Raw genomic sequence first — 115,343 nt, 5'->3', positions numbered from 1 at the left:
GCGGAGAAGGCCGGTGACGCCCTCGGCTTCCTGGACCGCCGCGTCAAGGGCGACCTCAAGCGGTTCAAGGGGTTCATCGAGGAACACGGCCACGAGACGGGTCAGTGGCGCGGCCGCATCAGCCCCTCGGGTGAGATGTCCTCGGGTGGGACATCCTCGGGCGGCATGTCCTCGGGTGGGACGCCCCCGGGCGACATGCCGGGCGGGGACGCCATGGGTGGCGGCCTCACGGGGCGGGCCGGGCATCGGCCTCTGCCCGAGACCCGGGACCTCCCGCCGGAGCCCGGCGGGCCGAAGATGCCCTGACCCGCGACGCCGACGCCTGTCCGACGCCCGTGGCCGGTCCGAGGTGGGGGAGAGGGGCTGAGCACCGGAGAGGAGCCCGCCCCGCGTGACCCGCTGCCCGTGCCCGCGCGCGTCCGGGGGAACGGCCGCCGGCCGCCCGCGTCGACGGCACCGTCTTGCTCCCGGGTGGGCGCCTGGTGCTCTCGGCTGGGCGCCAGCCGGCGCCCCGGAACGGGCCCGACGGCCCGAGCCGCCGTCCCGCCCGGCTCTCCGGGCGGGACGGCGCCGGTCTCGGGCGCCACGGCAGCCGGCACCTCGGCCGGGGCGCGGCGGTTCGTCGCGCATCCCATGGCCCGGTCCGCCCGGGTTCGCCCCGCCCCACGACGGCCCGAGTCCACCTCGGCCGGCCAACGACTGCCGAAAGGTTCCGTGTCATGTCGATCAAGGTCTCCGACCACGTTCTCCAGCGTCTGCGCGACTGGGAGGTGGAACACGTCTTCGCCTACCCCGGCGACGGGATCAACGGGCTGCTCGCGGCCTGGGAGCGAGCCGGCGACAAGCCGCGCTTCGTGCAGGCCCGCCACGAGGAGATGGCCGCGCTCGAGGCCGTGGGGTACGCGAAGTTCTCCGGAAAGGTCGGCGTGTGCGCCGCGACCTCCGGGCCGGGCGCGATCCACCTGCTCAACGGCCTGTACGACGCGAAGCTCGACCACGTCCCGGTCGTCGCCCTGGTCGGGCAGACCAACCGCAGCGCCATGGGCGGCTCGTACCAGCAAGAAGTCGACCTGATGGCCCTCTACAAGGACGTCGCCTCCGACTTCTGCGAGACGGTCACCGTGCCCGAGCAACTGCCCAACGTGCTCGACCGCGCCATGCGCACCGCGATGGCCCGGCGGTCGGTGACCGCAGTGATCATCCCCGCCGACGTGCAGGAGCTCGACTACTCGCCGCCCGAGCACGCCTTCAAGATGGTCCCCTCCAGCCTCGGGATGCCGCAGTACGCGCCGGTTCCCGGCGACGCGGACCTGGCGCGCGCCGCCGAAGTGCTCAACTCCGGTGACAAGGTGGCGATCCTGATCGGACAGGGGGCCCGCGGCGCCCGTCAGGAGGTCATGGCCGTCGCCGAGCGACTGGGCGCCGGCGTCGCCAAGGCGCTGCTCGGCAAGGACGCCCTCGACGACGATCTGCCCTACGTCACCGGTTCCATCGGCCTGCTCGGCACCCGTCCGTCGTACGAGATGATGATGGACTGCGACACGCTCCTGGTGATCGGCTCGTCGTTCCCCTACACGCAGTTCCTGCCGGAGTTCGGACAGGCACGGGCGGTACAGATCGACATCGACCCTCACATGGTCGGACTGCGCTACCCGTTCGAGGTGAACCTGGTGGGCGACGCCCAGCAGACCTTGGAGCGGCTGCTGCCGCTGCTGAAGAACGGGGGCAGGGACAAGCGCTGGCGCAAGAAGATCGAGAAGGACACGGCCCGCTGGTGGGATGTCATGGAACGCCGCGCCGCCGTGGGCGCCGACCCCGTCAACCCCGAGCACGTCGTCCACGCCCTCGACGCACTGTTGCCCGAGGACGTCCTCCTGGCAGCCGACTCCGGATCCGCCGCCAACTGGTACGCCCGTCATCTGAGGCTGCGCGGCGCCATGCGGGGTTCGCTGTCGGGCACGCTCGCCACCATGGGACCGGGCGTCCCGTACCTCATCGGGGCCAAGTTCGCGTACGGCGACCGCCCGGCGATCGCGCTGGTCGGCGACGGGGCGATGCAGATGAACGGCATGGCGGAGCTGATCACCGTCGCCAAGTACTGGCGGGAGTGGGAGGATCCGCGGCTGATCGTCGCCGTCCTGAACAACCAGGACCTCAACCAGGTCACCTGGGAGATGCGCGCCATGACCGGCGCCCCGCAGTTCCTGCCCTCGCAGTCGATCCCCGACATCCCGTACGCCGACTTCGCCCGGCTCATCGGGCTGCACGGCATCCGGATCGAGAAGCCCGACGAGGTCCAGGGGGCGTGGGAGACGGCGCTGGCCGCCGACAAGCCCTGTGTCCTGGACTTCGTCACCGACCCGGCCGTGCCCCCGATTCCTCCGCACGCCTCGCTCGACCAGATCGAGGCCGCGGCGGCATCCGTCCTCAAGGGGGACAGCGACCGGGCCGCCGTGATCCGCCAGGGCTTCAAGGCCAAGGTCCAGGAGTTCCTGCCCGGCCGGCGACACCGTGACGACCGGCCCGGACCCGAGGACGCATGAGGGAACGCCCGGGTGGGGCACGGGTGAGCACCGCCGTGTTCAGCCGTGCCCGCCGGAGCGTCCGGAGCCGACGACGGCCTCGGCCCTGACCCCGCCGCGTACGGACGCCTCCCGCAGGACCGATCCGGGCGGCCCTTCCGCGTATCCGGGCCGTCGCCGTGGCCTCAAGGGGTCGCGCACGTGGGGTCGTCGACGGCGGTCACCGTGTACGGCGGGCGGCCGGGCGGCTGGTCCAACTGGCTGTTGATCACATAGAGGCGGCAGCCGTGACGTGCGAGGGTGGTCGGCAGGTCGAAGTTCTTCCCGGTGATGCGATGGGTCACTGTGCCCGTGCGCAGGTCGTCGTCCAGTTGGGCGATGTAGACGCCGTGCGGGGCACCGTAGTTGAGCACCGCGTAGAGGGTCCTGCCGCGCAGGACCATGCCATCAGGGCCGAAGGAGGCTTCGCCCAGGTCGAGTTGCTCGACCGCTTTGTCGGCCGTGCCGATGCGCCAGACCGCCTCGGTACCGTTGGACGCCACCAGGAGGGCGGTCCCGTCCTCGTTCGCGACGATGCCGTTCAACAGCCAGTAACGGGCCGGGAACTGCGGGAACGCGCCGCGTATGTCGAGCCAGGGTTCCAGCGGACCGAGAGTGCCGTTCCGGATCACGGCCCGGTGGATGACGGGGTTGGCCCAGTCGGTCACGTACACCGCGTCCTTGGTGACGACCAGGTCGTTGAGGTCGGGCGCGCCGAGAGGTCCGTCGGCAGCGGTCCGGGTGGCCAGCAGCCGGCCGTGGCGGTCGTGGACGGTCAGGGTCGCGCCGCCCACGGAGTGGACGCGTCCCCGGCGGTCCGTGTGGACGCCCAGAGAGCTGGGGCGGTCCTCAAGGCCGCGCGCCGGGAAGGGGCGCAGGGCGGGGTCGCCGATGTGGCCGCGGTACAGGGCGCCGGTGCCGTCGGAGGAGACGTACATCGTGCCGTCCCGGGCGATGGTGATCCCCTCGGGCAGCACACCGGGCTCCCGGGAGACGACGTAGGTGTCGGGCAGTTCCCGGGCTGCGGCCGGGCCGGGTGCCGCGCACAGGGCGGTGAGCAGGGCCGTGGCGGCGAGGCAGGCGGAACGGACATGACTGCGGTGCATCGACGGATTCCTCCGGTGAGGGGCCGGTCGCCGGGCGGATCGCTCGACGGGTATTCCGGAGCCTGGCCTCTCGTCCCGCGGAACGCACTGCCTTTCACCCCTGTGCGAAAGGCTCCGCCGGGCCGATAATCGGTCGGCGTGATCCGCTTACACTTCACCGCCGCCGACCTGCGCCAGATCACCCTCGCCCCGGCGGCCAACGCGCTTTCGGAGACCGCCCTGAGCCTCCGCCCGGGCCGCCCACAGGTTCCTCGCGGTGCCGCCATGCCGCACCCGGTCGTGGAGCACCGGCGACGGTCGCAGGATGCGAGCGGGACGGCGCGGGCGGGCGTTCTGTCCGGTCTGGTCGCCGAGCGGGGCTTCGTGCCGGACTTCCTCCTGCAGCCCGCGGCGCACGACTTCGAGGACGCGCTCGACCTTGCCGCCGCCACGCCGACGGCGCGGTTGGCGATCGATCTCGGGATCCCGGACGCCTGCGGCTGGAACGGCGGCCTTGCCCACCCCGGAAGGTGCGCTCACGAGCTCGCCCAGGGGTCGCCGGCCGCACGGCGTGCCCTGGTGAACGACGCGCGCCGCCACTTCGACGCGTCGATCGGTCCGCTGTGGCCGCGGATTCGCAGGGACGCCCTGACCGACCGCGCGTTGCGCGCCGAGATGCTGCTGCGCGGGGGAGTGGACGCCCTGCTGACCACCCTGGGAACGACCTGGCGATGGCAGCCGCCCACGCTGCACCTGCCCTCGTCCTCCACGTACGACATTCCGCTGTGCGGCCGCGGGCTGCTGCTCGTGCCCTCATGGTTCGCCGGCGGGCCTCTGGTGATGTACCGCCCCGAGGCGGCGACGGTCCTCGTCTACCCCATGTGCCGCGGAGAAGGGACGGACCACCGGCCGGAGGCCCTGGGGGCGTTGCTGGGCCGGACCCGGGCGAAGGTGCTCGCGCTGCTGCGCACCCCCGCCACGACCACGGCCCTCGCCGATCGCGCCGGCGTCTCCCTCGCTGCGGCCAGTCAGCACGCGGCCGTCCTGCGCGGCGCGGGGCTGATCGACACCGTACGGACCGGCACCGCTGTGCTCCACAGCCTCACGCCGCTGGGACACTCCCTGCTGGCCGGGACCTGAGCGGCCGTACGACGCCCCGTTCGGCCGGAAGGCCTCCGTCGCGGTGCTCCCGGCAGTGAAGGCGGGACGTAGGGAGGCCTTTCTGATCAGGCGGAGGGGGAGAGCATGTCGCGCACCCACGCGGGATCGGGGTTGGTGTGTGGCCGGCCTGCCACGACGACGGTCGGCACGGTCTCGTTGCCGTCGTTGGCCGCTCTCACCGCTGCGGCGCCGTCCGGATCGCGCCAGATGTTCACCCAGTGCAGTCGGCGGGCGCTGCGGCCCAGCCGGATGCGCAGTCGTATGCAGTACTTGCAGCCCGGCCGCCAGTAGACGACGGGTCGGCCGTCGACCGCGGTGCGGCGTTGTGCCTCCTGCGCTCCGATCGACCTCGGGAAGATCAGGGGTGAGTTCACGCCGGCGAGCGTCAGGAACGCCAGCAGGAGAGCAGCGGCCGTGCCGGGGCTCCCCTCGGAGATCTGCCCGGTCGCGACGGCTGCGCCGCTGAGCACGAGAAGCGTCGGCAGGATCCAGGCGCGCATCATGGTGACGCACTCTAGCGAGGGATCGAAATGCTCCTCGAACCAGGCTGCTCACCTGGGTGTTCGCCGCACGCTGAGGCGCCTTCGTTCGCTCACGTCACGGCCGCGGGCGACGTGGAGTCACGGGCGTCGCGAGTTCCCCGGTGCCGGACGGTCCGCCGCTGCCGGGCCCCCCTGCACGGTGGTGCGCAGCAGGAGCAGGGCGGTGTCGTCCGTGTACCGGCCCGTGGGCCAGGCGCGTCGGATGAGATCGTCGACGAGTCCCTCGACGTCCTTGTCGCGGTGGCGGGCCAGTTGTCGGGCGAGGTCGGCCGCCGTCCGGTCGGGGTCGGTGCCCGGTACCTCCACGAGTCCGTCGGTGTAGAGACCGAGGGTGCTTCCCGGCGGGAGGGCGAGGTCGGTGACGGGGTACGGCATGTCGAGATCGATGCCGAGGGGTGGGGCCGGGTCGAGTCCGACGACCAGGCCTTCCTGCCCCGGCCGGTGCAGGAAAGGCGGTGGATGGCCGGCGCTGGCAAGGGTGGCCCGCCCGTGGGCCAGGTCGATCCGGACGTACAGGCAGGAGACGAGCAGGTCGGTGTCCAGGCCGATCAGGACCCGGTTCGTGCGGGCCAGGACCTGGTCGGGTGAGGCGCCGGTCGTGGCGCGGATGGCGGTTCGGACCTGGCCCATCAGGGCAGCGGCGGCGACGTTGTGACCCTGGACGTCGCCGATGACGGCGGCGACGGTGGCGGCGTCGAGGGGGATGACGTCGTAGAAGTCGCCGCCGATGTCCATGCCGCGGCTGGCGGGCAGGTAGCGGGCGGCCATGGCGAGGCCGGGCACCGCCGGCAGGCGGTGCGGCAGGAGGGTTTCCTGAAGGCCCAGGGCGAGGCCGTGCACGGCGTCGTAGAGCTGGGCCCGGTCCAGCGCCTGTGCGATCAGGCCGGCGAGGGAGGTCAGGACCGCTCGTTCATCGGCGGTGAACGGGTGAGGCCTGTCGTAGGAGAGGATGCAGCAGCCGACGGGCCGGCCGGAGATCAGCAGGGGCAGGAAGGCCCAGGCGCGTTTGCCGCTCATCAGGGGCGCCTGGGGGTACTCGCGGGCCAGCTCCTCGACGCTGGCGAAGAACGACGGGATGCCGGTGGACAGCACGCGCCCGGCCGGAGTGAGACCGGTACCCAGGGGCAGGCCGTCGAGGACCTCGAGGGCCTTTCGGTCGTAACCGTGCCAGCCGGTGATCGTCAGGCGGCCCGCCTCGGCGGCGGACAGCACCAGCCCGTCCGCACTGAACGCGGGAAGGACCTGCCCGGCGACCAGCTCGACGACGTCGCTGACGGCCACGGTCTCGGTCAGGGCGGACGCCAGATGCAGGAGCTGGTAGAGGCGGCCGGTGTGCGCGGTTCGGGGCGCGACGGTCTCGGGGCGGGACGGGCGTGCGGTCTCCGGCCGATCGCCGTCGGGGTCGGGGTCGGGACGGTCGCGGGCGGGCGCCGGTGCGACGGTGACGCGGACGGAGATGCCGCTGCCGTCCGGGTAGAGCTGGAAGCGAAGCCGCCCGTCCGGTGGGCGCAGAGCGGTGAACTCGACCGGTTCGCGACTGATCACGGCCGTGCGGTACCGGTCCTCGACGGTGGGCTGGTCCAGCCAGGGCAGGGACTGCCAGGGCCGGGTTCCCAGCAGCCGGTCCGCGGAGTGGCCGAGCAGGGCGGACGCCGCGCCGTTCACGAACGTGATCCGGCCCTCCAGGTCAAGGGCCAGGGCGCCGTCGGGCAGCCGCTCGGCGTAGTCAGCGGCCGCCTGGGGGGACCGGTCCGTGTACGGGTGGGGCTCGGTGAGCGACACCCGGAGCGGTTGCTCGGGCGCGCGCGGGGGGTCCGGCAGTTGGTCAAGGACGTGCGCGATGCCCCGTGCCTCGGCGGAGATGTGGCCCAGCTCGCGGCGGGTGGCACGCTCCGGGTGGGAGGCCGGCCACAGCAGGACCAGGCCGCCCCAGCAGCGGGAGCGGCCCGACAGCGGCGTGGCGGCGAGGGCGAAGCGGTACGGCAGGCTCGCCGCGACCTGCGGGTACCAGCGGGCCATCTCCTCCTGGGAGCCGACCCACACCAGACGGTTCTCACGGACGGCCTCGCTGACGGGGGCGGCACTCGTGAGCGGGATCCGGTGCCAAGGCCAGGCCACCTCCTCCGGCAGTCCGCACAACACCGCCAGACCGAGCGTCTGCGCAGCCTCGTCCAGCAGGTACACGACCCCCGCGGAGGCGCCGGTGCGCCGCACGGTGTCGACGAGCACGGTGCCGAGCAGCCCAGCCGGCCCGGGCTGCTCGCCGGCGCCGGATACCGCAGCTCGCATAGCCAGACAATACGCCCATAGCCGGATAGATCGCGCTGGCCGCGGGGGCACGCGGTCGCTCGTGGGCGGCAGCAGCCGACTCGTCCGGTGGGCACTCACCCTGCTGAATCCGACCGCCGGCGGCGAGGCGGCCACCGCTGCGGCGGGCGGCGCGTCTCGCCGCGCCACCAGGCCGGCACTCCGGACCGGTCATCGCGCGCGGCCACCGGGGGCGGCGTCTGCACCGAGAGGTGCCATGTCGCTGCATCCAGCCCGGGCCGCGATCGGGAAGACACAGCGTTGCTCGTTCGTGCGCCGGAGGAGCCGGCCGGGCTGTGGGCACATGAGGGGCCACACCGACGGAGGAGAGGTGTTCCATGAACTTCAGCGACGAGTCGAGAGCCCGCGAGAGTGACCCCCGCCCGACGCGTCCCGACGGCGCCCGGCCGGCGCCCCCGGCGGTGAGCGATGCCACGGTCGAGGCGCTGGGGTCGCTTTCCAAAGCACTGGAGACGGTCGAGCGTGCCCGCGGCGCTCTGTACACCTTTCACCAGCTGACAGGCACGGCCGATTTCGAGCTGGACCGTGCGGTGAGGCTGCTGCGGGACGCCGGCCACGGCGAATGGGCGCGTCGCGTGGAGGGCGAGATCCTCGGGCGCAACGTCATCCCCGATCACTGGACGTTCCAGATCGTGGAGGCGTACGACGGGACCTACTACGAGCCGTTCAAGGCCCTTGAACGGCTCGCGGTCTCCCGCCTCGCCGGCGGCCGCGACCATCTTTACGAGGCACGGCTCAAGGAGGCGCGTCGGACTGAGGGCCATCCCGACCACACAGCCGGTCTCCGCTGACGACGGGCGGGGAGAGGAGGCCTGCCGCGGCGGGCTGTCGTGGCGGCCCTGTGTCGTCGGCGCGGGTCACGAGCTCCCGCCGCCCTTCCTCCGCAGGGCCTGTGGCTTGTGCACCGCGGACTTGCCGGTCCGGTCGCTCTCCACTTCGTACTGCGGATCCTTCTCCGAAGCGTCCACGGTCCTGCCGGCAGCGCTCGTCCGCTTGTCGATCTTCTTCTTGACCGTGCCCTCGACTCGCTGACCGTGGCTCGACCAGGTGACGTCGTCGCCGGGAGACAGCTTCTTCTTCGCCATCGCAGCACCTTCCGTTGACACCGCTGCAGCGCCGTCGTGGCGCTCGCCTCGCCACTCTCCCTGCTTCCACCGGAGTCCGCACCCAGGGCGTGTCCATCGCGAGCGTGCGTCAGAGCGAGGCGTTCCCGCCTTGGCCCTCCGCGGAGCGCTCGCTGTACCGCTCCTGGAGCAGGAGGCCGAAGGGAGGCCGTGCCGTGGCGGGCGGCCGCCGGGCCACGAATGGTGCGGCGGCGGTTTCCGCGCGCCGCGCCGGTCACCGTGGGCGTGTTCCCCTGGTGGACCGACGCGGCGGGCGGGGCAACGAGGACGCCCGTACCCGTGCTGCGGCTCGCGACCGAACCGCGAGGGCGCCGTGCCGCCCGCCGGTCGGTTCCTCTACGGAGGCGACGCGGTGGCCGGGCCGCGGACCCGCCTCTTCAGGACGGCTCAGGGGCAGCTGTAGCGGTAGTCGCCCGTGTCGGTGGTGCACGCGTCGAAGCCGGAGCCGCCGTCCGCGATGTCGTTGCCGCCGATCCCGTCACGGGAGTCGAGCGTGTCGTTGCCTCCGTCTCCGTTCAGCCGGTCGCCGCCCGTCTGGCCGATCAGCCGGTCGTTGCCGGCGCCGCCGCTGACCCAGTCGTTGCCGGCGCCGCCGTACACGACGTCGCTGCCGTCGTTGCCGTAGACCGTGTCATTGCCGCTCAGCGCGCAGATCACGTCGCTCGCGGAGGTGCCCCTGAGCGTCTCGGTGGCGCTCGTGCCGACGATCGTGCAGCCACGCGCGTTGTTCACGGTCGTGGCCGCATTGGCGTTGTTGTTGGCCGGATTGGGATCCTGCTCGACCGCCGCGGCCGCCACCCAGTCCGTGAGAGTGCCCGTGGCGCGCGGCTCCGCGACCACGGTGACGGTGGCCGACCCGCCGGGGGCGAGCGTGTTCAGGCGGCAGGTCATCGTGGTCGGGTTCACCGCGCACGGACCGCCCTGGCTGGGCGTCGCCGACAGCAGAGTCCCCGAGCCGCCCGTCAGGGTGTCGGAGATGGACACACCGGTGGCGCCGGTCGTGGGGCTGTTGTTGGTCACGCGGATCGTGTACGTGGCCTGGTCGCCGAGGCTGACGGTGGTGGGGCCGGTCTTGGTGACCGAGAGGTCCACGCTGGGCGGCGGCGGTGGGGTGCCGCTCACCAGGTAGCGCACCACGGCCTGGTTGTCACCGTCGCTGCCGGAGACGACGATCTTGCCGTCGGGCTGCAGATCGACGGCGAGCCCCTCGTCGAAGAACGTCTCGATGTCGGTGGTCACCCGGCCGTCACCGCTGAACGTGGTGTCCAGGGAGCCGTCCGGGTTGTAGCGAGCGACCGCGAAGTCGCCGTTCGCCCCGCCCGCCACGACGATCTTCTGGTCGCCCTGGAGCTCCATGTCGTTCCCGGCCGCCCCGTTCCCGCCGAACCCCGTGGTCACGGTGCCGTCACCGCCCCCGAAGGTGGTGTCCAGCGTGCCGTCCTGGTTGTACCGGGCCACCGCGAACTCGGAACCGACGCCGCTGCCGCTGGAACCTCCGGCGACGATCTTCAGCCCGTCGGCCAACGCCACGCCTCGGATCTCGTTGCCGAACGGGGTCGCCACCTTGCCGTTGTCGCCGAAGGACGTGTCCGTGCCGCCGGCCTCCTGGAAGAAGCGCATCAGGCCGAAACCGGCGGGGCTGGAACCGGCCGCGACATAGGCCTCGCCGCCGGCCGGTGTCAGGGCGTTGACCGCGGAGCCGCCGCCCGGGTAAGCGAAGACCGTCTTGCCCGAGCCGTCGTCACCCCATCCGGCCTCCGGCACTCCGGCGGGGGTGATGGCGGCCACCATGGCATCGCCGCCGTAGACACCACCCACGACGATCCGGTCGTCCGTCCCCATGATCACGGTGTTGGCGAAGGCGTTGGTGGTGCCTCCCAGGCCCGTAACCAGCTTGCCGTCGCCGCTGAAAGAGGTGTCCAGGGAGCCGTCGCTGTTGTAGCGGGCGACCGCGACCTGGACCGGCCCGCCCTCGACGGTGCTGTTGCCGACGGCGACGATCTTGCCGTTGGAGGCCAGGGTCAGCGCCCGCGCCACGTCGTCGGTGGAGCCGCCGAAGTCGGTGGCGACCATGCCGTCGCCCCCGCCGAACGTCGTGTCCAGCGTGCCGTTGGAGTTGTGGCGCACCAGGATGAAGTCGTTCGGTCCGTCGAAATCGAACCCGCTGCCGAGAGTCACGATCTTGCCGTCCGGCTGGACCAGGACGTCCTCGTTGTACTCGACCGCGGCGACATCGATGAGGGCTTTGCCGTCCCCGCTGAAGCTCGTGTCGAGGTCGCCCGGCGCCGCTGTCGCGATTCCGGGCAGACTCAGGACGAGCGACAGCGACACTCCTCCGACGAGGGCGGCCGCCGCATACCGGCCGCCGCCCGCTCGTCTCCGCCTGCCGTCCCGTGGCGCGCTGTGGAGAGAAGGGAATGTGGACATGCGGACCTCCGCCTCGGGCCGCCTCGCGGCCGGCCACCGTTGATGACGGAGCACAGCTTCCAGCCGTCGCTGCCTGCGGAAACGGAGCGGCTCGCGGCACTGCGCCCGCTGGACGAGACGATCCCACTCGCGTGAGTGAGTGCTCGGCACGCGTGTTGACGAGTGTCCCCACCTGCCCGCCCTGCCGCCCGTGTTCCCGGTGAGGGACGGTCCCTGCCGGTGGCGGCCGCCGTCGTCCGGTCGCGACCGAGCCCGGGGTGGTACCGGGCGGCCTGCGGCCGTCCGTGCGTCATCACGCCGTGGCTCCGTCAGCTGAGCCGGGGCGTGCGATTAGCTGCTGAGCACTGCTCCCGCCGTGCCCGTGGGCCGGGCACGCGGGTGCTCGGAAAGGGAACGGACAGTGCTCAAAGGCTTCAAGAACTTCCTCATGCGTGGGGACCTCGTCACCATTGCCGTCGGGCTGGTCATCGCGCTGGCCTTCTCGACCCTGATCAAAGCGTTCACCGACTACGTGATCAATCCGATCGTCAGCCGTCTCCAGGGAGGAAAGTCGCTGGGGCTCGGGTGGCAGCTCGGCGACGAAGGGAACGAGGCGACGTACCTCGACCTCGGCCAGTTCATCTCCGCGCTGATCTACTTCGTGATCTTCATGGCGGTCATCTACTTCGTGATCGTCGTCCCGTACAAGCACTACCAGGCCCGCCGCGGTGTCACGGCATTCGGCGAGCCCGGACCCGTGAAGACCTGCCCGGCCTGCCTGTCCGAGGACCTGCCGGCCGCCGCGAGCAAGTGCCTCCACTGCGCTACCGAGCAGCCCCCGACCGTCGGCAGCGCTTCACCTGCCTAGGCGTGCAGCTGCCGCGCTTCGATGCCACCCACGAGCGTGCGACCGCGGGAGACGAAAAGGCAGGGCTGGGAAGCGACCAGCTGAAGCGCTGTCTCCCGCTCGGTCAGCCGGGCCGGCGCGCGGCCGCGAGCATTCCGGCGTCCGGGCCACCGTCACCGGAGCTTCGTCGCAAGGCTGCTGAGCAGCAGTCACTCGCTCCTCCGGTCGCGCCCGCCGGACCCGGATCAGCTGGTGCTTCCACCCCAGGACGACGACTGCTCCGGCGGGGCCGCGTCCCCGCCGGAGCAGTCGAAGCCCGGTGCTACGAGCCTGCCTGCTCCATTTCGGCGAGGGGCCCGCGCGATGTCACCAGACGCGCACTGCCCTCGGCGAGACGGTAACCGAGGCCGACGACAGCGATCTCGCCGGCCTCGACCTGCTCCGCGAGCAGGCGCGAACGGTCCAGAAGCAGGTCAACGGTGTGCCTGATGTGCTCGTCCACGATGTCACTGTCGGACGTGAGACCGGAGGCACGCGCGGCCAGGATGCTCGGGGTGACGCGCTCGACGACGTCACGGACGAACCCCTTGGCGGAGAAGCCGTCCTCCACAGCCGCGCGGGCAGCCGCCACCGCGCCGCACGAATCATGGCCCAGGACCACGACCAGACGCGCACCGAGCACGCTCGTCGCGTACTCGACACTTCCCAGCACCTCCGACCCCAGAACGTGGCCGGCGGTTCGTACGACGAAGAGGTCTCCCAGGCCCTGATCGAAAATGATCTCGGCGGCCAGTCGCGAGTCCGAGCACCCCAGGACCACGGCGAAGGGGTCTTGGCCCGGTGCGAGGTCCGTGCGGCGGGCGGCGTCTTGGTTGGGGTGCTCGGGCGTACCCGCGATGAATCGCTTGTTCCCGGAGAGCAGGGCGTCGAAGGCAACGGCAGGTGAAGTTCTGGGCATGGCCCAAGCCTATGGCCCACCTGTGCGCCGTGCGTGGCCGGGCCTGAACAGGGACCCGACGGCCGTGGGCACGTCGCCGTGCAAAAGGCGACCAAGGGGGTGAAACGATCAGCACCGCCCTCGTGCCCGTGACCGGGCGGTCGTGTCGCCCCGGCCGTCGCGTCGCCATCAGACCGTTCAACCCCCCCCGAACGGCGTCCGGGGTCGCCGTGGTGGTCCGTGCGTGCGCAGCCGATCCTCCCTGGGGATTCAGTCTTCGAGGGCGGATTCGAGCTGTTCCCTGTTCATCCGGGAGCGTCCTTTGACCCCGCGTTCGGCAGCTTCGTGGCGCAGTTCCTGCAGCGTGCTGTGCGCATGGTGCTGCCCGTTGCCGCTGTTCCGCCCGTCCGGGTGGAGGACGACCTTGGTCCATCCGTCGTCGCGGTTGTCGAAGTGCTCGTAGGCGGCCGGCGCCTCGTCGAGGCCGAGCTCGTGGGACACGATGAAGCCGGGTTCTGCCTTCCCGCCGGCGATGAGATCGCGCAGGGCCCGGTTGTAGCGCTTCACCGGGGCCTGTCCGGTGCCCATGCGCTGGCCCTTGAACCAGAACATCCCGAAGTCGATGGGGATCTTCCCCTTGGCTTCGAGCTGTCCCTGGGTCTCGGCCGCCCCCGGGTCCTCGGGGACGAAGACACCGACCACCCCGAGGCTGCCGGTGAAGCGCACGGCGTCGATGAGGCCGTTCAAGGTCAGGCTCGCGTCCTCCTCGCCCTGAGGGTCGTGGGCCTGATATCCGACGCATTCACAGCCGTTGTCCGCACCGAGTCCCAGCGTGGCCTCCTTGACGACCTCTGTCGGGTCCTCCTCTGCCGTGTTGATGGGGATGGCACCGATCCGTTCGGCCAGCCGCAGCCGGTCGGGCTGGTGATCGGCGACCCAGACCCGGCCCGCGCCCTTCAGGATCGCCGAGTAGGCGGCCATCAGACCGACCGGCCCTGCTCCGTACACGATGGTCTGGTCCCCGGGCTTCACCTGTGCCATCTCGGTGGCGTGGTAGCCCGTGGGGAAGATGTCGGCCAGCATCACGTAGTCGAGCTGGCGCTCGGCCGCGTCCTCGCCCAGACGCAGGGCGTTGAAGTCGCCGTACGGCACGCGCAGCAGTTCCGCCTGGCCGCCCTGATACGGCCCCATCTCCGCGAAACCGTAGGCGGCACCGGCCATGTCGGCCTTGGGCTGCATGGTCAGGCAGTAGTTCGTCAGGCCCTGCTCGCATTGCTTGCAGAAGCCGCAGGCGATGTTGAAGGGGAGGACCACCCAGTCGCCGACCTGGATCTTGCTGACCGCGTCGCCGATCTCGACGACCTGGCCGAGGTTCTCGTGCCCCATGGCCCGACCGGTCTCGAAGGAGGTCCTTCCCTCGTACATGTGCAGGTCGGAACCGCAGATGTTGGTGGTAGTGATCTTGACGAGGATGTCATTGGGATGTTCGATCCGCGCATCCGGCACGTCCTTGACCGTCACCGTGCGGGGTCCTTCGTACACTGCCGCTTTCATGATCGCTCCTCACCGCCGCCGTGCCTCGCGCTGACAGGGGGCCGACGGCGACCTGTGGCCGACGGAGCCGGTTCTCCTGGACCTGGTGATGGCCGGCCACATCGATGGGGTTCGCTGAAAACCCGGTACGTCGACGAGCCGGCCCGACATCGCCGGCCCGTCCACGCGCCGCTCGCATCGGCGCCGTAACGCCAGGTCGCCCGGCTGCCTTGGACTGCTCGGCGCCTGCCCGTCCGAGATGACGGAAAACGCCCTCGTGCGGAGCCGCCGCGCTTCTGCCGAGTCGACCCGTCCACGCGGCTTCGATGCGCCGCGGCGGCGCACTGACGGAGCGCAGCCCACGCGTCCTCTTTGCGTCAGGGGGGCAGAGGTCAGGATCGACCACGTATCGCGCTACCGAGGTCTGTTCTCGCCGCTGCGGGGTAGTCGCCGGTCGGACAGTACGGATCGGACGGAGGTTCCGAGATGCGCGGGCACACCGACGGCCGCGTCCCCCGGAGTGGGGGACGCGGAAGGCGTCGGCTCACGAACGAGGAGTTCAACGCACTCATGCGGGACGCGCGTGCTGAGACGCGCCGCCGGTTCATGGGCCGCCCGCCCAGTGGTGAGCCCGACTTCGCCCTGCGCACCCAACACGCCGAGTTCGGGGCGGCCGCCCACTGACCGGGGTCGCGCTGAGTCCGCCGTGGGCTCTGCCCTGCGCCCACGTCGAAGCCCGCCGCATCGACGGCGGCGGCTACACGGGCTGCCTCGCCCCTCCCTCGGGCTGACGCGGGCCTCGCCCCTCCCTCGGGCTGACGCGGGCCTCGCCCCTCCCTCAGGCTAACGCGCGCCTCTCCCTTCCCTCAGGCTGACGCGAGCCTCGGCCTTCCCTCCGGCTGACGCGCGCCTCTCCCTTCCTTCAGGCTGACGTGCGTCTCGCGACGCCGGCCGCCTCGACCCGGCGGCCCGCCACGGCCCCGTCCTCGGCGACCTCGACCCGTTCACCGGCTGACCCCGGGACGACCGAGCGGCGCGCCGCGAGGGAGGCGAATGAATCCCTTGATTCGGGTGACTCGCCCGGCATGAGAAGACGTCATCGCATGCCTCCGGCGGGAACGGTCGTCGTCGTCACGGGCGCGTCGAGCGGGATCGGACGGGCGGTGGCCCGTGCGTTCGCCGACCGAGGCGCCCGGACAGTCGTCACGGCCCGCAGCGCCGAGGCCCTGACCGAGGTCGTCGAGGAGTGCACCGCCGCCCACCCCAGGGCCGAGGCGACGGCGGTGTGCGCGGACGTCACCGACGCGGACGCCGTGGCCCGGGTGGCGGCGACGGCGATCGACCGCTACGGCCGCATCGATGTCTGGGTGAACGCGGCGGGCGTCGGGATTCTCGGCCTGCTCGACCAAGTTCCCCCGGAAGACGTGCGCCGTCTGTGGGACGTCAACGTGCTGGGCGCCCTCCACGGGGCCCGCGCCGCGCTCCCGGCGATGCGCGGCCAGGGGCACGGCGTCCTGATCGATGTGTCCTCCGTCCTCGGAGGCGCCGTCGAAGCCCCCTACATGGGTGCCTATGCCGTGTCCAAGGCCGCCCTGGTGACGTTGGACGAGAGCCTCCGCCAGGAGCTGGAGCTGACGGGCGACCGCGACATCACCGTCTGCACCGTCCTGCCGACCGGCGTCGACACTCCGTTCTTCGCACACGCCGCCAACCGCACAGGCCGCCGCATGCGGTCCATGCCGGCGGTCGCCACCCCCGAACGGGTGGCGCGGGCCGTGCTGCGCGCCGCCGCCCGGCCCAGGCGGAGGGTTCTCGTGGGCCCCGCCGCTCGGCTGCTGCCCCTGGCCCACACTCTCGCGCCGTGGCTGGTCCGCACACTGATTCGGTGGCGCACCGAGCACGGCTATCTCGGCACTCCCGGCACGGCGAGAGCCACGACGGGCGTGCTCTACAGCCCCTCGGGGGACACCGCAGCGGTGGCGGGCGGCTACCACGCAGGGCTTCGTACGGCAGCACGCCGAGCCGTCGCCCTGGTCGCCGTGGGAGCGGCGGCGGGAGTGCTGGGTGCCCGTCCCCGGCCCCGCGCGTAGACGCCCGTCCCGGCCACACGTAGAGGAGAGAGCACCGTGGCACAGTGGAACCGCCTCATCGAAGCCCGGCCGGACGACGTCTGGTCCGTCCTGAGCGACGGACAGCAGTACGCCCGATTCGTGGTCGGTACCCACGACTCCTGGGAGCAGAACGGGCATTGGCCCGCCCCGGGCGCGGAACTGGGCTACACCCTGCGCGTCGGGCCGTGGTCCTACCGGGGCCGGACGATCTCCCGCCTGTGCGAACCGGTCCACCGCCTCGAATTGGAGGCGCGTACCGACGTGGGCAGCGCCCGTATCGCCTTCCTCGTGGAGCCATGGGGCGAGGACACCCTGGTCATCGTCGACGAGCACCCCTTGGGCGGACTTGCCGCACGATGGCACAACTCCGCGGTGGACGCGCTCCTGCGCTGGCGGCACCGGTGGATGCTGGTGCGACTGGCCGAGAGAGCCGCAGAGGAGAAGGAGCGGTCCGGTGGCCGTGCCTGACGCAGTGGTCATCGGCTCCGGACCCAACGGACTCGTCGCGGCGAACGTCCTGGCGGACGCCGGCTGGGACGTCGTCGTCGTGGAGGCCCGCGAACACCCCGGCGGCGCCGTGCGCAGCGACACCGGCGTGCACCCCGACTACGTCCACGACGTGTTCAGTGCCTTCTACCCGCTGGCCGCGGCTTCGCCGGTGATCCGCAGCCTCGCGCTCGACCGCTACGGGCTTCGGTGGAGCCACGCACCCGGAGTGGTGGCACACCCGCTCGCGGACGGGCGCTGTGCGGTCCTCAGCCGTGACCCCGAGCGTACGGCGGCGTCGCTCGGCGACTTCGCGGCCTCCGACGCCGAGGCATGGGAGCGTCTGCACCACCTCTGGCAGCGGGTCGGTGACGACCTCATCTCCTGCCTCTTCACCCCGTTCCCGCCGCTCCGCGCGGGACTGCGGCTGATCGCCGGGACCGGGCCCGACGAGGCTCTGCGCCTGCTGCGCACGATGCTGTTGCCCGCACGCCGCTTCGGCGACGAGTACTTCGCGGGTGAGGGAGGCCGCCTGCTGATCGCCGGTAACGCCCTCCATGCGGACCTCGGCCCGGAATCGGCCCTGGGCGGGGGCTTCGGCTGGTTGACGTGCATGCTGGGCCAGGAGTTCGGCTTCCCCGTGCCCGTCGGCGGCGCCGGCCGCCTCACCGACGCGCTCGTCGCCCGCTTGCGCGACCGCGGCGGCACGGTGCACTGCGGCCGTGCGGTCACCCGGGTCGTGATCCGCGACCGCACGGCGGTCGGTGTCCGCCTCGACGACGGTACCGGGATCCCGGTGCGCCGGGCCGTGTTCGCAGACGTGCCCGCCCCACTGCTCTACGAACGCCTCGTCGGTGCGGAGCACCTGCCGGCGCGTCTCGTCTCCGACCTGCGCCGCTTCCAATGGGACTTCGCGACCGTCAAGGTGGACTGGGCCCTGTCCGGTCCCATCCCCTGGGAATGCGCGGGCGCACGCGGCGCCGGGACGGTGCACGTCGCCGAGGGCGTCGACGCGCTCACCTGCTTCGCCGGGCAGCTCGCCAGGGACCGGGTGCCCGATGTGCCGTTCACCGTGCTGGGGCAGATGACCACGGCCGACCAGAGCCGCTCTCCGGCGGGTACCGAATCGGCCTGGGGCTACACGCACGTACCGCAGCACATCCGGTCCGACGCGGGGGAGGGGGGCATCGTCGGCCGCTGGGACGAGCGGGAGAAGGAGGCCTTCGCCGACCGCGTGGAGTCGGGAATCGAGCGCCTCGCGCCGGGCTTCCGAGCCTCGATCCGCGCCCGTCGCGTGCTCGGGCCTCCCGACCTCGAGCGGCTCAACCCGTCGCTCGTGGGGGGAGCGGTCAACCAGGGCACGACCAACCTCCACCAGCAGATGATGTTCCGTCCGGTGCCCGGCACCGGGCGCCCGCGCACGCCGGTCCGTGGCCTCTACCTCTGCTCCGCCACGGCGCACCCGGGCGGAGGCGTCCATGGGGCACCCGGCGCCAATGCGGCCCGGGCCGCCCTCAGGGCACCGCGCATGCCCCGCCGACGCCGTTGAGAACGGCTCACCCGCGGCAGGAGGCGCGCGACGCCGACAACGGCAGGCCAACCATGAGCGGCCCCTGGCAGCCCGGTACAGGGGCGGCGGCCGGGAGCGGCCAGGCGTAGCCGCGGCGGCCTGGCGAATGCCGGGCGGACCCTCGGGTACCCGCCGTGCACACGGCCCGACCGGCCACCCAGGAGGTGAGGTCATGAGCATCCCGAGCAACCCCGACCCTGATCCGCGCACCACGGCCGGCTTGGAGCCGGGCGGCGGCGTACCTCCGGGGGAGACACCACCGGCGGAGACAGGGACCGGCACCGGAACGGGCCCCTATCGGCGGCCGAAGCGCGGCTGGGCGGCCGGCCCGCTGATCGCCATGTGGGTCGTCGTCCTCGCTGTCGCGCTGTTCTTCCTTGTGTACGCGATCCTCCTGGCCACGCGCTGAACGCCTGCCGGGCTCGCGGAACCCGGCCGAAGCGCCACGAGCGCGACGCCCCGTCGATCGCGGCCGGCCCGCGGGGTCTGACCCCGTTGCGTTCCGTCTCACGAACGGCACAGCCGCCAGAGCCCCGCGCCCGCCTCCTTCGCGCACGGCCGGGCGCCGCTACGCCCGGGCGAACGCCCTGCTGGCGAGGATGTTCGCGATCACCACGTAGACGACCGCGGGGATGCCGTAGTCCAGCAGCACCTGGAGGGTGTGCCCGGCGACGTCGAAGAGCCCGATCGACCAGCCGGCGAGCCAGTCGGCGGCGGAGTGGAACCAGCCGACGAGGGTGTTGCCCCGGTTGGCGTCGAGCAGGTCCATGAGGATCCAGACGACCAGGATGCCCGCGAGCACGTGGGCCACGGTTCTTATGACGGAGTCGATGCCTCTCATGGACTCCGTTTTGCCCGCGGCCGCCGGGACAAACGGCCCGAGCCGCGAGCGAAGGACGTCACGAGCGCGGAGGGAACGCCACCGGTACACCGACGGGCTCCCTCCGCTCAGGTGGCCGTCAGGCCAGCACGACCGGGAGGTCGAACAGGTCGTTCTGGGTGACGACCGGCTTGTTCCGCAGCTCCTCGCGCGGGACGGCGAGGCGCAGCCCGGGGAAGCGCGCGTACAGGGCGGGCAGGGCCACCGACGCCTCCAGCCGGGAGAGCGCGGCGCCGGGGCAGACGTGCGGGCCGTGACCGAAGGAGATGTGACGGTTCGGCGTGCGGGTCACGTCGAACGAGCCGGCCGTCGGGCCGTGCTGTTCCTCGTCCCGGCCGATCGCGCCGAACGACACGATCAGCGCCTCGCCCTTGGGCAGGATCCGGTCGCCCACCTCGATGTCCTCGGTGGCGAAGCGGATCAGCACGTGCGAGGTCGGCGTCGACCAGCGCAGGGTCTCCTCGATCACGTTCGCCCACGGCACCTCGCCGGAGAGCACCAGGGCACGCTGTTCGGGGTGGGTCTCCAGGGCGACGACGGCGTTCACGATCAGGCTGATCGTCGTCTCGTGCCCGGCCGCCACCATCAGCTGGAGGGTGTTGGTGATCTCCTCCGTGGTGAGCCGGTCGCCGCCCTCCGACGCCTCGAGCAGCGCGCTCGTCAGGTCGTCCCCGGGCTTCTCGACCTTGCCCGCCACGATCCCCGCGAACAGCGTGCCCAGGTCCGCCATCATCTGCGGCACCTCCTCGGGCGGCGTCTGCGTCGAGAAGAACTTCTCGAACAGGGCCTTCATCCGCGGGTGGTCGACCGGGTCGACGCCCATGAGGTCGCTGACCACGTTCATCGGCAGCGGGTAGGCGAACTCCGCCTTCAGGTCCACGACCTCGCCCGCCGGACGCTCCGCCAGCCGGTCCAGCATGCCCGTGGTCAGCGCCTCGATGCCCTCACGCAGCCGCTCCACCCGACGGGCGGTCAGCGCCTGCGCGACCAGCGTGCGCAGCCGGCGGTGCTCGTCGCCGTCCACCGTCAGCATCGACCTGCCGGGGTTCGCCAGGCCGATCAGCGGCCAGTCCATGGGTATCTCGCCGCGCTGCCACGCGCCCCAGACGCCGATGTCCTTGACCAGGCGGGCATCGGTGAGCAGCCGCCGCGCCTCGGCGTGGTGGGTGACCGCCCAGCAGGCCACCCCGCCCGGCAGGACGACACGGGCCAGCGGGCCGGCGGCCCGCAGCCGGGCGCTCTCGCCGTCGAGGTCGGCGACGAACGGGTCCAGGGCGATGGCGTCGGCGGCGGACGCGGCGGGGGCGTGCGGGCAGGTCATCCGAGGGCTCCAAGGGCGGGGGTCGGGGTGTAGGTCACGGGGAGCGCGGAGAGACCGCGCAGCCAGGGCGAGGGGCGGCGGGCGAGCTCGGACGCGGGGACCGCGAGGTCGACGTCCGGCAGCCGGTCGAGCAGCACCTCGATCCCCGTGCGCGCGATGGTCTCGGCGACCTCCTGCGCGGGGAAGGGGCAGCGGTGCTCGCCGTGGCCGAAGGAGAGGTAGGCGTTGTTGCCGCCGGTGAGCCGGCCCGCGTCGGCGCGCACGTGCGGATCGGAGTTGGCGGCGGCCAGGCCGAGCAGCAGCAGGTCGCCGGAGCCGATCCGGCGCCCGCCCAGACGGGTGTCGCGCGAGGCCCAGCGGCCGGCGACGTTCTGGGTGGGGGTGTCCTCCCACAGGACCTCGTTCATCGCCTCGCCGACGCTGTGCCGGCCGCCGGACAGGGAGGCGGCGAACCGGTCGTCGGTGAGCATCAGCCGCAGCGAGTTGCCGATCCAGTCGGCGGTGGGCTGGTGGCCGGCGGCCAGCATGACCATGAGGTCCTGGGCGACCTCCTCGAGCGTGAAGCCGGCGGTGTTGCCGAGCATGCGGGAGGCCACGTCGTCGCCCGGGGTCTCCGCCTTCGCGGCGAGCAGGGCGAACATCGACTCCGCCAGGTGGCGCTGGCCCTCCAGCGCGCCCTCCTGACCGTTGATCATGTCGTTGAGGGCGGTGACCAGTGCCGGCCCCTGCTCGTCGGAGAAGCCGTAGACGCTGGCCAGGACACGGACCGGCAGCAGCATCGCGTACTCGGCGATGATGTCGCAGGCCCCCTTGCCGCAGAGGGCGTCGATGAGCTCGTCGGCGAACCGCTCGGCCCGCTCCTTCAGCAGGAACGGGTCGATCCCCTCCAAGGCGGCGGAGATGACGCCCGCGCGCTCGCGGTGCCGCTCGCCGACGGTGTAGAGGATGGAAGGCTGCTTGCGGCCGATCATCGGCAGCAGCGGCCAGTCCGCCGGGATGGCGTCCCACTGGTTCCACAGCTCGGAGTCGCGGGAGAACAGGACCGGGTCGCTGGTGACCTGGTGGAGCTCGCGGTAGCCGAGGACCAGCCAGGCGGGTACGTCGCCGTCCAGCACGACGGGGGCGACCGCCCCGTGCTCGCGCCTGATCTGCCGGTACAACTCGTTGGGGTCGGTCTGGAAACGCGGCCCGCTCAGGGGGACGGGCGGCTGCTCGGAGAGGGTCACGGGGCGGGCTCCGGGATCGGCTGCGGGACCGGCGGCGTGGCCGGGGCGACGACGCTCCGCAGGTGCTCGACGAGCGAGATGAGGACCTGCTTGCTGGACTCGCGCGACCGGGCGTCGCAGAAGACCAGCGGAACCTCGTCGGCGAGGTCGAGGGCCCCGCGGATCTGGGCGGGGGTGTGGGCGGGACCGCCGAAGTCGTTGCACGCGACGACGAACGGCGTTCCGTGGTGTTCCAGGCGGTCGATGGCGTACCAGGAGTCGGCGAGCCGGCGGGTGTCGACGAGGACCACCGCGCCGAGCGTCCCGGAGAAGAGGCGGTCCCACAGGAACCAGAACCGCTCCTGGCCGGGCGCCCCGAACAGGTACAGGACGTTGTGGGCGTCGAGCGAGATGCGGCCGAAGTCGAAGGCCACCGTGGTGGCCGACTTGGCGGTCACGCCGGCGGTGTCGTCGACGCCCTCGCCCGCCTGCGTCATCGTCTCCTCGGTGTTCAGCGGACGGATCTCGCTGACCGACCGGACCAGGGTGGTCTTGCCGACTCCGAATCCGCCGACGACGACGATCTTCAGTCCGTTGTCGGCGGTGCTGTGCAGGGTCTGGCGCTGTTCAGAGGTTACGGAGTCCAACGAGCACCTGCTCCAGGATGTCGTGATCGGGAAGGCGGTACGACGCGCGGGGATGCCGTGCGCTGACCCGGCCGGTGTCGTGCAGGTCGGCCAGGAGGATCCGTGTGATCGACACCGGCAGGCCGAGTTCGGCCGCCACCTCCACCACGGCGGTGGGGTAGCGGCACATGCGCAGGATCGCGGCGTGCTCGGACTGCATGCCGGGGACCGGGTCGCTCTCGGAGACCACCAGGGTCACGAGGTCGAAGGCGTCGGATCCGGAGCGGCTCCGGCCGCCGGTCAGGGTGTAGAGCCGGTCGGGGGAGTCGTCCCGGCCCGGCCTGACGCGGCTCATCCCCGGGGCCTCGCGACCAGGTGCTCGCCCAACTGCTCCACCAACTCGGACATGTTGTGGCCCACGAGGCCGGCGTCGGCGTCCTCGTCGGCGACGACCGCGAGGTGGGCGCCCTCGCCGGCCTCCACGATGAACAGGATGCCGCCGTAGAACTCGGCGATCGCGGAGCGGACCCCGCCGGTGCCGTCGCCGAACTCCACGGAGGCACCGTGCGACAGGCTCTGGATGCCGGCGGCGATCGCGGCGAGCTGGTCGGCCTGGTCGACGGAGAGCTCGGGGGTGCGGCAGAGCTTGAGGCCGTCACGGGAGAGCACCAGGGCGTGCCGGGTGCCCGCGGTGCGTTCCAGCAGGCCCTCGAGGAGCCAGCTGAGCTTCTCGTCGGTGGTGGAGCCGGTCATTACGAGGTGCCTTCCGGGTACGGGGGGTTCGAGGACGACGACGGCGTCCGCGGTGCGGACGTCCGGCTGCCGGCCGGATCGGACGGTACGGAGCGGTCGCCGGGAGCGGCCGCGACGGGGTCGGCCGGGGCGGACGGGGACGCGGTGTCCGGTCCGCCCTCGGGCTCGTCGTCCGGACGGACGGCGGTGGCGCGGACCGCGCTGCGGAACGTGCCGAACCGGTTCGCCGCCCCGGCCGCCGCGCCCCTGCGGGGGCCCTCGGCGGACGCCTTCGCGGCGACCTCCGGGCCCTGGGGGTGGGCGGCGGCCATGGCCCGGCCGCGACGGCGCTGCGGCAGGCCGCTCTCGCCGAGCAGCGGGTGCTCGGCGGTGGTCTCGGCGGGGCTGTCGTGGACGGTGTCGGGCTCGGGCGCCGGCACCGGCGCGGGGAGGGAGGCGGCGGTAGCGGTCCCGGCGGGGGAGACGGGCGCGGACAGGCCGCGACCCGACACCGGGGGCAGCGGGTCGGCGGGGCCGGCCGCCGGCTCGGCGGACGCGTGGCTGATCAGTTCCTGGGGGAGCATCAGCAGGGCGCCGGTGCCGCCGCGCGCGGAGGGGCGGAACGACACGGTCAGGCCGTGCTTGCGTGCGAGCCGGCCGACGACCGCGAGGCCGAGGCGGGTGCCGGAGAGACCGGCCAGGTCCTGGGGTGCGGAGCCGACGGCGGCCTCGGCGCGGCGCTGCTGCACGTCGCTCATGACGAGGCCGCTGTCCTCGACGGCGATGATGACGCCGGCCGGGACCTCCTCGACGTAGACGTGCACCTCGGCGGTGGGCGGAGAGAAGTTCGCCGCGTTGTCCATGAGTTCGGCCAGGGCGTGCATGACGCCCTCGGCCGCGTGCCCGGCGACGGCCGCGTCGCTGGTGGAGTGCAGCCGCACCCGCTGGTAGCCGCTGATGCGGCCCATGGCGCCGCGGAGGATGGACTCCATGCCGATGGGCCGGGCCCAGCGCCGGCCGGACCTGGCACCGCTGAGCACGGCGACGGAGTCGGCGAGCCGGCCCGCCTGAGCGGTGCGGTGGTCGAGGTGGAGCAGGTCGGTGAGGACGTCCTCGTCGGCGTGCCGGTTCTCCATCTCCCGGAGATCGGCGAGCATGCTCGTGGCGAGCGCCTGCATACGTCCGGCGGCGTTGGCCGCGGCCGCCATGGCGGCGGACCGGCCGGACTCGGCGCGGCGCAGCCGGGCCTCGAACTGCGCGGTCTCGGCGGTCCGTTCCCGGGTCAGCTCGGCGAGTTCGGCCGCGTGGGAGCGGGTGAGCTCCTCGGCCCGGGCCGTGTGGGCCGCCAGGGCGGCGGCGGTCTCCGCCTCGTGCCGTTCCCTGAGCGTGGCCGTCTCGCGCTCGGCGGTCGCCTTGAAGCCGACGAGGTACGCGTTCTTGGAGGCGACTTCGGCGGCGAGGGTCTCGGCCCTGCGGCTCAGGGCGCGCGAGATCCGCCCGTACCACGTCACGGCGAAGGCCGAGGCCGACAGGAGCAGGACACCGCAGGCGGCGAACCAGCCGAGCGGGGCGCGGACCTCGCCCGGTGCCGCGGCGACGGCGGCCACGGCGAGCGCGCCGCCCGCGGCGGCGGTCAGCAACGAGGCGGTCAGGGCAGGACGGAAGGGGGTGGGTGACGCCGACATCAACCAGACTCTCGGGAGCAGGCACGCAGGGGGAAGGGAGTCGCAACGACGGCACTATAGAGGCGTTCTTGATCAGTTCGGAACTCTCGTGACCGGATCAGCATTCAATGAAGGGCATACTTTTCCGACACTGCGCCCAGAAGGTCCGAACTTGTTAGCCCCCCAGGAAGTACCGTGCGGTAACAGCTTCCTGAGTGCCCCTCGGCCGCGACCTTGGCGCTCATCCTTCTGAGGTGACGCCAGTTGAGGAGCGCACGAGGCAACTCGCCGCGCGGTTGTGGCGGAGCAGAGGGCACGCGTCGACGACATGCCGAACACCCGGGTACTCCGCGTCACTCGCAGGCCTGCGTCCGCCCGACCGATCAGGAACGCCGTGGCACGGCGCAGGCCGGTGTTCCTCCCGGCAGCCTGTGGCGGTGTGCGGCGATGACCCGATAGGCGCGGCGCGCGCCCCACCGCACGCCGGGCAGCAGCAGCATCGCCCCAAGCGGTGCCCACGCTCCGCCCGCGCTCAGCAAAGCCTTGGCCACGGCCTCGGCGCCTCCGTACACAGCCCCGGGCGGAGTCACCCACAGCACTTCGTACGCTGCGCGCTCCGGGGTGACGCCGAGGGCGCGCAGATCCGTGAACTGCCAAGGGACGATGTCACAGCGGGGCCCTACGCGGCGTTCGGCGAAACGCGCCGACGTCGTGCAGAAGCCGCAGTCTCCGTCGTAGACGAGAACAGGCCGGGAACGCATACCCCCAGCATGGTGCGTCGCGGCCGCGGGGACACGCCGGATCGACCGGTGCGTCGCCTCGGACCCTCGGCAGAAGTCGCGCGGCTCCGCATGTCTGGCAGGCTTGGACGGGTGACGGCTGATCGGCAGGGGCCTGCACGCACCCCGGACGGACGGTACGTGATCGTCGACGGGAGGCGTTGGCGGGCCACGGACCCCCATCTGCCCGAGGACGTCGCCGTACGGCTGCGTTCCCACCTCATGGACGCGCGCCGCGCCGTCGCCGCCGCACGACGTACCCACGACGTGGAAGCGGAACGCGCAGCCCGGATCCGGGTGCACACGGCGAAGGTCGCCCTCGGGGAGCGTGGCACTCCGTGGTGGGACCAGCAGGAGAGCGAGCGCCGCGTTCGCTGGACCGAGGGGCTGGAGCAACTCGACGGCGGCACGCCGTAGACATCACCGGCACCGGCACCGGCTCCGGCACCGCTCCGGCACCGTCACCGGCACCCGCGTCGACACCGCACCGGGTCCGGTGTTCTTGTGGTGCCGTAGGCGGAACGTCCACGGACCGTTCGACCCTCGCGGCGCGGCTCGGTCCGCATCACGCAGGGCCGGCTCCTCCGCCGGGTGCACCGGTGGAGGAGCGGCGGAGCGACGTCTCCTCTATACGGCCTCCATGGCCGAGCAGACCGGTCTGCTCGAACGCGTGGTCGCGCATGAGGGTCGGCAGCCTCCGCCTCGACAGCAGGTCGACGGCCAGCGGGAAGAACGGACGCCCTGCCTGCGCGAGCCTGAGCCACGGAGGTGCGTAGACGGACGGAGCGCGGCGCTCGATCCCGCGTAGGAGCCACGCCGCCACCTGGTCCACCGGGTACACACGGCGGGCCGGCGCGGGCATGTGACCGCGCAACTCCCGCAGCACCGTGTGCCGGTCGACGTCACGGACCATGTCGGTGTCGGTCCAGTGCAGGTACGCCACGCCCACGGCGACGCCCACGTGCGCCACTTCGGCCCGGACGGAACGGGCGAAGGCCTCGACCCCCGCTTTGGACGCGCAGTAGGCGCTCATCATCGGGGCGGCGCCGAAGGCCGCCGTCGACGCGACCTGGAGGAAATAGCCACCCGTGGAGCGCAAGTCCGGGAGGAAGCAGCGAGCGGTCGCGGCGCTCCCGACGAGGTTGATCTCGATGACGCGACGCCAGGTCTCCGGGTCGGACGTCTCGAAGGGGCCTCCTTCGGCCACGCCGGCATTGGCGATCACGACCGACGGGGCGCCGAGTTCCAGGGCCACGGCCTCCGAGGCCTGGCGCATGCCGACATCGTCCGTGACATCGACCTCGACCACGCAACTCTCCGCGCGGAGGGTCCTCGCGACGGCGTCCAGCGTGCCGGCCTCCCGGCCGAGCAGGGCCACCTTCATCCCCCGGGCGGCGAGCCCACGGGCCAGCCCGGCACCCAGTCCCCGCGCGGCTCCCGTGACGACGGCGGTACGTCCCTGCACATCCCAGGTACGGCTCATGGCAGTGTCTCCATCAGAAGCGTCGGATGACCGCCTGCAGCGGCAACCGGCCTGTCGGGTAGTGGTCAACCGTGGTCGGCACCGGCGTCCCCTGGGAATGCGCGCGGTCGGGCGGCGCAGGGATGGGGGGCGCACCGCCGCAGTCGCCGCGCCACGCCCGGTCCCAGGCCTCGTGGGCCTACGCGATACACCCTGGCGAGCTGACGGTCGCCGGCAAGTTCGTCCCTGAGTCTCACGTACGTCACCGTGCCCTCGGTCAGCCGCGAAAGGCGCGGGAATCGGCCTCGACCGGCTGTTGCCGTGGAACGACACGATCCTCGCCCGCACTCCTCGTCGGCCGCGGCCCGGTCATTCCCTTACAGGTTCTTCCGCGGGCGCCGCCGTCCGGATGCACCGAACGAGGCCCAGGCACAGGCGGTCACCCGCTTGGACGCATGGCGACGTCCCAAGGGCGTTCCGGGTCGCCTCGCGCACTCTTTCCGTCCCAGGCGCTGGTGCACGCTTGGGCGAGCCCTCAGCGCGAACACCTCCACCTCAGGCGCTCGTGTCGCCGGCCCAGTCGAAGCGGTCCGGGGCGTCGGGGCGTGGCTGGTAGAGGGAGCGGCCCGTGGTGCCGTAGCGACCGAGGCCGGTCTCGAGGGCGGCACCGGCGCGGACGCGCTCGGGGGACCAGCCGGTGATGTCGAGCAGGAGGCCGTCGAGCGGGCCTCCGGTCAGTTCCGCGTAGTCGCGGCCCTGCTGCGGGCCTCGGCGCGGGTCGTCGTGGTCCTGGCCGTAGACCCGGCCGCGCATCAGCTCCTCGTCGTGATCCATGGGGATAGGTTCACATCCCGCACTGACAGTCACGAAGAGTGAGGCTGCCGGGCGCTGAGCGCGGCCGGGCCCCGTCGTCCTGGTGCCGGGCGCTCGGCGCGGCCGGGCCCCGTCGTCCTGGTGCCCGCTCGGGCCGGTACCGAGGCCGGGGCCGACGACAGACCAGTGGCGGGCCGGTGCGGTCACGGGCGGCGGCCGATGCCGCGAGCGCTGCGGCGGATGCGAAGCCCCTTGGCGTGCTCAGCCCGCAGTTGAGGTCGTGGAAACCGCGGCCGGCCGCCGCTGGAGGTCGTGGAAACCTCGGCAGGCCGCAGGCGGAGGTCGTGGGCACCGCGGCCGGCCACCGCCGCCCCGAGCGCGCCTCTCACAGTCCCGGCCGTCCGTTCGGACGGCCGCATCTGTCGTGCCCGAGCGGCGCCGGGAGCGGGCCACCCGGGCCCGTCCCGGATGAGCGCTCCAGATGTCCGGATTCCCCCTGTCTCGACGTGAGCCAGGTCACTCTCCGTGAATCGATGCGCATGGATCGCAGGGTCGAGGGCAGGCGGGCGATTCGCCGGGCAACCGGCAGGGGGACTCTGAGAACGGAAGGCCAGACGTCACGTGACGGCAGTACGACAGACCATCCATGTGGGCGGAGAGTGGCGCGCAGCCCTGTCCGGCGCCACGCGCGAGATCATCGACCCCGCCGACGAGACCACCTTCGCGGTCGTCTCCGAGGGCGGGGTGCAGGACACGGACGACGCCGTCGCCGCGGGACGGGCCGCCTTCGACGCCGGTTCCTGGCCTCGTACGCCGGTCGCCGAGCGCGCTGCCCTGCTGCGCCGCGTCGCCGGGCTGCTGGAGCGCGACCGCGAACGGATCGGCGCACTGGAGAGCCAGGACGCCGGCAAGACCCTGGAGGAGGGCCGGGTCGACGTCGACTGCGTCCGCGACGCGTTCCTCTACTTCGCCGACCTCGTGGCGAAGGAGGACGGCGGACGGGTCGTCGATGCGGGGTCGGACGAGATCCGCAGCGTCGTGGTGCACGAGCCCGTCGGAGTCTGCGCCCTCATCACACCCTGGAACTACCCGCTGCTCCAGGCCAGCTGGAAGATCGCGCCCGCTCTCGCCGCCGGCAACACGTTCGTGATCAAGCCCAGCGAGGTCACACCCCTGAGCACCGTCGTCCTGGTCGAACTGCTCCTGGAGGCCGGACTGCCCCTCGGCGCCGCCAACATCGTGACCGGCCCCGGCGACACCGTAGGTGCCCGGCTCGCCGAGCACCCCGACGTCGACCTCGTGTCGTTCACCGGCGGGCTCGTCAGCGGTACGAAGGTGGCCAGGGCGGCCGCCGACAGTGTCAAGAAGGTCGCCCTCGAGCTCGGCGGAAAGAACCCCAACGTCGTCTTCGCCGACGCCTGCTCGACGTTCGAGGGCTTCGACACCGCCGTCGACCAGGCACTCAACGCCGCCTTCATCCACAGCGGCCAGGTCTGCTCCGCCGGCTCCCGCCTCATCGTCGAGGAGTCACTGCGCGAGCGCTTCGTCACCGAACTCGCCCACCGAGCAGGCCACATCCGGCTCGGCCGCGGCACCGACCAGGGGGTCGAGTGCGGCCCGCTGGTCTCCGCCGCCCAGTTGGCGAGGACCGAGGAATACGTCGCCTCCGCCCTCGGCGAAGGAGCCGTGCTGCTCGCCGGCGGCGAGCGGCCCACCGGACCCGGCTACTTCTACCGGCCCACGGTCCTGGACCACTGCCACCGCCGCATGCGGGTCGTCCGCGAAGAGGTCTTCGGTCCGGTCCTGACCGTGGAGACCTTCCGCACCGAGGAAGAGGCCGTCGCCCTCGCCAACGACACGGAGTTCGGCCTCGCCGGCGCCGTCTGGACCTCCGACGGCGACCGCGCCCGGCGGGTCGCCGCCCGGCTGCGCCACGGCACCGTCTGGATCAACGACTTCCACCCGTACCTGCCGCAGGCCGAATGGGGCGGCTTCGGAAAGTCCGGCATCGGCCGCGAACTCGGCCCCAGCGGTCTCGCCGAGTACCGCGAGACCAAGCACATCTACCAGAACCTCGCTCCGCGCCCCGTGCGCTGGTTCGCGGGCGAGACGCAGAAGGACCAGGCATGAACGACCAGCACGTGTACGACTATGTCGTCGTCGGCGGCGGAACAGCGGGTTCGGTGATCGCCTCCCGGCTGACGGAGGACCCGGACGTCACCGTCGCCGTCATCGAAGGCGGCCCGAGCGACGTCGGCCGCGACGACGTCCTCACCCTGCGTCGCTGGATGGGCCTCCTCGGTGGCGAGCTGGACTACGACTACCCCACCACCGAGCAGCCCCGGGGCAACTCGCACATCCGCCACAGCCGCGCCCGCGTGCTGGGCGGCTGTTCCTCGCACAACACCCTCATCGCCTTCAAGCCGCTGCCGTCCGACTGGGACGAATGGGCCGAGGCCGGTGCCGAGGGCTGGGACTCCGCGGCCATGGACCCCTACTTCGCCCGGCTGCGCAACAACATCGTCCCCGTGGACGAGGCCGACCGGAACGCGATCGCCCGGGACTTCGTCGACGCCGCCCGGACCGCCCTCGGTGTGCCCCGCGTCGAGGGATTCAACAAGCAGCCCTTCCACGAGGGCGTCGGCTTCTTCGACCTCGCGTACCACCCCGAGAACAACAAGCGCTCCTCCGCGTCCGTCGCCTACCTGCACCCGTTCCTGGACCGGCCCAACCTGCACATCGCCCTGGAGACCTGGGCGTTCAGGCTGGAGCTGGAGGGCACCCGCGCCACCGGCGTGCACATCCGCACCAAGGACGGCGCGGAGCACGTCGTGCGCGCCCGGCGCGAGGTCCTGGTGTGCGCGGGCGCCGTGGACACCCCACGTCTGCTGCTGCACTCCGGCATCGGGCCGCGTGCCGACCTGGAGAAGCTCGGCATACCCGTCGTGCACGACCTGCCGGGCGTCGGGGAGAACCTGCTCGACCATCCCGAGTCGGTCATCGTCTGGGAGACCCACGGGCCGATCCCCGAGAACTCGGCCATGGACTCCGACGCGGGACTGTTCGTCCGCCGGGATCCGGCGGCCGAGGGGCCGGACCTGATGTTCCACTTCTACCAGATCCCCTTCACCGACAATCCCGAGCGGCTGGGCTACGAACGGCCCGCGCACGGCGTGTCGATGACCCCCAACATCCCCAAGCCGCGCAGCCGCGGCCGGCTCTACCTGACCAGCGCCGACCCCGCGGAGAAGCCCGCACTCGACTTCCGGTACTTCACCGACGAGGACGACTACGACGGCCGGACCCTCGTCGACGGCATTCGCATCGCGCGGCAGATCGCGGCGAGCGAACCACTGGCCGGCTGGCTGAAGCGCGAGGTGTGCCCGGGGCCCGAGGTCACCTCCGACGAGGAACTGAGCGCCTACGCCCGCCACGTCGCGCACACCGTCTACCACCCGGCCGGCACCTGCCGGATGGGAGCCGTCGACGACGAACTCGCCGTCGTCGCACCCGACCTGAGGATCCGGGGTCTCGAGGGCATCCGGATCGCCGACGCGTCCGTCTTCCCGACCATGACCGCCGTCAACCCCATGATCGGCGTGCTCATGGTCGGCGAGAAATGCGCCGACCTGCTGGGAGGCACCACCCGATGAACACACCCCACACACCCCACACCGCGCCCACCCCGCCGCACACCACGCCCCGGGACCGGGCCCCGAGCGCGGAACGGCCGGTCTTCGCCGTCCGCGACCTGTGGAAGGTCTTCGGCCCGAAGGCCGAGCGCGTGCCCGCCGACGAGGAACTCGCACGGCTCGACGCCGCCGAGCTGCGCGAGCGGACCGGTTGCACCGCCGCCGTCCGCGGCGTGTCCTTCGACGTCCGCAAGGGCGAGGTCTTCGTGGTCATGGGCCTGTCGGGCTCGGGCAAGTCGACCCTCGTACGCTGCCTGACCCGGCTCATCGAGCCCACATCGGGCACCATCTCCATCGACGGCGAGGACGTCCTGTCCATGGACGCCGGCCGGCTCCGCGAACTGCGCCGGCACCGGGCGGCGATGGTCTTCCAGCACTTCGGACTGCTGCCGCACCGTACGGTGCTCGACAACATCGCGTACGGCCTCGAGATCCAGGGTGTGGGACGCGGTGAAAGACGCGAGCGGGCGGCGGAGTTCGTCGTCAAGGTCGGCCTCGAGGGCATGGAGAACCGCAGGCCGGGACAGTTGTCCGGCGGCCAGCAGCAGCGGGTCGGGCTGGCCCGCGCACTCGCCGTGGATCCCGAAGTCCTCCTGTTCGACGAACCGTTCAGCGCGCTGGACCCGCTCATCCGGCGGGACATGCAGGAGGAGGTCGTCCGCCTGCACCGTGAGGAGGGCCGCACGATGGTCTTCATCACGCACGACCTGACCGAGGCACTGAGGCTCGGCGACCGCATCGCGCTGATGCGCGACGGCCGTGTCGTGCAGCTGGGCACGCCGGAGGAGATCGTGGGCACACCCGCCGACGACTACGTCAGGGACTTCGTCCGGGACGTGCCGCGCGAGCAGGTGCTCACGGTCCGCTCCGCGATGCGCCCCGCGCTCGCCGACGAGAGCGAGACCGGCCCGGCCCTCGCTCCCGGCGCCACCGTCCACGAGGCGATCGAAGCCGTCGCGCGCACGGGCGAGACCGTGCGTGTCGTCGAGAACGGCCGGTGCCTCGGCGTGGTCGACCACCGAGGGCTCCTCGGTGTCGTCGCCGGGCACCCGGCGGCGGGAAGGGCGGTGGCCTGATGTACTCCCATACGACCTGGCCGCCGCCGTGCGGCACGACCGGTGCCGGCGCCCGGGCAGATCGCCGCACCGGACCCTCGGGTTCCTTCCCCGGCGTCCCGCGGGCCGCGGGACGCACCTTCGCTCACCCGGGCGACCGGCCGGAAGCCCCCCTCAGGCCGCCGGGCCGGACGCGCACCGCGGGGCGGTGGGACCGATGACCGTCACCGTCTCCCCGGCGCCTCCCGGCCGCACGAGCACCGGCGGGGCCGGGACCGGCACCGCCGGGTCCGGCGCCCTGCGCGCGCTCACGGCGCACCGCGGACGTCTGATCGGCGTCGGCACGGCCCTCGCGCTCGTCCTCGGCGGCGTCTTCCTGGGCGGCGGCAGCTGGCCGGGGGCGCTGGCCGTCGACGTGTCCGGGCCGCTCGGGCGCAGCAGCGACTGGATCATCGACAACCGCGACAGTCACCCGCTGTTCCTCTACTTCTTCGGCCACGTCAGCAACATCGTCGTCGTCTCCGTCCGCGCGGTGTACCTGCTGCTGCTCGCCGCCGGCTGGGCGGGCGTCACCGCGGGAGTGGGCCTCGTGGCCTGGCGGGTCGCGGGCGTCCGGCTCGCCCTGGCCTCCGTCGCCGCCTTCGCCGCGTGCGGACTGCTCGGCATGTGGGTGCCCACCATGCAGACGCTCGCGCTGATGGTGGTCGCCGTCGCCGCATCGGTGCTGCTCGGTGGTCTCCTCGGGCTCGCCGCCGGGCTGTCGGACCGCATGCACCGGCTCCTGCGCCCGGTGCTCGACACCATGCAGGTGCTGCCGGCCTTCGCGTATCTGCTCCCCGTCGTCCTGGTCTTCGGAATCGGCGTACCCGCGGCCGTCCTCGCGACCGTCGTCTACGCCGCCCCGCCCATGGCGCGCCTCACCGCGCTCGGACTGCGCGGCGCGGACCCCGGCGTCATGGAGGCCGCCGAGTCCCTCGGCGCCACCGGGCGGCAGCGGCTGCTGACCGCCCGGCTGCCGCTGGCCCGCAAGGAACTGCTGCTCGGCATCAACCAGTCGATCATGATGGCGCTCGGGATGGCCGTGATCGCCTCCGTGATCGGAGCGGGCGGCCTCGGTGACCGCGTCTACCAGGCGCTGGCCTCCGTGGACGTCGGTGCCGCCCTCGCCGCCGGGACGCCGGTCGTGCTCCTCGCCGTCGTCCTGGACCGCGTCACCGCCGCGGCGGGACGGACGATCGGCACTGCCCCGGACCCCCGGGCCAAGCTCGGCCGCGTCGTCGCCCTGGTGGTGACCGCCGCCGTCGCCCTCGCGGGCCACGTGTCCGGTCGGCTCTCCTGGCCCGCCGCGTGGACGGTGGACGTCGCCGCTCCCGTCAACACGGCGGTGGACTGGATGACCGGCCATCTCTACTCCGGCGTGCCCGTCGTCGGTGGTACGGCCGACTGGGCGGGGCGCTTCACGACCTGGGTCCTCAACCCCCTGCGTGACGGGCTGCAGTGGCTGCCCTGGTGGGCGGTCCTGCTGGGGGTCGGCGCGCTCGCCCTGCTCATCGGCACCTGGCGCACCGCCGCGACCGCCGTCCTCGCCATGGCCGCGATCGGCGTACTCGGTGTCTGGGGCCCGGCTCTCGACACGCTGTCCCAGGTTCTCGCGGCCGTGTCCGTGACCCTGCTGCTCGGCGTGACCCTCGGCATCGCCGCCGCCCGCCGAGACCGGCTGGGCCGCGCGCTGCGTCCGGTGCTCGACGTCTTCCAGACGCTGCCCCAGTTCGTCTACCTGATCCCCGTGGTGGCCCTGTTCGGCGTGGGCCGCGCCCCCGCGGTCGCGGCCGCCGTGGTCTACGCGCTGCCCGCGGTGGTACGCATCACCGCCCAGGGTGTCCGCGCGGTGGACCCGGCCGCCCTGGAGTCCGCCCGCTCGCTGGGCGCGACCGGACGCCAGCAACTGTTCCAGGTCCAACTGCCGCTGGCGCGGCCCGCGCTGCTGCTCGCCGTGAACCAGGGCGTGGTGCTGGTCCTCGCCGTCGTCGTCATCGGCGGCCTCGTGGGCGGTGGCGCGCTCGGTTACGACGCGGTCTTCGGCCTCGCCCGGGGTGACCTGGCGACCGGTCTGGTGGCCGGCGCGGCGATGGTCTGCCTCGGTCTGACGCTGGACCGCGTGACCCAGCCCACGGAACGCCGTGACCTCACCGCAAAGGGGGCCTGAGATGGCTCGCACACGTCTTGTCGCCCTCGCGACCGCCGTGGCCCTGACGGCCCTGACCGGCTGCGGCGCCGCCGACATGACCCGTCAGACCTCCCCGTACGCCGACGCCGAGGGCTCCCGCACGGTGACGCTTTCCGTGCAGTCGTGGGTGGGGGCCCAGGCCAACGTGGCCGTCGCGCAGTACCTGCTGGAGCACGAACTCGGCTACCGCGTGGACACCGTGCAGATCGACGAGGTGCCCGCCTGGGACGCACTCAGCCAAGGCCGGGTGGACGCCATCCTGGAGGACTGGGGGCACCCCGATCAGGAGAAGCGGTACATCGACGACAAGGGGACGATCGAGCGCGGTGGCGATCTCGGAGTCACCGGCCACATCGGCTGGTTCGTGCCCACGTACTTCGCCGCGAAGCACCCGGACGTCACCGACTGGAAGAACCTGAACAAGTACGCCGACGCGTTCCGTACCGCGGAGAGCGGCGGCAAGGGCCAGCTGATGGACGGCTCCCCGTCCTACGTCACGAACGACAAGGCGCTCGTGGACAACCTCGGCCTGGACTACCAGGTCGTGTTCGCGGGCTCGGAGGCGGCGCAGATCACGCAGATCAAGCAGTTCGCCGCCGAGAAGAAGCCTTTCCTGACCTATTGGTACAAGCCCCAGTGGCTGTTCGAGAAGGTGCCGATGACGGAGGTGAAGCTGCCCGCCTACAAGGAGGACTGCGACGCCGACCCGGAGAAGGTGGCCTGCGCGTACCCGCACACCCCACTGCAGAAGTTCCTCAACGGCCGCTTCGCAAAGGGCGGAGGGGACGCCGCGGCCTTCCTGAAGAAGTTCCGGTGGACGACCGACATGCAGAACGACGTCGCCCTGATGATCGCGGAGCAGAAGTTGTCGCCCCAGGAGGCCGCCGCCCGATGGGTGAAAAACAACGAGTCCACCTGGCGGGCGTGGTTGCCGTCCTGACGCACGTGCGGCGGACCGGTCGCGAAGACCGGCCCGCCGCGCCGCACAGGGCCGAGGGAGGTCCGCGTGGAGCGTGAGCGCCGGACCAGGTGCCGAACTTCCGCGACGCCTCCCCGCCACTGCCCGGCTACGGGTCGGAATGACATGCAGCACATCCCCCACCCGTTCGGGCGCATATCCACACGCGCAAATCTTGTCGCACCTGCCTCGCACCACCGACCGCCGGCCGCACTTCCCACTCGCGACGTAATGACCGGAATTTCCGGCCGCGTGTACTAGGCTCCGCCGCTAGCGATCACATGATCCCCCCGATCGGTAGGAGGCCAGATGCTCGGCGTGCTCGTGACTTTCGCGCAGACCGACAAGTTCGATCGTTCAACTGTCGCAAAGATTGCCGGCGAACTCCGAGGGCCGTTCGAAGGAATGGCCGGCCTGCGCTTCAAGAGCTTCATGCTCGACGAAGACGGCGCTCAGGCGAAGAACTTCTATGTGTGGGACGACGAGGAGAAAGGCCGCTCCTTCTTCACGGAGGAGCTCGTCGGTAAAGTGACGGAGGTTTACGGCGTCCGACCCACAATCGAGTACTTCGACGTCGTGGGGTTCGTCGACAACTCCGGCACCTGATCCTCAAGGAGGCGCGCAGAACGCGCGGGCCGCGTCGCCCCACCGGGAAAGGGGTGTGACGCAGGTCACCGGAAAAGGGTGACAGGGTGTTGTCGCGAGGGGATGCGACCGTCGACCCATGACGATCACAGATGAGGACTGCCTCGCCGAGACCCTGGCGTTCAACGCCCAGTTCGAGGCTACCGCCGCGAGCCGCCCGCCTCGTGGGCAGGCACCGGATACAGACGTGCTGGCGCTGCTGCGGCGCAACCGGCTCGGTGGCGACACGCCACCGGTGCTCCTGCCGCAAGGTCAGGACCGCATCGTGGCCGGCGGGGTGAAGGTGCGAGTCTTCGTGCCGGACCACGTCGACGGCGTGTACCTGCACATACACGGTGGCGCCTGGGCCTTCGGCTCCGCTGACGGGCAGGACGAGAGGCTGTGGCGGCTTGCCGTGCAAGCCCGGCTGGCCGTGTTGAGCGTGGACTACCGCCTGGCACCTGAGCACCCGTTCCCCGCCGGGCCCGACGACTGCGAAGCCGCTGCCCGTTGGCTGGTGGACCACGCCGAGGCCGAGTTCGGTACCGGACGGCTGTTGATCGGTGGCGAGTCGGCCGGGGCACACCTGAGTCTCCTGACCCTGCTGCGGCTCCGTGACCGGCAGGGCCTCGTCGGCGCGTTCCGTGCGGCCCATCTGGCCTTCGGCCCGTACGACCTGTCGATGACACCGAGCCAGCGGCAGTTCGGCTCCCGGCCGTTGCTGAGCAACTCCGACTCGCTTCGCGGAAGCTACGAGCTCTTCACTCCGGGTATGGGCCCGGAGGCCCGCCGCGACCCCGAGGTCTCGCCGCTGTACGCCGATCTGACCGGCATGCCGTCCGCCCGGATCGTCGTCGGCGATCAGGATCCGCTGCTGGACGACTCGCTCTTCCTGGCCCAGCGGTGGCAGGCGGCCGGGTCGCCCGTGCGACTCGGCGTCGTCGCGGGCGCGATGCACGGCTTCACCCTGTTCCCGACGACCGTCACCGCACGTGAACGGCAGCGGGAACGGGACTTCCTGGCCGACGCGTGACGGTAGCGTCGGCCGTATGAACCGCACCCCTCGGCTCTACGCGCTGGTGGAAGAGCTGCGCGCGGCGGCGCCGCGATCCCTGACCGTCGCCGCGCTCGCCGCGCGGTTCGAGGTGAGCACACGCACGGTGCAGCGCGATCTCCAGGCGTTGATGGAGGCGGGGGTCCCGGTGCGCACCACAACCGGGCGGGGCGGCGGCTGGTCGATCGACCCGGCGATGACTCTCCCGCCGATCGGCTTCACCGCCGAAGAGGCCGCTGCGCTGGTCGCCGCGCTCGCCAGCGCCGACGCATCCGCCGCCCCCTACAGCGGCGCGGTCCGTACGGCGTCCCAGAAGATCGCGGCCTCCATGACCGGTTCCGCCTCGACGGCGGCGCGGCAACTCGCCGCCCGGATCGTCGCGCTGCCGGCGCGGACCCCGGACTCGGTCCGGACCGCGGTGGAGCAGGCTCTGACCGACAGCACGGTGCTGCGGCTGTCCTACGTCGACGCGGCCGGGCAGGCGAGCGACCGCACCGTCGAGCCGGCCGGACTGCTCACCGCCGACGGCAAGTGGTACGTCATCGCCTGGTGCCGCACCAGGCAGGCCGGCCGGGGCTTCCGACTGGACCGGATCACCGCGGCGCATCCGACCGGTGAGCAGGCTCAGAGGCATGACCTGGCCGACCTACTGATCGGCTCGTCCGCCGCCGACTCGGGGCAGCCCACTGCGCTGGCTCCGCTCGTATCCCCGCCGTGACGACCGGCCTTGAGAGAGCGCCGGCACCTCGCGAGCACTGATCCGCGCGGACCGGCGACCGTGCCGGGTCCGGGCTCCCGCGTCTCGGAGCACGCAGGTCCGGTGGCCAAGCCCTCGGGCCGAGTCGGGCCGGGTAGAGGTCACCCAGGTCACCCAGGGCGGCCGCACGGTGGCGCCGGGGGAGACCCGGGGGCCGTTCCACGTCCGACGGCCCCGCCGATCCGCCCCATCCACCGGCCGCGTCGACCGGGCCCGTGGTCGACGGCCTGCCACGAGGGACGCCGGTGCCGTGAGCCGAGCCGGTCACGATCGCTCTTTACGAAAGACGCCAGGTTTATTGCTGCGACTCCTGCGGAGGGAGGGCGTGGTCCGTATCCCAAGTAAAGGCACGTCTCGGGCGGAATGCGGATGACGGGCGTGTATTCACGGGGCATGGGGGAGTGCCGGGTCGGGTCTGTTACCCAAAGCGATGTCGGATTCCGTGTGCTCCAGCGCGATCCTCGCCGCGCCGATCGCGACGGAGTCGTTGCCGAGGCCGGAGGCCACCACCTCGGGCGGATAGAGGCACGCTCTGTTCAAGTGCTCCTGGATGGGTTCGACCAGGTAGGCGCCGCCGCTCGACAGGGAGCCTCCGATGATGACCATCTCCGGGTCGAAGGGGCCCACCACCGTCACCAGGCCCTCCGCGAGCCCCACCGCGAGTGCCGTCACCGCGTCCGCCGCCCGCTGGTCGCCCGCGGAGGCCCTGGTGAAGGCGAACTCCGCGGCCTGGGCCGGCGAGCGCAGCTCTCCCGGCTCGACCGACATCGCGAAGTCCATGACGGGCCCGAAGACCTGCCACAGACCGGTGGCGTGTTCCGCGATCTCGCCCGAGGCCGAGTGGGCCCCGCGGTACGGCTTCCCTCCGATGAGCATCCCCAGTGACATGCGGTTGCCCGCGAAGAGATAGAGCACGTCCTTGCGTTCGACGGCGGCGCCGCGCCACTGTTCGGCCAGGACGGCGAGCCGCACGTCGTTCTCGACCACCACGGGCGTCGAGATCCGCCGGGACAGCTCGTCCTGGAGCCCTAGGCCCGACCATCCGGACAGGACGGAGCTCTTCACGACCCGCCCCCTGTCGTCCACGACCCCGGTGGTGCCGACCCCCACGGCCATGGGCCGCTGGCCCAGCGCCTCGGAACACTCCGCGACGAAGCGCTCGATCGCGTCGAGGCGCTCGTCCGCGGTCATGTCGGGGAAGATCGCCGCCTTGCTGGACTGCACGACCCGCCCGCTCAGGTCCGCCCCGACGGCCTGCAGCCGGTAGGCGCCCACGCTCAGTCCGAGGACCCGCCCGGCGGATGAGCGGAACCGGTAGCGCTTGGCGGGGCGGCCGCGCATCCCGCGCTCCTGGCCGCATTCCTCGGCCCACCCCTGCTCCAGCAGCTCTTCCATGATCGTCTCGACGGTCGGCCTGGAGACCTGCACCAGCTGGGCCAACTCGGTCAGCGTCGTCGCCTCGCGGTGCCGCAGGACGCGCAGTACTGCGGCGGAGTTCAGCCGTCGCAGGAGGGAGGCGTCACCGCCGTGATGGTTCATGGAACGCATCCTACTTACGAAAGTTCGAGAAGAAACCGGGAGTCACCGATGTCGTAGGAGGATGGGCTCCGTCCTCCGACCGGCTGCCGCGAATGCGTTGGCACGCAGGGCTGCTGGGGGCACTGGGGGCAGTCGCGGGCGGACACGTCCCCTCCACGCCATGCCCCTTCGCGACCTCCACCCCTGCCACTTAGCCAAAGTATTTGCATATAGGTATTGACCGCTGCGCGCCGCGAACGGTTGACTCCTGCCTCATCCACACGAAGCCCGGAGGTGTCGGGGTGATGCCTCGGCTCCGGTGCCGTCCCGCGGGCACCTGACCGCACACTCCGGTCCTTCGCCGTCCTCTTCCCCCTCACCACCCGCCACAGGAGGTGAATGTGTCGGCCGCCGCATCAGCCACGCCCCGTCCGGACACCCCTCGACACGACCCGCCGCGCGACAGGCGCACCCGCCCCCCTTCCGCGGACAGGACCACGGGTCGCGGGCTCCCGGCCCGACGGCCCCTCCGCGAACGCCTCACGCGCGACCGGATGTTGCTGCTCCTGTGCGTGCCCGGCGTCCTGTACTTCGCGGTGTTCTTCTACCTCCCGCTGGCGGGCAACGTCATCGCCTTCCAGGACTACCAGACGTATCTGGGTTTCCAGGAGAGCCCGTTCGTCGGCTGGAGCAACTTCACCGCGCTCCTGGAACAGCCCGAGTTCTGGTCCGCCGTCTGGAACACCCTGGAGATCAGCGTCGTCCAGCTGTTCCTCTACTTCCCGGCGCCCGTCGCCCTCGCCCTCTTCCTCAACTCCCTGATCAGCAGCAGGACCCGGCGGTTCCTGCAGACGGTGGTCTACCTGCCGCACTTCCTGTCCTGGGTCGTCGTCGTCGGCATGTTCCAGCAGGTCTTCGGTGGCGCGGGCACGGTGACGAGCCTTCTCCACGACAACGGCGTCTCCCTCGGCAACATCATGAACAACCCCGACACGTTCATCCTTCTGCTCACCTCCCAGGCCGTGTGGAAGGACGCCGGCTGGGGCGCGATCATCTTCCTCGCCGCGATGGCCTCCATCGACAACTCGCTCTACGAGTCCGCGGCGATGGACGGCGCCGGCCGACTGCGCCGCATGTGGCACATCACCCTGCCCGGCATCCGCCCCGTAATGATCATGCTGCTCATCCTGCGGCTCGGCGACATCCTGTCCGTCGGTTTCGAGCAGATGCTGCTCCAGCGCGACGCGGTCGGCGCGGAAGCGGCCGAAGTGCTCGACACCTACGTCTACTTCCACGGCGTCGTCGACGGCGACTGGGGGATGTCCACCGCCGCCGGCCTGATGAAGGGCGTCATCGGATTCGTCCTGATCGTCCTCGCGAACAAACTCGCTCACCGCCTCGGCGAGCAGGGGGTCTACCGATGAGCATGGTCCCGCTTTCGACGCGCTTCGGCCGCGGCCGGCGCGGCCGCCGCCCGCCCGGGCGCCCGGCCTGGATGGAGCAGCCCAGCCGGGCGGGCCAGGGGCTCAAACTCCTCGTCGTCGTCGCGATGACCGTCGCGGTCGGCTATCCGTTCCTGCTCGCCATCGGCACCAGCCTCTCGACCAAGGCCGAACTGGCGGCCAACGGCGGCTACGTCCTCTTCCCGACGCATCCCACCCTGGAGGCCTACCGGGTGGTGCTCTCCGGTGGCGTCGTCACCCGTGCCGCGCTGGTCAGCGTCGGCATCACCCTCGTCGGCACCGCACTGAGCCTGCTGTGCACGATCTGCCTCGCGTACGGCCTCTCGCGGCCCGGGACCTTCGCCGGGAAGCCGCTGCTCCTCGTCGTGGTGGGCACCTTCCTCTTCACACCGGGCATCATCCCCAACTACCTGGTGACACAGGCACTCGGGCTGCTCGACACCTACGGCGCCATGGTCGTGCCCATCATGCTGAACGCCTTCAACGTCATCGTGGTGCGGGCGTTCTTCCAGGGCATCCCGGAAGAGCTGCACGAGGCCGCCCGCCTCGACGGCGCCGGCGAGCTGAAGGTGCTGCTGAAGATCGTGCTCCCGCTGTCCAAGGCGGTGATCGCCGTCGTCGGAATGTTCTACGCGGTCACGTACTGGAACAGCTTCTTCAACGCGATGCTCTACATCAACGATCCGGACAAGCTGCCGCTGCAGGTCGTCCTGCGCTCGTACGTCCTCCAGGGCGACACGTTCAACGCCAAGGCGATGGGCGTCAGCGTGCTCCCGGCCAGCACCTCGCTGTCGATGGCCGTGCTCGTCCTCGCGGTCCTGCCGATCATGGCCGTCTACCCCTTCCTGCAGAAGTACTTCGCCAAGGGCGTCCTCACCGGCGCGATCAAGGCCTGAGCCCACCGGCCCGCCATCCCGTCGCCCATGGCCCCTCGCCCCGGCGCTCCACCCGCCCCTCCGCCTTCCCCACGCCCCCTCACCTCCCCGTCGCCCTGTCCCGTGCGCCCCTCCCCACCTCAAGGAGAGCCATGTCCCCCAGCCATCTCGACCGTCGTGGATTCCTCGGCGCGGCCGGCGCCGCCGGCCTGACCGTCGCGGGCGGCGGTGCCCTCGCCGCCTGCAGCACCGGAACAGGAGCGTCCGGTGGCGGCGCGGAGGCCTCGGCCAGGCTCGAACTGCCGGCCTACGTGCCTGCGAAGGTCGCCGCGCCGGACCTGCCCGGCAACGGCCAGGGGCTGGACCCCGCGTACCTGCGCTACCCCAAGGACCCCACCCGCAGCGTCTCCGCGATGCCCGGTGACGGCAAGCCGGTGAGCGTCCTGACGGAGACGTTCACCACCGCCGCACCGGCGATGGACCGCAACGCGTACTGGCAGGAGCTCAACAAGCGGCTCGGTTCGGAACTGCGCATGACCATCGTCAACGGCCTCGGTGCCGAGGACGTCTACCGCGCGAAGTTCAACGCGACCGTCGCGGGCGGCGACCTGCCCGACCTGATGTGGTTCCCTCCGAACCAGGGCCTGAAGAACGTCCCCGCCCTCCTGCGGGCCAAGTTCCACGACCTGACGCCGTACCTGGGGGGAGAGGCCGTCAAGAAGTACCCCAACCTGGCCAACATCCCCGACTTCGCCTGGCGAACCGCCGTCTTCAACGGCAGGATCTGGGGTGTCGCCGTACCGTACGGCCGCATGGGACAGGTCTACGTCGCCAACGAGGACTTCTGGAAGCCCGTTGGTGGACCGCGGTTCGACAGCGCCCAGGACTTCCTCGACAAGGGCAAGGAACTGCTCGACACCAAGCGCAAGAAGTACGTGCTGGAGCCCGCCTACGTCAACCACCTCAACCAGTTCGCCCTGTGGTACGGCGCCCCGAACGGCTGGCGGCTGGACGGAGGCAGGCTCACCCACGCGTTCGAGACGGACGAGTTCTTCGCCGGACTCGAGTTCGCACTCAAGTGCCGGCAGGCGGATCTTTTCTGGCCGGACCCCAACCTCGCCACCACGCTGGAGAAGCTGGAGGGCGGATTCCTCGGCGCCCACGTCCAGTCCTTCCCCGGGTTCCTCAACGACAGCGCCATGTACGACTGGCCCGCCAGGATCATCGCCCCCTTCGCCGCGGAACCGGGTGCCAAGCCGAGCTTCAACTTCGGCTACGGCTCCGTCGGGTTCACCGCCATCAGCAACAAGGTGCCCAAGGAGCGCATCGAGACCCTGCTCCAGATCATGAACTACCTCTGCGCGCCCTTCGGCTCCGAGGAGCGCCTGTTCCTCGACTACGGCCTCGAAGGCACCCACCACACCCACACCAGGGACGGAGACGTCACGCTCAACACCAAGGGCAACGCCGAGGTGCTCACCACCCGGCAGGCCATCACCTTCTTCGGAAACGCCCCCCAGGTCCTCTATCTGCCCGGCAAGCCGCAGATCACGAGCTCCATCCACCGGACCGAGGTCGAACTGATGAAGATCGCCCGCGTCAACCCCACCACGGGCCTCTTCTCCGACACCAACTCGAACAAGGGAGCCTCCGCGTCCGGCGACTTCTACAGCGCCCTCACCGACCTCGTGGCAGGCCGCAAGCCGCTTGCCTCGTTCAAGAAGGAGATCCTTCCCGCGTGGAGGCGGACCGCGGGCGACGCCACGCGCCGCGAGTTCGAGAAGGCCCTCGCCAAGGACGGTGCCAAGTGACCGACGACCTGCGCATCGGCGTCATCGGCCTCGGGCTCCGGCGCAACCTCGCCGTCTCCGCGCATCGTCCGGGCCGTGGCTCGGTCGTCGCCGCAGTCGCCGACACCGACCCGGCGGTCCGGAGCGGAGTCCCCGATCGTTTCCCCGGCGCGACGGCGTTCGGTGACCACCGGGCGCTCCTCGACGACGACACGATCGACGCCGTCATCGTCGCCACCCCCGACGACACGCATGAAGCGGTCGCCCGCGACGCCCTGGAAGCGGGCAAGGCGACCTACGTGGAGAAGCCCCTGGGCATCACCGTCGAGCACTGCGACACCATTCTGCGCACCGCTCACGAGACCGGGAGCCGTCTCTACGTCGGACACAACATGCGGCACATGGGCGTCGTCCGGCTGATGCGCGACATCATCGCCCGCGGCGACATCGGTGAGCCGAAGACCGTGTGGGTACGGCACTTCGTCTCGTACGGCGGTGACTACTACTTCAAGGACTGGCACGCCGACCGCCGCCGCACCACCGGGCTGCTGCTGCAGAAGGCGGCGCACGACATCGACGTGATCCACTGGCTGGCCGGCGGCTACACCCAGCGCGTCAACGCCCTCGGAGACCTCATGGTGTACGGAGACCTGCCGCGTCGCGCGCCCGGCACACCACGCCCCGAGGGCTGGCTGCGTCAGTTCGAATGGCCGCCGCGCGAGCGCGGGAACCTGCACCACATCGTGGACGTCGAGGACGTCTCCGTGATGAACATGCGTCTGGACAACGGCGTCGTGGCGGCCTACCAGCAGTGTCATTTCAGCCCCGACTACTGGCGCAACTACACCGTCATCGGGACCGAGGGCCGACTGGAGAACTTCGGCGACCGCCCGGGCGACGAAGTCCGCGTCTGGAACACCGGACCGACCGACTACCGCGCCGACGCCGACGCCGTCCACCAGGTGCCGGACGCCCACGGCGGCCACGGCGGCGCCGACGAACGCATCGTCGACGAGTTCTGCCGCTTCGCCCGCGACGGCGGAGCCACGGACACCTCACCCGTCGCCGCCCGCATGAGCGTGGCCGCCGGAGTCATGGCGACCCGCTCGCTGCGCGAGAACGGCACGGCCTACGAGGTGCCCCCGCTGGACCAGGACCTGGCCACCTACTTCGCGAACGGCCAGCAGCGGCCGAGGGGGCGCGCCTAGGAACAGCAGCGGCCGGCGGGGCGCACCTGGGAACAGCAGCGGCCGATGGGGCGCACCTAGGAACAGCAGCTGCTCTCCTGCCGGCCCCGGCAGCGGCCGTGGGGGACAGCGACGCGCGGACCCCGGTGATCGGCCACCTGTCCCGTGGCGGCCGGCGCATGGGCCTGAGCATCGCCCTGGCCGCGTAGCGCTGTCTACGGGCGGCGGGGGGTCTGCTCGGTCAGCACGCTGGTGGCGCGCTCCAACAGGGCGCAGAGGGCGGCGTGTTCCTCGGGCGCGAAGGCCCTGGCGAGGGCGCGCTCGAGGACGATGACCTCCTGGTAGGCGTTGTCCAGCACGGTACGGCCCTGGTCGGTCAAGGAGGTGAGGAGCACCTTGGCATGGGCCGGCGACGGCGTGCGGGTGATGAGGCCCTTCTTGTGCAGGCCGGTCAGGACCGTAGCCATCGTCTGCTGGGTCACGCCGCACGCCCGGGCGAGTTGCGCACCGGACAGGTCCGGTTCGGCCGAGAGCGCAAGCAGCACGGTGTACTGCGTCATGGTCAGACCGTGGCCCCGCAGGACTGCCTCGTGGTGGCCCATCAGGGCCTGCTCGGCGCGCCGGATACGGCCGCAGAGATAGTCCTCGGCAGGGGTCCCGGCCTTGTGGCTCGCGGCCTCGCCGGCCGTCGATCCCACCACTTGAATCAGCTCCCTTAGTTGACTCAGCATGCTGATACGCATACGGTCGGTGCATCCGCCTGTATCAGCATACTGATTCACCTGGGAGCAGAGGCATGAAGGCTGTCGTCCTCGACACCGACAACCGGTTCCGCCTGACCGAACTCGACCGGCCCCTGCCGGGCCCCGGCGAGGTCGCCATCGCCGTCGGCTACGCCGGGATCCAATGGGGCGACGTGCTCGTGCGTCGCGGTCACTTCCCGGTGTCGCGGCCCTTCGTCGCCGGATTCGAGGCCGCAGGGCGGGTCGTCGGTGTCGGCCCGGGTGTCGACGAGGCCCTGCTGGGCCGGGCGGTCACCGCTCTGACCGGCGGGGGCGCTTTCGCGGAGGTGGTGACCGCCCCGGCCACGCTCACCTTCGACGCCGAGGGGCTCGATCCGCGCACCGCCGCCGCGTTCGGCTGGGCGACCCCGACCGCGTACGACCTGATCCACACGGTCACGCGGGTGCGGCCGGGCGAGCGCGTCCTGGTCCACGCGGCGGCCGGCGGCGTGGGCACCATGGCCGTCCAGTTCGCCCGGGCCGCCGGAGCCGGCCGGATCGTCGGTGTGGTCGGCGACGCCGAACGGGCCGCCTACGCCGCTCGGTTCGGGTACGACGACCTTGTCACCAGGGCGGAGTTCGCCGACGTCTCGGACGGGCCGGCCGGGGAGGTGTTCGACGTCGTCCTCGACCCGGTGGGCGGCCCCACGCGTCTGGCCGGCCTGCTGCGGCTGGCCCCGCACGGCCGGCTGGCCATGTACGGCGCCCTGGCCGGCTCCGCACCCGCGCTGCTGGACAGTGACGAACTGCTGATGAGCGGCCGGTCCGCGCTCTCCTATAACAGTGACCTGCTCAGCCGGACCCACCCCGAACGGTTCGCCGACGGTGCCCGGCGCGCTCTGCGGGCCGTAGTGGAGGGCTCCGTCCGGCCGGATGTGACCGCCGAATACGAGATGGCCGACCTCGACGAAGCCGTGAGCCGTCTCGCCGCGGGGAAGACGCTCGGCAAGAGCGTCCTGAGGATCGCGCCGTAGGCAGGGGGCGTGACGGTCTCGCGCAGGTCGAGCCGAGCGGCGTGAGTCCGGCGGAGTGACCGCGCGTCCGTGCGCCCGCCACGGTGCAACGGTCTGCTCCCTGGTAAGGGCCCCTCTGGTAGGGGGATCCTCGCCGATCGGCCGTCAAGAAGCCTTCGTCCCGTAGGTGCCTTCTCGTGGACGGCTCTGGCGCGGCAGGCGGCTGGAAGTGTCTGCCGCCGTGTACTGGCCGGCGCCGCACAGCGCGCCGGCATGCCGCCAGGGCTCCGACCGGGGAGCGGTCGGAGCCCTGGCGGCGAAAGGGGCGGCTCAGTGCCTGAAGGAGTCCTTGATGTCCTCCTTGGCGTGGCGGGCGTTGCCCTTGGCCTGCTCGGCCTGTCCCTCGGCGGTCATGCGCTCGTTGCCGACCGCGCGGCCGACGGTCTCCTTGGCCTTGCCCTTGGCCTGCTCGGCGTGGGCCTTGCTCTTCTCCGTACCCGACATGGGGACCTCCTCGTCAAAGTAACCGGCTTGGTCTTGGACCCCTCCTGCTCGCCGAATCCCTTCCTAAACACCCCGTCCGCGACCGTCGTTCCGCGGCGTCAGGGGAGACCCGTGAGCGGCGGCGGCGATTCCACTTCCCTTTGAAATCGAACACGTGTTTTAGTGGAGGGGTGGAGCACTACCCCTTCCCTCGCGATCTTGTCCATACTCAGAAGGCCTGGTCGGCGACCTATGCCGCGCTGGCAGCCGTGGGCGACGGCAGCAGCACGGTGCTGCGGCGGCGTCTGCTGCACCTGTCTGTCGAGCTGTGGTGGCATCCGTTCTGGCAGACCCCCGGCGCCGGGCCCGCGGCCCGCGTGGAACTGCGTGAGCTCGCCCGCGCGGGACGCGGTGAGGGGGAGCGTGCGGCATGACCCCGCCCAACGCGATCATGCACGTGCGCTGCCGGCCGGATACCGGTCCCGAGACGTACCGCGTGCTGCTTGATGTCCTCGGCGAGGTCTCCCCGGTTGTCCCGCCTGTGGCGCCGGGTGGCGCGCTCGTGCGGGCCGGCGCGATGCCGCGTCCGCACCGCGCGGACCCCGGCCCACTCGCCTCCCAGGACCGCGTCGGCGTTCTGTTGCACGGCAGCCAGGTGCGGATCGGTGTCGCGGCCACGGTGGCCACCGCCGTGAGCGGCGCGACCGCCTCGACCCGCACCGGCCCGCCCGGGGTGTTGTGGCTGCCCGACGAGCGCGCGGTGTGCGACTTCCCGGCCCCGTTCGACATCGGCGACCTGTACAGCGTCGGCACCACGACGGCCGCGACGCTGCGTGCCTACGGCCTGCGTGCCTACTGCCTGACCGCCATCGGTGCTCTCGCCGCGACGGACGAGAGCGTGGTGTACCGGCTCGTCGGGAGACAGGGCCGTGTCCTGCGCCGGCGTGCCCGGGGCGGCGACCGCCGCCCGGTCGTCGCCCGCGGCATGCCGGTGGCCGCCACCGTCAGCCATGTCTTCGACCGCGACATGCTCGACCCCGCGGCTCTGCGCGCCGCGCTCCTCGACCTCGTCGCCTCCCTCGCCGAACGTGTCCGCGGCCGCGACCAGGTCACGCGTGCGGTCACCCTCGCGGTCCGCGTCGCGGACGGTTCGCGCGTGGAGCGGACCCGCCGCCTGCTCGCACCCTCCGCCCACACCGACGACCTGCGCACCGCACTCTGGCGGATCTGGGACGGCATTGCCCACCAGCGTCCCCGCATCCGCGCCCTGACCCTGACCGCCGGGGAACTCGCCCCCGCCGACGCCGGCCCGGGCGCGCAGCTATCCCGCGACCCCGCACCCGGGGCACGCCACCCGGTGGACCCCGTGGCGTATGCGGTCAACGCGCAGTCCGGCCGGGCCCCGTGGCGCGACGGCCGCCGTCCGGCTGGGTCAAAGTTGTGTCGCTCTTTGTGAGGCGAGGAAACGGTTCCGCCCTTCCGTGCGCGGCTGGGCCGCAGAAATGATCATGGGGCCCCGGCCGCCGCCGGGATCTGACCCTCTGCCCCGAGGTGGCATCCCGTGATCCTCGTCATCGTCGTCGCTGTGCTGGCCCTGCTCGCAGGACTGGCCGCCAACCGTTGGCTCCGACCGAGACTGGTCAACGCCAACGACGACGAAGGCATGGCCGTCAAGGACCTCGTCGGCCCGCTGCTGACGATGACCGTCCTGCTGCTCTCCTTCGTCCTGGTGACCGCCAACGGCTCCTACGGCAAAGCGGAGGTCGCCTCACGCGGCGAGGCCCGCGCCCTGGACCAGCTCGTCGAGACCGCCGAACACGCCCCCGCCACGGAGCGGGCACGTATCCAGGCGGGCGCCGTCTGTTACGCCCGTGCCGTCCGCTTCCAGGAGTGGTCCGCCATGGCCGACGGCAACGGCTCACCCGCCCCCAGTGTCTGGTCGACCGGCTTTCGCAAGACCTTCGAGAACCTGGCCGGCCAGCCGGTCTTCGGGATGCTCGTCGCCGCGGACAACAAACGCTCCGACGAACGTGAGGAACGCCTGACGCAGGCCACTTCCAGCATCCCCAGCACCATCTTCTGGTTCCTGCTCGCCACCCTCGTCATCACCGTCACCGCCCTCGGGATCTGCCTGCCCAGGAGGAACAACAGGGGCCAGATCATCACCCTCGTCGTGATCACCGCTCTGCTGACCACAGCCCTGGTCATCATCCGCGACGTCGACCGGCCCTTCGGCGGCATCATCAACATCCCACCGACCGCCATGGGGGAGACCGAGCGACAGGCGCACCGCGACTTCGCCGCCAACGGCCCTGCCGCCGATCTGCCCTGCGACGCCGTGGGAAACCGCACCACCTGACCCCGCGGCGCCGGGCCTGACGCACGTGGTCGCCGCAGCGTAGTCGCGCGTCTTTCGGTGCCGACGGGAGGAATCCGGAGCCGGACAGCGGACCGGCCCGCACAACACCACGAGTGCGGGCCGGTCTTCACCCTGCCCGGGCCCTCGCGGACGGGGGAGGCCGCGGGGCCCTGATGGAGCGGCCATGTCTCCGCTCCCCTCCCGCATGCCCGCGAACCCCGCCTCCATGCCCCCCGGTTTTTCCCGGAAAGACATTGTTTCGGGTCCGCTTTCGGGGGCAGGTGGGCGGCAGCGTCGCCGTCTGCGAACAACCCCCCGAGTCGTGGGCGGCGGCGACGGGCTCGTGTGCCGCCTGCGTTTCCTCCCCTTCCCGCAGGCGGCACCGCTCGTCACGGCCGTGCTCGGGCGACTGCCCCGCGAGGACGCCGCGGTCTCTTCCCCGCCGTGTTCTTGGCGTCGCCTTCTTCGCCGCAGCCTTCTTCTTGACCGCACGAACGAGCCGGTGTTTCCGTACCTCCGCGGTGGGCAGGCGGCGGGTATGGACCAGCCGAAGACCTCCGGCCCGTGCCGGCTGCTGTTGGTGCGGCACGCCAAGGCCGTACCGAAGGATCAGCTGATCGACGACTTCGACCGGCCGTTGAGCGCGCGCGGAAAGGCCGATGCACCGCGGACGGGCCGCTGGCTCGCGGACCGCGGTCTCGCGCCCGACCTGGTGCTGTGCTCTCCGTCCCGCAGGACGCGGCAGACCTGGCAGCTCGCGGTCGCCGCGCTGGAGTACCCGCCGCCTGCCGTGTACGACGAGCGGCTCTACAACGCGGCCCCGAGCATGCTCGTCACGGTGCTGGCGGAGCGGGCGAACGGTCTCGGCTCCCTGGCGCTGGTCGGCCACAACTCGGGCATCCACGAGCTGGCCGCCGGCCTGTGCGGTAGCGGACCCCCGGACCTTCTGGAGCGGGTGAAGGCGAAATTCCCGACCTCGGGCGTGGTGGTGGTGGATGTTCCCGGCGGGTGGGGGCTGGCCCCCGGCAGCGGGACCGTAGAGGCCGTCTGGTCACCGGCCGACTGACCCCAGGAACAGGCGGGTGGCGGACCGTCGCCAGGTACGTCGACTCCGGGCGACCGTCGCCAGGTACGTCGACTCCGGGCGCTTCACTCGGCTCGGACCGCAGGAGCCGCAGAACCGCGCGTTCGACGCGGCCGTGGGTAGCCGGCCGGCCGAAGGCGCCGTCGTCGCCCAGCGTGCCAAGGGCGGCGGCGACGGTCTTCCCCTCCTCGTAGAGTTCGATGACGCGCGGGTGGATGTAGGACGCCCGGCACACGGCGGGCGTGTTCCCCAGGTAGCCGCTGACCTCGCGTACGGCGCGGGCCACGGCCCGGCCCCGGCGGGCGGGGGAGGAGCCGGCGGTGCCCTCGGAAATGGCGAGGGCGACCGCGGCCAGCACCGTGGCGTACCACGTCCTGAAGTCCTTCGCCGTCACGTCCTGACCGGACCGGTCCCGCAGGTACGCGTTGAGGTCATCGGCGTGGAGTTCGTGCCACGCCCCGTGTTCCCAGTACACGAACAGCCTCGGGCCGGGCTCCCTGCGCCGGAGCAGTGCCCGGATCACCGCGTGGGCTTGTTCGTCCACGAGGGTGCGCGTGACCTCTTTGCCGGACTTGGCCGGGAAGCGCAGACGGATCTCGCCGTCGCGACACGTGGCGTGTTCCCGTCGCAGGGTCGTGAGCCCGAAGCTCCCGTTGTCGCGGGCGTAACTCTCTCCGCCGACGCGGAGGAACCCCAGGTCGAGGAGACGGGTCAGGCAGGCCAGCACCCGGACGCGGGTCAGGCCGCGCCCGTCCAGCTCCCTCGCCACGTGCTTCCTCAGACGGGGCAGCGAGCGGGCGACGCGCTGGACGTGCTCGTGCTTGGCCGCGTCCTGCTGGTCGCGGAAGTGCGGATGGTAGACGTACTGGCGCCGCCCGGCGGCATCCGTCCCGACTGCCTGGATGTGGCCGTTGGGCCAGGGGCAGATCCAGACGTCCTGCCAGGCCGGAGGGATCACGAGGGCGCGCACCCGTTCACGGTCCGCCGGGGACAGGGGGAGGCCGTCCGCGCCCAGGTAGCGGAACCCCCGGCCGTGGCGAACCCGACGCCACCCCGGCCCGTGCGTGGCGCTCGTCCGCAGGCGCACGGCCACCTTCGGTCAGTCCGCGTCCGCGTGGGCCTGCGTGCGCAGGGCCCACGTCGGGCTGTGTTCCGTCTGCTTCATGCCGGGCGCCTACCCCGCCACTGGCGGCGTACCCGGTGCCCGCGACGGCCGGGTCCGTGACGGCGGGTACGTGACGGCCGGCGCCGGCCGGCTCCCGGCCCGGGCGCGATGGGGCATCCCGGTGGGGCGGGTAGGTGGCGGAGGAGAACGGCCGAGGAGGTCTGGTTGGCGGGCCACAGCGCCGACCTGCGGACCGTTCCGTGGCGGATCTGGGATCCGATGGCCTACCACTGCGACCACATTCGTGACACGCGATTCGCCCGATAAAGAAATGGTTTGTCCTGGTCTTCGTAGGGCAGGTGCCATGCGAGCCGCCGCCTGCGGACCCTCCCCCCGAGTCGTGGGCGGCGGCCCGGCTCGGAGAAGCAAGGGCACAGGCGTCGATCCGGCCGCCGAGAACCCGCGTCGGAGCGGCGGTGCTCAGCCGACTGCCCAGGCCGCCCCGTCCGCTCCTTTTTCAGCCTCGCTGAGGGTGCCATTCGATCAGGAGAATGGTGGCGTCGTCCCGGAGCCGGTGATCCTGGTGATGGAGCAGCTTCTGGACCAAACGGCGGAGAGCTTCGGGGGCCGGATCGCCGGCGGCGATCGCGCGGAGCACGGTGTCGGCCAGTCGTTGTTCGCCGAAGAGGTCGCCGGCGGCGGATCGTGCCTCGGTCACGCCGTCGCTGTACAGCAGGACCCGGTCGCCAGGCTGGAGACGGATCCGGTGCACCGCTGGCGGGGCCGTGGTGTGGAATCCCCAGCCGAGAGGCAGGTCGGCCGGCCGTTCCAGCATGCGAGGGACGACCCGGCCGTTGCGGATCAGCAGCGGTGCGGGGTGCGCGCAGTTGACCCAGGTCAGCGTCCCGCCCTCGGCGTCCAAGTTGGCGATGATCGCGGTCATCAGCCGGTCGGTGAACCACTCGTTCAGGATCTGGTCGATCGCGGGAATGACGTCCGCCAGCGAGCCGCCACTGCGCCGGGTGGCACGACACGCTGCCAGCCCCGCCGCACTCGCGCCCCCGGAGGCGAGGTCGTGTCCCATGGCGTCCAGCAGCGTCAGGTGCAGCGCCCCGTCGACGAAGCTGTGATCGAACGCATCCCCGCCGATGTCATACGCGGGCTCCAGGACCGCGGACGAGGTCACCCGCGAGGTGCCGATCGTCCGGGGCGGCAGGAACGCCCACAGCAACTCGGCCTGCACCGTCATCGTCCTGCGCCGCCCTGCCTCGACCAGGGCGTCGTCGTGCGTGGACTTGGAGACGAGCAGCAGCGCGGCCAACCCGGCCAGGTCCTCGCACCGGCCGATCAGCTCGTCGTCGAAGTTCTCGGCCGTGGCCTGCAGTACGCCGAGCCGTTCGACGCCGTCGACCATCGTCACCCACACGGTCCTACCGTCGGCGGAGCGCTGAGTCCGCTCCATGCGGTAGGCGAGCCCTCCCAGCGTGCTGTCGACGTCGAGTGTCGGGTCGTCGGGCGGGAGCGGTTGGGGGAGCGCTACAAGCGTTGCCTGCTGCAGGTCCACCACATAGACGGCGGTGCCGGTGAGGCCCATCTGCCGGCCCGCCGAGGACACGAGCTCGGCCAGGTCCCGCCCCGGCGCCAGATGAGCAGTGGCGACCAGGTCTGACAGCGCCCTCTCGTGCGGTTCCATGACCAGGCCCTTCCGCCGCGTGCCGTTCGTTGCCCCGCCACCGACATCGAGCTTATGCGCCGACGGAGAGGAGCCGCGTGACGCGGCCGCGGCGGGGCGTGGCGCCGAGGGCGGTGTCCTCGCTCGGGGCACGCAAAGGTGATCGCCCAGGAGAAGTCCCCCTGCAAGTCCCCCCTGCCCCCGGAGGTGCGGGAGAGCGACCCCAGCCACAGGGCCGCCCTGCCCGCATCGGATGCTGACTAGGGCTTGCGTCCGCACCACGCCACGAGGCGGTCGATGGCCGGCGCGTCCGCGTCTACGTCCACCGCGGCCCCGAACGGCGCACCGTCACGCGGGCCGTCCGGCAGCCCGCGCCTCATGGCGGCGTACGAGATCGCCACGAGCTCGGGGTCCCAGTCCGGGAGCTGGCCGGTCGCGGTGGCCACGTCCCAGGTGTGCACGGTGAACTCCGAGGTCCAGACGGCCGCGGCGGCAGCCCCCGGAAGCTCACCGAACGGCAGGGTCAGCTTCCGGCCCAGGATCGCGGGATCCGCCCACGCCGCCTCGACCTCACGCACCGCGGCGTCCCACGCCTCTTGCCATGCGGTGTCCGCGAGGTCGTCGGCGACCGTGGGGAGACTCGTCACGTCGCCGCCGCGCCCGGCAAGGGCGATCCTGCGCAGGACGGCGACGAGGTGTCCGGCCAGCCGCCGGACGGTGAATTCGGTGCAGGGCGTGGGCCCGTCGAGCTGCTCGGGCCGGACTGCGGCCACGGTACGTCCGGCCAGCGCGATGGCCTTCATCAGGCCTTGGCGAGGGTCCTGGAGGGCGTCAGGGGTGACAGTGGGCCGCGTGGTGTTCTCGGTGTTCGTCATGCCCTCATCCTGGAAGTCGAACAGGTCATCTCCTGGCCACTTTCCGGAAGAGAATGGTCGGCATGAGAGCCGACCGCCTGGTGGCGACCCTGCTGTTCCTCCAAACGCGCACCCGCGTGACCGTGGCCGAGGTCGCCGCCGAACTCGAAGTGTCTCCGCGGACCGCACGCCGCGACCTGGAGGCCCTGTCCACCGCGGGCATACCCGTCTACTCGCAGCGTGGCCGCGGCGGCGGCTGGTCACTGGTCGGCGGCGCCCGTACGGACCTCACCGGCCTGACCGCCGAGGAGATCCGGGCACTGTTCCTGCTCGCGGGCCCGGCGTCCACCACGCCGGAGCTCCGCACGGCACTGCGGAAGTTGGTACGCGCGCTGCCCGCACCCCTGCGTTCGGGCGCCGAGGCCGCGTCGCGGGCCGGCCTCCACGACGGCACGGCCTGGTCGCGCGCCGACGTCACGGCCGCCGGGCCGCACCTCGACGTGCTCCGGCGGGCCGTGGTGGACGGGATCCAGGTGCGGCTCGGGTACGCGGGGCCCGGCAAACCCGTCGGCGTGCGAACCGTCCATCCGCTCGGCCTCGTGGCCAAGGCGGGTCACGACTACCTCGTCGCCGAGACGGAGCGGGGCCTGCGGACCTTCCGGCTCAGCCGGGTCGTCTCGGTCGAGTCAACCGGCGAACCCGTCGTACGGCCGCACGGCTTCGACCTGCCGACGGTCTGGCGTTCGTTCGCCGCGCGCTTGGAGGAGCGGCTGTACGCGGCGACGGTTCGGGCCCGGGCCGAGCCGGGCGCCATGGCGATCCTGGAGCGGCTGTTCGACGGGCGTCTGCACGTCGGTCCCGTGCTCCCCGACGGATGGACGGAGATACGGGTCGACGGGCCGACGCCGGAGGTCGTCGCGACACAGCTGGCCGGCCTGGGGGCGCGCATCGAGGTCCTGGACCCTCCGGAGGCGAGGGAGCGGCTCGCACGTCTGGCGGTCGAGCTGGCCGGTGTGTACGGACCGCCTCGCGCCGTCCCAGGCTCCGCCCTGCACGAGGAAGAACATCGCCCACCCCCACACACAGAACCGGCATGAGGCCACCCACGTGCTCAGCGCCTCGTCTCGTACCTCGTCAGGACCACGCCGCCGGGAAACGTCCGCGTCTCCACCATGTTCAGGTTCACCCAGCTGTCCAGCGTGGTGAAGAACGGAGTGCCGCCGCCCACCAGGACCGGATAGGTGGCGATCGCGTACTCGTCGATCAGCCCGGCGCGCATGGCCGCCCCGGCGAGCGTCGCGCCGCCGATGCTCATCGGGGCGCCGTCCTCGGCCTTGAGCCGGGTGATCTCGGCGATCGCGTCGCCGGTGACCAGACGGGTGTTCCAGTCGACCTTGTCGATCGTCGAGGAGAACACCACCTTCGGCGTGTCCCGCCAGTTCCGCGCGAACTCCATCTCCGCCGGGGTGGCGCCGGGCTGCTGGTCACCGGTCGGCCAGTAGGAGCTCATCGTCTCCCAGAGCTTGCGGCCGTACAGCGACAGGCCACTCGCCTGTTCGTGTTCGAGCCACCACTGGAACAGCTCTTCGCTCGGGGGACCGCTCCAGCCGATGTCGTCGCCGGGGGCGGCGATGTAGCCGTCCAGGGTCAGGTTCATGCCGTAGATCAGTTTCCGCATGGCCCAGCCTTCCGTTCGTGGGTGTCCGGAGTACGGACCAGCCTGACGCGGGAAACTCATCGGTGCGCGGCCCGGGCTCGCCGAAAACCCACAGCCGTGCCCGCACCGGCTGCGCCACGAGGCGCCGCGACCGGCCCGCGGCCGGCCCGCGGCCGGCCCGCGACCGGCCCGCGACCGGGCTCAGGACGCGCCATCGCCCGGGGCGCCACCGGCGGGCGAATCGGTGCCGGCCAGGAGGTGGAGGAGCCCGGCGATCTCGTGCCCGGCTTCGGCGGGGTGGCGGTAGGGGGTGCCCGGGTTGATCCGGTAGTGGTTGCGGCGGGCGTCGTCGGAGCGGCTGCGGGTGAGGTACCCGGTTTCCTCCAGATCGGTGACGATCGCCTGGGCCGTTCGTTCGGTGATGCCGCAGCTGGTCGCAAGGTCCTTCAGGCGTACGTCGGGGTCACGCGCGATGGCCAGGAGGACACGGGCGTGACTGGTGAGGAACGTCCATCCCTGACTGCTGCCATCTTTTGCTCCCATACGGAAGATATGCCCAGAAAAGAACCCGATACGTATTGCAGGTAAGTCTTGACGGGTATTGCGGGAGGTCGGAAACTCGGATTCGGGGGGAAGGGTCAGCCGAGGAGGTTCCATGTCCCCGCTCTCCACCCCTCACCCGGCCCCCACGCCGGCTCGGGCCGTCGCCCCGCAGCCGATCCGCGTGCGCACCACCCAGCCGCCCGGAGAGACCGTCGTCGGCGTCGAAGGAACCGTCTGCCTGGACGATGCCGACGGCCTCCGCACTGCCCTGATGCGCACCCTCGCCTCCAGGGAAGACGGTGCGTCGCCCGTGGGGGACACGTCCGCCACCGCCGTCTGCGACGCGACCGGCCCGAACATCCTGCTCCCTGTCCGCCGGCAGGCCGAGGCCGAACACCGCACGGTGGCGATCACCGGCGTACGCGGCCGGTTCGCCCACGTTCCCGACACCACCCGTACCCGCAGGCTCTACGGCTTCCCACCCCAAGTCGGCCGGTAGCACTCCGGGGGAGACCCGCCATGGACCGCGAACTTCTCGACCAGGTCCAGGCCGTCCTCGCCGAAGCCGGCTTCGGCCCCGACAGTGGCCTGACCGCCCATGTCCACGACGGCGACGGCGTGGTCGTGTCCTGGCACGCCGACCACCTCATCCGCCCCACCATCACCGCCCACGCCGCCGACCCCGACATCCGCGCCTCCGTCCTGATCCCCGGCATCCGCGCTGCCCTGCACATCGCCGTCACCACGGTCATCACCAGCGCGGGACTCACCACGACCGATCACCCCGACGGCTACCTCCTCGTCACCCCACCCCCTCCGTGCCAGGACCAGGACGATCCCCAGCGGGAGACAGCGCGGTCGGCCACGGCGAGGCGGACGCCACCGAAGAACGTGTAGCGCCCCCAAACCGACCCCGCCCGGATCCGGCAGAGCAGTGAGCACCCGGCGGACGATCGGCATCCCGTACGAGACCGGCGCCCGCGGACCGTACGAGGCGAGGTGGCCTCCGCCGCGTCCCGCTCACCGACCTTACGGCTGCGGGACGGGCCTGCTACCGCTCGTGGACCTACGAGATCGCTGTCAGAAGGATGTCCCTCATACGCTCCGCGTACTGGCGCATGCTCTTGTCGGCGACAGCGGTATCGGGGTACCGGCAGGCGAGCCAGACCCCCTCGTGCACACGGTTGATCCAGACGCCGACCTTGTCGCCGCATGTCACTCCGCCCAGTCCGTACACCCGCTGCTCCTCCCAGCCCTCGGATCCCGGAGTGTCCCGGCCGTCGAGATAGGAGAGGGAGACGTGCTCGGACGACTCCATGGCGAACTCGTCGCCGAGCAGGTGCATCACGCGGGCGAGGGGGATCCGAGCCAGGAAGCGGTTGGCTCGCAGGGCGCCGCGTACGGTCGCGAGGGCGTCCGGGAAGGAGGAGGGGCGCGCGCAGGGAATCTCGACGGGCACACCACCGACGTACCAGCCGACGGAGTCGGACCAGCGGGACTTGGCCCGGGTGTGGAAGAGGACGACCGTGCGGAAGACGTCCGTCGGGTTGATCTCCTGGACGGCCAGGCTCGTGGCGGCGAGGTAGCCGACGATCCCTCCACCGTAGGGCCGACAGAGCGCCTCGAACGCCTCGGCGGTGTCCGCGTCGACGACCATCCCGCTCGTCACCCTCTGCTCAGGCATCCGCGGACCGGCTCCCAGACCCAGTTCCAGCGGGAAGTTGGGCATCGCGCCGCCGCAGCGCCGGATGAACTCGCGCCAGCGGACCACGGCTTCGTGCCCCGCGTCGATCCGGTCGGCGTCGACCCGCTCCAACTCGCAGAAGTCGACGTAGCTGCTGTCAGCGACAGGCTGCCCACCGCGGCCCGCCGCAGCGCTCTCGTACAGCGCCCGGACCGCGCCGGGAATCCGGAGCATGGAGCAGCCGTCGACGTTGCTGTGGTCGAAAACCATGTACACGCTGGTGGATTCGTCCCGGACAACCGCCGCGTACAGGAAGTTCGGCCAGCCCAGCGCGTAGGTCGCCTGACCGAAGCGTGCTTCGAGGTGACCGGCGAGCTTCTCCGCATCGGGAAAGTCGCCGATCACCGTGCGGGACAGCGCGACCGCGTCCGCATCAAGGGTGAAACGGCGCACGCCGCCGCCGACCTCGCGCAGCCCGCTGCGCAACGTCTCGTGCCGGAGCGTCCACAGCTGCAGCGCCGCTTCAAGGGCGTCGAGGTCCACCTCGCCAGGCAGATCGAACGCGACTCCCAGCCAGGTCCGCAGGAACGACCCCTCCTCGCGCGCCGACCGCACCGTCCGCAAGTGCGACTCCTGGATGTACGCGGGCGGTCGGGCGTCGTCCGGAAGCTCCCTCGCCGCCGCCACGGTCGCCGGACTCAACGTGAACTCGACGAGCCGTCCCGGCCGGACCTCGCACTGATGGATGTCGGTCAATCGCAACGCCAAGCTCCGTCCACGGGAAAACGCCCCCGACCAGGTGACTCCAGGTCCAACGAACGTCCCACCCAACGGACACCGGTGACCTCGGAACGAGTGGCGGCCCGGGCCCTCACCGACTCGCACAGGAGCACCTGCCACCACGGCAGAGGGGGAGGGGCCGGAGTCGACGGCGTGACGCAGGTGGCTGTGCCGCGGCGCCCGGCAGAGACCGGTCTGAAGCTGTTCCGGAGCCCGCGTCCTTGGCTCGCGGCATGCCCCCACTGTCGGGCTCGCAGAGGCGATAGGCCGCTTTTCACCAGGGCACCCCGCTGCGGGCGATGCCAAAATGGGAGTACGCGATCCGGTACTCGGCAGAGACCGCACGTGAGCGCTGCTCAGGGATTCTGCCCGGGCCTGTGCGGGGCCCGGAGCGCGACAGCGCACCGCCTTCGCGGCGCAGCAGCTCTGCATGACCTCGTGGGACGTCCAGGAGGGGGCGGCGACGTTCCTGGAACGTTGGGCGCCGACGTACGAGGGGCGGTGGTGGGACGGCACCGGGCCGCGGCCGAACTCCGGTTGCGGGCATGGCCGGACAGGCGATCCTGGAAGAGGGGCAGGAGGCGTCATGAGCACCTTCTCCAACCGCCGGCACCCCGTCATCCGCTTCGTGCTGGCCGTTCTGCTCGCCCTGGTGGGCGCCCTCGTGGCGCCGGCGGCGTCCGCGCAGAGTGCGCCGCCCGGGTCCTCCGTCCGTGTCGGCAGCAGTCCGTACGGCGTCGCGCTGACGCCGGACGGGCGGCACGCTTACGTCGTCGCCACCGAGCAGGGCACGGTGGCCGTGGTCGACACGAGCACCCGGAAGGTGGTTGCCCACGTGGATGTCGGTCCCGGCGCGACCGACGTGGCGATCACGCCCGACGGCCGCCGGGCCTACGTCACCACCGACACGCCGTTCTCCCTCTACGGCGCGGTGCATGTGATCGACACGGCGACCAACAAGAAGGTCGGCTCCATCGGCGTCGGCGAGACGCCGCTCGGCCTCGCGGTGACCCCCGACGGCCGCCGCGTCTACGTCGTCAACACGTGGTCGAGCACCGTGTCCGTGATCGACACGGCGACCGGCAAGAGGACCGACGAGATCCGGGTGGGTGACAGCCCGGCGACCAACTCCCCGATCGACCTGGCCATCTCACCTGATGGCCGCCGCGCATACGTCGCCAACGCCGGCGACGGAGTAGCGGACTCGGTTTCCGTGATCGACACCGCGACCGGCAAGGTCGTCGGCTGGCCCGGCCGCATCGGCGGCTACGTGTGCGGGCTCGCGGTGACACCCGACGGGCGCAGCCTCTACGTCACGGCACGGCCGTCCACCGTGCACGTCGTCGACACAGCCACCGGAAAGGTGACCGGCGACCCCATCGCCGTCGGCGAGGAGGCGACCGACGTCGCCGTGAGCGCCGACGGTCGGCGCGCCTACGTCGTCAACGAGATCGCCGACAGCGTGTCCGTGATCGACACGACGACGCGAACGGTGCTCGAAACCATCCCCGTCAAGGACGGCCCCACCCGTATCGCCTTGACGCCGGACGGCCGCCACGCCTACGTCACGCTCTATTACTCCGACACCGTCCGGGTGCTCGACCTCTGAGCCGGACCCGCGGCGGACCGGCGCGGAGCCGGCCGCTGCCTCGTCGCCGCCCCCGGCAGTCGATCCCGACGGCACCCAGCCGACGGCTGCCCGTCTTCTGGCCGCCGACTGCCAACTCCCGCATCCGTTCACGTATCTCTGACGCATGTCGGACACCACTGCCCCCGGGCCAGGGCCGACTTCCCCGTCGCCTCCTCCCCGGCCTCCTCGTGCTGTACGCAGCCGGCGTGGGAGGCCCGGGTGCGGGGGCACTGTGTCAGTCGTCGGTGCCTCGGGCCGTGTCCAGGGTCGTGGCGGCGGCTTTTCGGTCGGGAGCGGGTGGTGCGGCGGGTGTGCCGAGTGCGGTCAGGAGGGTGGCGGTGAGTGCACCGGCGCCGATCAGCCCTGCGGCGGTGCGTCGTCTGGCCTGCTGCTCGGATACGGGACGGGTGGCGCGACGGTGTCTAGGCATGCCGGAAGTCCTCGCTGTGGATGCGGCCGGCCGGTACACCGGCTCGGATCAGGGATGCGGTTGCGGCTTGGGCCATGGCCGGTGGCCCGCAGAGGTAGACGTCGTGGGCGGCGAGGTCGGGTACCAGGGCTTGCAGGGCGCGTGGGGCGAGGGGGTCGTAGGCGTCGTCGGAGCCGCCGAGGAGGTAGTACAGCGCGGCTTGTCTTCTTCGGGCGATGGTTTCCAGCTCCTCGCGCAGGACGAGGCTGCCGGCGTTGGAGGCCCGGTAGAGGAGGGTGAGGTCCCCGGGGCCGCCGGGCAGTGTTTCGAACAGGGCCCGCAGGGGGGTGATGCCGACGCCGCCGGCCAGGAGGAGCACCTTCGGGCGGGTGCGCCGGTGGGCGGTGAGTGCTCCGAACGGGCCGGTGGCCAGGACCCGTGTGCCGGGGCGCAGTCTGCGGACGCGGCGTGTGTGGTCGCCGAGTACCTTCACGGTGATGCGCAGTGTGTCGTCGTGTACGGGCGCGGAGAGGGAGAAGGGCAGCGCGGTGGAGCGCAGGCCGCGCTGCAGGAAGCGCCAGCGGAAGAACTGCCCAGGCTCGGCCCGCAGTTCCGCCAGTTCGGTGCCGCGCATGAGCACGGAGACGGTGTCGGGACTCTCCTCGACGACTTCGGCGACGCGCAGGTCATGTCGCAGTGCCCGCCGGAGCGGGACGACGAGTCGGTACCAGACGAGAACGACGGCGACGGTCGCATGGGCCATCGACCACAGCCAGGCGGTGAGCACCCCGCCGGAGAGGTCGGGTCCGGCGAGCTGGTGGACGAACCCGGCCGCGACGGCGAGATGACTCAGCAGGTGCAGCCGCCGCCATGTCTCGTGCCGGATTCTGCCCCGGACGGCCGCCGCCGACGTGACGCCGACTACGCCGAACAACAGTGTGCCCAAGCACGCGGCGGCGATCCACGGATAGCGCAGCAGGCTGTCGACGGCCTCCACCAGGTCGGTGTCGGTGTGGACGGCGTAGCCGCACAGGGCCAGCAGCCCGTGGGCGGCGACGAGGCCGAGGACGTGGCGCCCACCGCGCGCGTGCCATCGGGCCAGGCGGTCGGCACCTATTCCGTGCTCGACCGCCGGAACCCGGGCCATCAGCACCAGCATGACCAGAACTCCGTACCCGGCGAGCAGCCCCGTCAGATGCGCACCGCTCGCGAAGACCGCGTCGAGGCGGGCGGACGGCCGCGCCTGCACGCCCCAACCGAGTGCGACCACACCCGCGCCCGCCATGACCGCCCCACGCAGCCGGGCCGGCGCAACGCGGGGCCGCGCAGACCCCGGCCGAGTCGGCCGGAGCGGCGGCACGAACGCCGCGGACGGTACGCGCCGGACCCCTGGCGTGGTCGGCGTGGAAGGGACGGGGGCAGGCCGCTCCGACGGCGTCATCGGCACGGTGAGCGGGGTGTAGAGGGGATGCGGGGTCTCGGTGGTCACGTCCGGCACACTAGGGCCGCCTGCCCCGCGAAACGGCCGATCGGGCCTCTCCCGGCCAACCCTTAAGGCCCCCTTGAGCAGCCCCTTACGACCGGTTAAGCCCCGACCCGAAGGGCGGCCGGACCCGGGTGGGCCTGCCCCGGCGGCACGGTCCGTACGCGACCGGGGAGCGGGCACCACCCGATCCCGTACGAGTTCACGCACCCGCACCCGCACCCCCACCCGTTTCCCGTTCGCGCACCGCGCACCGCGCCCGCACCTTGCCGCAGTCGAACGGCGATGGTCCGTGGCCCGCGCGCGGCGGGAGGCGTCTGTGGTGCGAATAGTGGGAACTTCTGCCCCGGACAGGCCGGTGAGGCGAGGTCAGCCCACCTGCGGGACCACTGTTCCTTCTTCCTCCAGCTGGACCCCCTGGAGGTTCGCCCCGGTCAGTTTGGCGCCTTCCCGCTTGGAGCCCGCGAGTCGTGAGCCGCTCAGGTCTGCGTCCGACATGTCGGCCCCGCGGAGATCGGCGCCTCTCAGGTCGGCCCGGTCGAGGTAGGCCCCGTGCAGGTTTGCGCCGCGAAGGTCCACACCGCGCAGATCGGCCCGGCTGAAGGACGCTCGCGGAGCGCGGACGTCGGCGAGTCGCACGCCACGCATGTCGTTGCCGAAGAAGCCGGCGGCCGCGAGGTTCGCTCCGCGCAGGTCGGCTCCGCGCAGGGCGGCACCGGTGAAGTCCGTCTCGCGCAGGTCGGCGCCCCTCAGGTCTGCTCCGCTCAGAAGGGCCTCGCCGAGGCCGGCGTTCACCAGGGAGGCGTCGCGCAGGTCGGATCCGGTGAGGTCGGCCCGCAGGAGATTCGCCCGGTACGCGGGACTGCGCAGGACGAGGTCTTCGTAGCGCTGTTCGTGGAGGTCCTGCCGTGCACGATCCAGGTCGCCCATGTCGGCCAGACCCCGCAGGCTGACGTAGCGCAGTTGGAGCCGCGTCGTGTCCGTGATGTCGACAGGCCGGTTGGCCAGTACGGTCACGGCCGCCTGGAGGTCCACGGGGAGGGGCTGGGCGACACCGGCGTCGTGGACTTGACCGACGGGTAGACGTGCGTGCGCGCGGACGTAGGCGGCGATCACCGACAGGCCTGTCGCCTGGTCACGTGGCGAGTCGCGCATGATGCGTTCCAGCGCGTAGATGCCACCGACCCGTACGTCAGCGGAGTCGGAACCGAGACTGGCGACAGCAGCGGTGTACCGACCGGTGATCTGAGCCTCGCGGCTGATCCGCAGTTCCTCCTGGGTCTGCCCGACGGACATCCAGGTGAACAGCACCGCGGCCACCGCGGCCAGCCCGGGCAGCGCGCCCACCAGCAGCCCGGCCCAAACCTGCTGCTGCCCCGGGCCGCCCGCACGGCGCCCGCCGAAGACCCGCAGGCGACGGCGACGGCGGCGTCCCGCCGCCCGCCTACGCGCGGCGCGGTCCATCCGCCGCAGAGCAGCGTTCCTCATGCCGGATGACGTTCCCACGTAGGCATTCCAACCCGCCCGCGTCCCGACCGCATCACCGACTGGGCCGACTCGCAGGGCAGCCTGCCAGAGCCATCGCCTCCGCCCTGGAGGCCGCGCGTCCGGCCGCCGCCGCGTCGGGCGGCACGGGCATCCGCGTGGCGGAACCGCCAGAGGCCTGGCGGAACCGAGGGAGGCGCGAGGGGCGGGGGCGGCGGGAAACGACAAGGGCAAGGAGAGTGGTCTCCTTGCCCTCTTCAACGTATAGCGCAGTGGGGGGCTTGCCACAAGGCCCCGGCCACGACGCACAATCGTGGGCCTGAGGCCAGCAGGCTCGTGGCCTGAGGCCAGCAGGATCGTGGGCCTGAGGCCAGCAGGCCACGGCTCGCCTGCACGCCGCGCGCGGACGCGGCGTGGCGTGCGCGGGCCTCTTCTCCGTCTTCTTCTCAGAGGTGGTTAGCGAGTGATCGAGCAGTACGTGGTGGACCTGAAGGAGATCGACGGGACTCGGATCGCGCATGTCGGCGGGAAGGGCGCGCACCTGGGCGGCCTGTCACGCATCGACGGCGTCAGCGTTCCGGACGGGTTCTGCGTGACGACGGATGCCTTCCGGAACATCGTGGCGGACGCCCCGTCGCTCGCGGGTCTGCTCGACCGGCTGGCCGGCCTCGACGCCGAGGACCTGGACGGCGTGTGCACGCTCAGCGCGCAGATCCGCCGGACCGTCGAGCACATCGAACTCCCGGAACAGCTCGTGCAGGCGGTCACCGGCGGACTCGCCAGGCTCGGCGCGGACGTGCCCTGCGCCGTGCGTTCCAGCGCCACTGCGGAGGACCTTCCGACGGCCTCGTTCGCGGGCCAGCAGGACACCTACCTGAACGTCGTGGGCCCGGCGGAGGTCCTGCGGCACATCAGCCGGTGCTGGGCCTCCCTGTTCACCGACAGGGCCGTCGTCTACCGGCGGCGCAACGGCATCGATGACCGTGCCGTCCACATGGCCGTCGTCGTGCAGCGGATGGTCTTCCCGAAGGCGTCCGGAATCCTGTTCACCGCCGACCCGGTCTCCGGCAACCGGAAGGTCGCCACCGTCGAGGCCGGCTTCGGCCTCGGAGAGGCCCTCGTCTCCGGACTGGTCAACCCGGACGTCTTCACGGTGCGCGACGACGAGATCGTCTCCCGGACGATCGCCGCCAAACAGCGTGCGGTGCAGCCCCTGCCGGGCGGCGGCACCGACGTCGTGCCGGTCGGTGTGCACGAGCAGGAACTGCCGGCGCTGACGGACGCGCAGGTGGTGGAACTCGCCCGGCTCGGACGGCGCATCGAAGCGCACTTCGGACGGCCGCAGGACATCGAATGGTGCCTGGACGCGGGCGGCGGCTTCCGGATCGTGCAGAGCCGTCCGATCACGACCCTTTTCCCCGTCCCTGCGGCGGGCGACCGGGGCAACCACGTCTACGTCTCGGTCGGCCACGGGCAGATGATGACCGACGCCATGAGGCCCCTGGGCTACTCCATGTGGCAGGCGACGGCCATGGTGCCGATGCACGAGGCCGGCGGACGGTTGTTCGTCGACGTCACCCCGCGCCTGGCCGCACCCGCGACGCGCGCCGGCCTTCTGGACGTGCTCGGGAAGGGCGACCCGCTGGTCAGGGACGCCCTCGAAACGGTCCTCGGCCGCGGCTTCGTCCCGCTGCTCCCGGACACGGGGGCCGCGGACGGTCCGGCTGCCGGGGGCGGGCGGAGCGGGGCGCCCAGCGCGGTCGAGACCGACCCCGGCGTGGTCGGCGAGCTGATCGAGCGCAGCCGGACCTCCATCGCGGCGCTGGAGCGTGACATCCGGACCAAGAGGGGCCCGGAGCTCTTCGACTACCTCGAAAAGGCCTTCGCGGAACACAAGCGGGTGGTGGGCGACCCGCTGAACATCCAGGCGATCATGGCGGGCATGGAGGCCACCTGGTGGCTCAACGACAAGCTCCAGGAATGGCTGGGCGAGAAGAACGCCGCCGACACCCTCACCCTGTCCGCCCCCGACAACGTCACCTCGGAGATGGGGCTGGCCCTGCTCGACGTCGCGGACGTGATCCGTCCGTACCCGGACGTGGTCGCGTTCCTCCAGGACGTCCACGACCGGGGCGTCGAAGACGGCAGCTTCCTGGACGGACTCGGCCGGCTCCCCGGTGGTCCCGCGGCCCGGAAGGCCGTCGAGGACTACCTCGCCCGCTACGGCATGCGCTGCGTCGGCGAGATCGACATCACCAGACCGCGCTGGCACGAGCGCCCCGGTGCCCTGATCCCCGTGATCCTCGACAACGTCAGGAACTTCGAGGCCGGCGCCGCCGCCCGGCGCTTCGAAGAGGGACGCGGGAAGGCGCACGCCAAGGCGCAGGAGGTCCTGTCACGTCTGCGCGATCTGCCGGACGGGGACCGCAAGGCCGACGAGACCCGGCGGATGATCGACACGGTCCGCGCCTTCATCGGGTACCGCGAATACCCGAAGTACGGCATCGTCAGCCGCTACTTCCTCTACAAGCAGGCCCTGCTCCAGGAGGCGGCGCGCCTCGTAGATGCCGGGGTCCTGCCCGAGCGGGACGATGTCTTCTACCTCACCTTCCAGGAGTTCCGCGACCTCGTCCGCCAGGCGTACGGCCCCGACGCCGGCGACCCGTCCACGCGGGCCGGTCGGCTCGGCGAGCTGCTTCGGCAGCGCAAGGAGGAGTTCCGGTCCCATGAAGCGCTCACCCCGCCCCGGGTCCTCACCTCGGAGGGCGAGGCCCTCACCGGGTCGTACCGGCGTGAGGACGTACCGCCGGGAGCGCTGATCGGCCTGCCGGTCTCCGCGGGGACCGTGGAAGGACGGGCCCGTGTCGTCCTCGACATCGCGGACGCCGACCTCGAAGCGGGCGACATCCTCGTGACGGCTTTCACCGACCCCAGCTGGTCACCGCTGTTCGTCGGGGCCGCGGGCCTGGTGACCGAGGTGGGCGGCCTGATGACCCACGGAGCGGTGATCGCCCGCGAGTACGGTCTCCCGGCTGTCGTGGGGGTGGACCGGGCCACCCGGCTGATTCAGGACGGCCAGCGGATCCGCGTGCACGGCACCGGCGGGTACGTCGAGATCCTGCCCTGAACCGTGTGACGCCGTTGCTCACGGCGGCGGTACCGCAGGTGCCTCGGGCCCGCGGTACCACCGCCGCCCCCCCACCCCGGCGGGGCGGTTCAGCAGGTCGGGACGCCTGGGAGCCAGCCTTCGGGGACGTCGATGTAGATGTTGGAGATGTAGCCGCCGTAGTCCGGCAGGTAGGACCAGGCGTCGTTGCTGTAGCCGTCGACCTGCACGAGTTGGCCGTGCACCTGGCACTGGACGCGAACGGTGGTGGGGCCGGCGAGCTGGGCGACCTGGGTGGACGCCGACGTGGCCTGCTTGCGGATGTTCACGCCGGTTCCCCAGGTGGGGAAGGACCGGGTGGTGGCGTCGCCGGTCCAGAGATAGGTGACGGTCACCCAGCCGTTGTTGTTGAGGCCGACGTTGTAGAAGGTGCCGTCGGCCAGGTCGATGCCTGCCGGGTTGAGGACCCGGCGACCGAATTCGTCAAGGCCGCCGTGGTAGCCGTTCTCGTAGGCCGCCTGTGCTTCCGGCTTGCCCTGGGGAAGGTCCTTGAAGGCCTCCCGGACGGAGGAGGGGTTCCAGTGGTCGTCGTGGGTGTTCCAGGGGCCGACGTCCCAGACCGGCGCGGTCTCGCACCGGGCCGGGCCGCAGACGCGCACGGAGTATTCGGCGCTGCCCTTGGGGGACAGACCGCGCCGTGACGGGAGGGCGACGAAGTGGTCGTTGGGGACGATCACGTGGCCGTTGGCGGTGGTCCCACCGACCAGTCCCTCGCGGGTGGCGAACACCCGGGCCGAGAACGGGGTGGCGGCGGCCGAGGCGGCCGCACCGCTCGCCCCGGCATCGGGGGCGGGCGCGCCGAGTTCCGCGCTCAGGCCGAGGCCGCGGATCTCCGGCGTGGCGCCTGCCGGTGCGCCGACGAGGGTGAGGCGGACCTGGACCTCGGTGACGGCCCGGGGTAGCACGGCGGGTTCGCCGACGCGCGCCTCGCGCCACTCGGTCCAGCGTCCGAGACCGTCGCGTCCGCGGACGTCGACCGCCGTCCTGGTGCCTGCGGGCGAGGTGGCGTCGAGGTCGACCGCGATCCGGTTCACGGCCCGGTCGAGCACCCGGACGGGCAGCACGGTGGTGCCCTGGCCCTGGCCGGCACGCACCGACGCGGGCCGCAGGCGTCCGTCACGCAGTCTCAGGGACCCGCCGGCGCGGATGATGTTGACCTCGTCACCGGAGCCGGCCGTGAGGTCGGCCCGCCAGGTCACCGGCCCCGGGGCCCGGTTCGCCGCCGGCTCCTGAGCGCCGGCCGGGCCGGAGCCGAGGGCGAAGGCGGACAGGGCGGTCATCGAGACGGCGACCAGGGTCAGGCGGCGGAGGGAGCGAGATCTGTCGGTACGGCGCACGGTGCGCCTCCTTCGGGTCGTGGGGGGATGAGTGCGGCGCGCGGGAGCGGGGGCAGGAGCAGTCGGGGACGCCGGTCAGTTCGTCGCCGGGCGAGCTGACGTGGATCTGGGTGACCCGGCCGTGGTACTGCGGCAGGTACGCCCCCCCCCAGTCGTCGGCGTAGGGAGGGACGGTGACGCGCTCGCCCCGGTCCTGACAGCCCACCAGGACCCCCACCCCGGCCGGGAGGGTGGCCAGATGGGTGGATCCGGTGGGGCGGAGGGGATGCCGAAGTACTGGTCGACGCCGTCGTTCCCGCGGCGGGTGGCCGAGTGCAGCGCGTCCCGCCGCGGCCGTCGCTCCCGCGGCGGGACGGGGCGCCCGGTACGACGTGGGAGAGGCGGCAGCCGCCCCGGCGAGCAGGGAGCCGAGCAGGGAGTCGAGCAAGGAGCCGAGCAGGGAGTCGAGCAAGGGGCCGAGCAAGGAGCCCAGCAGGGAGTCGAGCAGGGAGTCGAGCAAGGACGCGAGCAGGGAGTCGAGCAGGGATCAACAGCGCGGCGGCGGCCGGTAAGGCACCGCGCCCCTGCGGTGCGCAGGGCCGATCGTGCCGGGGCATGGGTCGAGGGCTCCTCGGGGGCGCGGTGACGGCTGACGGGGCGTCGGACATCCGGCGTGCGGACGCCAGCGTGAGGAGGAACGGCGCTCCGCCGCAAGGGTTTCGTTCCTGGTCGAAGGAGCCCGACGCGCGCTTGTCAGGGCCGCGTCCTCCCGTTACGTTCCCGACGTCTCACAGCGCCCCCGTCCGGCGCGTCGCCGCCCGGCCTCGTCCCCCCACCTAGGAGCAATCGTGAGGTTCCTCAAACGCCTTCCGGCCCTGGTCGCTGCCGCGCTGCTGGCGCTGGCCGGTCTTTCGGTATCCCCCGCGCACGCGGGGGAGGCGGCGGTGACCGCCGCGCCCGCCTTCAAGGCGCCGTACCCCTGCGGGCAGCGGTGGACCTACAGCCATCACTCGGCGGAGGTGCGCCGCGCCCTCGACTTCGTCCGCGCCGACGGCGGCGCGACGGCGGGGACCCCCGTACTCGCCTCGGCGGCGGGCACGGCCACCCGGCACTCCCAGCCCAGCGGCGCCGGCAACTACATCGTCATCGACCACGGCGGTGGCTGGCAGACCTACTACTTCCACCTCTCCGCGTACTCGGTGGCCAGCGGCGCCTGGGTGAGCCAGGGTCAGCAGGTGGGCACCACCGGCAGCACGGGCAACTCCTCCGGCGCGCATATCCACTACGAGCAGCTCTACAACGGTGTGGGCCAGAACATCGTGATCAACGGCGCCGGGCTGTCCTACCCGGGCAGTTACAACCAGGCGTACCTGACGAGCGACAACGCCTGCGGCGGCGCCGGTACGCCCTTCAACACCTGGGGCAGCGGTGTCAACGTGCGTTCCGACGCGCGGCTGTCCGCGCCGGTCGTGACGACGCTGGGCGGCCCGACGGCCGTGCGGGTGCTCTGCCAGAAGCAGGGCGACACCGTCAACGCGGAGGGCTACACGAACAACTGGTGGAGCAAGCTCCGCGATCAGAACGGTTTCATCAGCAACATCTACATCGATCACCCCAGCGCCCAGCTCCCCGGTGTGCCGCTCTGCTGACGCGGCGCCGGGCCGCAGAGCCGCGGCGGTGCACACCGGCGGGACCGTCCGGGCGGAGAGCCGGGACGGTCCCGCCGGCGCATGCACCGAGCCGGCAGCCGGTGCCTGCGGGCGAAAGTCTTATGACATGCCTGCGCCAAAAGCTCGACGCGCATAGACTGCCGGACCGGCGCCATCAGGCGCCCCTGACTTCCTGGGGGTGCACGTGCTACGGGTGGACTTCACCAGCCAGGAGCTGGTCCGGCTGCGCGTGGCCGCCGGCGTGGACCCGCTCTGGGAGACCGCGCTCAGCCTCCATCTCCTCCAGAACCGGACTGCCCCCCTCACCTTCGGGCCCTGGCGCCGCGAGGTCGGCGCCGCGCTGCGCCGGAGCGGCCTGCTGCCGGCCACGCGCGACCTGATGCGACTGTGCCCCGACGGCGCCTACTTTCCCGATTTCCTGACCCCCGGGCGCGGCGACCTCGACATGGAGGCCGGTCTCGAGCGACTGCTCGCGACTCCCCGCCGACGCCTGCTCGCCGAACTGACCCGGCTCCACGCCCACACCCGAGGCCCGGTCCCGCCCGGCGTGCGGCTGCTGGCCGACGGCTGCCCCCGGACGCTGCGCCGGCTCGGCGACTCGCTGCGCGCCTACCACCGCGTCGCCGTCGAGCCGTACCTCCCCGTGATACGGGCCCAGGCGGCGTCCGACCGGGCGCGGCGTGCCGAGGCGGCACTCACCCACGGTGCGGAGGGCATGCTGACGGGCTACGACGACCTGCCCGGGTGGGAATACCGGCAGGGCCGGCTGCGCGCCCCGTACCCCGTGGACCGCGCACTGCTGCTGCGCGGCAGGGCGCTGACCCTGGTTCCGGCCTTCTTCTGCGTGCGCGCTCCACTGGCCCTGGTGAACGAGTCGCTGCCACCCGTCCTCGTCCATCCGCTCGCGCCCGCACCCGGCTGGCTCGAACGCCGGCGCGGCACCCCGACCGGCCCGGCGGCGCAGCTCATCGGGTCCTCGCGCGCCGAGCTGCTGCGAATGCTGGACCGCCCCATGACCACCACCGACCTCGCCACCGCCCTCCGGCTCGCCCCCTCCACGGCGAGCCGCCACGCCTCGGTGCTCCGTGACGCAGGACTGCTGCTGTCGCACCGTGAAGGCGTACGGGTGCTCCATCACAGGACCCGCCTGGGCGCGGCGCTCCTCGACGGGGCCCTGGGCTGAGACGACGCGGGGCGCGACGGCTGTGTGGCGGTGCGTCAGCGGCGTTCGTAGGCCGTGAAGGGCCTGGACCCCGTCGAATAGGCGTCATAGCGGGCGACGATGAGCCGCCCCTGGTACGCGAAGATCTTGTCTACTGAATCCATGTCATCGGGGAGGTCGCGGATGTCGCGCTGTTCACCGGTGGCGGTGTCGAGGACACGGACGCGGTAGGGGTTGCTGCGGTGCGAGGTGAGGACGGTGAGCTTCCCGTCCTGGACGAGGAGACGGTATCCGCTGTCGCCGTCGAGCCGGTCGTCGTCAGGGGTAGCGCCCCAGACCGGCGCCCCGGTGGCCAGGTCGAAGGCTGTCAGGTGGTGCCGGCTGTCACGGGATCTCTTCGTCGGGGGTTCGGGCATGACGTAGAGCCTGCGGTCGTCCGCCGTCGCCGTGAGTCTGTTGTGGAACGTGATCTCGCCGTACGGGCCGCTGAAGTCGACCGGAGGGTTCGGGCGGCCGTCCCGGCCGAAGGAGAAGTACGCCCCCTGGTCGGAGTCCCCGGACTCCGAGGCGGCCACGACCACCGGGTCGGCCGACACGAAGGCCGCGGAGGCGTTGTAGCCGATGGCCTGTCGGCCCCCGAGCGGGGCGTACCACTTGAGCGCCCCGGTGGCCGGATCGAAAGCGGCGGCGTGCAGTTCGGCGTCCTCCGCGACCTTCTCGTCCCAGGGGTTGTCGTCGCCGCCACAGGCGAGGAGGGCGGCGACCTGTCGTTCGCCCGCTGCTGTCCGGCCCGGGACGCAGTCCTTCGGCAGGGCCGCCTTCCAGCGGGGCGTTCCGGTGCGCACGTCCACGGCGCGCAGCTCGTCCTTCTGGAGGAGCAGGGCGACGCCGCCGCCTGCGGACACCGAGGAGTCCTGGAAGCGGAGCGGCTCCGGCTTGCTGAGCGGGGCCCGCCAGAGCTCGCGGCCATTCTTCATGTCGATGCCGACGGCGGTGGTGCAGGACGTGTCCTTGGCCGGGGAGGAAGCGCCGTCCCCGTCACGGATGAGGACCAGGACCGAGCGGACGGTGTCGGCCGTGGCGTGGCAGACCACCGAGCGGCCGGGCGGCACGTACTCCCAGCTCCGCACGCCGGTGGCGGCACTGAACCCGGTCACCGCGTCGAAGCGGCTGCGGACCAGCATGTCGCCGGACAGCCAGGCCCCCATCCCGTGCGGCTCGGCCTTGCGATCCGCAGGGGTGTCCCAGACGACGCCCATGGTCTCGTTCCCGAATCCACATCCCGTGGCGAGCGAGCAGAGGGCGACAAGGACCATGCCTGTCGCCAGGGTGCGCCGCCGACTCCGTCTGCCGGACGGCACCTCGTTGTCCCGCATGGTCATGCCGACTCCCCCCGAGCCTGTTGCTGTCAGGAGTCCACGGGAGTTCCCGCGCTCCTCGGCGGCGATCATCATAGAGAGTCGGCCCGCCCGGACAGACGGCGCATCTCCTGTCGGCCGAGCACGCCTGGAGCCCTCCACCGTCAGGCAGCCCGCTCCCGCCTACGGGCAGTGGCTCGACGTCGACGCCGTTTCCGGGCAGCGGGGGAGTCGACGGAGTGGACGCGGGAAGGCGTACGGGCCCCTTCCCAGGGTCACGAAGTCTTCGGGCCCGCAGAGGCGTTCCTCTACGGCAGCTAACGCGCCGGTCCGTGGTCCGCCCCGGGCGGCACGTCGGGGTACAGCGCCACCGGGGGCACCTTCGAGGAGCCTGCGGTGCTGCTCACCCGCGCCCGTACGCCGAGGTGATCCTCTCCGCCTCGCCGGCCCAGCCGCGGGTGCGCGCGAGGGAGACCGCCCCGCCGACGTGCCGCAGCCCCTCCTCGCGGCGGCCCCGGGCGGCACACCAGGCGCCGTACTCCGCCATGGCCACCAGCAGGGCGCCCAGATAGGGGCGGCGCCCCTGGCCCGGGCGGTAGTCGGCGAAGGCGCGGTGGCCTTCGGCGAGGGCGAAGCGGAACCATGTCTCCGGGTCCGGGGCGAGGCCGGTCAGGGCGGTCAGAGGACCGGCCAGCGCAGGGTCCGGGCCGGCGACGGGCAGGGCGAGACGGGCCAGCAGCGGCTCGCGGTGCACGCCGGTGCGCGCCACGAGTGCGAAGTACGCGGTGGCGGCGCCGATCGCCTCGCCGGCCGTTCCGTACCGGGCATGGGCGTACGCCTGGTGGGAGAGGACGAAGGCCCCGTCGCGGACGGCCTTCTCCCGGACGTCGGCGGGCCCTTCGGCCCGTACGCGGTGCAGCAGTCGCGCCGCCTCGCGGTAGGCGGTGAACGCGGCCTCCGCCTGCCCCGTTCGGCACAGGACGTAGCCGAAGTTGTGCCAGGACTGTGCGGCGCGCAGCAGCTCTCCCGCCTCCTCACGGAGTCCGGCGGCGGCACGGAAGCAGCGGTACGACGTCTCGTCGTCGCCCTGGTGGAAGGACCATACGGCCAGGGTGTGGTCGCACTCGGCGACGCCCGCGCTCTCGCCGCCCTCCTGGAAGACCGCCCGTGCCCGCCGGGCCTGGGTGAAGGCCAAGGCGAACCTTCCGAGCTTCTCATTGATCCTTCCGGTGGCCAGGAGAACGGCTGCCGACTCGCCAGGGGACGACGCGCGGGCCGCCCGGGCGGCGAGGCTCCGCAGCTCGGCCCGGTAGCTCTCGGAGCTTTCCAGCCCCAGTTCCTGGTGTGTGTGCACGTTCCCTTCTTCCGCCGAGTGTCGCCTGTGTCCGGGGCCGGGGGAGCGCGCGGCCCCGGCCGCGGCTCACGGCGGGGCAGAGCCGCTCGCCAGGACCGACACGTACGGCACCTCGTCGGGTATCCGTGCCAGCAGCCGTCCGCCGTCCCGCGCGTGGGGCAGGACCGCTTCCCGCAGCCGCACGGCGGATCGCTGCAAGCCGGCGCCCCGCCCGGCAGGATCGTGGACCAGCTCCGACTCGGCCTGGTAGACGTCGTGCAACGCCGCCGCGACGGCCTCGGTCGCCGCCGCCCGGTCGAGGTCGGCACCGGCCTCCGCGCCGGCCCTGCCCGCGGAACCCGGACGCAGAGCCCCAGCCGCGTGGACGACGCCGAGCCAGAGCAGTCCGTGGGCGCCGTCCACCGTCGGCGGGCGTCCGGTGGCGAGGCGGGCGAGCCCGGCCCTCGCCGACCGCAACAGGCGCTCGGTCAGGACGAGTTCGGAGGCGAGCCGGTGCGGCCGGCTGAGCGGGGCGGCGAAGGACAGCGCCAGTAGCGTGCTCGCGTCGACACGGAACTCCTCCACGCTGTAGTAGTCGGGCCCTGCCTCCTCCTTCCGGCTGCCGGGATCGAACAGCGGCAACGGCCCCGACCCGTGGAAGAGTTCATGGTGGGTCAGCCACAGCCCCACAGCCTCACCGAGTTCGTCCGCTGTGGCGTCCAGGAGAGCGGGAGCCTCACCGTCCACGGTCAGGAACTCCGCCGCGGCGCACCGGGTGACGGTCCGGTGCCGGTCAACGACGACATTGCTCCACATCACCGTGCGGCGGCGGGCCGACTGGCGCCGGGTGTCGGACCAGCCGCCCAGATGGAAGGGGGCGAAGAGCGCGATGGGGCAGTTCCGGCCGGTGACGGGGCCGCCCGCGACCACCTGCAGGCGGTAGTACTCGACGTGCCGTCCCCCGAACGAGCAGGGGAAGCCGAACATCAGCCGCCCCAGGTCCCCGGTGCTGCTTTCGATACCCGGGACGGGCGCGCCGGCCATGTCGTCGCGGACGGCGTAGACCATGCCCAGCCGTGCCGGCGCTCCCTCACCGGGCCGCATGGGGCCGACGAAGAACAGTGTCTCCTCGTCGACGCTCTCCCCGAACGCGGCCACGGCGTCGTCCCACGCCCCGGTCCGCAGCCCTGCCACCAGCGCGTCGAGCAGCCCCGGTGCGACGCCGACGGCCGTCAGAAGGTCCCGGAGCGGGGTGCCGGGGAGGAGCGCGCCGGCGATCTCGTCCGCTTGGCCCGCCTCGACCGGGGCGACGAGTTCCGTGACCTGGTGCGGGACGCCGACACCGTCGGCGTGCAGTACGGCGGGACGACGTACCGTCATGTCCGGTCCTCCAGGCGATAGGCGGCGGCGACCTCTTGCTCCAGGGCGACGACAGGGGCGCCCAGGGCGGCCGGCTCGACGGGTGTCAGCCGCAGGGACGCGTCCTCGGCGACGGCGTCGAGCGTCGCGGTCAGGTGGCCGAGGTCGAGGTAGAGATCGCGGTAGCCCGCCGGTTCGCGGTAGCGCCAGTGCACCCGCTCGAACACGGCGACCACAACGAGGCCGACCCCCGTTCCGAGCCCCGCCGCGCGCCCGGCCCCCGCACCCGCCCCGATGCCTGCCTCCACGGGCCCTTCGTCGAGGTGCTCCAGCGCGTGGAGGCTGGGGACGTAGCGGTACGTGCCTGGGGCGAGCCCGGCCCATGCCGCGCCCGGCTCCACCGTGACGTAGGCGTCGAAGGGGTGCCGGGCGCCCTTGGACGGGACGGGCTTGAGCACGACGTCGAAGAGTCCGAGGAAGGAGGCCGTCCGCAGGTGTCCGAAGCCGGACAGGAGCAGTCGGCCGATGCCAGGTGTGCGCGCGCCGCCCGCCGACCGGCGTTCGCCTGTTCCGTGTGCCGGGTGCGGCAGCCAGGCCAGGGGACCGCTCCACGGCACCTCGGCGGCGGGCGGCGGGTCGGCAGCCAGGTACGTCCGCATGATCGCCTCGTCCACGGCCGTGGCCGCGTCGGACGCGTAGTCCAGATAGGTCCCGCGCCGCAGCGCGGACAGCAGCCGTGCGACGTCGGGGTCGAGAGCGGGTCGCGGCCCGGCCGGAGCGTCCGCCGCCGTCGCGGCCACCGGTTGTACGGCGCCTGCCAGGCTCGCGAAGTCCCCGGGCCGGGCCGTGTCGGCGTCGAGCGGGCCGTCGTCCGACAGGACGAACCGCCGGTCCGCCACGAAGAGCAGATCCCGGGGCGCCGTCACCGCAGCAGCTCTTCCAGCCGCCGGTTGCGTTGCGCGTGAGGTGGAACAGGCGAGGGCGCCGGGAGCCTGAGCAGGACGTGGGTGGCGCGCAGGCCGAGCGCGTCGAGGAGCGGGTTGCCGCGGTCCACGAGCACGGCGTCCCCGCCGGCGGCCGCGAGCACCCGCGCCGGCCCGCCGGTCAGCGGCTCGGGGGGCTCGCCGAATACCACGGCCTCGCTGAGCCGGAAGCCGTGGACACCCGCCGCCCTGACGGACACCGGCCGCCCGGTCCCGGGGCCGCGCGTCATTGCGCCGGCCCCCGGGCCGCGTACCGCCCTCCTACCGCCACCGGTCCGTGTGGCCCCCCTGGCGCCCTCACTCCGGGCGACCCAGGCGAGCGACTTCATGAACGCCTCGGCCGTCGCCGACTCGACCGCGTGCACCGGTCTCGTACCGGCTGCGGATCCCCCCACGGTCGGGCCCGAGGCGCGGGTGGCGGCGCACACGGCGACCGGGAAGCCGAGATGGGTCGTCCGCACCGCCTCCACCGTCCAGCCGTCCCGGCGCAGCGCATCGGCGTACGGCGTGTCGGCGGTGCACGCGCGCACCGGAAGGCGGCCCTCCGTCATCGCTCGTACGGCATCGCGTTCCACGGCCTCTCGCAGGCCGTGCCCCACCGCGCCCGCCAGGTCGCGGGCGACGGCGAGGCCGGTGGAGTCGCCGCGCCCGCCGCACGAGGCGAGGACGTAACGGTCGGCGTCGACGTGCCGGATCCGGTCGTCGCACAGCGATCGTGCCTCCACCCACCAGCGGGGCGTGTGCGAGGCGTCGGCGTCGGTCGTGATGCCGGTGTCGGTACGTGTGCCGGTGCCGTGGTCCGCATCGGGCGAGCCGAGCTCGCGAGGGCTGCCGTACCGCAGCGGGGCCCGCGGCCGGAGGAACGCGCAGCCCCGCTCCAGGAGTTCGAGGACCGCCTTCCTGCCGGCGTGAGCCCGGTCGACGTCCGCCGCCGTGCCGTGCAGAAGTGCCTCTCCGTGCGCCGGCCGCCGACCGTACGCCGGCCCGCGCGCGTAGGCGACGAACGGGCCCCGAGGGCCGTCGCGGAGGTAGCCGAACGTGTGCAACGGCCCCTGTCCGGTCTCCAGTACGCCCGCCTCCCCGGCCCACGGGTGGGCGGCGCAGCAGGGGTGCGGCAGCATCGTGGGCCCGCCTCGATCGACGTCCCAAAGTTCCGCGCAGGTACGGCACTTGATCACGTGGTCCCCGTCCGCAGAGGTGTCGACAGAGCCGGGCGCACCCGTCATGCTAGGGCCAATTACTCGAAAGAGGGGGTTACTTCAATGAGTGGTGAATCAGGGCAGAAAACGATCAACACCACCCCGGAGTCGGCGCGGCTCGCGCTCGCCGATCTCTACGCCACCCGGCTCAAGGAGCGGGAGGGTGAGGAGAGCGGGCCGGTGTTCCGGCTGAAGCAGGTCGAGGCGGACGAGCGCCCGGTCCTCATTCAGTGCTGCATTCGTTGAGCGAAGCACCCGGCGTGGTGTCCGGCTCCGCCCGTCCCGGACCCGCCGCGAGGGGGCCCAGGACGCTGCGGATCCGGGTTCCCGCACTCGGCGCGCCGCCGGCGCCGGTGAACGACCCCGCGGAGCGCGGCATACGGCTCGGGCGCCTGCTGTGGCGCCCCCTGACCGGGACGCGGGGGGTGGCTTCGCCGCTCGCGGTCGACGTGAGCTGGCGCGACGGCGCGACGGCGCACTGCACGCTCGACGACGCCGCCCGGTGGTCGGACGGGCGACCGGTGACGGCGGCGGACGTCGCCGCAAACGCGGGCCTGCCGGAATGGGAGCACGTCGTGGCGGTTGCGGACGGGCCGCATTCCCTCCAGGTCTCGGGCCCCGGCGCGCGTGACTTCCTGGCGCGGCTGATCCCGGTACGCGTCGAGGACGGCGCCGCCCGCCGCGGGACGGGAAGCGGTCCGTACCGCCTGGTGGCCCTCGCCCCGGAACGGGCGCTCCTGGAACCGCTCTCGGGCCGCGGCCCGGCCCTGGAGTTCGTCGGCGTCGCCTGCCAGGACGCCGCCCTGGCACAGCTCCGGTGCGGCGCGCTCGACGTGATTCTGGAAGCGGACGAGGAGGCGGTCCGCCAGGTGCTGGCCGAGCCGGGGCCCGCCGTCGTCTCGCTGCCGGACAGCACCCGGACCGTGCAGTTCCTCGGCTTCGACTCCGCCGGACCCCGGCTGCCGGCGGCCGCCCGACGAGCTCTGGCACGAGCGGCGCTCGGCGCCGACGCGGCCACCGGGGTCTACCGCGGTTTGGCCCGGCCGCCGTCGGAGCCCTCCGGCTTCCGCCCGGACGCGGCCACGGCGACGGCCCCGGCCCCGCCCACGGGCGCGTACCGAGCGTCGGACGTGCCCCTCGAACTGCTGGTCAACGAGGAGAACAGGCTGCGGATCGCGACCGCCCACCACGTCGCCGCCCGCTGGGCGGCGGCCGGGACGCCGACGCTCGTGGTGGTCGAGCCCTGGCCGCGTTTCCTCGCCCGGCTGGATGCCGGAGACATGGACTGCTTCCTGCTGACCGTACGTGAACAGCCAGGCCTCTGGTCGGACCGGAACGGCGACGGTCTGCTCACCCGCTTCACCGGATATCAGGTCCCGGCGGACGCCGGCCGGGAGGAGATCGCCGCGCGCGTCGCGGCAGACGTGCCCGCCGTCGTCCTGACCCGGCACGTGGCCTGGACGCTCGCCGCCGCCGGTGCGCTCGGACATCTGGACGTCCTCGCCGCCGTGACCGGCGCCCCGGCGCCCTCCCTGACCGATGCCGTCTCCGGGCCCTCGGGAGTCTCCCCGGCCTACGTCGCCTCCGGGCTCTCCGGGCTCTCCGGACCCTCTGCGGGCGCGTGCTGATCGGCGCGGTCGGCCACGGCTGCTATTCGGTCGTCGCCGGCTCCACACATCTCCTCATCGACCCCCTGCTCACGCCCACCTTCCTCGGTGGAACCGTCGAGCCGTTCCCGCGTCGCACCGTCCTGACGGAGCATCTCCCGCCGGTCGACGCGGTGTTCGTCTCGCACAGCCACGCCGGCCATCTCGAACCGGCGAGCCTCGCTCGCCTGCCCCGTGGCGTCCCGGTCCTCGCCCCGCCGGACCCCACCATCCGCTTCGTTCTGGAGCGCATGGGGTTCACCGGGCACACCGAGGTGCGTCCCGGCACGGCGATGGACATCCCCGGAGGCCGTATCTCCTTCGTGGGCAGCGGTACCGGCCAGGGCTATTCCGGCCTCCTGGTCCAGGACGGCGACGGCTCGCTGCTCTACCTGGGGGACCGGGGGGACCTCGACCCGGGCCCGGCGCTGCGGGCGGCGGCCGGTGGGGTCGACGTCGCCGTGGTGAGCCATCCGTCGGACTACCACAGCTTCCTCCAGCATTCCACCTGGGACGGCGGTGCCCACGAGGGCGACACCCATGATGCCTGGCTGGCCCGTTCGCTGGAGCTGGCGGCCTCGCTCGGGGCCGGCCTGACCGTTCCCGGCACCACGGGCAACCGCTACCTGGACCCGGCCGCCTGGCTCAACCGCTACGTCTTCCCGATGCGCCCCGCCGAGTTCGTCGACCTGCTCGCCCGGGTCGCGCCGGACCGCCCGGCCACCACGCTGGACCCCGGGGACGCCGTCGACGTCACGGCCGGGAAGGCGACCGTCCTCCGGGACGTTCTGCCCTTCGTCCGCCGTGTCCCTTGTCCCGACGACCGGGGGCTCGACCCCACCGACCCGCCCGGCGAGCTGGTGGACGACGACCCGGAAGGCGTCGGGCCCGAAGCCCTGACAGAACGCTGCCGGGAGTATCTGCGCACCTCCCTGGTGCCCTGGGCGGCCGCCGGCCGCGGTGCGTACGGGCGGGAGCTACGGACTTACGGAACCCTGCGGATGACCTACCGCGTGACGCTCCACCTGCCCGGCGGCACCCGCCACACCTTCCGCCTGCGCTTCACCGGAGAGGACGTCGACGTGACCGAGCCGCCCACCGCGCCACCACTCGACCACGGGGAGGTGCATCTGCGCATCGCCGCTTCCGTCCTCGACCGCTGGTCACGGGACGTCATCCCGTACTTCGTCGCCGCCGCCGGATGCCGCCGGGCCGGCGGGGTGCACGCCGTGGGGCGGCTGAGCGACGGTTCCGTCTCCGTACGCAAGGTCCCGGCCCGCGATCTGGTGACCATGCACCTGACCGCCCACGTCGACCGATACCACCGGTGGCTGGCCCGAGAGGTGGACCGACATGCCTGGTGAACTGCTGTACGCCACACCCGGAATGACCGTGATGACCGTCGGTGACCGGCTCCTGGTCCGCAACTCCGACACCCGGGCGACCCTGCGGCTCGCGCCCCAGGACATGGCGGCCTTCGTGGCCGTCCTGGGCGCGCTCGCCCGGCCGCGGACCGCGCGAGATGCCACCGACCTGCTCGCCGACGTCGCCTGCGGCGATCAGGAGGCGGCGCGCACCGAGATCGAAGGGCTGCTGCGGCTCGGCGTACTGCGGACCACCGCAGCAGGGCCGGAGTCCGGCTCAGGCCGAGCCCCCGACCCCGGAGGGGGCCTTCGGCCGAAGGCCGGGGAAAGCTCTCCACCCGAGCCGGGTCCCGTCCCCGGCGTCGCGCACCGGGAGGACTTCGAGGACGACACCGAGTGGGCCGCGCACGGCTGGGGGGAGGCCTTCCGCTACCACCGGCACACCCGGCAGCTGCCCGTCGTCGACTGGTCGGACGACGAGGCCGTACGGCTCGACGTCGGCCTGATGCGCGGCTACCTCGCCGAGGGCGAGCCGCCACCTCCGTACCTTGACCGGGAAGCCCTGGAACGCGTCCCGGCACCGCCGCCCACGGCGCACGGGCGCGTGCGCGCGTTCACGGACACCCTGACCGGGCCGGCCGACACCCCCCTCGACGGGGACGACCTGTCGACGGTGCTGGCCCTGACCTTCGGGGCCACGGGTCACCGGCGGCTGCCCGTCACCGGCGCCCACCTGACGAAGACCAGCCCGTCCGGCGGCAGCCGGCACCCCCTGGAGGCCTTCGTCGCCCTGCTCCGGCCGGTCGGCGACCTGAAGCCGGGGCTCTTCCACTGGAGCGTGCGCGCCAACGCCCTGGACCGCCTGACCACCGGCTCGTACGAGGAGGAGATACGCCGCCACGTCATCCTCCTGCCCGACCGGCCCCGCTTCGACCCCGTCGCCGTCGTCGTACTGGCCGCCGTGTGCGAGCGCGGCATGTACCGCTACCGCGAGTCCCGCTCGTACCGTGTGCTCTACCTCGACGCCGGTCACCTCCTCCAGACCTTCGCCTACACCGCGTCCGCCCTGGGGCGGCCCAGCTACCGCGGCTACACCCTGCACGAAGAGCACGTCGGCACCCTGTTCGGTCTGGAACCGCTGCGCCAGCTGCCGCTGGCCTTCGGGATCCTCGGATGACCCCGGCCGCGGCGCGCACCTACCGTCGCTACCCGCTCCTGCGGATCCGGCTCGACGGCCCCCTCCTCTGCGACCTGCTCCTCGACGGAACGACCTACGAACTGCCCGGCGCCGCGCTGGTGGGCATCCTCTCGGCGCTCGACGGCGTGCACACCCTGAACGAGTTCACCGCCACGGCAGCCGGGCTCATGGAGAGCCCCGAGGACGCCGCGGCCGTGATCGGCGCCTTCGCGGAGGCGGGCCTTCTCGTCCCCTCCGACGTTCCCTGGCCCCAGATGGCGGCGGTGGAGCACTGGATCGAACGGGGATGGCTCGACGCGCTCGTGTTCCATCTGCGCGCCGGGGCGACCCGGTTCAGTGACGACGGTGTGAGCGACCCGAAGGCGCTGCAGGACCGACTGCTGCGGCAGGTCGTGGACGAGGGCGTCGACCTGTTCACACGCCATCCCGGCGCTCCCGAACACATCCTGCCGCCGCCGGTCCCGCGCGAGAAGCTGCCGCCGCTCTCGGACGTCCTGCTGCGCCGCCGTTCCAACCAGCCCTGGCGCGGCACCGGACTCACCCGCTCCGAGCTCGCGACCCTGCTCCACCACGCCAGTGCCGAGACCCTCGGCCTGCGCAGGGAGGTGGAGCGACACATGGCGGCCGAACCGTCCACGCTGCTCGGCTCGGCCTTCTCCGCGCTGGAGCTCTACGTCGCCGTATTCGCCGTCGACGGTCTCCCGCCGGGGCTGTACCACTACGCGGTCGACCGCCACGCCCTCGCACTGCTGCGTCCCGGCGACCTGCGCAAGGACTTCACCCGGATGTGCGCCGGGCAGGCGCGGGCCGGCAGCGGCTCCGCCACCCTCGTCGTCGCCGCCGACTGGCGCCGCTACATGCGCCGCTACCAGGGCCCGCACGCCTACCGCGTCCTCCTGACGAACGCCGCCGAGCTCGGCCAGAAGCTGCTGCTGCTCGCCACCGCCCTCGGCCTGAGCACCTTCCTCACACCCGCCTTCGACGACCGCGAGGCCGACCGGACGCTCGGGCTGCGCCCGGATCTCTCCACCGCGATCGAGGCCATCGGTGTGGGCTGACTCGGCGGCGGCCCTCTACCACCGGCTGTCCAGCTTCGGGTGGTTCGAGGAGCCGGCCGCCGCCGCGACGAGCGCCCGGCCGCTGCCCGCCGTGCCCCCGCCCGCCGGGGAGGGACACCTGCTGTCCCTGGCCCTCGTGCTGGACTCGCGCTGCTCCCGCCGCGATTTCGACGGGACGCCGCTGAGCCAGGACGCGTTGACGGCGCTGCTGTGGTGCGGTTACGGGCGCACCGGCGCGGGCCGTGCCACCGTCCCCTCCTGTGGCGGACTGCTGTCCTTGCGGCTGCTGGTGCTCGCGCTCCGGGTGCCGGGCCTCGCGCCGGGCAGCGCGTACCCGTTCGAGCCCGCGTCGCTGTCCCTCGGGCCGCCGCTGCCCGACGGGCCGGACGGCAGGGAGTTGTTCAGGACCCGGCACATCGCCTACGAACGCGCGGCCGCGGTCGTCTTCGTCGTGGGCGACCCCGAGCCGCCGGCCGGCCGTTACGGCGACCGGGGCTACCGCTACGCCCTTCTGGAGGCCGGGCACGCGGCGCAGAACCTGTGCCTCGCCGCCACCGCGCTGCGCCTGGGGGCCGTGACCGTGGGCGGCTTCGACGACGAGGCCGTGAACGTGGCCTTCGGGCTCGGCGACGACATCCCCTACTACGCCGTGGCCGTGGGCGGCGCGGGGTACGCGACGCCGCACGAGGAGGTGGCGGCGGTGCTGGCCCTGGGGCGGCGAGGCTGCCGGCGGACCGGCGCCGACCCGGTAGGGGACTCCGCGGCCGAGGCTGGAGCGGGCGCACGAACCTGACCTTGCGACAGCTCGCGATGCTCTTCGTCGACACGTTCTCGCAGGCAGTCGGTCGGTCGACCCCGATCGTCCACCCTTCAACAGGGCACGCTGCCGAGGGCGATGCAAAAATAGAACTGCCCCCGAGGGCGGCGAAGTCCCGCTGAGCGGGGGGCCAGGTAGCTGGGCGGTAGCCCGCCGGCAGCAGCCCTGACTGCTGATCACCCAAGCGGAACCACTGTTCCCCTGAGCAGGTGAGGTAACGCAATGTTCCCTCTGGGGCAGCGCGCGGAGAACGCGCGGAGAACTGGACGCAGAAGCGCAAAACGCCGTACCCGTGTGGAGGCCGGCACGGTCGCTGCGACTTTGCTGGCGGTTTCGGTAGTAGTAGGTGGGACGGCCGAAGCCGGCAGTGCGACGAAAGCGCCGCAAGGCCCCAGTCAATGCCGTGAGAATTACAAGTGGCGCCAGATTACCCCATCCGACTATGTCTGCATCCCATGGCAAGAAACCTACCTCCTCGCTGTAGACGAGATAAACGCCAGAGGAAACAGCAATAGCGCAGGCGAGTGCTTGAACGGGTACAGGCACCGCCATGCTGTTCCCGGAGACAATCTGTGCGTGAGTGACGCAGCGTATCGCCGTGCGCGGCGGCAAAATGCTGAGGTGGCCTACGGTTGGGCAGGCACTGCCAGCCGCGACCCCGAGATCCGCATCGTTCTGCATCCGTTCGATGTCAGCGGAGAGGCGTACACGATAACCAGCGGGGGCACGGATCCCCGAAAACCGCTCGTGGTCGACGTATTCGCTGCAAGCGAGGCCGACGAGATCAAGCTGGGCGTGTGGGGCAGGCACGGGGGTGACAACCAGAAATTCTACTTCAAGGCTCCACGCACAGTGGATGGAACCGTTTACAGAAACAGTTTCCAAATCGTGGCGAAGCACAGCAGTAAATGCCTGGACATCGAATGGGGCAGCACGCAGAGCGGCACGAGGGTTCAGCAGTTCCGATGCACCGGCAACATCAACCAGAAGTGGTACCTCTGGCGCCGTGGCGACAACCAGTGGGAGATCCGTTCCGTCCAAAGCGGTAAATGCCTCGACATCTACAGCCCGTCCGGGACACCCCAGCTAGGGGGACACCTGCAGATCTGGCCCTGCCACGGCGGCGGCAACCAGGCCTGGAGGATACGCTCCGTCGGATAATGGTTCGGGCCCGCTGGGAGCGCCGCACTCCGCGACCTTTTCGGCAATCAACGGCGAGCCCTCTATGGCGCTTACCGGTTCTGGCGGTCCTAGTGCTTCGGTTGGCTCGCCGTCCCCAAAAGGAGTCAGCATGCACGCCAAGGAAGTTGTGACCTCGTCGCTCGTGATGCCTCTTACTTTGGCAACTGCTCTTATGGTGCCGGCCTTTTCGACATCCCAGGCGTCTGCCACCTCACGCGTCGACGGCAGGGCAGAAGCGCTGACGGCGGCGTACTGCGCGGACCAGGACAAGGTGATCAGGCCGAGGTCCGCCTACCCGGACACCAAAATCGGCGAGCAAAACTACCGGTTGCAAAGTAGCAGGATGGAAATAGCCGTCGCCTGTCTGGTGAACCAAGAGCGAGCGGCTCGAGGTTTGCCCGGGGTCAGCGTCCCAAGGATCCTGTGTCGAATAGGGCCGGGAGCCAAGTGTCCTCCGGCCGGGCTTGGGGGCGCGGCGTACGACCACGCGAGCGAAGCGGTGAAGTTGCGCTGGTGGACTACTGTGGCGAATTACCCATCCTGTACGCCCAGGAAAGATGACCCCAATACCAGCCGAGATGAAAGCCTCCTATGTGATCCACACGTCAATCCTGTGACGAAGTCGACACCCCAACAGCGTGCGCAGGAACGCGGTTACGGAAGCAACTGCAGTGGTGGTTGGAGAATGGCCGAAAACGTGTACACGGCGGCAGGTCGCAATGACCTGGTGACGCCGAAGGCCGCATTCGACTGGTGGATGAGCAGTCCGGGGCACCGGGCCAACATTCTCGACCCGGAATTCAACTCGATGACCGTGCGTGTGATGTTGGGCAGCGCAGACCCGACAACCGGGTCGACTGGGCCGGCGGCGACATATGTACAGATGTTCGGGCGCTGCTACGGCTAGCCCACTCCGTGCGCGCCACCTACTGCGCTTGGACGGGTCAGTCCTGCATCGAGGGTCGGGATCCGCGGTCAGCGTCCGACTCGGCGTTTCTTGGGCCGCGTCGCCAGTCGACAACGAACAGCCCCGGACCTGGGCTTCAAAGTCGACGTAGCGTTCTCCGAGGCCGGTGCTGCGTATACCGCCTCAGCTCCCTCGGCCGCGTGGTGGAGGGCCCGGCCCGCGCGCAGGGACGACACATGTTGTCGAGACCGCTCGACCGGCCGTCGTAGATCCGGCCCGGTGCGGGCCGAGCTCGTCCTCCAAAGAAAATGGTTTGCCAGCCTTGTGACTGTATGCCATCTTTCGGCCTGGCCCAGGAGTTGATCATCGACGATCGGTCGGTGTCGATGTGCCGGGCGGCCTCTCGGGGATCTACCGGAGAGGTGAGGAAGCGATGGGGAGTGGTGGCGTGGGGAACAGTTACGAGGACGAGTGTCGCCGGGCGTTGGCCGAAGAGCAGGCGAGGAGCCTTGCCGAGACCAACGACTGGGAGCATGTGGACAGGGAGCGGGTCCACCAGGACTGGGACGTGCTGTACCGGGAGGTCACCGCTTCGTTGGACGGCGGCTCCCTTCCCGGGGACGAGCAGGTCCAGGAGCTCGTGCGCAGGCACTTCGACATCATCTGCCGGTTCTATGTTCCCTCCAGGGAGGCTTACGTCGGCATGTCGCTCTTCTATGCCGAGGACGAGGCCATGAGGGCGTTCCACGATTCCTACCACCCGCGGCTGGTGGAGTTCCTGGGCGCAGCGATCAAGGTGTTCGCCGATCAGGGCAGCGGGTTCGCCCCCAGCGCAGGGTCCGAGGCTTCGGCGTAGCCCCGGCGTGCACGGGCGGGTGCGACCGGACCGGGTTCGGGCGCACCCGCCGCAGGGGAGGGGCGGGGTACAGGACCAAGGGCCGCGACGGTGGTACGCGCTTCGCAAGTTGCCGTACTTGCCGGGGAGGTGGATCCACTGCGACCCCGTCTGGGAGTTGCCGGCAACCGCGTCGATCGCCTCTCGATGACCCCTTCGCCGGCCACGCCGTCACGGTGCCCTGTCGACGAACAACGGCTTGAGTCGCGCCCACTGCGCGTCAGGCAACGGCGCGCCAGAACAACGAAGGGGCTTGCTTGGCACGGCGCGGCTCGACGGGCAGTCTGCCCCATGCGTAGCCGCCGCACGTCCCGCGCGAGCATGTACGAAGCACTGACGAAGATCACGACTTCGAATACGAGCCAGGGGGCGATGCCCCGGAGCGGTGTGCGTCAACGGCAACAACGAGCAGCACCAGGCTGGCAGGACGCCGAAGACCGAGACAGAGCGCTGATGCGGTGATTCGCACGGACATCGTCAGCGACATCCTCGGTCAGTGAAAGTGATCCAAACGAACCGGCCTAAAGGCTGCCCCGTAAGTGATCTTGCTCTGCGATGATCTAGACCGTGCCACGTGTGATCACAGCGTCCGAGCCGCCCTAATCCGGTGATAGCGGCAGCTCTGAGAGACACTTGCTTTCCCATCTCCGCCCGACGAGGTGGGCACAGCGCCCGCCTAACCAGAGGTCGGATCTCACCGGCACAGGTCAGGAGCATGCCTAGCGGGCCAGGCGGCCCAACACGGCACGGAACCTCTCCCGCCTGCAGCGACGCTCGCGTCCCACAGACCTGAGGCGTCACCGCGCAGCGAGAGGGTCTGGAGCCGTCGTTCCTCGGCGAACTAGCGGGCCCCTGGCACGTTCTGGTCGAGCATGCCCATTGCGGTGAGCACCGCGTGGCCGCAGGACACCGCGTCGTCAGCGTTTCCCGAGCCATGGGCCAACATGGCATACCGCAAGCAGATCGCAGCGAAGAAGGCGTAGGTGTCGGCGACATCGGTGATCCCCTCCTCGTTCGGCTGAAGCTCCGGGAACCGCTCCAACTGGCGCACGCCCTCAGCTGCGTCGGCGAGCGGCCGGTCGGCATGCCAGAGATCGCGAACAGACTCCGCATAGAAGTCCAGGTCGGCTTCGCGCCCCGGGTCGCCAGCCCTCAGGCCTACGAATAGTGGCGCCATGCGTTCGGCGCAGGCGGCGACATACAGGCGGATCGCCTCGCCGCCCCCGCCATGAAGTGCCTCCGTGACGGCCCCCTCCACCAGCTTCTCCACGTCCCACCCTCATCCCGTTCGAGCAGATCGACAGGCTACACAGCGGGCTGAAGAGCTTAGCTTCACGAGTTCGGACCCTGAGGCGTCTGGGTAGCCCCGTTCACTGGTGTGGATCCGCGCCAGTTCAACCGGGTGGTGCGTGCACTGCGGAGCGAAGGCGCCGACATCACTCGGCGGGGCCGGCCGTGGGGATTCCGCTGGAGGACTGAGTGCTTCTGGTGGCTGCGTACTGGCGTACCAACCTGACGCTGCGCCAGCTCGCACCGCTCTTCGGCGTTTCGAAGTCCGCAGCAGGTCGCATCGTCAGGCAGGTTGGACCTTTCTGGCGTTCAGGCCCCGGAAGTGGATTCGCAAGAACGCCGTGCTCGTCGTGGACGGCACTCTGGTTCCCACCCGCGATCACGCGGTGGCGGAGCGGCCCAAGAACTACCGGAACTCGACGAATCACCAGGTGGTCATCGATGCCGACACCCGACTGGCGGTCGTGGTCGGCCGACCGTTGCCGGGCAACCGCAACGACTGCAAGGCATAGCTATCCGGGGTGAAGGCCGCCGTCGGGAACACCGTAGTGATCGCCGACGGCGGCTATCGAGGTACCGGGCTCGTCATCCCGCACCGCCGCGACCCTGGACAGAGCGAACTGCCCACCTGGAAAGAAGAACACAACACCTCGCACCGCAAGGTCCGCGCTCGGGTCGAGCACGCCTTCGCCCGGATGGAGACCTGGAAGATCCGGCGCGACTGCCGCCTCAAGGGCGATGGCGTGCACCACGCGATGCTTGGCATCGCTCGTGTGCACAACCTTGCGCGCCGCGGCTGAACACACCCGTCCGAAGTGCGGCCCGTTCAGGATTCGGCGGGCAGGAGCTGGACCAAGCCGACCCAGTTCTTCTCGTCCACCTCGGTCTGCGTGGCGCGGACCCTCCAGCGGTCGGCCGGCAGCGGGACCGGCGCCTCGGCGGGCATTCCACCGTCGGGGTACTCGACGCCCAGGTCGGAACCTGCTTCGGCGGAGTCCATGAGCACCGCCGGACCGTCCGAGGCCCAGGTGCTGCACTCCTCCCACACCGTGGCCGGGTCTGCAAGGACGGTGTCCGCCGCGGCTCTCAGTCCGGCCTCGGAGTCGGCGGCGAGCCATCGCAGGAACGCTCGGTGCTGGGGCAGATAGCAGCTGGTCGCCGGCTCGTCCGCCAGCACCAGTGCCTGCGCACCGTTCTCGTCGATGGGGATCACACCGGCCAGATCGTCCACCGCGCAGGCCCGGTCGTAGTCGTCTGGGGTGGTGGCGTCTCCCGCCACAAGACCATCGTTCGTGCACCCGCCCCAGGAAGCCAGGGCGGAGACGGGGACGACGATCAGAGGGCCGCCCATCGACTCCACCCAGACAGCAGAGGGGTGAGAGGCATCGCCTGCAGTGGACGAGGAGGTGATCATGCAGTCAGTATGACCGCGCCCACTGACACCGCCCCGGGCTCGTTGGAGCCCAGGACGGGGAAAGGCTCAGCGCCTGTGGCAAGCAGCAGTTACGGGACAGCCTTCAGCCGCGCTTGGGTTCGTCATGGATGGTCAGTGCACCCGCGAGGTCGAGGTCGGCGACGGTGCCGTGTGCCCCGGCGCGGACGAGCAGCACTGCGCCGAGCGCGGTGCTCCAGAACGTCCTGGTTTCCACGCTGAGGGGTCGACGGGTTCCCCAGCCGCGACTGTCGACGATCTGGCTCACGAAGCGTTCGGATTGCCGGAACAGCAGCTGGAGGTGCCGGTCGACCACGGGGGCGAGTTCCGGTTTGGAGATCCCGGCGGCGAGTGCTCGCGCGACCGACGGGAGCGAGGGCATCGCCAGTACTGCGCGGGCGACGTTGCGTCGGAATGCCGCCGCGTCGGGGGCTTGGCGGCCGATGCGCTCGATCCGTCGGGCGTCGTGCAGCAAGCCGAGAAAGGCGGCGTGCACGAGCAGCGAGTCCTTGGAGCCGAAGTAGTAGGTGACCTGGTTGGGGAAGGCGTCTGCCGCGTCCGCGATCTCCGCGACGCTGACCTCGGCGCCGGGCCGCTCACGGCAGAGCCGTGCCGTTGCCTCGATGAGCCTGCGTCTCGTCGCGCGACCGCGGTCCCGCGACCGGGCCGACGTTGACCGTCCCTCGGTTCGCTTCTTCTCCACCCCCTAATTGTATGTGATACAACAGGGCTTCATTCACTTGTATCGCATACAAGAAAGGCCCAAGGGCATGCATCGGACTGAAGTCGTCGTGACCGGACTCGGCGCGATCACGCCACTCGGTGGAGACGTGGAGTCCACCTGGGACGCCCTGCTTGCCGGGGAGTCCGGCATCCGTGGCGGCGTGCTGCCAGACCTCGAGGGCACCGGCCTTCCCGACATCGTCGCGGGCACCATGGCGATCGACCCCGCCACGCTGCTGCTGCCGGTGCAGTCCAGGCGGCTCGACCGCTCACAGCAGGCAGCCCTCACTGCGGCGGCCGAAGCCTGGGCCGATGCCGGCGCCCCCAACGTGGATCCGGACCGGCTCGCATCAGCGATCGGCACGGGCATCGGTGGCGTCGGCACGCTGCTCAAGCAAGACGACGTACTGGAGACGGCCGGGACACGGCGTGTCTCGCCACGCACGGTCCCGATGCTCATGCCCAACGCGGCGGCAGCGCTGATCAGCATCGAATACGGCGCGCGGGCCGGGGTCTACACGCCCGTTTCGGCGTGCTCCTCCGGCGCCGAGGCGATCGCCCTGGGGGCCAGGCTCATCCGTGCCGGCGAGGCGGACGTCGTCATCGCGGGTGGAACCGAGGCCGCGATCACCCCGATCACGGTCGCAGGCTTCGCCCAGGCACAGGCATTGTCGCGCTACACCGCCGAACCCGCCTCCGCCTCCCGGCCGTTCGCCGCGGACCGCAGCGGATTCGTCCTCAGCGAAGGCGCGGCTGTCGTGGTGCTCGAAAGCGCCGAGCACGCCAGCGCCCGAGGCGCGCGCGTCCACGCAGCACTCGCGGGCGCCGGCATCGCAGCCGACGCTCACCACATCACGGCGCCCGCTGCCGACGGCTCCGGCCAGATCTCCGCCATGCGCAAGGCCCTCGCCCAAGCCGGCTTGGCTCCCGAGCAGATCAGCCACATCAACGCCCACGCCACCGGAACCCCCCTCGGCGACGTCGCCGAGGCACACGCGATCGGGAAGGTCTTCGGCCGCGCCACCGTGACAGCCCCCAAGGCGGCGCTCGGCCATCTCTTCGGCGCCGCCGGCGCCATCGAAGCGCTCATCGCCGTCCTCAGCGTGGAGCACGGTGTCATCCCGCCGACCCGCAACCTCACCACGGCCGGCGTCGGTCCCGACATCGACCTCGATGTCGTCGCAGACCGACGAGACGTCCCCCAAGAGGCCGTACTCAGCAACTCCTTCGGCTTCGGAGGGCAAAACGTCTCACTCATCGTCACCAGCGCACGCCACCACACGTCCCGAACGTCCTCGACCACGCCATGACCCACACGAAGAGGGTGCAGGGCCGGGGGAGTGGTCGGTGGGGGTGAGGCCGCCTGGCCCTTCGCCTCCACCCTCAGGTCCGGTACGACCGGCTCGCCCGCTCAGTTCGCAGGGATATCAGGATGAAGGCGTCCGCGTGTCCGTGTCAGGGACTGGCCTGAGCCACCGTGACGTTCGGCGACGAGTTCGGCAGCGATCGACAGCGCTGTCTCCTCCGGTCCGTGCGCGCCGAGGTCGAGGCCGATCGGGGAGCGCAGTCGTGCCAGTTCGTCATCGGTCGCGCCTGCTGCGCGCAGGCGCTGGGTGCGGTCCTGGTGGGTGCGCCGGGAACCCATCGCCCCGATGTAGGCGACCGGTAGTTTCAGTGCCAGTTTGAGGAGCGGTACGTCGAACTTGGCATCGTGCGTGAGTACGCACAGCACGGTTCGATGGTCGGTCCGAGTGGCTTGCAGGTAGCGGTGTGGCCAGTGGACGACGACTTCGTCTGCGTCGGGGAACCGGGCGCGGGTTGCGAACACAGGCCGGGCGTCGCAGACGGTGACGTGGTAGCCGAGGAACTTTCCGAGCCGTACCAAGGACTCCGTGAAGTCGATCGCTCCGAAGACGATCATGCGGGGTGCCGGGACGCTGGACTCGACCAGCAGCGTCAGGGGGAGACCGCAGGAGGACCCGTCCTCGCCGACGACGCAGGTTCCCGTGCGCCCGGCTTCCAGCATCGCCCGTGCGTTGGCTGCCGCGGTGCGGCTCATTGAGGGCCGGCCGCCGAGGCTCCCCTCGTACGAGCCGTCGGGGTGGACGGCGATGGCACGGCCGAGCAGTTCGGCCGGACCGTCGGCGATGCGGGCCAGCGCGATCGTTTCTCGTGAGCGGGCGGCGTCGAGGGCAGTCGTGAGGGTTTCGCGGTCCGGGTCGCCGAGGCGGACCGGGGTGACGAGGAGGTCGATGACGCCGCCGCAGGTGAGGCCGACGGCGAACGCGTCTTCGTCGCTGTACCCGAACCGCTGCAGGACGGTCTTTCCGTCTTTGAGTGCTTGCCGGCACAGTTCGTAGACCGCGCCTTCCACGCAGCCGCCGGAGACCGAGCCGATGGCCCTGCCGCCGTCGCCCACGGCAAGGGCGGCGCCGGGCGCGCGCGGGGCGCTTCCGCTGACCCGGACGACGGTGGCGGCGGCGAAGTCGCGACCTTGGTCGATCCAGCGGCACAGCTCTTCTGCGATGTCCAGCACGTGTCTTCTCTCCCAGCCCACTACCCCTGACCAGGCGTCCGTTGGTGACAGCGGGCTGTGACTGTGACGCGGCAGGCCGGCGTTCACGCCGGCCTGCCGCGTCACCTGGCGTCGGATGTCAGTTCATGAGCTGGTCGACGGTGATGGGGAGGGAGCGGATGCGGCGGCCGGTCGCATGGAAGACGGCGTTGCCGATGGCCGCGGCCAGTCCGACGAGACCGATTTCCCCGACTCCCTTGGTGCCGACTGCGGTTGCCGGGTCCGGGGCGCCGACGAACCGCACCTGCATGTCGGGGATGTCGGCGTTGACCGGCATCAGGTAGTCGCCGAAGGTGGCGTTGGCGATGCGGCCGGTGCCCGCGTCGGTGGCCGTCTCCTCGAACATCGCCTGGCTGATGCCGCCCACCGTGGCGCCGACGATCTGGCTGGTGGCGGTCTTCTCATTGAGGATGCGGCCGCCGTCGATGACGGAGACCACGCGCGCCACCCGCAGAAGCCCGAGATCGGGATCGATGCGTACTTCGACGAACTTCGCGCCGAAGGCGCCCGCGATCGCCATGCCCAGATCCTGCGACTGGGGCGGGGTGCTCTTGCCGTCGGCACTGAGCTCCGTCAGGTCGTGGCGGTCCAGGATGGCGGCGTAAGTTTCTCCCTGTTCGGGGTCGCCGGCGAGGTGGATGCGGCCGTCGGTGACGCTCACGTCGTCTACGGAGGCTCCGCGCAGCGGGGATTCCTCGTCGTCGCGGACCACGTCGAGGAATGCGTGCACGAGATTGTGGCAGGCGTCGTGGACCGCGTTGCCGAGGCCCCCGGTGAGTCCGGAGCCACCGGCCTGGGGCGCGTACGGCATGTCGGAGTCGCCGAGGTCGAAGCGCACCCGGCTGACGTCGAGGCCCAGGAGCTCCGCGGCCAGTTGGGTCATGACCGTGTACGTGCCGGTGCCGATGTCCGTGGCGCCGCTGCGTACGTACGCCGAGCCGTCGCTGCGCACAGAGGCGCGGGCCTGGCACGGGTTCTGGTAGAACGTGAAGGAGGCAGCCGCCAGGCCGTAGCCGACGCGCCAGCGGCCGTCGCGCATGGAACCCGGTTCCTCGGTGCGCTTCGACCAGCCGAACAGCTCGGCGCCTTCGGTCAGGCATTCCCGCAGCGCGTTGCTCGACCAGGGAAGACCGGAGATCGGGTGCCGTTCGGCGAGGTTTCGCAGGCGGAACTCGAGGGGGTCCATGCCCACGGCGTGGGCGGCTTCGTCGATGGCGGACTCCAGGGGGAAGTTGCCCTGTCCTTCGCCCGGCGCGCGCATGGAGCCCGGGCAGGGGATGTTCAGGCGTGCCTGCCGGTCGCGGGTGACGACGTTGGGGCACGCGTAGGAGACGGCTGCGACACGACTGACCAGTTCGGCGTTGTCGTCCTCCATCGCGGTCGACGAGAGGGCGTGGTGCTCGATGGCGACCAGGTCCCCGTCGCGCGTGGCGCCGACCTTGATCTCCTGGACGCTGTTGGGCCGGTGTCCCACCGAGGTGAACATCTGGGGCCGGGTCAGGACCAGCTTGACCGGCCGGCCGGTCTCGCGGGCGGCCACCACGGCGAGGACGACGTGCGGCCACATGCGCAAGCCGGCGCCGAAGCCGCCTCCGACGAACGGGGCCAGGACCCGGATGCCGGCCTCGGGGACCTTGAAGACCGTGGCGAGGGAGGTGCGCACGTTGTGGATCGACTGCGTGGAGTCGTGCACCGTGAGCGCGTCACCGTGCCAGTGCGCGACGGTGGTGAACAGCCCCAGCGGGTTGTTCGTGTTGTCGGGCGTGGTGTACGTGCCCCCGACGACGACGTCCGCCCGGGCGAAGCCGGCCTCGACGTCACCGCGCTCCGTGTCGTAGCCCAGGGGGTCGACCAGGATCTCGGCCCGCGGGTCGTTCACGTCGAGCACGGCGTCGGTGGCGTCGTACTCGACGTGGACCAGCCGGGCGGCGTGCCGGGCCTGCTCCGCGGTCTCGGCCACGACGACCGCGACGTGCTGGCCGTAGTGCAGGATCCGGTTGTCCTGCAGCGGAGCCGGAGGCGAGGCACCGAGCGGGGTCGTCTGGCCGCGTTCCAGCTTCGGGGCGTTCATGTGCGTGATGACCCGCAGTACCCCCGGAGCGGAGTCGGCTTCGCTCACATCGATGCCGCGGATGCGGCCGGCGGCGATGGTGCTGCCCACGAGCGCTGCGTGCGCCATGTCGGGGAAGGAGAAGTCGTTGGGGTACAGAGCCGCTCCGGTCACCTTGAGCGGGGCGTCCACTCGGTCGATGCCGGCACCGACGGCCTTGCCGTTTTCGAGAGTCGTCATGAGGGTTCTCCTGCAACGGTCTCGAGCGTGCGCACCAGGGTGCGTTTGGCCAGCTCCACCTTGAACGCGGTTCCGGGCAGCGGCCTCGCGCCGGCCAGGGCCGCCTCCGCCGCCGCGCGGAAGACGTCCGACTCCGCACGGGCACCCTGCAGGACTTCCTCCGCGTCCCCGGCGCGCCAGGGAACGGTGCCGACCCCGCCCAGCGCCACCCGCGCCCGTCGGATGACGCCGTCCTCGATCACCAGGGCGACGCCGGCCGAGGCCAGGGCGAACTCGTAGGAGACGCGGTCGCGGACCTTGAGGTAGTGGGACCGGGCGGCGTACGGAAGGAGCGGGACCTCGACCCCGGTGATCAGCTCACCGTGGCGCAGCACGTTCTCGACGTGCGGTGTGTCGCCGGGCGGCAGGTAGAACTCGGTCAGCGGGATCGACCGTGTGCCGTCGGCGCCCTGGACGTGGACGAGCGCGTCCAGCGCCGTGAGGGGAACGGCGACGTCGGAGGCGTGCAGGGCGATGCAGTGGTCGCTGGTGCCGAGGATGGCGTGCATCCGCTGGATGCCCTCGATGGCAGCGCACCCTGTCCCGGGGTTGCGCTTGTTGCACGCGGGGACGGTGGGGTCTCGGAAGTAGCGGCATCGGGCCCGCTGGAGCAGGTTGCCGCCGATGGTGGCCATGTTGCGCAGCTGGGGCGAGGCGCCGAGGAGGAGTGCTTCCCGTACGAAGGGAAGCCGTTCGCGCACGACGGAGTCGGCGGCGAGCTCCTCCATCGTGGTCAGGGCGCCGACGCGGATCGCCGATTCGTCGTGGGTGATGCCGCCGAGCGGAAGGCGGGTGATGTCGATGAGCCGTTCGGGGCGCAGGACTCCGTCCTTCATCAGGTCCAGCTGCGTGGTGCCGCCGGCGAGGAACGACGCGTGCGGATCAGCGGTGACCTGGGCCACGGCCTGGTCGGCGTCGGTGGCCCGGGCGTATGCGAAGGGGTGCATGGTCAGCCTTCCGCCGTCACTTCGCGAATTGCCGCGCGAATGTTCGGATAGGCACCGCACCGGCAGATGTTGCCGCTCATGAACTCGCGGATGTCATCCTCCGAGTTCGCACGTCCCTCCGCGATGAGGCAGACCGCGGACATGATCTGCCCCGGCGTGCAGTACCCGCACTGGAGGGCGTCGTGCCGGGCGAACGCCTTCTGCACGGGATGCGGCTCACCGTCGACCGCGAGCGATTCCACGGTCGTGATCTCGCGTCCTTCGTACTGGGCGGCGAGCGCGAGGCAGGACACCACCCGCTTGCCGTCGACCACGACGGTGCAGGCCCCGCACGCGCCCTGGTCGCAGCCCTTCTTCGCCCCGGTCAGTCCCAGATGGTCCCGCAGGGCGTCGAGCAGCGTGACCCGAGCGTCGAGCCGGAGCCGGTGGGACGTGCCGTTCACATCGAGGATGACGTCGACCTCGGGCGGGGTTTCCGGCCGCTCCTTCCCCGTCGACCGTTCCCCGGCGTCCACTTGTTTCATGGCGTCTCATTTCCGAGCTCGTCGGGACCATCTTTCAGCGAGAGGAACGCAGAAGGGATCGATTCTCGGCGAGGCCACTCACGTGTCACGAATACACCGCACGGCCGCGCCGGCGTTGCGCCGCGGGGCTCCCATCACACGCCGCCACGCTAATGCCGTCCAAATGCGCTCGCATCTGTTGGCACACGGGCTGGCACGCGTTCACCCGTGCGGCCCTCCCCGGGCGCCGACCCCACAGTGGGTATCAGTGGGTGGGGCGGTGACGGGGCGCAGCGCCGTCCTGGCCCCGGTCCAGGCCCCCGGCGGCCCCGCGACCGTTGATGGTGGCGCTGCCCGACGTATCAACGGGGAAGGCCCATGGAACGGGCCATCAGCGCGTCGAAGGCGCGGTCGGGCAGGAAGCGTCGCAGGCCGATGAGGGGACGTGCGCCGAAGCCGACGGCGTAGCGGGTCTTGGGCCGGCGTGCCGTGACGGCCTTGCCGATGGCGTCGGCGATGACGGTGGGCGGGGACATCCGCTTGACCATGGTCTCGGAGCGCAGGGAGGCGGCGACGGCCTCGGCCTGGTCGGAGTAGGCGCCCGAGGCGGAGGACTTCTCCAGGTGGTCGGCGGCGATGCCGCTCCACTCGGTGCGGATGCCGCCGGGCTCGATGACGACGACGTCGATACCGAAGGGCTTGGCTTCGATCCGCAGGCAGTCGCTGAGGGCTTCGAGGGCGAACTTGGTGCCGTGGTACCAGCCGCCCAGCGGGGTGTAGATCTTCCCGCCCATCGAGGTGATGTTGACGACCGTCCCGCTGCGCCGGGCACGCATGTGAGGCAGGACGAGCTGGGTCAGGCGGACGGCGCCGAAAACGTTGACGTCGAACTGGCGGCGAGCCTCGTCCTGCGAGACGTCCTCCAGGGCGCCGTACGAGCCGTATCCGGCGTTGTTGACCAGGACGTCGATGCGACCGGTCTCGGAGACGATCCGGTCGACTCCGCTGCGCATGGAGTCGTCGTCGGTGACGTCCATCGCCAGAGGGCGGACGCCGCGCTCGGCGAGCTTCCGCAAACGGTCGGTGCGGCGGGCCGCCCCGTACACGGTGTAACCGAGGCCGATCAGCTTGAGGGCGGTCGCCTCGCCGATGCCGGAGGAGGCACCGGTCACGAGAGCGGTCTTGGTGGTGGTCATGGGATTCCTCATATTCAGGACGTTGTGGGGGCGCTTCGGACCGGTGACCAGGACGCTCCTGTTCATGGCCGTCTCCGCTCCTGCGCCGTGTCCACCACTGCGGTGGTTCGCGGCTTCCACGCTAGGCGGAGATTCACGACGAGGAACTAGCGGAAGACGCCTTCCCCCTTGCCGTTCACGCCAAGGATTGATGGCGTCTTCTGCGGGTCGAATGGCGCGTACGGCGTCCCGGCCGCCGTATGCGGAGTCCTACCGTGAAGGCATGGCATCGAAGCAGTTCACCCTTGACCCCGGGACCCGTGCTCTCCTGCACGATCTGGGGATCTCCATCGCCCGCGTGCTGCGGCGGGCACAGCTCCCGGCCGGCCTCTTCGCCCACGGCACGGCGGTCACGATGACGACCGAGGAGTACTACCGGTTCTGGGAGGCGCTGGACGCCGAGTCCGCGGACCCCGACCTGGCGGTGAGAATCGGGCGCGCCCTGTCCGTCGAGGCGTTCAACCCGCCGATCTTCGCGGCGCTGTGCAGCGCGGATCTGCGCACCGCGGCCGACCGCATCGCCACGTTCAAGCCGCTCATCGGCCCGGTGAACCTCAAGGTCACCTACGACCACACGGGGCTGACGATCGCCATTCACTGGCCCGAAGGACCGCCGCCACCGCCACTGCTCGTCACCGCCGAGCTCGCGTTCTGGGCGGCGCTGGCACGCATCGGCACGCGGCGCGAGGCGAACCCGACCCGCGTCACCATGCGCCGGGCACCGCAGCCCTCACCCGCGACGGCCTCGTACTTCGGAACGCAGATCCGCAAAGGCGAGGCCGATGCCGTCACCTTCTCCCCCGAGGACGCCTCACTGCCCTTCCTCACCGAGGACGAAGCCATGTGGAACTTCTTCGCACCGGAATTGCGCCGCCGCCTGTCCGAACTCGAAGCGTCCGCCACCACCGCCGACCGGGTGCGCGCCGCGCTCCACGAACGCCTGCCCGCCGGCGAGAGCTCGATCAACGCCATCGCCGCCCAGCTCATGCTCAGCCCCCGAACGCTTCAACGACAGCTCCAAACAGAGAACACCAGCTACCAAGCCGTCCTCAGCGACACCAGGGAGAACCTCGCCCGCCACTACCTCGCGGACCCGTCCCTCGCCACCTCCCAGGTCGCCTACCTCCTCGCCTACGACGACACCAACTCCTTCTACCGAGCCTTCCGCCGCTGGACCGGACTCACCCCGGAAGCCGCACGCAACGCCCGCTCCACCACATAGGACACGGACTTGGTCCCTGCAGGGCTTCTGGTTCACCGACGGTCTGTCCTGGAGGGCTTCAGCATGCCGTGCAGGGCCGGCACCTGACCGTGCCGCGGCTGGTGACTCTCTACCCGGATTCGTCACCAGGAACTCGACGATGTTGGATAGCGGCATGGTGAGACGCAAGAAGGAGAAGAAGAGGCGGCCCGCCTGGGGCATTCCGAAGGGGATCTTCCTGTCTGCGACGCCGGAAGGCTGGCGCACCAGCATCCTGACCGAAAGCGGAAATCTCTGCGGGCGGCTGAACGTGCCGATCAACACCGACCCGCAAGACGCGCGGGCCGCTGCGGCGGTGATGGTGACGGAACTCGCGCGCGACTTCCACGATATCGACGTCGAGGTGAGCTGGGATCCGCCCCAGGAGCCCTGGTCATGGACCGCCCAAGTCACTCTCTCCGCCGAAAATGAACCACCTTCGCCGGACTCTGAAGGCTGAACGGCGAGCTCAGGAGTAGAAGAGGCCCCGCTCGCGGCGGAGTTCGAAGCCGGCCCGGCCGAACATCCGGCGCTTGAGCATCCTGACCCGATTGACATGGCCTTCGACGACCCCTGAGTGCCACGGCTGCGAGAGCCCTGCGGTGACGGTGACGTTCTGCTGGCAGCCGCCGAGAGAGGCGCGCCACGGGGACAAGGAAGCAACGGGCAAAGAGGGTCTCATGCCGTGGACGGCGCGCTGCTGTCACTGCGTTGTCGTTGGCGGTGTTTGCGCATGGAGACCTGGGAGCCGCAGCCGGTGCTGCAGTACAGCCCTCCTCCGTTGCGGGTGCGGTCGAAGAACCCGAAATGGCATGGGGGATTCCGGCAGGCTTTGATGCGTCCCCAGTCGCTGCTCTGAGCAAGCGTCGTCACCGCGGCCAGTACGGTGCCGAACACGCCCGGCACACCGGTCTGCGGCGAGGCGAGTTCTGCGCCGCCGGCCGTCACCACGGTCGCCAGAGGGTAGAGCGACCCGACACGTCGCAGGTGCCGCTCGGCGTGCAGCAGCGGCTCGCCCAGGCTCTTCTCGTCGCCCGAGTGCGCGAGCAGCAGGGCCACCAGGGCGTCACGCAGCTCACGCGCGACCGCGGCGTCCGCGTCGGTCGCCACGGTGTCGCCGTCGAACTCGTCGCGCTCCGCCAGCCACGCCGCGAACGAGCGCCCGCCCTCGAACAGCTCTCGGCGGCCCGATCCGTCCGCGCGCGTGTTCACGAACGCGAGAACGGTCTCCACCGTCGATGACACGGTGCGCGGGCTGGGCTTGGGGGATTCGGATGCCGCACTGCTCATAGGCCCACTCTACATCAGTGCAATCGGCGCTAATCCTCCTAGGGAGCAACCACGGCCCAGCCCAGCGTTGACGCGTTGCGAGCTAACGCCTTATGGTCGCAACATGAATAGATCACTCAACCAGCAGCCCCAGCCCCGCACCTGGCTGATCACCGGCGCGACGTCCGGTATCGGCCGCGAACTGACGCTCCAGGCGCTGGAGCACGGCGACACCGTCTCGGCCCTCGCCCGCGACACCTCCTCCCTGGACGAACTGGCGCAAGCGCACGGTGAGCGCCTGCTGCTCATCCCGGCGGACGTACGTGACGAGCAGGCCGTCCGGGCCGCGGTGGACGGCACGCTCGCACGCTTCGGCCGCATCGACGTCGTGGCCAACAACGCGGGATACGGACTGTTCGGAGCCGTCGAAGAGGCCTCCGACGCACAGGTGCGTGCCGTGTTCGACACCAACGTCATGGGGGTGCTCAACGTGCTCCGCGCCACGCTGCCGGTGCTCCGCGCCCAGCGGTCCGGCCACGTCCTCCAGGGCTCGTCCGTCTACGGGCAGTCCGCCCACCCCGGCGTGGGCCTGCTGGCCGCCACCAAGTACGCGGTCGAGGGACTGTCGGACGCGCTCGCGGCCGAGGTCGCACCGCTTGGCATCAAGGTCACCGTCATCCAGCCCGGAATGACCGCGACTCCCTTCCTCGCCAACCTCGACGTCGCGGTCGGCCTCTCCGACTACGACCAGACCGTCCGAGAGGTCCACAAGGCCATCGGAGAGCTGCCGGCGTCCGCGTTCTCCGCCGCCGCGCGGATCGCCGAAGGCATCCGGGTCGCGGTCGACAGCCCCAACCCTCCGCTGCGCCTCGCCCTCGGCACCGCCAGCGCGACGGCCATGCGCCCCGCTCTGGAGGCACGGATCGCTGACCTGGACAGCTGGCAGAACGTGACCGACGCCGTCGACAGGTAGCACGCCGGGTGGAGGTCGATCCGATGGCCCATGTCACATTGCCCGTGTCGAACTAGATCCTCTGCGCACACCGGTACGACGGCCTCGCGCCGGCACCACTCCGTCTCAGCGCGCCGTCGTACGCGGTCCCGGCGGGCCGATCCTTCGAGAACGCCATGGGCCCCTTCCGGGATGGAAGGGGCCCATGAAGCGCCTCAGCGGCTCAGAGTGAGTCAAGCCATCTCCGGGCGGCCGCTTTCTCCTGCCGTGGCGTCCTCGGATATCCCGCCGCCCATTCAGCCATGGCGCGAAGATCCTCGATCTCCGTGAATCCGGCCGCCACGACGGTGCGGATCGAGGACGTGGTCGAGCAGCAGAAGGCGGCGACGTCTCCGGTCACCGACAGCGCGGTGAACTCCGGTTCGCCGAGACCGCTGCCGAGAGCCGCGGCGGAGCCCGCGCCCACGAGATCCCAGGATTCGGCCAGCCGGACGCGCGCCCACCACAAGTCGCTTCCGCCCTCTTGGAGCGCGACGGAGACCAGGAACTCCCGCCCGTCCCCGAAGAGGCCGCCTTCGTGGCAGAGCTCGAACCAACTCGTGTTCGCCTTGGCGAGGAAATCGGGAGTACCGCGGTCGACGAGCGAACGCGCCCATTCCCCGGACGACGGCTCGTATCCCGTGGCCATGTTGGCGAGCGGCGGCGGGATGAGGGGGAGTTCCAGATCCATCAGTTCCAGGAAAACCAGTCCGGCGGGGGCCAGTCGCCCAGCGTGGTCCATTGTTTCAACCCTTCTGGAGGACCTGTGAACGAAGCCCACCCATACATGGAAGAAGCAGTGCACGAAACCTCACGAGGGGTGCCGTGCACTGCTTCCCGTCTAACCTACTACCACTTGTAGATGCGTGGCGATCCGTAGTTGTGGACGCCGCCCCTCAGGGGGAACCAGGCGATCTGCCCGGTACCTGCGTTGACCATGATTCTGGCGTGGCTTCCGTTCCTGCCGTTCCAGTAGATCAGTGATCCGGCGGTGTCGTTACCCATCCAAGAGGCCCACTGGGACCGCTGCCGGGAATTGAGATCGCGTCCGTTGAAATGGTCGAGCCCGTCAGAGGCATCCCCGTGCCGTGCACGCATGTTGGGATTCGCCCGGTACTTGGCCACGAGGTCATGGATTTCCTCACCGGCCTCGAACCACTCCTGGAGATCGGCGTTGGCATCGCTTCTCTTCTTGACCGCGGCGTCGGAATAGTGATCGTCAGGCGTCCATGTGCTGGTCGCCTTGCCTTCGATCTGGTCGCCCTCGGTCGGGCACGAGTCGTTGTGGACGAGGGTCGGGGTCGCGCCCGCCAGCACGTAGTACGTGTGAAGATCGCCGACCGTGAGGTTGTGGACGCGCTTCTGCTGGGTCCAGCGCCTGACCTCGGTGACCTGGACCCAGGTCCCGGACGAGGTGCGGAGCCACTCGCCGGCCCTGAGGTCCGTGGCCTTCTGCCACTTGTGCAGAGACGGAACCCAGAAGGGGTGACCGTCGGTCGCGGTGATCTTCTCCTTGGCGTCACCCTTCGTGCCGTCGGTGTCGATCGTGATCTCGACGAGGTTCTTCTGCCCCTCGCCGATGATCCTGGCGACGACGGGCTTGGCCTGCGTGGCGCCCGACGTCTCGTCGGTGGCCATGACCTCGTCACCGAGCCGGACCTCGTCGATGGCCTTCGAGGTGCCGTCGGCCATCAGGACCCGGGTGCCCGGCACGAAGCTGTTGCAGCCACTCGAACCGCCGCTGTCGGTCTCCTTGCCGCCCGACTTCTTCGGCTCGTCCGCCTTCTTCGACTCCGCGGACTTCGACGACTTGCCGTCGCCGTCCGCGTTCTTCGCCTTCTGCGCCGAGGACTTGCCCTGCTTCGCCGCCGTCGCTGCGGCCTCGTCGGCCTTCTTGGCGGCTGCGGCTGCGGCCTCCTGGGCGGCTCTGCGGGCCGCCGCGGCCTCTTCCTCCAGTTTTCTCGCGCGTTCGGCAGCTTCTTCGAGTTGGCGCTTCCATTCGGCCAGGTCCTCGGCGTACTTGGCCATGGCCTGCTGGTACCGCTCGACCTTGCGCATGATGTCGCGCGCCAGGGCGAGCTTCGAGGCCCAGCTGTTGAACGCCTCCCAGGCGCGGTCGAGCGCCTTGAGGATGCGCTTGGCGCGGCCCGCGAAGGGCAGCGCCGCGTCGAGCGCCAGACCGGCGCAGGCCCAGCCGTCACCGCCGAGGCAGGCCTTGATGTCGTTGTAGCCCGAGACGTCCTTGAGGATGCCCACGGCGACTTCGAGAGCCACGTCCAGCGCGCTCTTGCCCTGGATCATCCGGGCCCAGGCTTCCTCCGCCGCCGTGAAGTCCATGACGGGCATCACGGGCGGTGCGATCGAAAGCCCGCTCGGATCGCTGTACGTCACCGGCGAGTTGTTCGCGTAGGCGTACGGGTTCATCTGCTTGGGCTCGTTGAAGTCGACCACGGGGTCGACCGACAGGAACCGGCCCGTCGTCGGGTCGTACTCGCGCGCGCCCAGGTGGACCAGCCCGGTGGACTCGTCGATGTCGCCACCGACGAAGCCCTTCTTGCCCGGCCACACGGACGGCGCCGTGCCGCGGACCTCGCCGAACGGGGTGAACTTGCGGCGCGTGATGGCCGAGGTCGAGGCGTCCACGGCCGTGGTGGCCGTGCCGTTCTGGTCGCCCATCAGGTACGACGTGGTGATCACGCCGTCCTTGGCCGTCCTGACCATCACCGGTCCCGCCGGGTGGGCGTAATACCGCGTGCCCTCCAGCTTGCCCGCCGGCGTCAGCTTGACCTCGGTGCCCGGCAGGTACAGCGTGGTGCCGGTCTTGTCGCGCTTGATCAGGCGGGCACCATCGGCGTCGTAGACGAACTCCGTCGTCTCGGTGCCCTTGGTGACCTTCTGGAGCTGTCCCGCGACGTCCCAGTCCAGCGTCTGCGTGTCGCCCTGGATGGTCCGGGTGCGGGTGTTGCCCGCCTCGTCGTACGTGTACGACTCGGTGCGTGAACCGCCCGGCCCCGTCGTGTCGACCCTCTGCAGCTGGTTGGCGCGGGCCTGGCCGGGGGTGCCGTAGGTGAAGACACGGGTGACGTCCTTCGCGGTGTCAGCCGTGGGGGAGTGCTGGACCTCCTTGGTGCGGTTGCCGGCCGCGTCGAAGCTGTACGAGGACCAGTACGGGTTGGGCCCGCCCACCGAGGGGGTGGAGCCGGGTCCGGCGGATCCGGGCTTGGCGGCGCAGTCGTCCGTGGCGGTCCACGCCTCGTTCATCCGGCGCAGGTAGTCGTAACCGAAGCACTGGACGTCGGTGGGACCGTCCGATCCCTCCTTGTCCGAGATCTTCAGGAGGTTGCCGACGTCGTCCCGCTCGAACGTCGTGTCGTTGATCCGGCTCGGTGACACCTCACGGTCGTTGACCGTCCGCAGCACCTCGCGGGTCTGCTCGTCGTAGAAATGGGTCGCGTAGACCTGCGAGCCGGCCGGTCCCGCCTCCGTTCGCAGCACGTCGCCCATCGGCGAGTAGTCGACCTTGCCGACGAACGCCTTCCCCCCGATGCCCATGACGGTGGGCAGCTCGAAGTGGTTGTACGTCTGCGTGGTGATCTCGCTGGGCAGACCACCGGCCGCCGGCTGCATGGTCCATGCGGGCAGACCGGTGTTCGGCCGGTACCCGCTGGAGAAGCTGTAGGTGCCGGCGAGCGCGCCCTCGGAGGCCGGGATGGTGATCTTCGACCCGGTCGGACGGTACTCGGTGTCGTAACCGGTGACCTCCTGCTTGTAGGCGTTGCCGCCCACGTACCGGGTCGAGGACACGGGCATGCCGATGGCGCCGGGCAGCGTGTCGTACGTGGTCGACGTCAGCGTCGGACCCGTGACCGAGCCCTCGTGCGTGGCGACGATCCGGCCCAGCGCGTCGTACTCGGGGGCGACGGTCTTGCCGCGGGCGTCGGTCATGGACTCCAGACGGTCGCCCTTGCCGAACTTCGCGGTCGTCTCGCCCTTCTCGGGATCCGACTGCTTCGTCTGGCGACCGCGGATGTCGTACTCGAACGCCCACCGATCACCGGCCTGGTCGACGACCGACTCCAGCTCCCCGCGCCGGTTGTACGAGTACCGCGTCGCGTCGTAGGCACCCGTCGGCGAGTCCGCCTTGAAGAAGCGCAGCTCCGTCTTGCGGCCGGCGCCGTCCAGGAACGCACGGGTCGGGGTCTCGCCCTTCGGCGGGTCGACGGTGATGTTGTCGCCGCCGTACGAGGTCGTGGTCCGGGAGGTCTCCACGCCGAACTTGCGGGAGATCTGCGCGGTCGTACGCCCGGAGCCGTCGTACAAGGTCATCGTCGAGGACGGGACCTCGTTGTCCTTCGGGGCCCACTGGACGCCCGAGGCCGCCCCGTCGGTGTAGTAGGCGCCGTTGCTCTTCCAGACCTGGCCGAGGCTGTTGTAGAAGGTGTCCGAGATGATCCGGCCACCGCCCAGCGCCTCCATCTGGGTCTGGCGGATGCGCAGGCTCGCGTCGTAGATGTCGTAGCTGGTGCGGTAGGTGCCGTCGTCCAGGAGGGCCTTGTTGGTGATGACCACCGGGCCGTCCGTGCGGACGTCGTACGAGAACTCGCCGTCGGGCGACTTGCTCAGCGGGTCGCGGTCCGGGGACCAGACCTTGAGGAGCCGGCCGAGCGCGTCGTACCGCATGACCTGCTTGCGGCCGTTGACGTCCGTCTCGGTCAGGACCGAACCGCGGCCCTGGTCCGTCTCCGTGGTCTTGGTGTGACCCAGCGGATTGGTGGTGACGACCTTGTTGACGATCTGCCCGGACGAGGGGGTGTAGGCAGTCCGGGTGACCTTGCCGAAGACGTCCGTGGTGGCCGTAGGGCGGCCGTAGGCGTCGTACTCGGCGCTGCCGTTCGTCGTGTAGACCGGGCTGCCGTTCGCGTAGTCCGACAGCGACTCCGTCGACTGCACGTTGCCCGCCGCGTCGTAATGCATCCGCACGTCGGACGTCACGTCCGCCGGGCGGGACACGTTCGTCGCGTCACACGCCTTCGCGACCGACTCCACCCGCTTCTGCCGTGCGATGATCCAGCGCGCCGGGTCCTCGTCGTACTCGTAGCGGGTGCAGCTGTCGTCCGACGGGTCGGCGGTGTCGCCGCGGTTCGAGACCGACTGGGCGAAGCCGCGGGCGTCGTACTCCGTGTGCATCGCGGTGCGACGCCAGCCGCGGCCGTCGGAGAGGAGGATGCGGGAGGCGACGTCCGACGTCTGCTGGACGTAGGACTCCTGCGGCTCTATGTCCTCCTCCGGCACCGCGCCCTTGCGCAGCCGGGTCGCGGTGGGGCCGTGCAGCCACGGGGTGTACGTGGTGGCCGCCTCCAGCGGGCCGCCCTCTCCGTCGTACGCCAGGACCTCGCGGGTCTGGCCGGCGAAGAGGCGGTGGTCCGGGATCTCGTTGCCCTCGGAGTCCTTGACCTTGACCGACCTGGTGCCGCCGGCCGGCGTCGCGCGGTCGCCGTCGAGGCCGCGGAAGAAGAGCGCCTCCGTCTGCGAGCGCCGGTCCGGCGCCACGCCGATGTAGGTGCGGACCCGCTCGTAACCGCGCCACTGGGACCAGGTGCGGGTCTTGGGCCGCATCATCTCGGTCTCGTCGTCGTACGCCCATGCGGGGTCGCCGACGAACTCGTACTCGGTGCGCCGCGTCGGCGAGTTGCCGTTGCGGTCCTCCTCCTGGACCCAGTCCACCACGTGCTTGTGGAACCAGTCCGTGACGTACAGCTTGCGCTCGCGCGCCGGGTCGTTCGGGTCCGGGATCTCCGAGATCACCGGGTAGCAGCGCATCTTGTTCGTCTCGGGCGACGAGGGCAGCGCGCCGGCGGAGCACTGGGTGGCGGCGTAGTGCGCCAGGATCGTCGAGCCGGTCTCCGTGTCGATGGCCTCGACGCGGTAGCGCTTGTACGGCGGCTTGCCGTCCGAGGCGCCGTCGACCCGGTTGTCGAGCTGCTTGCCGCGGAACTTCACGGGCGGCAGGGGCAGGTCGGAGCCGTTGCGGCCGGTGTGCCGGATCTCGGACAGCCACAGCGGGTAGTCCGTGCCGTCACCGGTCATCGGGAAGTCCTGGGTGAGCTTCCAGGTGTCGACCGGCTTGCGCGCGGTGCCGTTCCAGACCGTGGTGGTGACCTCGGTCAGGCGCTTGCGGGTGAAGAAGGTCGGGGTGAACCGGCCCTTGCACTCCTCGCCCGAGGCGCACAGCTGGTCGCCGGGGGTGTCCGGCCACTGCTTGGCGATGCTCCAGTCGACCTCCGGCTTCAGCTTGGCCGGGGCGCAGTCGAAGTCGGCCGTGACCAGGCAGCGTTCGGCGACCTCGAAGTCCACCTGGGCCGGGGGCTCGGCGAACAGGGCGTCACTGCGCAGGCCGTACGCGATGTGGTCCAGCCAGCCGGAACGGTCGTACGGGCGCGCGGTCGAGCCGCCCGCGATCTGGTAGTTCGAGCCGTAGTGGTTGGTCTCCTTCTCGTACCAGTACGTCATGGCGTTGCCGCGCGGGTCCACGACGTAGTCGAGGTTCCAGCGGTACACCTGGTCGCACACGGCGTTGGCGAAGGTGGCGTTGTAGCAGGGCTCTCCGGGGTGGTTGCCGTAGACCGGCACCGTCCAGGCGGAGTTGGTGACGGGCTTGCCCGTGGTCCAGCCGGGGACCTTGTTCAGGCCGAAGTAGAACTGGATGCCCTGGGGGTTGGTGAACCGCCAGTGGTCACCCTCCTTGTCACCGTTCTGTGCGCCCTGCAGCAGTTCGACGCGCGAGCCGTCGTCCTTGGCCGGCCGCCAGGTCTTCGTGGCGTCGTCCAGGACGAGCTGCGTGGAGCCGCCGTTGAGGGACAGGGTGACCATCGGGGCGCCGTGGCAGAGGTCGCCGGTGTCGTCCTTCGGGTTGTTGTACCCGGAGTTGGGGCGCTTGTCCTGGCTGCAGGGGACGTAGGACCGCTCGATGAAGTTCGAGGCCAGGTCCCAGCCGTCGCCGACCCACGAGGTCTGCTGCGCGGACGCCGAGGTCCGGCCGTCGAGGGTCGAGCTGGAGTATCCCAGCGTCAGCGACGGGCTGGGGCCGCCGAGCGAGGCGGGGATCTCCAGCGGGTACGACCAGGAGAAGTCGCCCGCGGAACCGCCGGCCTGCCAGGAGCCGGAAGGGTTCAGCGAGGTGGCCTTGTACGTACCGTTGGCGCCGTCCGCGCCGGCGGTGGCCGCCAGGGTCACGGACTGGGTGCCGGTGGTGGCCATCGAGCGGAGCGCGCCGCTGCCGGCGGTCGTGGTCCGCTGGGCCGGGGCGTCGAACGTGGCGACGAGCTTGCCGGTCTTCGGGTCGTTGACCGTGGTGACCGGGACGCCGCTGCGGCAGCCGGGCTTCTCCGGTGTGGTGAGGGCACAGGCCGGGAGCGCGGTGAAGCGCAGCCGCGAGCCCCATCCGCCGCCGTAGGCGTTCTTGAAGGCGGTGTAGTCGAGTTCGACCGAGACGGGCGCCGAGGAGTTGCCCGTGTCGGTGCGCTGGACCGACAGGAGCAGGCTGTTGGCGAGTCCGGCGCGTCGGGCTGCGGCCCGGTCCAGCAGGCCGACCTTCACCTTGACCGGGGCGGTGGTCGCCACGGTGCCGGGCTGCTTGACGGCGCGCGCGGCGGGGCCGCCCGCGGCGCGGGGCGGCAGCGCGGCGACGTTCACCGGCAGGGTGCCGGCCCGGACGGACCTGCCCGGCTTCGCGGGCTTGGCGGCCGCGCTGCCGAGGGCGCCGCGGGTGGCCGGATTCCGCTGCCCCGAGGGTGCGGACTCCGGGGCGGGGAGGGTGATCTCGGCGGTCCCGGCCTTGGGCCAGGCGATCGCCGGCGGGTTCTTCCAGCGCTTCCGCTGGGACTCGGCGGGCCCCGGCGCCGGCTTGCCGGTGACGGGCGCCCCGCCCACCTTGGTGAGCTTCTGCGTCCCCAGCAGGTTCAGGTCGGAGCGGGCAGCGGCCGCGTCCACGGCCGAGAGACCGGTGGCCATCAGGCTGACGGCCAGCAACGGTATCGGCCACCGCCAGGCACGCCTCAGAGGCGCACGCCAGGCGTGCGCCTTGGATCTTCTCAAGATTCGAACACTCCATGAGAGCACGATGAGAGAAGCGTGCATGTCATGATCACGCTTCAGCTGACGGCGCTGAACCTAACAGCGGAACCGGCGGGCGTCGAGGCGGCGCGTGACGAACTGCTTGAGGCATTGTCAGGGGTCGATGTCCTGGTCTTCTTGTAAAAAAGCGCAGTCGAGGAAGGAACGTGAGGCTCCGTCAATCCGGGCTCACATTGGGCATGGTGCGACATGCCCCGTGACCGGAACGCGTCACGCGAGGGCCTCCGCTGCTGCTACAAATAATCGAACGCGACGGCTGATCGTCGAGGTGGCCGGAAAGCGGTCGTCGACGAGCGGCCGGAACCACAGAACTCGGCCACCCGCCCCCGGTCGGCGGCCGACCCGACCCCGAGGACCCACTCAGTGAGACCCCACCCGACGCGCGCCCGCGTCGACGATCCACCACGCCGCCGCGGCACGGTCCGTGCCGCCGCCGGCACCGTGCTCGCCGCCCTGCTGCTCGGTACCGTGCCCGTCGCGGAGGCGGCCGCCGCCACCGGGACAGGCCCGGGCGGCACACCCACGGGCCGCGCCGCCGCGGACGCCTCCGCGCGCAAGGCCGACGCCGGCAAGAGCGCGGCGGACGCCGCCGTCCACACCAAGGCGGCCAAGGAGGCCAAGCGCACCGGCAAGTCGGTCGAACTGCCCTCCAAGCGCACCGAGACGGACGACGTCTGGGCCAACCCGGACGGCACGTTCACCCAGAACCACGCCCTGGCCCCGATCCGCGTCCTGCGCGGTGGGAAGCTCGTGGACGCGGACACCGGTCTCAGCCGGCAGAGCGACGGACGGATCGCCCCCCGCGCCACCCGCGTCGGGCTCACCTTCTCCGGCGGCGGCAACACCCCGCTGGTCACCATGCGCAAGGACGGCCGGGACCTCTCCCTGACCTGGCCCAAGCCGCTGCCCGCCCCGCGGGTCGAGGGCGACAGCGCCACGTACCCCGAGGTGCTGCGCGGCGTCGACCTGCGGGTCACCGCCGACGTCACCGGCTTCTCGCACCAGCTCGTCGTCAAGAACCGCGCCGCCGCCGACAACCCAGCCCTCGCCTCGCTCGACTTCGGGCTCAAGGGCAAGGGCGTGAGCCTTCGCAAGGAGGCCAACGGCGAGCTGCGGGCGCTCGACCCCGCCGGCAAGACGCTGTTCAGCGCCGGCAAGCCGCAGATGTGGGACTCCGGTGCCGAACAGCCGGTCGTGCAGGCCACCGCGCCGCGTACGGCAGCCGCCAAGCGGGCCGCCGCGGTGGCCGACCCGGTGCCGGCCGTCGACGGCATCTCCATCGGCACCCGCCAGGCCGACCTCGGTGTCGCGCTGAAGGGCTCCACCCTCACGCTCACGCCCGACCGCAAGCTGCTGACGGCCCCCGGCACGAAGTACCCCGTCGTCATCGACCCGATCTGGCGTGACGACTGGAAGTCCGCGTGGACGCTCGCCTACAAGCACAACTCCTTCCCGAACTCGCCGAACACCAACTACTGGAACGGCGGCACGCTCAGCAAGGAAGCCCGCGTCGGCTGCGCCAAGGACTCGGCCAACAACTACGCGGTCGTCTGCGCGAAGACCTTCTTCCAGGTCGGCACGGGAGCCCTCTGGGACAAGCAGATCCTGTCCTCCACCTTCCGCATCCAGCAGAAGTACGCCGGCTCCTGGAGCTGCCAGTCCGGTGACGTGCAGATCTGGGACACCGACGGCATCGGCACCTGGGTCACCTGGAACAACCAGCCCAAGTGGAAGCGTCTGGTCGACTCCTCCGGCCAGTCCTTCGGCGGCCGCAACTGCCCCGGCGACGGCGACACCATCGAGCTCAACGTCACCTCCGCGGTCGCTGACGCGGCCCGCTGGCACTGGCCCGCCTGGACCATGGGTCTGAAGTCCGCCACCGACACCGTCGACGTGTCGTGGCGCAAGATGAACCCGGACAGCGCCCGCGTCTCCACCCAGTACAACACCGTGCCGAACTCCATAGGCGAGCGTGGCTCCGACCCCTCGGTGCCCTGCGGCGGCGGGATGATCGGCACGACCGACGAGGTCGTGCTTCGCGCCCGGGTCTCGGACGCCGAGGACGGCTCACTCCGCGCCGAGTTCAACTACTGGAACGACCAGGACTACTGGGGCACCATCAAGCGCCCCCAGGTGTGGGTCGCCAACGGCAACGTCGCCCAGGTGCGCATCCCCGCCTCCGAACTCCCCACCGGCACCTACCGCTGGGACGTCCGCGGTCTCGACGACTACGCGGCCGGCCCCTGGGCGGGCCAGTGCATCTTCAGCATCGACGCCACCCGGCCCGGACACCCGCCGAAGGTGAGCTCGACGCAGTTCCCCGAGAACGAACCCGACAGCACCTCCCAGGCACGTATGAAGGGCGTCTTCACCTTCAACGCGAACGGCGAGTCGGACGTCGTGAAGTACCAGTGGTGGACCGAGTCCGACCCCAAGGTGCGTGAGGCCGTGACGGCGACGCCCGGCGGCGACGCGACGGCCGAATACACCCCGTACACGACCGGCCCGCAGACCCTGTTCGTCCGCAGCCTCGACGCGGCGGGCAACCGGTCCGACCTCAAGGCGTACCTCTTCTACGCCAAGCGCAAGCCGACCCGCGACAAGCCCGGTGACCTCAACGGCGACGACACCGTCGACATCTGGAGCGTGGACCCGGGCTCCGGCGAGCTGTGGATGCACCCCGGCAAGGGCAACGGCACCTTCGACCTGTCCAGGAAGCTCGACCGCGGCTCCTTCGCCGACGCCGTCTCGCTGTCCCACCGCGGCAGCTGGAACAGCGACTACTACGAGGACCTCGTCGCCCTGCGCCCGTCGCCCGACGGCAGCCGCAAGGACCTGATCGTCTACCCGGGCAGCGGCAACGGCGACCTGCAGCCGATCGACGCAAACCGCATCCCGCTGGCCACCGCCATGACCGAGAACGACCACTGGGCCCAGGCGGACCAGGCCGTCGTCATCGGCAGCGTCGACGACGACAACGGCAGCGGCACGGTCGACGACGCCGACCAGCCCGACCTGCTCGTCAAGACGGGCGCGGAGCTGTATCTCTACCTCGGCTCGACGGATCCCTACCTCGACGTCACGGAGAAGGGCTTCCGCCCGCCGATCCTGCTCGGCAATGCCGACTGGCAGAACATGAACCTGATCGCTCCCGGCGACCTCAACGGCGATTCACTGCCGGAGGTCTGGGCCCGGGACAAGGCGACCGGCAAGATCCACCAGTACACCAGCCGCCGGACGACGGACCCGTCCGCGACCACCGTCGCCGACCTCGCCGTCTTCGCCGACACCGCGGTCCGCTCCACCTCGATCGCCACCGGCTTCCCCGGTGGCACCCTGCCGCAGCTGGAGAGCAACGGCGACTTCGAGGGCGACGGCTACGCCGACCTGTGGTCGCGCAACGCCTCGGGGGAGATCACCGAATACCCGGGCCGCGCAGCGAGCGCCGGATCGGTCTTCGGCGCCGGCCGCCGCCTCGTGCTCGGCGGCACGCCCTGGTCCGAGTGCCGGAGCTTCACCTCCGGCGCGACCGGCACGCACACCGTGTGTGGACCGATCCTCGCCAAGTACCTGGCGAAGGGCGGCCCGGGCGGCTGGGGCTACCCGACCACCGACGTCCTGGTCCCGCCGGACGGCGAGGGCCGCTACGCCCACTTCCGCGCCAACGGCGTCAACGCGGACAACGCCTCGATCTACTGGCACCCGACGACGGGTGCATGGATGGTCCAGAACGGCATCCGCGACTACTGGAACTCGCTCGGCGCCGAGAAGAGCTTCCTCGGCTACCCGACCTCCGACGAGTCGACCACGTTCGAAAGCGACGCCTGGGTCACCACCTTCCGCGGTTCCGGTGGCGACGGCGCCATCTACTGGACGTACGACTTCGGTGGCCGCTCCGTCCACGGCACCATCTACAAGAAGTACCTGGCGCTCGGCGGTCCGTCCGGCTTCGGCTACCCGACCACCGACGAGAGCAACGTCGACGACGGCATCGGCCGCTACAACCACTTCCGTCGCCGCGGTGAGACCTCTGACAGCCGCTCCATCTACTGGACCACGACCACGGGCCAGGCCTGGGCGGTGTGGGGCAGCATCCGCAACAAGTGGATCGAGCTCGGCGCCGGCAAGAGCTGGCTCGGCTACCCGCAGTCCGAGGAGTACGACGTCGCGGGCGGTCCGCGGACCGACTTCCAGAACGGCTACATCCGCCACAACCGCTACACCGGCGCCACCAACGAGCACCACTGGGGCGACCGCACCGACAGCTTCCGCAAGGAACTGGCGGGTGACTTCAACGGCGACGGACGCTCGGACCTGGCCACCGTCTACGACTACGGCGCCGACGCCATGCAGGTGTACACCCACCTCGCCAGAACGGACGGCGGCTTCGCCGCCCCGAAGGTCGCTCACACCAACCCCGCATGGACCTGGCGGGTCTCCCAGTCGCAGTGGGTGTCGGGTGACTTCAACGGCGACGGCCGCGACGACCTGGCCGCGCTGTACGGCTACGGCGACGGCGCCAACGGCATGTTCACCTTCCTGGGCCAGGCCGACGGCACCTTCACCTCGCTCCAGCGCAGCGCGTACACGGCCCCCGGCAACTGGGACGCGGCCAAGGGCAAGCTGGTCGCGGGTGACTTCAACGGCGACGGCCGGGACGACGTGGTCATGATGTACGACCACGGCAACAGCACGACCGGCGCCTACACGTTCCTGTCGAACGCGGACGGCTCGTTCAAGAACATCTTCGGCAGTTGGTGGTCCGGCGCGGGCACGTGGAACCAGAGCAGCGCCAAGTACGTGGCCGGCGACTTCAACGGCGACGGCAAGGACGACGTCGTGGGCGTGTACGGCTACGGCGACGGCGCGGTCTCCGCGTTCACGTTCCTGGGCAAGCCCGACGGCGGTGTCTCGCCGGGCGTGAAGTCGTGGACCCGTGCGCCCGGGCAGTGGGAGTGGTGGCGCAGCAAGGTCACCGCGGGCGACTACAACGGTGACGGCCGTGCCGACCTCGGCATCATGTACGACTACGGCTACGGCAACGCCTCACTGTTCACGCTGACCGCAAAGACCGACGGCGGCCTCAACGAGGACTTCCGCAGCTGGCAGGCACCTTCGGGCACCTGGCACGTCCAGGACGCGTCGTTCCCGGTCTCCGGCGACACCGACCACGACGGCCGCGACGACATCGCGATCATGTACAACGACAACCTCGGCACCACCGCGGCCCACACCTTCAAGGCCCGCACCGACGGTGGTTTCGACAACCCGCTGAAGAGCTGGCAGTCGCTGCCGGGCACCTGGTGACCCCGGCCTGACTCCCGCAAAACGAAACGTCGCCCTCCGGGACCATTCGGTCCCGGAGGGCGACTCCGTTGCGCAGGTCGATGCGTGCCGTTGCGTGACGCCCGGTGGGCGAGGGTCGAGCCGCTGCCGCCGGACCGCACTCCGAGGCGGGGCGGGCGGTGACGGGGCCACCGGCAGGTGACCGACGCGATCGCGCTCATGTACTCGCACCGGGACACCGTGGATGGGCCTGCGGGTTCCTGCCTGGCGCGGAGGGCTGTCCATCCGCGTGAAAGGGCGGGGGGGGGGGGGGGGGGCGCCCCCCCCCCCCCCCCCCCCCCCCCCCCCCACGGGAGATGAGGGGGTGGGGGGGGGGGGGAGGCAACCCACAAACCCCGGGGGCGCGGGGGGGGGGGGGCGAGAGCGGCAAAAAAAAACAAA

General features: G+C 71.3%; 93 protein-coding genes and 3 pseudogenes (1 of these 96 only partly in view). 49 read left to right on the top strand and 47 right to left on the bottom strand.

Annotated features, from left to right (window positions below):
• Positions 1–132 (top strand): annotated as a pseudogene (locus ACIRQF_RS00740) (SRPBCC family protein) (its annotated part extends 327 nt beyond the left edge of the window); the annotation flags it as partial.
• Positions 133–719: 587 nt separating this feature from the next.
• Positions 720–2,543, top strand: coding sequence for a thiamine pyrophosphate-requiring protein (locus ACIRQF_RS00735; protein ID WP_404087657.1), 1,824 nt, complete (start codon positions 720–722; stop codon positions 2,541–2,543).
• Between the two features lie 164 nt (positions 2,544–2,707).
• Here the strand turns inward: ACIRQF_RS00735 and ACIRQF_RS00730 are convergent, their stop codons facing one another.
• Entirely contained in the window at positions 2,708–3,667 is a 960-nt protein-coding gene (locus tag ACIRQF_RS00730; RefSeq protein ID WP_404087655.1) for a hypothetical protein, read from the bottom strand.
• A 138-nt stretch (positions 3,668–3,805) separates the two neighbouring features.
• Between ACIRQF_RS00730 and ACIRQF_RS00725 the strand changes: the two genes are divergently transcribed.
• A complete protein-coding gene (locus ACIRQF_RS00725) occupies positions 3,806–4,786 on the top strand; it encodes an ArsR/SmtB family transcription factor (protein WP_404087653.1) in 981 nt (326 codons plus the stop codon).
• A gap of 86 nt (positions 4,787–4,872) precedes the next feature.
• On the opposite strand, the gene ACIRQF_RS00720 is transcribed toward ACIRQF_RS00725, so the two are convergent.
• Positions 4,873–5,310: a glutaredoxin domain-containing protein gene (locus tag ACIRQF_RS00720; protein ID WP_404087651.1), complete on the bottom strand. Its 438-nt coding sequence runs from the start codon at positions 5,308–5,310 to the stop codon at positions 4,873–4,875.
• 117 nt (positions 5,311–5,427) lie between these two features.
• Positions 5,428–7,638: a SpoIIE family protein phosphatase gene (locus ACIRQF_RS00715; RefSeq protein ID WP_404087649.1), complete on the bottom strand. Its 2,211-nt coding sequence runs from the start codon at positions 7,636–7,638 to the stop codon at positions 5,428–5,430.
• 356 nt (positions 7,639–7,994) lie between these two features.
• Here ACIRQF_RS00715 and ACIRQF_RS00710 point away from each other — a divergent pair, with 356 nt between their 5' ends.
• A complete protein-coding gene (locus tag ACIRQF_RS00710; protein ID WP_404087647.1) occupies positions 7,995–8,468 on the top strand; it encodes a hypothetical protein in 474 nt (157 codons plus the stop codon).
• 66 nt (positions 8,469–8,534) lie between these two features.
• Here the strand turns inward: ACIRQF_RS00710 and ACIRQF_RS00705 are convergent, their stop codons facing one another.
• Complete coding sequence (locus tag ACIRQF_RS00705) at positions 8,535–8,762, bottom strand: DUF2945 domain-containing protein (protein WP_376634064.1); 228 nt, start codon at positions 8,760–8,762, stop codon at positions 8,535–8,537.
• Between the two features lie 426 nt (positions 8,763–9,188).
• Positions 9,189–11,228, bottom strand: coding sequence for a calcium-binding protein (locus ACIRQF_RS00700; RefSeq protein WP_404087645.1), 2,040 nt, complete (start codon positions 11,226–11,228; stop codon positions 9,189–9,191).
• Positions 11,229–11,628: 400 nt separating this feature from the next.
• Between ACIRQF_RS00700 and ACIRQF_RS00695 the strand changes: the two genes are divergently transcribed.
• The gene (locus ACIRQF_RS00695; protein WP_404087643.1) at positions 11,629–12,075 is read left to right on the top strand and encodes an MscL family protein; all 447 of its coding nucleotides are present in this window, start codon (positions 11,629–11,631) and stop codon (positions 12,073–12,075) included.
• 301 nt (positions 12,076–12,376) lie between these two features.
• Here the strand turns inward: ACIRQF_RS00695 and ACIRQF_RS00690 are convergent, their stop codons facing one another.
• Complete coding sequence (locus ACIRQF_RS00690; protein ID WP_403526155.1) at positions 12,377–13,012, bottom strand: carbonic anhydrase; 636 nt, start codon at positions 13,010–13,012, stop codon at positions 12,377–12,379.
• 249 nt (positions 13,013–13,261) lie between these two features.
• Positions 13,262–14,545, bottom strand: a complete 1,284-nt coding sequence (locus ACIRQF_RS00685; RefSeq protein WP_404087641.1) for a glutathione-independent formaldehyde dehydrogenase — start codon at positions 14,543–14,545, stop codon at positions 13,262–13,264.
• A 1,082-nt stretch (positions 14,546–15,627) separates the two neighbouring features.
• Here ACIRQF_RS00685 and ACIRQF_RS00680 point away from each other — a divergent pair.
• The 4 genes from ACIRQF_RS00680 (at position 15,628) to ACIRQF_RS00665 (ending at position 19,100) form a co-directional block, all read left to right on the top strand.
• On the top strand, positions 15,628–16,614 hold the full coding sequence (locus tag ACIRQF_RS00680) for an SDR family NAD(P)-dependent oxidoreductase (RefSeq protein WP_404087639.1): 987 nt from the start codon (positions 15,628–15,630) through the stop codon (positions 16,612–16,614).
• Between the two features lie 36 nt (positions 16,615–16,650).
• The gene (locus tag ACIRQF_RS00675) at positions 16,651–17,103 is read left to right on the top strand and encodes an SRPBCC family protein (protein WP_376634075.1); all 453 of its coding nucleotides are present in this window, start codon (positions 16,651–16,653) and stop codon (positions 17,101–17,103) included.
• Positions 17,096–18,670 carry a phytoene desaturase family protein gene (locus ACIRQF_RS00670; protein WP_404087637.1) on the top strand — a complete coding sequence of 525 codons (1,575 nt, stop codon included), beginning with the start codon at positions 17,096–17,098 and terminating at the stop codon, positions 18,668–18,670. The genes ACIRQF_RS00675 and ACIRQF_RS00670 overlap by 8 nt, the downstream gene beginning before the upstream one ends.
• A 193-nt stretch (positions 18,671–18,863) precedes the next feature.
• On the top strand, positions 18,864–19,100 hold the full coding sequence (locus ACIRQF_RS00665; protein ID WP_389757501.1) for a DUF6480 family protein: 237 nt from the start codon (positions 18,864–18,866) through the stop codon (positions 19,098–19,100).
• A 159-nt stretch (positions 19,101–19,259) separates the two neighbouring features.
• On the opposite strand, the gene ACIRQF_RS00660 is transcribed toward ACIRQF_RS00665, so the two are convergent.
• The 8 genes from ACIRQF_RS00660 to ACIRQF_RS00625 all read right to left on the bottom strand — a co-directional run bounded on the left by ACIRQF_RS00660 (position 19,260) and on the right by ACIRQF_RS00625 (position 25,880).
• A complete protein-coding gene (locus ACIRQF_RS00660; RefSeq protein ID WP_376634078.1) occupies positions 19,260–19,532 on the bottom strand; it encodes a hypothetical protein in 273 nt (90 codons plus the stop codon).
• A gap of 118 nt (positions 19,533–19,650) precedes the next feature.
• Entirely contained in the window at positions 19,651–20,892 is a 1,242-nt protein-coding gene (locus ACIRQF_RS00655) for a cytochrome P450 (RefSeq protein ID WP_404087634.1), read from the bottom strand.
• Positions 20,889–22,118: a cytochrome P450 gene (locus ACIRQF_RS00650; protein WP_382485928.1), complete on the bottom strand. Its 1,230-nt coding sequence runs from the start codon at positions 22,116–22,118 to the stop codon at positions 20,889–20,891. Before ACIRQF_RS00650 ends, ACIRQF_RS00655 begins: the two co-directional genes overlap by 4 nt.
• Positions 22,115–22,744, bottom strand: coding sequence for an ATP/GTP-binding protein (locus ACIRQF_RS00645; protein WP_376634084.1), 630 nt, complete (start codon positions 22,742–22,744; stop codon positions 22,115–22,117). Before ACIRQF_RS00645 ends, ACIRQF_RS00650 begins: the two co-directional genes overlap by 4 nt.
• Positions 22,725–23,078: a DUF742 domain-containing protein gene (locus tag ACIRQF_RS00640; protein ID WP_376634086.1), complete on the bottom strand. Its 354-nt coding sequence runs from the start codon at positions 23,076–23,078 to the stop codon at positions 22,725–22,727. The genes ACIRQF_RS00645 and ACIRQF_RS00640 overlap by 20 nt, the downstream gene beginning before the upstream one ends.
• Entirely contained in the window at positions 23,075–23,476 is a 402-nt protein-coding gene (locus ACIRQF_RS00635; RefSeq protein ID WP_266900618.1) for a roadblock/LC7 domain-containing protein, read from the bottom strand. Before ACIRQF_RS00635 ends, ACIRQF_RS00640 begins: the two co-directional genes overlap by 4 nt.
• Positions 23,476–25,140 (bottom strand): sensor histidine kinase, encoded by a 1,665-nt coding sequence (locus ACIRQF_RS00630; RefSeq protein ID WP_404087631.1) that lies wholly within the window; start codon positions 25,138–25,140, stop codon positions 23,476–23,478. Before ACIRQF_RS00630 ends, ACIRQF_RS00635 begins: the two co-directional genes overlap by 1 nt.
• Before the next feature lie 362 nt (positions 25,141–25,502).
• Positions 25,503–25,880: a thiol-disulfide oxidoreductase DCC family protein gene (locus ACIRQF_RS00625; RefSeq protein ID WP_404087629.1), complete on the bottom strand. Its 378-nt coding sequence runs from the start codon at positions 25,878–25,880 to the stop codon at positions 25,503–25,505.
• A gap of 90 nt (positions 25,881–25,970) precedes the next feature.
• Between ACIRQF_RS00625 and ACIRQF_RS00620 the strand changes: the two genes are divergently transcribed.
• A complete protein-coding gene (locus tag ACIRQF_RS00620; protein ID WP_404087627.1) occupies positions 25,971–26,315 on the top strand; it encodes a hypothetical protein in 345 nt (114 codons plus the stop codon).
• Positions 26,316–26,463: 148 nt separating this feature from the next.
• Here ACIRQF_RS00620 and ACIRQF_RS00615 read toward each other — a convergent pair whose 3' ends face one another.
• Both ACIRQF_RS00615 and ACIRQF_RS00610 read right to left on the bottom strand, forming a co-directional pair.
• Positions 26,464–27,381, bottom strand: a complete 918-nt coding sequence (locus ACIRQF_RS00615) for an SDR family oxidoreductase (RefSeq protein ID WP_404087625.1) — start codon at positions 27,379–27,381, stop codon at positions 26,464–26,466.
• A 534-nt stretch (positions 27,382–27,915) separates the two neighbouring features.
• Complete coding sequence (locus tag ACIRQF_RS00610; protein WP_404087623.1) at positions 27,916–28,194, bottom strand: hypothetical protein; 279 nt, start codon at positions 28,192–28,194, stop codon at positions 27,916–27,918.
• Positions 28,195–28,794: 600 nt separating this feature from the next.
• Here ACIRQF_RS00610 and ACIRQF_RS00605 point away from each other — a divergent pair.
• The 8 genes from ACIRQF_RS00605 (at position 28,795) to ACIRQF_RS00570 (ending at position 38,501) form a co-directional block, all read left to right on the top strand.
• The gene (locus tag ACIRQF_RS00605) at positions 28,795–30,303 is read left to right on the top strand and encodes an aldehyde dehydrogenase family protein (protein WP_404087621.1); all 1,509 of its coding nucleotides are present in this window, start codon (positions 28,795–28,797) and stop codon (positions 30,301–30,303) included.
• Positions 30,300–31,826, top strand: coding sequence for a GMC family oxidoreductase (locus ACIRQF_RS00600; protein ID WP_404087619.1), 1,527 nt, complete (start codon positions 30,300–30,302; stop codon positions 31,824–31,826). The genes ACIRQF_RS00605 and ACIRQF_RS00600 overlap by 4 nt, the downstream gene beginning before the upstream one ends.
• Positions 31,823–32,941: a glycine betaine/L-proline ABC transporter ATP-binding protein gene (locus ACIRQF_RS00595; RefSeq protein WP_404087617.1), complete on the top strand. Its 1,119-nt coding sequence runs from the start codon at positions 31,823–31,825 to the stop codon at positions 32,939–32,941. The genes ACIRQF_RS00600 and ACIRQF_RS00595 overlap by 4 nt, the downstream gene beginning before the upstream one ends.
• Positions 32,942–33,137: 196 nt before the next feature.
• Positions 33,138–35,126 carry an ABC transporter permease subunit gene (locus ACIRQF_RS00590; RefSeq protein ID WP_404087615.1) on the top strand — a complete coding sequence of 663 codons (1,989 nt, stop codon included), beginning with the start codon at positions 33,138–33,140 and terminating at the stop codon, positions 35,124–35,126.
• 1 nt (position 35,127) lies between these two features.
• Positions 35,128–36,087: an ABC transporter substrate-binding protein gene (locus ACIRQF_RS00585; RefSeq protein WP_404087613.1), complete on the top strand. Its 960-nt coding sequence runs from the start codon at positions 35,128–35,130 to the stop codon at positions 36,085–36,087.
• Between the two features lie 327 nt (positions 36,088–36,414).
• Positions 36,415–36,711, top strand: coding sequence for a hypothetical protein (locus tag ACIRQF_RS00580; RefSeq protein WP_404087611.1), 297 nt, complete (start codon positions 36,415–36,417; stop codon positions 36,709–36,711).
• A 118-nt stretch (positions 36,712–36,829) separates the two neighbouring features.
• Positions 36,830–37,762: an alpha/beta hydrolase gene (locus ACIRQF_RS00575; protein ID WP_404087609.1), complete on the top strand. Its 933-nt coding sequence runs from the start codon at positions 36,830–36,832 to the stop codon at positions 37,760–37,762.
• A gap of 16 nt (positions 37,763–37,778) precedes the next feature.
• Positions 37,779–38,501 carry a helix-turn-helix transcriptional regulator gene (locus ACIRQF_RS00570; RefSeq protein ID WP_404087607.1) on the top strand — a complete coding sequence of 241 codons (723 nt, stop codon included), beginning with the start codon at positions 37,779–37,781 and terminating at the stop codon, positions 38,499–38,501.
• 423 nt (positions 38,502–38,924) lie between these two features.
• On the opposite strand, the gene ACIRQF_RS00565 is transcribed toward ACIRQF_RS00570, so the two are convergent.
• On the bottom strand, positions 38,925–40,079 hold the full coding sequence (locus tag ACIRQF_RS00565) for an ROK family protein (RefSeq protein WP_404087605.1): 1,155 nt from the start codon (positions 40,077–40,079) through the stop codon (positions 38,925–38,927).
• Positions 40,080–40,615: 536 nt separating this feature from the next.
• On the opposite strand from ACIRQF_RS00565, the gene ACIRQF_RS00560 reads away from it, so the two are divergent.
• The 4 genes from ACIRQF_RS00560 to ACIRQF_RS00545 all read left to right on the top strand — a co-directional run bounded on the left by ACIRQF_RS00560 (position 40,616) and on the right by ACIRQF_RS00545 (position 45,394).
• Positions 40,616–41,482: an ABC transporter permease gene (locus ACIRQF_RS00560; protein WP_404089467.1), complete on the top strand. Its 867-nt coding sequence runs from the start codon at positions 40,616–40,618 to the stop codon at positions 41,480–41,482.
• Positions 41,483–41,484: 2 nt separating this feature from the next.
• On the top strand, positions 41,485–42,417 hold the full coding sequence (locus ACIRQF_RS00555) for a carbohydrate ABC transporter permease (protein ID WP_376634278.1): 933 nt from the start codon (positions 41,485–41,487) through the stop codon (positions 42,415–42,417).
• 131 nt (positions 42,418–42,548) lie between these two features.
• Entirely contained in the window at positions 42,549–44,207 is a 1,659-nt protein-coding gene (locus ACIRQF_RS00550; RefSeq protein WP_404087603.1) for a hypothetical protein, read from the top strand.
• The gene (locus ACIRQF_RS00545) at positions 44,204–45,394 is read left to right on the top strand and encodes a Gfo/Idh/MocA family protein (protein WP_404087601.1); all 1,191 of its coding nucleotides are present in this window, start codon (positions 44,204–44,206) and stop codon (positions 45,392–45,394) included. The genes ACIRQF_RS00550 and ACIRQF_RS00545 overlap by 4 nt, the downstream gene beginning before the upstream one ends.
• 194 nt (positions 45,395–45,588) lie before the next feature.
• Here ACIRQF_RS00545 and ACIRQF_RS00540 read toward each other — a convergent pair whose 3' ends face one another.
• Positions 45,589–46,074, bottom strand: a complete 486-nt coding sequence (locus ACIRQF_RS00540; RefSeq protein ID WP_404087599.1) for a MarR family winged helix-turn-helix transcriptional regulator — start codon at positions 46,072–46,074, stop codon at positions 45,589–45,591.
• Between the two features lie 95 nt (positions 46,075–46,169).
• On the opposite strand from ACIRQF_RS00540, the gene ACIRQF_RS00535 reads away from it, so the two are divergent.
• Positions 46,170–47,129 (top strand): zinc-binding alcohol dehydrogenase family protein, encoded by a 960-nt coding sequence (locus tag ACIRQF_RS00535; RefSeq protein ID WP_404087597.1) that lies wholly within the window; start codon positions 46,170–46,172, stop codon positions 47,127–47,129.
• A gap of 309 nt (positions 47,130–47,438) precedes the next feature.
• On the opposite strand, the gene ACIRQF_RS00530 is transcribed toward ACIRQF_RS00535, so the two are convergent.
• Entirely contained in the window at positions 47,439–47,612 is a 174-nt protein-coding gene (locus tag ACIRQF_RS00530) for a CsbD family protein (RefSeq protein WP_403526067.1), read from the bottom strand.
• A 170-nt stretch (positions 47,613–47,782) separates the two neighbouring features.
• Between ACIRQF_RS00530 and ACIRQF_RS00525 the strand changes: the two genes are divergently transcribed.
• The 4 genes from ACIRQF_RS00525 (at position 47,783) to ACIRQF_RS00510 (ending at position 51,016) form a co-directional block, all read left to right on the top strand.
• Positions 47,783–48,025 carry a hypothetical protein gene (locus tag ACIRQF_RS00525; RefSeq protein ID WP_389757458.1) on the top strand — a complete coding sequence of 81 codons (243 nt, stop codon included), beginning with the start codon at positions 47,783–47,785 and terminating at the stop codon, positions 48,023–48,025.
• A complete protein-coding gene (locus tag ACIRQF_RS00520; RefSeq protein ID WP_404087594.1) occupies positions 48,022–49,047 on the top strand; it encodes a hypothetical protein in 1,026 nt (341 codons plus the stop codon). Before ACIRQF_RS00525 ends, ACIRQF_RS00520 begins: the two co-directional genes overlap by 4 nt.
• 105 nt (positions 49,048–49,152) lie before the next feature.
• On the top strand, positions 49,153–49,950 hold the full coding sequence (locus ACIRQF_RS00515) for a hypothetical protein (protein WP_404087592.1): 798 nt from the start codon (positions 49,153–49,155) through the stop codon (positions 49,948–49,950).
• Between the two features lie 538 nt (positions 49,951–50,488).
• On the top strand, positions 50,489–51,016 hold the full coding sequence (locus ACIRQF_RS00510; RefSeq protein ID WP_376634130.1) for a histidine phosphatase family protein: 528 nt from the start codon (positions 50,489–50,491) through the stop codon (positions 51,014–51,016).
• A 91-nt stretch (positions 51,017–51,107) separates the two neighbouring features.
• Here ACIRQF_RS00510 and ACIRQF_RS00505 read toward each other — a convergent pair.
• The 3 genes and pseudogenes from ACIRQF_RS00505 to ACIRQF_RS00495 form a co-directional block, all read right to left on the bottom strand.
• A pseudogene (locus ACIRQF_RS00505) lies at positions 51,108–52,121 on the bottom strand (DNA topoisomerase IB); the annotation flags it as partial.
• A 535-nt stretch (positions 52,122–52,656) separates the two neighbouring features.
• A complete protein-coding gene (locus ACIRQF_RS00500) occupies positions 52,657–53,832 on the bottom strand; it encodes a PP2C family protein-serine/threonine phosphatase (RefSeq protein WP_404087590.1) in 1,176 nt (391 codons plus the stop codon).
• A 239-nt stretch (positions 53,833–54,071) separates the two neighbouring features.
• Complete coding sequence (locus ACIRQF_RS00495; RefSeq protein WP_404087588.1) at positions 54,072–54,686, bottom strand: TIGR03086 family metal-binding protein; 615 nt, start codon at positions 54,684–54,686, stop codon at positions 54,072–54,074.
• A gap of 62 nt (positions 54,687–54,748) precedes the next feature.
• Here ACIRQF_RS00495 and ACIRQF_RS00490 point away from each other — a divergent pair, with 62 nt between their 5' ends.
• Positions 54,749–55,762 carry a helix-turn-helix transcriptional regulator gene (locus ACIRQF_RS00490; protein ID WP_404087586.1) on the top strand — a complete coding sequence of 338 codons (1,014 nt, stop codon included), beginning with the start codon at positions 54,749–54,751 and terminating at the stop codon, positions 55,760–55,762.
• Between the two features lie 14 nt (positions 55,763–55,776).
• Here the strand turns inward: ACIRQF_RS00490 and ACIRQF_RS00485 are convergent, their stop codons facing one another.
• Both ACIRQF_RS00485 and ACIRQF_RS00480 read right to left on the bottom strand, forming a co-directional pair.
• Entirely contained in the window at positions 55,777–56,343 is a 567-nt protein-coding gene (locus ACIRQF_RS00485; RefSeq protein ID WP_404087584.1) for a dihydrofolate reductase family protein, read from the bottom strand.
• Between the two features lie 180 nt (positions 56,344–56,523).
• On the bottom strand, positions 56,524–56,865 hold the full coding sequence (locus ACIRQF_RS00480) for a MarR family transcriptional regulator (protein WP_404087582.1): 342 nt from the start codon (positions 56,863–56,865) through the stop codon (positions 56,524–56,526).
• 112 nt (positions 56,866–56,977) lie between these two features.
• Between ACIRQF_RS00480 and ACIRQF_RS00475 the strand changes: the two genes are divergently transcribed.
• Both ACIRQF_RS00475 and ACIRQF_RS00470 read left to right on the top strand, forming a co-directional pair.
• Positions 56,978–57,364 carry a hypothetical protein gene (locus tag ACIRQF_RS00475; protein ID WP_404087580.1) on the top strand — a complete coding sequence of 129 codons (387 nt, stop codon included), beginning with the start codon at positions 56,978–56,980 and terminating at the stop codon, positions 57,362–57,364.
• Positions 57,365–57,384: 20 nt separating this feature from the next.
• Positions 57,385–57,762, top strand: coding sequence for a hypothetical protein (locus ACIRQF_RS00470; RefSeq protein ID WP_404087578.1), 378 nt, complete (start codon positions 57,385–57,387; stop codon positions 57,760–57,762).
• 169 nt (positions 57,763–57,931) lie between these two features.
• On the opposite strand, the gene ACIRQF_RS00465 is transcribed toward ACIRQF_RS00470, so the two are convergent.
• Positions 57,932–59,311: a condensation domain-containing protein gene (locus ACIRQF_RS00465; protein WP_404087576.1), complete on the bottom strand. Its 1,380-nt coding sequence runs from the start codon at positions 59,309–59,311 to the stop codon at positions 57,932–57,934.
• Positions 59,312–59,915: 604 nt separating this feature from the next.
• On the opposite strand from ACIRQF_RS00465, the gene ACIRQF_RS00460 reads away from it, so the two are divergent.
• Positions 59,916–60,938, top strand: a complete 1,023-nt coding sequence (locus ACIRQF_RS00460; protein WP_404087574.1) for a beta-propeller fold lactonase family protein — start codon at positions 59,916–59,918, stop codon at positions 60,936–60,938.
• A gap of 256 nt (positions 60,939–61,194) precedes the next feature.
• Here ACIRQF_RS00460 and ACIRQF_RS00455 read toward each other — a convergent pair whose 3' ends face one another.
• From ACIRQF_RS00455 to ACIRQF_RS00445, 3 genes are all read right to left on the bottom strand, one after another.
• Entirely contained in the window at positions 61,195–61,389 is a 195-nt protein-coding gene (locus ACIRQF_RS00455) for a hypothetical protein (RefSeq protein ID WP_404087572.1), read from the bottom strand.
• Positions 61,382–62,653, bottom strand: a complete 1,272-nt coding sequence (locus ACIRQF_RS00450; protein WP_404087570.1) for a ferric reductase-like transmembrane domain-containing protein — start codon at positions 62,651–62,653, stop codon at positions 61,382–61,384. The genes ACIRQF_RS00455 and ACIRQF_RS00450 overlap by 8 nt, the downstream gene beginning before the upstream one ends.
• 567 nt (positions 62,654–63,220) lie before the next feature.
• Positions 63,221–64,339: a pentapeptide repeat-containing protein gene (locus ACIRQF_RS00445; RefSeq protein ID WP_404087568.1), complete on the bottom strand. Its 1,119-nt coding sequence runs from the start codon at positions 64,337–64,339 to the stop codon at positions 63,221–63,223.
• 460 nt (positions 64,340–64,799) lie between these two features.
• Here ACIRQF_RS00445 and rph point away from each other — a divergent pair, with 460 nt between their 5' ends.
• The gene (rph, locus tag ACIRQF_RS00440) at positions 64,800–67,463 is read left to right on the top strand and encodes a rifamycin-inactivating phosphotransferase (protein WP_404087566.1); all 2,664 of its coding nucleotides are present in this window, start codon (positions 64,800–64,802) and stop codon (positions 67,461–67,463) included.
• A gap of 89 nt (positions 67,464–67,552) precedes the next feature.
• Here the strand turns inward: rph and ACIRQF_RS00435 are convergent, their stop codons facing one another.
• Positions 67,553–68,839, bottom strand: a complete 1,287-nt coding sequence (locus ACIRQF_RS00435) for a hypothetical protein (protein ID WP_404087564.1) — start codon at positions 68,837–68,839, stop codon at positions 67,553–67,555.
• An 827-nt stretch (positions 68,840–69,666) separates the two neighbouring features.
• Here ACIRQF_RS00435 and ACIRQF_RS00430 point away from each other — a divergent pair.
• Both ACIRQF_RS00430 and ACIRQF_RS00425 read left to right on the top strand, forming a co-directional pair.
• Positions 69,667–70,467 carry a peptidoglycan DD-metalloendopeptidase family protein gene (locus ACIRQF_RS00430; protein ID WP_404087562.1) on the top strand — a complete coding sequence of 267 codons (801 nt, stop codon included), beginning with the start codon at positions 69,667–69,669 and terminating at the stop codon, positions 70,465–70,467.
• Positions 70,468–70,681: 214 nt separating this feature from the next.
• Positions 70,682–71,671, top strand: a complete 990-nt coding sequence (locus tag ACIRQF_RS00425; RefSeq protein WP_404087560.1) for an ArsR/SmtB family transcription factor — start codon at positions 70,682–70,684, stop codon at positions 71,669–71,671.
• 35 nt (positions 71,672–71,706) lie between these two features.
• On the opposite strand, the gene ACIRQF_RS00420 is transcribed toward ACIRQF_RS00425, so the two are convergent.
• From ACIRQF_RS00420 to ACIRQF_RS00400, 5 genes are all read right to left on the bottom strand, one after another.
• On the bottom strand, positions 71,707–73,032 hold the full coding sequence (locus ACIRQF_RS00420; RefSeq protein WP_404087559.1) for a PQQ-binding-like beta-propeller repeat protein: 1,326 nt from the start codon (positions 73,030–73,032) through the stop codon (positions 71,707–71,709).
• Positions 73,033–73,411: 379 nt separating this feature from the next.
• Positions 73,412–74,362 (bottom strand): hypothetical protein, encoded by a 951-nt coding sequence (locus tag ACIRQF_RS00415; protein WP_404087557.1) that lies wholly within the window; start codon positions 74,360–74,362, stop codon positions 73,412–73,414.
• Positions 74,363–74,428: 66 nt separating this feature from the next.
• Positions 74,429–75,721: a hypothetical protein gene (locus tag ACIRQF_RS00410; protein ID WP_404087555.1), complete on the bottom strand. Its 1,293-nt coding sequence runs from the start codon at positions 75,719–75,721 to the stop codon at positions 74,429–74,431.
• Positions 75,718–76,626: a SagB/ThcOx family dehydrogenase gene (locus ACIRQF_RS00405; RefSeq protein WP_404087553.1), complete on the bottom strand. Its 909-nt coding sequence runs from the start codon at positions 76,624–76,626 to the stop codon at positions 75,718–75,720. Before ACIRQF_RS00405 ends, ACIRQF_RS00410 begins: the two co-directional genes overlap by 4 nt.
• Positions 76,623–77,804, bottom strand: coding sequence for a YcaO-like family protein (locus tag ACIRQF_RS00400; RefSeq protein WP_404087551.1), 1,182 nt, complete (start codon positions 77,802–77,804; stop codon positions 76,623–76,625). Before ACIRQF_RS00400 ends, ACIRQF_RS00405 begins: the two co-directional genes overlap by 4 nt.
• Before the next feature lie 141 nt (positions 77,805–77,945).
• Here ACIRQF_RS00400 and ACIRQF_RS00395 point away from each other — a divergent pair, with 141 nt between their 5' ends.
• From ACIRQF_RS00395 to ACIRQF_RS00355, 9 genes are all read left to right on the top strand, one after another.
• Positions 77,946–78,128, top strand: a complete 183-nt coding sequence (locus tag ACIRQF_RS00395; protein ID WP_382487387.1) for a hypothetical protein — start codon at positions 77,946–77,948, stop codon at positions 78,126–78,128.
• Between the two features lie 179 nt (positions 78,129–78,307).
• The gene (locus ACIRQF_RS00390; RefSeq protein WP_404087548.1) at positions 78,308–79,510 is read left to right on the top strand and encodes a hypothetical protein; all 1,203 of its coding nucleotides are present in this window, start codon (positions 78,308–78,310) and stop codon (positions 79,508–79,510) included.
• Positions 79,504–80,892 (top strand): MBL fold metallo-hydrolase, encoded by a 1,389-nt coding sequence (locus ACIRQF_RS00385; RefSeq protein ID WP_404087546.1) that lies wholly within the window; start codon positions 79,504–79,506, stop codon positions 80,890–80,892. The genes ACIRQF_RS00390 and ACIRQF_RS00385 overlap by 7 nt, the downstream gene beginning before the upstream one ends.
• Entirely contained in the window at positions 80,882–82,069 is a 1,188-nt protein-coding gene (locus ACIRQF_RS00380; protein ID WP_404087545.1) for a hypothetical protein, read from the top strand. The genes ACIRQF_RS00385 and ACIRQF_RS00380 overlap by 11 nt, the downstream gene beginning before the upstream one ends.
• Complete coding sequence (locus tag ACIRQF_RS00375; protein ID WP_404087543.1) at positions 82,066–83,148, top strand: SagB/ThcOx family dehydrogenase; 1,083 nt, start codon at positions 82,066–82,068, stop codon at positions 83,146–83,148. Before ACIRQF_RS00380 ends, ACIRQF_RS00375 begins: the two co-directional genes overlap by 4 nt.
• Entirely contained in the window at positions 83,138–83,941 is an 804-nt protein-coding gene (locus ACIRQF_RS00370; RefSeq protein ID WP_404087541.1) for a SagB/ThcOx family dehydrogenase, read from the top strand. The genes ACIRQF_RS00375 and ACIRQF_RS00370 overlap by 11 nt, the downstream gene beginning before the upstream one ends.
• 600 nt (positions 83,942–84,541) lie before the next feature.
• Positions 84,542–85,126: an RICIN domain-containing protein gene (locus ACIRQF_RS00365; protein ID WP_404087540.1), complete on the top strand. Its 585-nt coding sequence runs from the start codon at positions 84,542–84,544 to the stop codon at positions 85,124–85,126.
• 130 nt (positions 85,127–85,256) lie between these two features.
• The gene (locus ACIRQF_RS00360) at positions 85,257–86,054 is read left to right on the top strand and encodes a CAP domain-containing protein (RefSeq protein WP_404087538.1); all 798 of its coding nucleotides are present in this window, start codon (positions 85,257–85,259) and stop codon (positions 86,052–86,054) included.
• A gap of 448 nt (positions 86,055–86,502) precedes the next feature.
• A complete protein-coding gene (locus ACIRQF_RS00355; protein ID WP_404087537.1) occupies positions 86,503–86,910 on the top strand; it encodes a TipAS antibiotic-recognition domain-containing protein in 408 nt (135 codons plus the stop codon).
• Between the two features lie 880 nt (positions 86,911–87,790).
• Here the strand turns inward: ACIRQF_RS00355 and ACIRQF_RS00350 are convergent.
• Complete coding sequence (locus ACIRQF_RS00350; protein ID WP_404087535.1) at positions 87,791–88,219, bottom strand: hypothetical protein; 429 nt, start codon at positions 88,217–88,219, stop codon at positions 87,791–87,793.
• A gap of 108 nt (positions 88,220–88,327) precedes the next feature.
• Between ACIRQF_RS00350 and ACIRQF_RS00345 the strand changes: the two are divergent.
• Positions 88,328–89,039 (top strand): annotated as a pseudogene (locus ACIRQF_RS00345) (transposase).
• Positions 89,040–89,065: 26 nt separating this feature from the next.
• Here the strand turns inward: ACIRQF_RS00345 and ACIRQF_RS00340 are convergent.
• Both ACIRQF_RS00340 and ACIRQF_RS00335 read right to left on the bottom strand, forming a co-directional pair.
• Positions 89,066–89,590 (bottom strand): Imm21 family immunity protein, encoded by a 525-nt coding sequence (locus ACIRQF_RS00340; RefSeq protein WP_404089464.1) that lies wholly within the window; start codon positions 89,588–89,590, stop codon positions 89,066–89,068.
• A gap of 166 nt (positions 89,591–89,756) precedes the next feature.
• The gene (locus ACIRQF_RS00335; protein WP_404087534.1) at positions 89,757–90,374 is read right to left on the bottom strand and encodes a TetR/AcrR family transcriptional regulator C-terminal domain-containing protein; all 618 of its coding nucleotides are present in this window, start codon (positions 90,372–90,374) and stop codon (positions 89,757–89,759) included.
• A gap of 67 nt (positions 90,375–90,441) precedes the next feature.
• On the opposite strand from ACIRQF_RS00335, the gene ACIRQF_RS00330 reads away from it, so the two are divergent.
• Positions 90,442–91,704, top strand: a complete 1,263-nt coding sequence (locus tag ACIRQF_RS00330) for a beta-ketoacyl-[acyl-carrier-protein] synthase family protein (RefSeq protein WP_404089462.1) — start codon at positions 90,442–90,444, stop codon at positions 91,702–91,704.
• Positions 91,705–91,805: 101 nt separating this feature from the next.
• On the opposite strand, the gene ACIRQF_RS00325 is transcribed toward ACIRQF_RS00330, so the two are convergent.
• From ACIRQF_RS00325 to ACIRQF_RS00305, 5 genes are all read right to left on the bottom strand, one after another.
• On the bottom strand, positions 91,806–92,930 hold the full coding sequence (locus ACIRQF_RS00325) for an XdhC family protein (RefSeq protein ID WP_404089460.1): 1,125 nt from the start codon (positions 92,928–92,930) through the stop codon (positions 91,806–91,808).
• A gap of 118 nt (positions 92,931–93,048) precedes the next feature.
• A complete protein-coding gene (locus ACIRQF_RS00320) occupies positions 93,049–95,259 on the bottom strand; it encodes a xanthine dehydrogenase family protein molybdopterin-binding subunit (RefSeq protein ID WP_404087532.1) in 2,211 nt (736 codons plus the stop codon).
• Positions 95,256–96,245 (bottom strand): FAD binding domain-containing protein, encoded by a 990-nt coding sequence (locus tag ACIRQF_RS00315; protein WP_404087530.1) that lies wholly within the window; start codon positions 96,243–96,245, stop codon positions 95,256–95,258. Before ACIRQF_RS00315 ends, ACIRQF_RS00320 begins: the two co-directional genes overlap by 4 nt.
• A 2-nt stretch (positions 96,246–96,247) precedes the next feature.
• Positions 96,248–96,769 (bottom strand): (2Fe-2S)-binding protein, encoded by a 522-nt coding sequence (locus ACIRQF_RS00310; protein WP_404087528.1) that lies wholly within the window; start codon positions 96,767–96,769, stop codon positions 96,248–96,250.
• Between the two features lie 341 nt (positions 96,770–97,110).
• Positions 97,111–97,944, bottom strand: a complete 834-nt coding sequence (locus ACIRQF_RS00305; protein WP_404087526.1) for an oxidoreductase — start codon at positions 97,942–97,944, stop codon at positions 97,111–97,113.
• A 262-nt stretch (positions 97,945–98,206) separates the two neighbouring features.
• On the opposite strand from ACIRQF_RS00305, the gene ACIRQF_RS00300 reads away from it, so the two are divergent.
• Complete coding sequence (locus tag ACIRQF_RS00300) at positions 98,207–99,205, top strand: AraC family transcriptional regulator ligand-binding domain-containing protein (protein WP_404087524.1); 999 nt, start codon at positions 98,207–98,209, stop codon at positions 99,203–99,205.
• Between the two features lie 154 nt (positions 99,206–99,359).
• The gene (locus ACIRQF_RS00295; RefSeq protein ID WP_404087522.1) at positions 99,360–99,683 is read left to right on the top strand and encodes a hypothetical protein; all 324 of its coding nucleotides are present in this window, start codon (positions 99,360–99,362) and stop codon (positions 99,681–99,683) included.
• Positions 99,684–99,692: 9 nt separating this feature from the next.
• Here the strand turns inward: ACIRQF_RS00295 and ACIRQF_RS00290 are convergent, their stop codons facing one another.
• Both ACIRQF_RS00290 and ACIRQF_RS00285 read right to left on the bottom strand, forming a co-directional pair.
• Positions 99,693–99,878, bottom strand: a complete 186-nt coding sequence (locus ACIRQF_RS00290; protein ID WP_404089565.1) for a hypothetical protein — start codon at positions 99,876–99,878, stop codon at positions 99,693–99,695.
• 23 nt (positions 99,879–99,901) lie between these two features.
• Positions 99,902–100,513 (bottom strand): CGNR zinc finger domain-containing protein, encoded by a 612-nt coding sequence (locus ACIRQF_RS00285; RefSeq protein WP_404087520.1) that lies wholly within the window; start codon positions 100,511–100,513, stop codon positions 99,902–99,904.
• Positions 100,514–100,616: 103 nt separating this feature from the next.
• Between ACIRQF_RS00285 and ACIRQF_RS00280 the strand changes: the two genes are divergently transcribed.
• On the top strand, positions 100,617–101,465 hold the full coding sequence (locus ACIRQF_RS00280) for an SDR family NAD(P)-dependent oxidoreductase (protein ID WP_404087518.1): 849 nt from the start codon (positions 100,617–100,619) through the stop codon (positions 101,463–101,465).
• 202 nt (positions 101,466–101,667) lie between these two features.
• Here the strand turns inward: ACIRQF_RS00280 and ACIRQF_RS00275 are convergent, their stop codons facing one another.
• Positions 101,668–102,225: a hypothetical protein gene (locus ACIRQF_RS00275; protein WP_404087517.1), complete on the bottom strand. Its 558-nt coding sequence runs from the start codon at positions 102,223–102,225 to the stop codon at positions 101,668–101,670.
• A gap of 107 nt (positions 102,226–102,332) precedes the next feature.
• Complete coding sequence (locus ACIRQF_RS00270) at positions 102,333–109,511, bottom strand: polymorphic toxin-type HINT domain-containing protein (protein WP_404087516.1); 7,179 nt, start codon at positions 109,509–109,511, stop codon at positions 102,333–102,335.
• A 468-nt stretch (positions 109,512–109,979) separates the two neighbouring features.
• Between ACIRQF_RS00270 and ACIRQF_RS00265 the strand changes: the two genes are divergently transcribed.
• Positions 109,980–114,923, top strand: coding sequence for an FG-GAP-like repeat-containing protein (locus ACIRQF_RS00265; RefSeq protein WP_404087515.1), 4,944 nt, complete (start codon positions 109,980–109,982; stop codon positions 114,921–114,923).
• Positions 114,924–115,343: the final 420 nt, after the last annotated feature.

It is taken from the genome of Streptomyces sp. NPDC101191 (assembly GCF_044767915.1).
GTDB lineage: Bacteria > Actinomycetota > Actinomycetes > Streptomycetales > Streptomycetaceae > Streptomyces.
This window is presented reverse-complemented; position numbering and strand designations above follow the sequence as displayed.

Excerpts from the sequence above, each read along its gene's own strand:
- ACIRQF_RS00310 (WP_404087528.1), bottom strand. The coding sequence starts at position 96,769 with ATGAAACAAGTGGACGCCGGGGAACGGTCGACGGGGAAGGAGCGGCCG.
- ACIRQF_RS00330 (WP_404089462.1), top strand. The coding sequence starts at position 90,442 with ATGCATCGGACTGAAGTCGTCGTGACCGGACTCGGCGCGATCACGCCA.
- ACIRQF_RS00450 (WP_404087570.1), bottom strand. The coding sequence starts at position 62,653 with ATGGCGGGCGCGGGTGTGGTCGCACTCGGTTGGGGCGTGCAGGCGCGG.
- ACIRQF_RS00550 (WP_404087603.1), top strand. The coding sequence starts at position 42,549 with ATGTCCCCCAGCCATCTCGACCGTCGTGGATTCCTCGGCGCGGCCGGC.
- ACIRQF_RS00660 (WP_376634078.1), bottom strand. The coding sequence starts at position 19,532 with ATGAGAGGCATCGACTCCGTCATAAGAACCGTGGCCCACGTGCTCGCG.
- ACIRQF_RS00510 (WP_376634130.1), top strand. The coding sequence starts at position 50,489 with ATGGACCAGCCGAAGACCTCCGGCCCGTGCCGGCTGCTGTTGGTGCGG.
- ACIRQF_RS00730 (WP_404087655.1), bottom strand. The coding sequence starts at position 3,667 with ATGCACCGCAGTCATGTCCGTTCCGCCTGCCTCGCCGCCACGGCCCTG.
- ACIRQF_RS00480 (WP_404087582.1), bottom strand. The coding sequence starts at position 56,865 with ATGGGAGCAAAAGATGGCAGCAGTCAGGGATGGACGTTCCTCACCAGT.
- ACIRQF_RS00470 (WP_404087578.1), top strand. The coding sequence starts at position 57,385 with ATGGACCGCGAACTTCTCGACCAGGTCCAGGCCGTCCTCGCCGAAGCC.
- ACIRQF_RS00320 (WP_404087532.1), bottom strand. The coding sequence starts at position 95,259 with ATGACGACTCTCGAAAACGGCAAGGCCGTCGGTGCCGGCATCGACCGA.
- ACIRQF_RS00380 (WP_404087545.1), top strand. The coding sequence starts at position 80,882 with ATGCCTGGTGAACTGCTGTACGCCACACCCGGAATGACCGTGATGACC.
- ACIRQF_RS00720 (WP_404087651.1), bottom strand. The coding sequence starts at position 5,310 with ATGATGCGCGCCTGGATCCTGCCGACGCTTCTCGTGCTCAGCGGCGCA.
- ACIRQF_RS00600 (WP_404087619.1), top strand. The coding sequence starts at position 30,300 with ATGAACGACCAGCACGTGTACGACTATGTCGTCGTCGGCGGCGGAACA.
- ACIRQF_RS00590 (WP_404087615.1), top strand. The coding sequence starts at position 33,138 with ATGACCGTCACCGTCTCCCCGGCGCCTCCCGGCCGCACGAGCACCGGC.
- ACIRQF_RS00655 (WP_404087634.1), bottom strand. The coding sequence starts at position 20,892 with ATGACCTGCCCGCACGCCCCCGCCGCGTCCGCCGCCGACGCCATCGCC.
- ACIRQF_RS00705 (WP_376634064.1), bottom strand. The coding sequence starts at position 8,762 with ATGGCGAAGAAGAAGCTGTCTCCCGGCGACGACGTCACCTGGTCGAGC.
- ACIRQF_RS00445 (WP_404087568.1), bottom strand. The coding sequence starts at position 64,339 with ATGAGGAACGCTGCTCTGCGGCGGATGGACCGCGCCGCGCGTAGGCGG.
- ACIRQF_RS00735 (WP_404087657.1), top strand. The coding sequence starts at position 720 with ATGTCGATCAAGGTCTCCGACCACGTTCTCCAGCGTCTGCGCGACTGG.
- ACIRQF_RS00640 (WP_376634086.1), bottom strand. The coding sequence starts at position 23,078 with ATGAGCCGCGTCAGGCCGGGCCGGGACGACTCCCCCGACCGGCTCTAC.
- ACIRQF_RS00275 (WP_404087517.1), bottom strand. The coding sequence starts at position 102,225 with ATGGACCACGCTGGGCGACTGGCCCCCGCCGGACTGGTTTTCCTGGAA.
- ACIRQF_RS00665 (WP_389757501.1), top strand. The coding sequence starts at position 18,864 with ATGAGCATCCCGAGCAACCCCGACCCTGATCCGCGCACCACGGCCGGC.
- ACIRQF_RS00490 (WP_404087586.1), top strand. The coding sequence starts at position 54,749 with ATGAGAGCCGACCGCCTGGTGGCGACCCTGCTGTTCCTCCAAACGCGC.
- ACIRQF_RS00340 (WP_404089464.1), bottom strand. The coding sequence starts at position 89,590 with ATGGGCGGCCCTCTGATCGTCGTCCCCGTCTCCGCCCTGGCTTCCTGG.
- ACIRQF_RS00395 (WP_382487387.1), top strand. The coding sequence starts at position 77,946 with ATGAGTGGTGAATCAGGGCAGAAAACGATCAACACCACCCCGGAGTCG.
- ACIRQF_RS00475 (WP_404087580.1), top strand. The coding sequence starts at position 56,978 with ATGTCCCCGCTCTCCACCCCTCACCCGGCCCCCACGCCGGCTCGGGCC.
- ACIRQF_RS00520 (WP_404087594.1), top strand. The coding sequence starts at position 48,022 with ATGACCCCGCCCAACGCGATCATGCACGTGCGCTGCCGGCCGGATACC.
- ACIRQF_RS00570 (WP_404087607.1), top strand. The coding sequence starts at position 37,779 with ATGAACCGCACCCCTCGGCTCTACGCGCTGGTGGAAGAGCTGCGCGCG.
- ACIRQF_RS00575 (WP_404087609.1), top strand. The coding sequence starts at position 36,830 with ATGACGATCACAGATGAGGACTGCCTCGCCGAGACCCTGGCGTTCAAC.
- ACIRQF_RS00485 (WP_404087584.1), bottom strand. The coding sequence starts at position 56,343 with ATGCGGAAACTGATCTACGGCATGAACCTGACCCTGGACGGCTACATC.
- ACIRQF_RS00410 (WP_404087555.1), bottom strand. The coding sequence starts at position 75,721 with ATGACGGTACGTCGTCCCGCCGTACTGCACGCCGACGGTGTCGGCGTC.
- ACIRQF_RS00555 (WP_376634278.1), top strand. The coding sequence starts at position 41,485 with ATGGTCCCGCTTTCGACGCGCTTCGGCCGCGGCCGGCGCGGCCGCCGC.
- ACIRQF_RS00680 (WP_404087639.1), top strand. The coding sequence starts at position 15,628 with ATGCCTCCGGCGGGAACGGTCGTCGTCGTCACGGGCGCGTCGAGCGGG.
- ACIRQF_RS00495 (WP_404087588.1), bottom strand. The coding sequence starts at position 54,686 with ATGACGAACACCGAGAACACCACGCGGCCCACTGTCACCCCTGACGCC.
- ACIRQF_RS00535 (WP_404087597.1), top strand. The coding sequence starts at position 46,170 with ATGAAGGCTGTCGTCCTCGACACCGACAACCGGTTCCGCCTGACCGAA.
- ACIRQF_RS00625 (WP_404087629.1), bottom strand. The coding sequence starts at position 25,880 with ATGCGTTCCCGGCCTGTTCTCGTCTACGACGGAGACTGCGGCTTCTGC.
- ACIRQF_RS00635 (WP_266900618.1), bottom strand. The coding sequence starts at position 23,476 with ATGACCGGCTCCACCACCGACGAGAAGCTCAGCTGGCTCCTCGAGGGC.
- ACIRQF_RS00420 (WP_404087559.1), bottom strand. The coding sequence starts at position 73,032 with ATGACCATGCGGGACAACGAGGTGCCGTCCGGCAGACGGAGTCGGCGG.
- ACIRQF_RS00315 (WP_404087530.1), bottom strand. The coding sequence starts at position 96,245 with ATGCACCCCTTCGCATACGCCCGGGCCACCGACGCCGACCAGGCCGTG.
- ACIRQF_RS00685 (WP_404087641.1), bottom strand. The coding sequence starts at position 14,545 with ATGAAAGCGGCAGTGTACGAAGGACCCCGCACGGTGACGGTCAAGGAC.
- ACIRQF_RS00565 (WP_404087605.1), bottom strand. The coding sequence starts at position 40,079 with ATGAACCATCACGGCGGTGACGCCTCCCTCCTGCGACGGCTGAACTCC.
- ACIRQF_RS00285 (WP_404087520.1), bottom strand. The coding sequence starts at position 100,513 with ATGAGCAGTGCGGCATCCGAATCCCCCAAGCCCAGCCCGCGCACCGTG.
- ACIRQF_RS00595 (WP_404087617.1), top strand. The coding sequence starts at position 31,823 with ATGAACACACCCCACACACCCCACACCGCGCCCACCCCGCCGCACACC.
- ACIRQF_RS00500 (WP_404087590.1), bottom strand. The coding sequence starts at position 53,832 with ATGGAACCGCACGAGAGGGCGCTGTCAGACCTGGTCGCCACTGCTCAT.
- ACIRQF_RS00375 (WP_404087543.1), top strand. The coding sequence starts at position 82,066 with ATGACCCCGGCCGCGGCGCGCACCTACCGTCGCTACCCGCTCCTGCGG.
- ACIRQF_RS00630 (WP_404087631.1), bottom strand. The coding sequence starts at position 25,140 with ATGTCGGCGTCACCCACCCCCTTCCGTCCTGCCCTGACCGCCTCGTTG.
- ACIRQF_RS00700 (WP_404087645.1), bottom strand. The coding sequence starts at position 11,228 with ATGTCCACATTCCCTTCTCTCCACAGCGCGCCACGGGACGGCAGGCGG.
- ACIRQF_RS00615 (WP_404087625.1), bottom strand. The coding sequence starts at position 27,381 with ATGAGCCGTACCTGGGATGTGCAGGGACGTACCGCCGTCGTCACGGGA.
- ACIRQF_RS00280 (WP_404087518.1), top strand. The coding sequence starts at position 100,617 with ATGAATAGATCACTCAACCAGCAGCCCCAGCCCCGCACCTGGCTGATC.
- ACIRQF_RS00295 (WP_404087522.1), top strand. The coding sequence starts at position 99,360 with ATGGTGAGACGCAAGAAGGAGAAGAAGAGGCGGCCCGCCTGGGGCATT.
- ACIRQF_RS00305 (WP_404087526.1), bottom strand. The coding sequence starts at position 97,944 with ATGACCACCACCAAGACCGCTCTCGTGACCGGTGCCTCCTCCGGCATC.
- ACIRQF_RS00580 (WP_404087611.1), top strand. The coding sequence starts at position 36,415 with ATGCTCGGCGTGCTCGTGACTTTCGCGCAGACCGACAAGTTCGATCGT.
- ACIRQF_RS00690 (WP_403526155.1), bottom strand. The coding sequence starts at position 13,012 with ATGCCCAGAACTTCACCTGCCGTTGCCTTCGACGCCCTGCTCTCCGGG.
- ACIRQF_RS00530 (WP_403526067.1), bottom strand. The coding sequence starts at position 47,612 with ATGTCGGGTACGGAGAAGAGCAAGGCCCACGCCGAGCAGGCCAAGGGC.
- ACIRQF_RS00360 (WP_404087538.1), top strand. The coding sequence starts at position 85,257 with ATGCACGCCAAGGAAGTTGTGACCTCGTCGCTCGTGATGCCTCTTACT.
- ACIRQF_RS00455 (WP_404087572.1), bottom strand. The coding sequence starts at position 61,389 with ATGCCTAGACACCGTCGCGCCACCCGTCCCGTATCCGAGCAGCAGGCC.
- ACIRQF_RS00715 (WP_404087649.1), bottom strand. The coding sequence starts at position 7,638 with ATGCGAGCTGCGGTATCCGGCGCCGGCGAGCAGCCCGGGCCGGCTGGG.
- ACIRQF_RS00585 (WP_404087613.1), top strand. The coding sequence starts at position 35,128 with ATGGCTCGCACACGTCTTGTCGCCCTCGCGACCGCCGTGGCCCTGACG.
- ACIRQF_RS00610 (WP_404087623.1), bottom strand. The coding sequence starts at position 28,194 with ATGGATCACGACGAGGAGCTGATGCGCGGCCGGGTCTACGGCCAGGAC.
- ACIRQF_RS00620 (WP_404087627.1), top strand. The coding sequence starts at position 25,971 with ATGTCTGGCAGGCTTGGACGGGTGACGGCTGATCGGCAGGGGCCTGCA.
- ACIRQF_RS00710 (WP_404087647.1), top strand. The coding sequence starts at position 7,995 with ATGAACTTCAGCGACGAGTCGAGAGCCCGCGAGAGTGACCCCCGCCCG.
- ACIRQF_RS00400 (WP_404087551.1), bottom strand. The coding sequence starts at position 77,804 with ATGCTGCCGCACCCCTGCTGCGCCGCCCACCCGTGGGCCGGGGAGGCG.
- ACIRQF_RS00460 (WP_404087574.1), top strand. The coding sequence starts at position 59,916 with ATGAGCACCTTCTCCAACCGCCGGCACCCCGTCATCCGCTTCGTGCTG.
- ACIRQF_RS00300 (WP_404087524.1), top strand. The coding sequence starts at position 98,207 with ATGGCATCGAAGCAGTTCACCCTTGACCCCGGGACCCGTGCTCTCCTG.